This window comes from Paenibacillus sp. J5 (genome assembly GCF_054955055.1).
Genome location: NZ_JBUEDD010000005.1, coordinates 1 through 115,343, shown reverse-complemented (window position 1 = coordinate 115,343; position 115,343 = coordinate 1). Strand labels below are relative to the sequence as shown.

At 54.1% G+C, this 115,343-nt stretch carries 104 protein-coding genes, 4 tRNA genes, 1 other RNA gene, 1 pseudogene, 1 CRISPR repeat array and 1 other annotated feature (1 of these 112 running past the window's edge); of the genes and pseudogenes, 92 read left to right on the top strand and 18 right to left on the bottom strand.

The window, feature by feature from the left end:
• The 6 genes from dnaG to rnpB form a co-directional block, all read left to right on the top strand.
• On the top strand, positions 1-63 hold the 3' end of the coding sequence (gene dnaG, locus ACY1JZ_RS10630) for a DNA primase (RefSeq protein WP_442954895.1). Its footprint begins 1,797 nt before the window's first position; the window shows 63 of its 1,860 coding nt (coding positions 1,798-1,860); its start codon lies off the left edge, out of view; the stop codon is at positions 61-63.
• Positions 64-81: 18 nt separating this feature from the next.
• Positions 82-1,209: an RNA polymerase sigma factor RpoD gene (rpoD, locus tag ACY1JZ_RS10625; RefSeq protein ID WP_270172265.1), complete on the top strand. Its 1,128-nt coding sequence runs from the start codon at positions 82-84 to the stop codon at positions 1,207-1,209.
• 122 nt (positions 1,210-1,331) lie between these two features.
• Positions 1,332-2,159, top strand: a complete 828-nt coding sequence (locus ACY1JZ_RS10620; RefSeq protein ID WP_462629126.1) for a hypothetical protein — start codon at positions 1,332-1,334, stop codon at positions 2,157-2,159.
• Entirely contained in the window at positions 2,159-2,950 is a 792-nt protein-coding gene (locus ACY1JZ_RS10615; RefSeq protein ID WP_462629125.1) for a tRNA (adenine(22)-N(1))-methyltransferase, read from the top strand. The genes ACY1JZ_RS10620 and ACY1JZ_RS10615 overlap by 1 nt, the downstream gene beginning before the upstream one ends.
• The gene (locus ACY1JZ_RS10610; RefSeq protein WP_462629124.1) at positions 2,917-4,032 is read left to right on the top strand and encodes a Nif3-like dinuclear metal center hexameric protein; all 1,116 of its coding nucleotides are present in this window, start codon (positions 2,917-2,919) and stop codon (positions 4,030-4,032) included. Before ACY1JZ_RS10615 ends, ACY1JZ_RS10610 begins: the two co-directional genes overlap by 34 nt.
• 107 nt (positions 4,033-4,139) lie before the next feature.
• Positions 4,140-4,544, top strand: an RNA gene (gene rnpB / locus ACY1JZ_RS10605) — RNase P RNA component class A.
• A 108-nt stretch (positions 4,545-4,652) separates the two neighbouring features.
• Here the strand turns inward: rnpB and ACY1JZ_RS10600 are convergent.
• From ACY1JZ_RS10600 to ACY1JZ_RS10590, 3 genes are all read right to left on the bottom strand, one after another.
• Entirely contained in the window at positions 4,653-6,341 is a 1,689-nt protein-coding gene (locus ACY1JZ_RS10600; RefSeq protein WP_462629123.1) for a methyl-accepting chemotaxis protein, read from the bottom strand.
• A gap of 22 nt (positions 6,342-6,363) precedes the next feature.
• Positions 6,364-7,698, bottom strand: a complete 1,335-nt coding sequence (locus tag ACY1JZ_RS10595; RefSeq protein WP_462629122.1) for an ABC transporter substrate-binding protein — start codon at positions 7,696-7,698, stop codon at positions 6,364-6,366.
• Between the two features lie 369 nt (positions 7,699-8,067).
• Entirely contained in the window at positions 8,068-9,981 is a 1,914-nt protein-coding gene (locus ACY1JZ_RS10590) for a S8 family peptidase (RefSeq protein ID WP_462629121.1), read from the bottom strand.
• A gap of 184 nt (positions 9,982-10,165) precedes the next feature.
• On the opposite strand from ACY1JZ_RS10590, the gene ACY1JZ_RS10585 reads away from it, so the two are divergent.
• The 13 genes from ACY1JZ_RS10585 to ACY1JZ_RS10525 all read left to right on the top strand — a co-directional run bounded on the left by ACY1JZ_RS10585 (position 10,166) and on the right by ACY1JZ_RS10525 (position 22,296).
• Positions 10,166-10,669, top strand: a complete 504-nt coding sequence (locus ACY1JZ_RS10585; RefSeq protein WP_270172251.1) for a YpuI family protein — start codon at positions 10,166-10,168, stop codon at positions 10,667-10,669.
• 53 nt (positions 10,670-10,722) lie between these two features.
• A complete protein-coding gene (locus tag ACY1JZ_RS10580; RefSeq protein ID WP_270172250.1) occupies positions 10,723-10,923 on the top strand; it encodes a DUF1540 domain-containing protein in 201 nt (66 codons plus the stop codon).
• A 9-nt stretch (positions 10,924-10,932) separates the two neighbouring features.
• The gene (locus tag ACY1JZ_RS10575; protein ID WP_270172248.1) at positions 10,933-11,286 is read left to right on the top strand and encodes a hypothetical protein; all 354 of its coding nucleotides are present in this window, start codon (positions 10,933-10,935) and stop codon (positions 11,284-11,286) included.
• 124 nt (positions 11,287-11,410) lie between these two features.
• The gene (locus ACY1JZ_RS10570) at positions 11,411-13,363 is read left to right on the top strand and encodes an FAD-dependent oxidoreductase (RefSeq protein ID WP_462629120.1); all 1,953 of its coding nucleotides are present in this window, start codon (positions 11,411-11,413) and stop codon (positions 13,361-13,363) included.
• 123 nt (positions 13,364-13,486) lie between these two features.
• Positions 13,487-14,170: a lytic transglycosylase domain-containing protein gene (locus ACY1JZ_RS10565; RefSeq protein ID WP_270172244.1), complete on the top strand. Its 684-nt coding sequence runs from the start codon at positions 13,487-13,489 to the stop codon at positions 14,168-14,170.
• 95 nt (positions 14,171-14,265) lie between these two features.
• Positions 14,266-15,513, top strand: coding sequence for a cysteine desulfurase family protein (locus ACY1JZ_RS10560; protein ID WP_462629119.1), 1,248 nt, complete (start codon positions 14,266-14,268; stop codon positions 15,511-15,513).
• Entirely contained in the window at positions 15,510-16,736 is a 1,227-nt protein-coding gene (gene thiI / locus ACY1JZ_RS10555) for a tRNA uracil 4-sulfurtransferase ThiI (protein WP_270172240.1), read from the top strand. The genes ACY1JZ_RS10560 and thiI overlap by 4 nt, the downstream gene beginning before the upstream one ends.
• A gap of 173 nt (positions 16,737-16,909) precedes the next feature.
• Entirely contained in the window at positions 16,910-17,572 is a 663-nt protein-coding gene (locus ACY1JZ_RS10550) for a TerC family protein (protein ID WP_270172238.1), read from the top strand.
• Positions 17,573-17,701: 129 nt separating this feature from the next.
• Complete coding sequence (locus ACY1JZ_RS10545; RefSeq protein ID WP_270172236.1) at positions 17,702-18,193, top strand: hypothetical protein; 492 nt, start codon at positions 17,702-17,704, stop codon at positions 18,191-18,193.
• 64 nt (positions 18,194-18,257) lie between these two features.
• A complete protein-coding gene (typA, locus tag ACY1JZ_RS10540; RefSeq protein WP_270172234.1) occupies positions 18,258-20,099 on the top strand; it encodes a translational GTPase TypA in 1,842 nt (613 codons plus the stop codon).
• Positions 20,100-20,118: 19 nt separating this feature from the next.
• Positions 20,119-20,430 carry a YlaH-like family protein gene (locus ACY1JZ_RS10535; RefSeq protein WP_270172232.1) on the top strand — a complete coding sequence of 104 codons (312 nt, stop codon included), beginning with the start codon at positions 20,119-20,121 and terminating at the stop codon, positions 20,428-20,430.
• Between the two features lie 294 nt (positions 20,431-20,724).
• Positions 20,725-21,786 (top strand): LCP family protein, encoded by a 1,062-nt coding sequence (locus ACY1JZ_RS10530; protein WP_270172230.1) that lies wholly within the window; start codon positions 20,725-20,727, stop codon positions 21,784-21,786.
• Between the two features lie 51 nt (positions 21,787-21,837).
• Complete coding sequence (locus ACY1JZ_RS10525) at positions 21,838-22,296, top strand: PNPOx family protein (protein ID WP_270172228.1); 459 nt, start codon at positions 21,838-21,840, stop codon at positions 22,294-22,296.
• Positions 22,297-22,379: 83 nt separating this feature from the next.
• Here ACY1JZ_RS10525 and ACY1JZ_RS10520 read toward each other — a convergent pair whose 3' ends face one another.
• Positions 22,380-22,913 (bottom strand): YhcN/YlaJ family sporulation lipoprotein, encoded by a 534-nt coding sequence (locus ACY1JZ_RS10520; protein WP_270172227.1) that lies wholly within the window; start codon positions 22,911-22,913, stop codon positions 22,380-22,382.
• Between the two features lie 131 nt (positions 22,914-23,044).
• Here ACY1JZ_RS10520 and ACY1JZ_RS10515 point away from each other — a divergent pair, with 131 nt between their 5' ends.
• Positions 23,045-24,376: a PhoH family protein gene (locus ACY1JZ_RS10515; RefSeq protein ID WP_270172225.1), complete on the top strand. Its 1,332-nt coding sequence runs from the start codon at positions 23,045-23,047 to the stop codon at positions 24,374-24,376.
• A 203-nt stretch (positions 24,377-24,579) separates the two neighbouring features.
• Entirely contained in the window at positions 24,580-25,851 is a 1,272-nt protein-coding gene (locus tag ACY1JZ_RS10510) for an ABC transporter substrate-binding protein (protein WP_270172223.1), read from the top strand.
• Between the two features lie 93 nt (positions 25,852-25,944).
• Here ACY1JZ_RS10510 and ACY1JZ_RS10505 read toward each other — a convergent pair whose 3' ends face one another.
• Positions 25,945-27,039 (bottom strand): hypothetical protein, encoded by a 1,095-nt coding sequence (locus ACY1JZ_RS10505; protein ID WP_462629118.1) that lies wholly within the window; start codon positions 27,037-27,039, stop codon positions 25,945-25,947.
• 223 nt (positions 27,040-27,262) lie between these two features.
• A complete protein-coding gene (locus tag ACY1JZ_RS10500) occupies positions 27,263-27,499 on the bottom strand; it encodes a DUF2626 domain-containing protein (RefSeq protein WP_270172219.1) in 237 nt (78 codons plus the stop codon).
• Between the two features lie 259 nt (positions 27,500-27,758).
• Between ACY1JZ_RS10500 and ACY1JZ_RS10495 the strand changes: the two genes are divergently transcribed.
• The 32 genes and pseudogenes from ACY1JZ_RS10495 (at position 27,759) to ileS (ending at position 63,664) form a co-directional block, all read left to right on the top strand.
• On the top strand, positions 27,759-28,403 hold the full coding sequence (locus ACY1JZ_RS10495; RefSeq protein WP_270172217.1) for an RsfA family transcriptional regulator: 645 nt from the start codon (positions 27,759-27,761) through the stop codon (positions 28,401-28,403).
• Between the two features lie 239 nt (positions 28,404-28,642).
• Entirely contained in the window at positions 28,643-29,587 is a 945-nt protein-coding gene (locus ACY1JZ_RS10490; RefSeq protein WP_462629117.1) for a ketopantoate reductase family protein, read from the top strand.
• A gap of 75 nt (positions 29,588-29,662) precedes the next feature.
• Positions 29,663-30,058 (top strand): DUF3397 domain-containing protein, encoded by a 396-nt coding sequence (locus ACY1JZ_RS10485; RefSeq protein WP_270172215.1) that lies wholly within the window; start codon positions 29,663-29,665, stop codon positions 30,056-30,058.
• A gap of 107 nt (positions 30,059-30,165) precedes the next feature.
• On the top strand, positions 30,166-31,821 hold the full coding sequence (gene bshC / locus ACY1JZ_RS10480) for a bacillithiol biosynthesis cysteine-adding enzyme BshC (RefSeq protein WP_462629116.1): 1,656 nt from the start codon (positions 30,166-30,168) through the stop codon (positions 31,819-31,821).
• Between the two features lie 38 nt (positions 31,822-31,859).
• Positions 31,860-33,137: an adenosylhomocysteinase gene (locus ACY1JZ_RS10475; RefSeq protein ID WP_270172213.1), complete on the top strand. Its 1,278-nt coding sequence runs from the start codon at positions 31,860-31,862 to the stop codon at positions 33,135-33,137.
• 262 nt (positions 33,138-33,399) lie between these two features.
• Entirely contained in the window at positions 33,400-33,837 is a 438-nt protein-coding gene (gene mraZ / locus ACY1JZ_RS10470; RefSeq protein WP_270172212.1) for a division/cell wall cluster transcriptional repressor MraZ, read from the top strand.
• 23 nt (positions 33,838-33,860) lie between these two features.
• Positions 33,861-34,823 (top strand): 16S rRNA (cytosine(1402)-N(4))-methyltransferase RsmH, encoded by a 963-nt coding sequence (gene rsmH, locus ACY1JZ_RS10465; RefSeq protein ID WP_270172210.1) that lies wholly within the window; start codon positions 33,861-33,863, stop codon positions 34,821-34,823.
• Positions 34,824-34,861: 38 nt separating this feature from the next.
• Entirely contained in the window at positions 34,862-35,224 is a 363-nt protein-coding gene (ftsL2, locus tag ACY1JZ_RS10460) for a cell division protein FtsL (protein ID WP_270172208.1), read from the top strand.
• A 97-nt stretch (positions 35,225-35,321) separates the two neighbouring features.
• Positions 35,322-37,607 carry a penicillin-binding transpeptidase domain-containing protein gene (locus ACY1JZ_RS10455; RefSeq protein ID WP_462629115.1) on the top strand — a complete coding sequence of 762 codons (2,286 nt, stop codon included), beginning with the start codon at positions 35,322-35,324 and terminating at the stop codon, positions 37,605-37,607.
• A 304-nt stretch (positions 37,608-37,911) separates the two neighbouring features.
• Entirely contained in the window at positions 37,912-39,861 is a 1,950-nt protein-coding gene (locus ACY1JZ_RS10450; RefSeq protein WP_270172204.1) for a stage V sporulation protein D, read from the top strand.
• Positions 39,862-39,897: 36 nt separating this feature from the next.
• On the top strand, positions 39,898-41,385 hold the full coding sequence (locus ACY1JZ_RS10445) for a UDP-N-acetylmuramoyl-L-alanyl-D-glutamate--2,6-diaminopimelate ligase (RefSeq protein ID WP_270172201.1): 1,488 nt from the start codon (positions 39,898-39,900) through the stop codon (positions 41,383-41,385).
• Positions 41,382-42,803 carry a UDP-N-acetylmuramoyl-tripeptide--D-alanyl-D-alanine ligase gene (locus ACY1JZ_RS10440; protein ID WP_462629114.1) on the top strand — a complete coding sequence of 474 codons (1,422 nt, stop codon included), beginning with the start codon at positions 41,382-41,384 and terminating at the stop codon, positions 42,801-42,803. The genes ACY1JZ_RS10445 and ACY1JZ_RS10440 overlap by 4 nt, the downstream gene beginning before the upstream one ends.
• 4 nt (positions 42,804-42,807) lie before the next feature.
• Positions 42,808-43,767, top strand: coding sequence for a phospho-N-acetylmuramoyl-pentapeptide-transferase (gene mraY / locus ACY1JZ_RS10435; protein WP_462629113.1), 960 nt, complete (start codon positions 42,808-42,810; stop codon positions 43,765-43,767).
• Between the two features lie 99 nt (positions 43,768-43,866).
• Entirely contained in the window at positions 43,867-45,294 is a 1,428-nt protein-coding gene (gene murD, locus ACY1JZ_RS10430) for a UDP-N-acetylmuramoyl-L-alanine--D-glutamate ligase (RefSeq protein ID WP_462629112.1), read from the top strand.
• A gap of 46 nt (positions 45,295-45,340) precedes the next feature.
• Positions 45,341-46,438: a stage V sporulation protein E gene (gene spoVE / locus ACY1JZ_RS10425; RefSeq protein WP_270172194.1), complete on the top strand. Its 1,098-nt coding sequence runs from the start codon at positions 45,341-45,343 to the stop codon at positions 46,436-46,438.
• Between the two features lie 6 nt (positions 46,439-46,444).
• Positions 46,445-47,551 (top strand): undecaprenyldiphospho-muramoylpentapeptide beta-N-acetylglucosaminyltransferase, encoded by a 1,107-nt coding sequence (gene murG / locus ACY1JZ_RS10420; protein WP_462629111.1) that lies wholly within the window; start codon positions 46,445-46,447, stop codon positions 47,549-47,551.
• 220 nt (positions 47,552-47,771) lie between these two features.
• Positions 47,772-47,990: a hypothetical protein gene (locus ACY1JZ_RS10415; protein ID WP_462629397.1), complete on the top strand. Its 219-nt coding sequence runs from the start codon at positions 47,772-47,774 to the stop codon at positions 47,988-47,990.
• A gap of 77 nt (positions 47,991-48,067) precedes the next feature.
• The gene (gene murA, locus ACY1JZ_RS10410) at positions 48,068-49,351 is read left to right on the top strand and encodes a UDP-N-acetylglucosamine 1-carboxyvinyltransferase (protein WP_270172189.1); all 1,284 of its coding nucleotides are present in this window, start codon (positions 48,068-48,070) and stop codon (positions 49,349-49,351) included.
• 190 nt (positions 49,352-49,541) lie between these two features.
• Complete coding sequence (locus ACY1JZ_RS10405; protein WP_462629110.1) at positions 49,542-50,315, top strand: cell division protein FtsQ/DivIB; 774 nt, start codon at positions 49,542-49,544, stop codon at positions 50,313-50,315.
• A gap of 293 nt (positions 50,316-50,608) precedes the next feature.
• On the top strand, positions 50,609-51,850 hold the full coding sequence (ftsA, locus tag ACY1JZ_RS10400) for a cell division protein FtsA (protein ID WP_462629109.1): 1,242 nt from the start codon (positions 50,609-50,611) through the stop codon (positions 51,848-51,850).
• A 16-nt stretch (positions 51,851-51,866) separates the two neighbouring features.
• A complete protein-coding gene (gene ftsZ / locus ACY1JZ_RS10395; protein WP_270172184.1) occupies positions 51,867-52,985 on the top strand; it encodes a cell division protein FtsZ in 1,119 nt (372 codons plus the stop codon).
• A 327-nt stretch (positions 52,986-53,312) separates the two neighbouring features.
• Positions 53,313-54,263 carry a sigma-E processing peptidase SpoIIGA gene (spoIIGA, locus tag ACY1JZ_RS10390; protein ID WP_270172182.1) on the top strand — a complete coding sequence of 317 codons (951 nt, stop codon included), beginning with the start codon at positions 53,313-53,315 and terminating at the stop codon, positions 54,261-54,263.
• 23 nt (positions 54,264-54,286) lie between these two features.
• Entirely contained in the window at positions 54,287-55,009 is a 723-nt protein-coding gene (gene sigE, locus ACY1JZ_RS10385) for an RNA polymerase sporulation sigma factor SigE (protein WP_270172542.1), read from the top strand.
• Between the two features lie 63 nt (positions 55,010-55,072).
• The gene (gene sigG / locus ACY1JZ_RS10380) at positions 55,073-55,858 is read left to right on the top strand and encodes an RNA polymerase sporulation sigma factor SigG (RefSeq protein ID WP_270172180.1); all 786 of its coding nucleotides are present in this window, start codon (positions 55,073-55,075) and stop codon (positions 55,856-55,858) included.
• A 186-nt stretch (positions 55,859-56,044) separates the two neighbouring features.
• Positions 56,045-56,317, top strand: a complete 273-nt coding sequence (locus ACY1JZ_RS10375) for a YlmC/YmxH family sporulation protein (protein WP_270172178.1) — start codon at positions 56,045-56,047, stop codon at positions 56,315-56,317.
• 167 nt (positions 56,318-56,484) lie between these two features.
• Entirely contained in the window at positions 56,485-57,351 is an 867-nt protein-coding gene (gene pgeF, locus ACY1JZ_RS10370; RefSeq protein WP_270172177.1) for a peptidoglycan editing factor PgeF, read from the top strand.
• The gene (locus ACY1JZ_RS10365; protein WP_462629108.1) at positions 57,348-58,073 is read left to right on the top strand and encodes a YggS family pyridoxal phosphate-dependent enzyme; all 726 of its coding nucleotides are present in this window, start codon (positions 57,348-57,350) and stop codon (positions 58,071-58,073) included. The genes pgeF and ACY1JZ_RS10365 overlap by 4 nt, the downstream gene beginning before the upstream one ends.
• A gap of 2 nt (positions 58,074-58,075) precedes the next feature.
• Positions 58,076-58,538 (top strand): annotated as a pseudogene (locus ACY1JZ_RS10360) (cell division protein SepF).
• A 10-nt stretch (positions 58,539-58,548) separates the two neighbouring features.
• A complete protein-coding gene (locus ACY1JZ_RS10355; RefSeq protein WP_462629107.1) occupies positions 58,549-58,815 on the top strand; it encodes a YggT family protein in 267 nt (88 codons plus the stop codon).
• Positions 58,812-59,594 (top strand): YlmH family RNA-binding protein, encoded by a 783-nt coding sequence (locus tag ACY1JZ_RS10350; RefSeq protein WP_462629106.1) that lies wholly within the window; start codon positions 58,812-58,814, stop codon positions 59,592-59,594. The genes ACY1JZ_RS10355 and ACY1JZ_RS10350 overlap by 4 nt, the downstream gene beginning before the upstream one ends.
• 93 nt (positions 59,595-59,687) lie before the next feature.
• Positions 59,688-60,182, top strand: a complete 495-nt coding sequence (locus tag ACY1JZ_RS10345) for a DivIVA domain-containing protein (protein WP_270172172.1) — start codon at positions 59,688-59,690, stop codon at positions 60,180-60,182.
• Positions 60,183-60,241: 59 nt separating this feature from the next.
• Positions 60,242-60,490 (top strand) — a binding site (T-box leader).
• 78 nt (positions 60,491-60,568) lie between these two features.
• Positions 60,569-63,664 carry an isoleucine--tRNA ligase gene (gene ileS / locus ACY1JZ_RS10340; protein WP_270172170.1) on the top strand — a complete coding sequence of 1,032 codons (3,096 nt, stop codon included), beginning with the start codon at positions 60,569-60,571 and terminating at the stop codon, positions 63,662-63,664.
• A 78-nt stretch (positions 63,665-63,742) separates the two neighbouring features.
• On the opposite strand, the gene ACY1JZ_RS10335 is transcribed toward ileS, so the two are convergent.
• Positions 63,743-64,468 carry a TraR/DksA C4-type zinc finger protein gene (locus ACY1JZ_RS10335; protein WP_462629105.1) on the bottom strand — a complete coding sequence of 242 codons (726 nt, stop codon included), beginning with the start codon at positions 64,466-64,468 and terminating at the stop codon, positions 63,743-63,745.
• A 334-nt stretch (positions 64,469-64,802) separates the two neighbouring features.
• Here ACY1JZ_RS10335 and lspA point away from each other — a divergent pair, with 334 nt between their 5' ends.
• The 22 genes from lspA (at position 64,803) to ACY1JZ_RS10225 (ending at position 90,467) form a co-directional block, all read left to right on the top strand.
• Complete coding sequence (gene lspA, locus ACY1JZ_RS10330) at positions 64,803-65,318, top strand: signal peptidase II (protein WP_270172167.1); 516 nt, start codon at positions 64,803-64,805, stop codon at positions 65,316-65,318.
• Positions 65,293-66,237, top strand: coding sequence for an RluA family pseudouridine synthase (locus tag ACY1JZ_RS10325; protein ID WP_270172166.1), 945 nt, complete (start codon positions 65,293-65,295; stop codon positions 66,235-66,237). The genes lspA and ACY1JZ_RS10325 overlap by 26 nt, the downstream gene beginning before the upstream one ends.
• 118 nt (positions 66,238-66,355) lie before the next feature.
• A complete protein-coding gene (locus ACY1JZ_RS10320) occupies positions 66,356-67,591 on the top strand; it encodes an LL-diaminopimelate aminotransferase (RefSeq protein ID WP_270172165.1) in 1,236 nt (411 codons plus the stop codon).
• 464 nt (positions 67,592-68,055) lie between these two features.
• Entirely contained in the window at positions 68,056-68,628 is a 573-nt protein-coding gene (pyrR, locus tag ACY1JZ_RS10315) for a bifunctional pyr operon transcriptional regulator/uracil phosphoribosyltransferase PyrR (RefSeq protein ID WP_270172164.1), read from the top strand.
• Positions 68,625-69,524 carry an aspartate carbamoyltransferase catalytic subunit gene (locus ACY1JZ_RS10310; RefSeq protein WP_270172163.1) on the top strand — a complete coding sequence of 300 codons (900 nt, stop codon included), beginning with the start codon at positions 68,625-68,627 and terminating at the stop codon, positions 69,522-69,524. The genes pyrR and ACY1JZ_RS10310 overlap by 4 nt, the downstream gene beginning before the upstream one ends.
• Before the next feature lie 21 nt (positions 69,525-69,545).
• Positions 69,546-70,823 (top strand): dihydroorotase, encoded by a 1,278-nt coding sequence (gene pyrC, locus ACY1JZ_RS10305; protein WP_270172161.1) that lies wholly within the window; start codon positions 69,546-69,548, stop codon positions 70,821-70,823.
• A 65-nt stretch (positions 70,824-70,888) separates the two neighbouring features.
• Positions 70,889-72,034, top strand: coding sequence for a carbamoyl phosphate synthase small subunit (locus tag ACY1JZ_RS10300; RefSeq protein ID WP_270172160.1), 1,146 nt, complete (start codon positions 70,889-70,891; stop codon positions 72,032-72,034).
• Positions 72,021-75,236: a carbamoyl-phosphate synthase large subunit gene (gene carB / locus ACY1JZ_RS10295; protein ID WP_462629104.1), complete on the top strand. Its 3,216-nt coding sequence runs from the start codon at positions 72,021-72,023 to the stop codon at positions 75,234-75,236. Before ACY1JZ_RS10300 ends, carB begins: the two co-directional genes overlap by 14 nt.
• A gap of 103 nt (positions 75,237-75,339) precedes the next feature.
• Positions 75,340-76,086, top strand: a complete 747-nt coding sequence (gene pyrF / locus ACY1JZ_RS10290) for an orotidine-5'-phosphate decarboxylase (RefSeq protein WP_270172157.1) — start codon at positions 75,340-75,342, stop codon at positions 76,084-76,086.
• Entirely contained in the window at positions 76,083-76,730 is a 648-nt protein-coding gene (gene pyrE, locus ACY1JZ_RS10285) for an orotate phosphoribosyltransferase (protein ID WP_270172156.1), read from the top strand. Before pyrF ends, pyrE begins: the two co-directional genes overlap by 4 nt.
• Before the next feature lie 287 nt (positions 76,731-77,017).
• Positions 77,018-77,935: an ABC transporter ATP-binding protein gene (locus tag ACY1JZ_RS10280; RefSeq protein WP_462629103.1), complete on the top strand. Its 918-nt coding sequence runs from the start codon at positions 77,018-77,020 to the stop codon at positions 77,933-77,935.
• A complete protein-coding gene (locus ACY1JZ_RS10275) occupies positions 77,901-79,019 on the top strand; it encodes an efflux RND transporter periplasmic adaptor subunit (RefSeq protein WP_462629102.1) in 1,119 nt (372 codons plus the stop codon). The genes ACY1JZ_RS10280 and ACY1JZ_RS10275 overlap by 35 nt, the downstream gene beginning before the upstream one ends.
• A gap of 3 nt (positions 79,020-79,022) precedes the next feature.
• Entirely contained in the window at positions 79,023-81,905 is a 2,883-nt protein-coding gene (locus tag ACY1JZ_RS10270; protein ID WP_462629101.1) for an ABC transporter permease, read from the top strand.
• 4 nt (positions 81,906-81,909) lie between these two features.
• On the top strand, positions 81,910-82,797 hold the full coding sequence (locus tag ACY1JZ_RS10265) for an ABC transporter ATP-binding protein (protein ID WP_270172148.1): 888 nt from the start codon (positions 81,910-81,912) through the stop codon (positions 82,795-82,797).
• Positions 82,794-84,287 (top strand): ABC transporter substrate-binding protein, encoded by a 1,494-nt coding sequence (locus ACY1JZ_RS10260; protein WP_462629100.1) that lies wholly within the window; start codon positions 82,794-82,796, stop codon positions 84,285-84,287. The genes ACY1JZ_RS10265 and ACY1JZ_RS10260 overlap by 4 nt, the downstream gene beginning before the upstream one ends.
• 117 nt (positions 84,288-84,404) lie before the next feature.
• Entirely contained in the window at positions 84,405-85,859 is a 1,455-nt protein-coding gene (locus tag ACY1JZ_RS10255) for an ABC transporter substrate-binding protein (protein WP_462629099.1), read from the top strand.
• 262 nt (positions 85,860-86,121) lie between these two features.
• Positions 86,122-86,286: a hypothetical protein gene (locus ACY1JZ_RS10250; RefSeq protein ID WP_270172144.1), complete on the top strand. Its 165-nt coding sequence runs from the start codon at positions 86,122-86,124 to the stop codon at positions 86,284-86,286.
• A gap of 111 nt (positions 86,287-86,397) precedes the next feature.
• Positions 86,398-86,474 (top strand) — tRNA-Met (locus tag ACY1JZ_RS10245).
• A gap of 30 nt (positions 86,475-86,504) precedes the next feature.
• A tRNA-Ile gene (locus tag ACY1JZ_RS10240) sits at positions 86,505-86,578 on the top strand.
• A gap of 126 nt (positions 86,579-86,704) precedes the next feature.
• Positions 86,705-86,790 (top strand) — tRNA-Leu (locus ACY1JZ_RS10235).
• Positions 86,791-87,190: 400 nt separating this feature from the next.
• On the top strand, positions 87,191-88,513 hold the full coding sequence (locus tag ACY1JZ_RS10230) for a lysine N(6)-hydroxylase/L-ornithine N(5)-oxygenase family protein (protein WP_462629098.1): 1,323 nt from the start codon (positions 87,191-87,193) through the stop codon (positions 88,511-88,513).
• Between the two features lie 199 nt (positions 88,514-88,712).
• Positions 88,713-90,467: a methyl-accepting chemotaxis protein gene (locus ACY1JZ_RS10225; RefSeq protein WP_462629097.1), complete on the top strand. Its 1,755-nt coding sequence runs from the start codon at positions 88,713-88,715 to the stop codon at positions 90,465-90,467.
• 218 nt (positions 90,468-90,685) lie between these two features.
• On the opposite strand, the gene ACY1JZ_RS10220 is transcribed toward ACY1JZ_RS10225, so the two are convergent.
• Positions 90,686-90,946: a hypothetical protein gene (locus ACY1JZ_RS10220; protein ID WP_270172141.1), complete on the bottom strand. Its 261-nt coding sequence runs from the start codon at positions 90,944-90,946 to the stop codon at positions 90,686-90,688.
• 323 nt (positions 90,947-91,269) lie between these two features.
• Here ACY1JZ_RS10220 and ACY1JZ_RS10215 point away from each other — a divergent pair, with 323 nt between their 5' ends.
• Both ACY1JZ_RS10215 and ACY1JZ_RS10210 read left to right on the top strand, forming a co-directional pair.
• The gene (locus ACY1JZ_RS10215) at positions 91,270-91,941 is read left to right on the top strand and encodes a uracil-DNA glycosylase (RefSeq protein WP_270172140.1); all 672 of its coding nucleotides are present in this window, start codon (positions 91,270-91,272) and stop codon (positions 91,939-91,941) included.
• A gap of 93 nt (positions 91,942-92,034) precedes the next feature.
• Positions 92,035-92,493 carry a GNAT family N-acetyltransferase gene (locus tag ACY1JZ_RS10210; RefSeq protein WP_462629096.1) on the top strand — a complete coding sequence of 153 codons (459 nt, stop codon included), beginning with the start codon at positions 92,035-92,037 and terminating at the stop codon, positions 92,491-92,493.
• Between the two features lie 152 nt (positions 92,494-92,645).
• Here ACY1JZ_RS10210 and ACY1JZ_RS10205 read toward each other — a convergent pair whose 3' ends face one another.
• Positions 92,646-93,317 (bottom strand): PspA/IM30 family protein, encoded by a 672-nt coding sequence (locus ACY1JZ_RS10205; protein WP_462629095.1) that lies wholly within the window; start codon positions 93,315-93,317, stop codon positions 92,646-92,648.
• 130 nt (positions 93,318-93,447) lie between these two features.
• Positions 93,448-94,413, bottom strand: a complete 966-nt coding sequence (locus tag ACY1JZ_RS10200; protein ID WP_462629094.1) for an S-layer homology domain-containing protein — start codon at positions 94,411-94,413, stop codon at positions 93,448-93,450.
• A 321-nt stretch (positions 94,414-94,734) separates the two neighbouring features.
• On the opposite strand from ACY1JZ_RS10200, the gene ACY1JZ_RS10195 reads away from it, so the two are divergent.
• From ACY1JZ_RS10195 to ACY1JZ_RS10170, 6 genes are all read left to right on the top strand, one after another.
• Positions 94,735-95,454: a glycoside hydrolase family 73 protein gene (locus ACY1JZ_RS10195; RefSeq protein WP_462629093.1), complete on the top strand. Its 720-nt coding sequence runs from the start codon at positions 94,735-94,737 to the stop codon at positions 95,452-95,454.
• A 419-nt stretch (positions 95,455-95,873) separates the two neighbouring features.
• On the top strand, positions 95,874-96,053 hold the full coding sequence (locus tag ACY1JZ_RS10190) for a hypothetical protein (protein ID WP_462629092.1): 180 nt from the start codon (positions 95,874-95,876) through the stop codon (positions 96,051-96,053).
• 644 nt (positions 96,054-96,697) lie between these two features.
• The gene (locus tag ACY1JZ_RS10185; protein ID WP_462629091.1) at positions 96,698-97,222 is read left to right on the top strand and encodes a hypothetical protein; all 525 of its coding nucleotides are present in this window, start codon (positions 96,698-96,700) and stop codon (positions 97,220-97,222) included.
• Positions 97,215-97,742 (top strand): accessory gene regulator ArgB-like protein, encoded by a 528-nt coding sequence (locus ACY1JZ_RS10180; protein WP_462629090.1) that lies wholly within the window; start codon positions 97,215-97,217, stop codon positions 97,740-97,742. The genes ACY1JZ_RS10185 and ACY1JZ_RS10180 overlap by 8 nt, the downstream gene beginning before the upstream one ends.
• Positions 97,700-97,867: a cyclic lactone autoinducer peptide gene (locus ACY1JZ_RS10175; protein WP_462629089.1), complete on the top strand. Its 168-nt coding sequence runs from the start codon at positions 97,700-97,702 to the stop codon at positions 97,865-97,867. Before ACY1JZ_RS10180 ends, ACY1JZ_RS10175 begins: the two co-directional genes overlap by 43 nt.
• 14 nt (positions 97,868-97,881) lie before the next feature.
• A complete protein-coding gene (locus ACY1JZ_RS10170; protein WP_462629088.1) occupies positions 97,882-98,259 on the top strand; it encodes a hypothetical protein in 378 nt (125 codons plus the stop codon).
• A gap of 162 nt (positions 98,260-98,421) precedes the next feature.
• On the opposite strand, the gene ACY1JZ_RS10165 is transcribed toward ACY1JZ_RS10170, so the two are convergent.
• From ACY1JZ_RS10165 to ACY1JZ_RS10155, 3 genes are all read right to left on the bottom strand, one after another.
• Positions 98,422-98,494: transfer RNA gene (locus ACY1JZ_RS10165), tRNA-Val, on the bottom strand.
• Positions 98,495-98,767: 273 nt separating this feature from the next.
• On the bottom strand, positions 98,768-98,965 hold the full coding sequence (locus ACY1JZ_RS10160; RefSeq protein WP_462629087.1) for a hypothetical protein: 198 nt from the start codon (positions 98,963-98,965) through the stop codon (positions 98,768-98,770).
• A 21-nt stretch (positions 98,966-98,986) separates the two neighbouring features.
• Entirely contained in the window at positions 98,987-99,172 is a 186-nt protein-coding gene (locus tag ACY1JZ_RS10155; RefSeq protein WP_270172124.1) for a DUF2524 domain-containing protein, read from the bottom strand.
• A gap of 205 nt (positions 99,173-99,377) precedes the next feature.
• Between ACY1JZ_RS10155 and ACY1JZ_RS10150 the strand changes: the two genes are divergently transcribed.
• Positions 99,378-99,635 (top strand): hypothetical protein, encoded by a 258-nt coding sequence (locus tag ACY1JZ_RS10150; RefSeq protein WP_462629086.1) that lies wholly within the window; start codon positions 99,378-99,380, stop codon positions 99,633-99,635.
• A gap of 286 nt (positions 99,636-99,921) precedes the next feature.
• The gene (locus tag ACY1JZ_RS10145) at positions 99,922-100,179 is read left to right on the top strand and encodes a DUF3892 domain-containing protein (protein WP_462629396.1); all 258 of its coding nucleotides are present in this window, start codon (positions 99,922-99,924) and stop codon (positions 100,177-100,179) included.
• 318 nt (positions 100,180-100,497) lie between these two features.
• Here ACY1JZ_RS10145 and ACY1JZ_RS10140 read toward each other — a convergent pair whose 3' ends face one another.
• Entirely contained in the window at positions 100,498-101,259 is a 762-nt protein-coding gene (locus ACY1JZ_RS10140; RefSeq protein WP_462629085.1) for an MBL fold metallo-hydrolase, read from the bottom strand.
• Positions 101,260-101,453: 194 nt separating this feature from the next.
• On the opposite strand from ACY1JZ_RS10140, the gene ACY1JZ_RS10135 reads away from it, so the two are divergent.
• Together ACY1JZ_RS10135 and ACY1JZ_RS10130 are read left to right on the top strand one after the other, a co-directional pair.
• Entirely contained in the window at positions 101,454-102,026 is a 573-nt protein-coding gene (locus tag ACY1JZ_RS10135; RefSeq protein WP_270172120.1) for a stalk domain-containing protein, read from the top strand.
• 107 nt (positions 102,027-102,133) lie between these two features.
• Positions 102,134-102,448, top strand: coding sequence for a DUF1292 domain-containing protein (locus ACY1JZ_RS10130; protein ID WP_270172119.1), 315 nt, complete (start codon positions 102,134-102,136; stop codon positions 102,446-102,448).
• Between the two features lie 434 nt (positions 102,449-102,882).
• Here ACY1JZ_RS10130 and ACY1JZ_RS10125 read toward each other — a convergent pair whose 3' ends face one another.
• Positions 102,883-104,352, bottom strand: coding sequence for an aminotransferase class I/II-fold pyridoxal phosphate-dependent enzyme (locus ACY1JZ_RS10125; RefSeq protein WP_270172118.1), 1,470 nt, complete (start codon positions 104,350-104,352; stop codon positions 102,883-102,885).
• Positions 104,353-104,504: 152 nt separating this feature from the next.
• Here ACY1JZ_RS10125 and ACY1JZ_RS10120 point away from each other — a divergent pair, with 152 nt between their 5' ends.
• Positions 104,505-105,689, top strand: coding sequence for an MFS transporter (locus ACY1JZ_RS10120; protein WP_462629083.1), 1,185 nt, complete (start codon positions 104,505-104,507; stop codon positions 105,687-105,689).
• Positions 105,690-105,946: 257 nt separating this feature from the next.
• Here the strand turns inward: ACY1JZ_RS10120 and ACY1JZ_RS10115 are convergent, their stop codons facing one another.
• From ACY1JZ_RS10115 to ACY1JZ_RS10105, 3 genes are read right to left on the bottom strand one after another with little or no spacing between them, the layout of a single operon-like run.
• On the bottom strand, positions 105,947-106,609 hold the full coding sequence (locus tag ACY1JZ_RS10115) for a YktB family protein (protein ID WP_462629082.1): 663 nt from the start codon (positions 106,607-106,609) through the stop codon (positions 105,947-105,949).
• A complete protein-coding gene (locus ACY1JZ_RS10110) occupies positions 106,606-107,358 on the bottom strand; it encodes a response regulator transcription factor (protein WP_462629080.1) in 753 nt (250 codons plus the stop codon). The genes ACY1JZ_RS10115 and ACY1JZ_RS10110 overlap by 4 nt, the downstream gene beginning before the upstream one ends.
• Before the next feature lie 9 nt (positions 107,359-107,367).
• The gene (locus ACY1JZ_RS10105; RefSeq protein WP_462629079.1) at positions 107,368-108,507 is read right to left on the bottom strand and encodes a sensor histidine kinase; all 1,140 of its coding nucleotides are present in this window, start codon (positions 108,505-108,507) and stop codon (positions 107,368-107,370) included.
• A gap of 242 nt (positions 108,508-108,749) precedes the next feature.
• On the opposite strand from ACY1JZ_RS10105, the gene ACY1JZ_RS10100 reads away from it, so the two are divergent.
• The 4 genes from ACY1JZ_RS10100 to ACY1JZ_RS10085 all read left to right on the top strand — a co-directional run bounded on the left by ACY1JZ_RS10100 (position 108,750) and on the right by ACY1JZ_RS10085 (position 113,062).
• Positions 108,750-109,688 (top strand): ABC transporter ATP-binding protein, encoded by a 939-nt coding sequence (locus ACY1JZ_RS10100; protein WP_462629078.1) that lies wholly within the window; start codon positions 108,750-108,752, stop codon positions 109,686-109,688.
• Between the two features lie 11 nt (positions 109,689-109,699).
• Positions 109,700-110,836: an ABC transporter permease gene (locus ACY1JZ_RS10095; protein ID WP_462629076.1), complete on the top strand. Its 1,137-nt coding sequence runs from the start codon at positions 109,700-109,702 to the stop codon at positions 110,834-110,836.
• Positions 110,833-111,981 carry an ABC transporter permease gene (locus tag ACY1JZ_RS10090; RefSeq protein ID WP_462629074.1) on the top strand — a complete coding sequence of 383 codons (1,149 nt, stop codon included), beginning with the start codon at positions 110,833-110,835 and terminating at the stop codon, positions 111,979-111,981. The genes ACY1JZ_RS10095 and ACY1JZ_RS10090 overlap by 4 nt, the downstream gene beginning before the upstream one ends.
• A 484-nt stretch (positions 111,982-112,465) precedes the next feature.
• Positions 112,466-113,062, top strand: a complete 597-nt coding sequence (locus tag ACY1JZ_RS10085; RefSeq protein ID WP_270172105.1) for a YkzI domain-containing protein — start codon at positions 112,466-112,468, stop codon at positions 113,060-113,062.
• A gap of 614 nt (positions 113,063-113,676) precedes the next feature.
• Positions 113,677-115,308: direct repeats of the CRISPR family, unit length 32 nt; unit sequence GTCGCACCTCGTGTAGGTGCGTGGATTGAAAT.
• Between the last annotated feature and the right edge of the window lie 35 nt (positions 115,309-115,343).

Sequence of the window (115,343 nt, the reverse complement as noted above, 5' to 3'; positions counted from 1 at the left end):
ATTGTTACTGAGATTATTGCCCTAGAGAGACAGGTTAACGAAGGTCTGGAGGATCGTTTCTAGGGAGGAGGGAGTCGGAAAATGGCGAATGATCAGCATACTGAACTAGAAACCGAGCAAAAGCTGGAACTGGTTAAAGAGCAGCTTATTGAACAGGGCAAAAAGAGAATGTCCCTGTCATACAAGGAAATCGTAGAAAAGCTCTCGCCCTTCGAGCAAGATCCGGAACAAATGGATGAATTCTTTGAGCAGTTGGATGACATCGGTATAGAAGTTGTCAATGAGAACGATGATATGCCGCTAGCTGTGGAAGACCATGACCGTGATCGGGAGCATGACGACTTCAACTTCGACGATGATCTAGCGCTGCCGCCGGGCATTAAAATTAATGACCCCGTCAGGATGTATCTGAAGGAAATTGGCAGAGTACCGCTGCTCTCAGCGGATGATGAGATAGAGCTGGCCAAACGGATTGAGAAGGGGGATGCGGATGCCAAGCGGCGGCTGGCCGAAGCAAACCTGCGGCTGGTTGTCAGCATCGCCAAACGGTATGTAGGCCGTGGAATGCTGTTCCTGGATTTGATTCAGGAAGGCAATATGGGCTTGATCAAAGCAGTGGAGAAGTTCGACTTCACCAAGGGCTTTAAATTCAGCACATATGCAACCTGGTGGATTCGGCAAGCAATCACGAGAGCAATCGCCGACCAAGCGCGGACGATCCGCATACCGGTGCATATGGTCGAGACAATCAACAAGCTGATTCGCGTATCGAGGCAGTTGCTGCAGGAGCTCGGGCGCGAGCCTACGCCGGAGGAGATAGCGGCTGAGATGGATCTAAGCACAGACAAGGTGCGAGAGATCATGAAGATTGCTCAGGAGCCCGTGTCGCTGGAGACACCGATTGGCGAAGAGGATGATTCTCATCTGGGCGACTTCATCGAGGATCAGGAGGCGCTGGCTCCAGCCGATGCGGCAGCGTATGAGCTGCTTAAGGAGCAACTGGAGGATGTGCTGGATACGTTGACGGAACGTGAGGAGAACGTGCTTCGTCTGCGCTTCGGCCTGGATGATGGTCGGACACGTACACTGGAGGAAGTCGGCAAGGTATTCGGTGTTACAAGAGAGCGTATCCGTCAGATTGAAGCGAAGGCGTTGCGAAAGCTTCGCCATCCGAGCCGCAGTAAACGGCTGAAGGATTTTCTGGAATAGCCTAACGGACCTTCTGCTAGCCTAGCAGCAAGGTCTTTTTTCTAAAAGCGGTGTGACAAAGCCGAATGTGCAGAGAACACGTGATGTTTCATGATTCTTCATAAGAGAGGAAACGGTGAAGCATGGATCAGGAACGGCGCAAGGTCATTATTAAAGAAATCGAGCATTGGCAGCGCAGCAAGCTGCTGCCAGACCAGTATTGCAACTTTTTGCTTAATCTGTATCTGGTTGAGTCGGACAAGCGGGAGCCCGCCAATTGGAACGGCAAGGCAGCGGCCGCGCTGATGCATGCGAGCGGCAAGCTGTGGTTTGGCGTCATGGCAGTGGCTGCTATTTTAGTGGCAATATTTATATATTTTAACGATTTACATCCAATTGCGCAAGTCGGTATCGTATTGTCCGGGACCGCTGTCGGGTTATGGCTGGGTCAGCGGCTCAGACGAAAGCATGAGGCGATGGGCTTATCCGTCATTGGCATGGGCATGCTCATTATGCTCGGAGGCGGATTATATCTGCTCAAGCTTCATGAGCTGGGAGAGCAGAACGGGGAGATTGCTTATCTGGCCTGCTGTGCGTTGTTCTGGATCGTGTGCGGCATTATGCTGCGGATTCCGCTGCTCCATCTGTGCGGCTGGATTGCAGGCGTTATGGTCTATGCGCTCATGCTGTATCGCAATTCTACTGCGCCAATGTGGTATGACGTTCAGCTCTATTGGCTCCCCGCTTCCTTCATTTATGCCTGGGGGAGCTGGTTTGTGAAGCGTTGGTCGAAGTCGGTATCAGCGATCTTGTTTATTGTCGCTGCATTGATCTGGTTTATGCCGGAAATATACAGTATTGTACTGCTGGATGACATGTTATGGGTAGAAGCTCAGCTAGTAATAAAAATGGTGCTGGGGGGAACCTTGCTGTTTCTTCTAAGAAAAAAATGGATTGCGTGGGTAGCTTAATGATAACGTTATCGAAACGATTGGATACGATTGCCTCTCTGGTCAGCTCGCAGCATCGAGTGGCCGACATCGGCTCAGATCATGCGCTGCTGCCGGTCTATCTGCTGCAATCTGGCAAATGTCCGGCGGCGATCGCCGGAGAGCTGAATGAAGGCCCGTACAAGGCGGCTTGCCGCCAGGTAGCTGCAGCAGGTCTGCAGCAAAAGATTCAGGTTAGACAAGGCAATGGATTGGATGTGCTGCATCAATCCGAGGCAGACACAATTACGATCGCCGGGATGGGCGGAGGGCTCATCCGCGACATATTGGAATCAGGCAGAGCTGCCGGCAAGCTTGAGGGGGTGCGCGAGCTGGTGCTGCAGCCGAATGTGGGTGAGGAGCTCGTGCGCCGTTGGCTCGTTGCTCACCATTGGGTGCTCCAAGCCGAGCGCATCGTGCTGGAGGACGGCAAAATCTATGAGATCATGCATGCAACGGTTGCCAAGGATGAGCAGGAAGCAGCGGAAGCCAATGGAAAGCTGTACCACCCTGGATTCTGGGAACAGACCTATGGACAACCGTTGCGTCCTGATCTGGTGTATATGATGGGGCCGTGGCTGATGCGCCAGCCAGATGCAGTATGGAGCCGCAAGTGGCAAGGCGAGCTTGCAAAGCTGGAGCATATCCAGTCTCAGCTCAGCCGCTCTGATCTGCCGGAATCACGGGAGAAGCTGGTGCAGTTGCAGCAGGACATGAATGAAATAAAGGAGGTTCTGGCATGCTTGCAAACGGACACACCCTCATTCAACTGATGGAGGAGCTTGCGCCGAAGCATTATGCGGTGGAAGGGGATAAAATTGGTCTGCAGGTCGGTACACTGAACAAGCCGATCGCGAAGGTGCTGATTGCTCTGGATGTAACGGATGAGGTGGTAGAAGAGGCGATCGCTGCCGGAGCCAATCTGATCATTGCCCATCATGCAATCATCTATCGTCCGCTGGCCAAGCTTGATTTCTCCACGCCGGGCGGCAGACTGTTCGAGAAGCTGATCAAGCATGATATTGCTGTCTATATTGCTCATACAAATCTGGACGTGGCTGATGGCGGGATTAATGATGCGATGGCTCAGATGCTGGGGCTGGAGGGGCGCGGCACGCTAGATGAGGTACATAATGACCAGTTGTTCAAGCTGGCGGTATTCGTACCGAAGACGCATAGCAAGCAGGTGCAGGAAGCGATCTGGCAAGCAGGTGCGGGTCAGATCGGACACTACAGCAGTTGCAGCTTCACTGTCGAGGGAACAGGCACCTTCCGGCCGGGAGCAGGCGCGACGCCCTACATCGGCGAGCAGGGCCGTCTGGAATCGGTGGAGGAGGTCAGAGTGGAGACGATCGTCTCCGGAGCGGTCAAGCGCAAGGTGGTGCAGGCGCTGCTCAAGGCTCATCCGTATGAGGAGGTAGCCTATGACCTGTACCCGATGGACATGAAGGGTCGCTCGTTCGGACTAGGGAGAGTGGGCAAGCTGCCGGAGGCCATCTCCCTGCGTCAGCTTGCAGAGCAGGTGAAGAGCGCCTTCGATGTGCCGGCGCTGCGGGTGGTCGGCAACCTGGAGAGCCAGGTGCACAAGGTTGCGGTGCTGGGCGGCTCCGGCGGCCGATATGTCAGCAAGGCGCTATTTGTCGGGGCGGATGTGCTCGTCACCGGAGATATAGACTATCATACGGCGCAGGATGCACTTGTAGCCGGACTGGCCATTATCGACCCTGGACACAACATTGAGAAGCTCATGAAGCCGCTTGTCGCGGATTGGCTGGCACAGCGGCTGCGGGAACGGAGCCTGATGACCGAGGTAGCTGCTTCCGAGGTGTCCACCGAGGTATTCCAGTTCATGTGATGATCTGGGTGACGCCGGATTGGAGAGGTTCACCGCCATTGCCAGCAAAAAATTAGCTGGACTACTTGAGCTTTGTGTGAATTCCTAGTATACTAGCAAAGCACCGGAAAGTTTGACAGACAATCGCCGGCAGCTATATGGCTGCGGGAGGAAAGTCCGGGCTCCGTAGGGCAGGATGCTGGATAACGTCCAGTCAGCGCGAGCTGAAGGATAGTGCCACAGAAATGGACCGCCGATGGCCTGCTTGCAGGCACAGGCAAGGGTGGAACCGTGGTGTAAGAGACCACGAGCGGTGCTGGTGACAGCACGGCTGGTAAACCCCATCTGGAGCAAGACCTAAGAGAACACAGCGGCTTCGCGCCGCGGCTCTGGCACCGGAGCGTGTTCGGGTTGGTCGCTTGAATTTTTCAGCAATGGAAAATCTAGATAGATGATTGTCACCTTATAGTGGGAGGGTCGTTCCCGTTATACCACTGACAGGTACAGAACCCGGCTTATGGCAAGCTTTCCGTAACGAACCATTAGAACAATGAGAGAACCTCCATCCCGCGAGTGAGCGGGATGGAGGTTCTTTGGCATGTGTGGACTAGGGTAGGATCTCCGATACAAACTCTAGACCTCTAGACCTTGAAGGTGCTCACGACTTCGAGCAGTTCCTCGGACATGCGGGTCAGATGGGCACAGGAGGAGGTGATCTGCTCCATGGTCGCCAGTTGTTCCTCAGTGGCCGCTGAGACGCTAATGGTGCCCTCGGAGGTTTCATCGGCAATATGCTGCACCTTCTCCATTGACTCCGATAGTACAGAGGTATTGGCAGACATGCTTGCAGCAGCGGCGGAGACCGTCTCGATCTGCTGGGCCACATCGCTGACAGAGGTCAGGATGGCAGAGAAGGAATCTCCCGCAGCGGCGACGGCGGCACGGCCAGAGGTGGCGACAGCAATGCCAGTCTCCACCGAGCGGATTGTCGTACTTGTGTCCTGCTGAATCGCTTGTACCAGCTCGGTGATCTTCTTGCTGGATTGGGCAGACTGATCAGCCAGCTTGCGAATTTCTTCTGCTACAACAGCAAACCCCCGACCCGCCTCGCCCGCCCGTGCAGCCTCGATAGCGGCATTGAGTGCAAGCAGATTCGTCTGTGAGGAGATGTCGCCAATCACGCTGATAATGTTGCCAATCTCCTGTGAGCGCAGCGCAAGCTTGGTGACATCCCCGGATATTTGTTCAACGGTGTGGTGGAGCTGATTCATCTGCTCCATGGCACTGGAGACCGCCTCACTCCCCTCTGTAGAAACGGACGCGGCATATTGGGATTTATCATTTACGACCTGTGCACGTTCAGCGATACCGCGAGCCTCGCCGGACAGGCTGCGCACGGAGCTTAGACTCTCATGCAGCTTGGTCATCTGCTCCTGTGAGCCGGCGGATACCAATTCGGTAATTTCCACGACCTGCTCCGTCGCCTTAACTGTGTGCTCTGCTCCAGCGGCTAGCTGCTGGGAGGAAGCAGCCACTTGCTCGGCGTTGGAGGTGAGCCGGGCGATGATGTCGCGCAGATTAGTGCTCATGGTATTGAAGGCGTTGGAGAGGAGTGCAAGCTCGTCGCGAGACTTGACCTCGATCCGGGATTGGGTCAAGTCTCCCGCTGCAATACGTTCAGCAGCTACAGCCAGCGCACGAACCGGCTTCGTAATCAAGCGTGAGATCCAGAAGGCAATCGCCAGGCCAATTAATATCGATAAAGCAGACAATGCAGTAACCAGCAGCTCTGTACTGCTTACCTCCTCCTCCACTTCCCGCAAACTAAGGGCCATCTGCTCCTCCTGCAGCTTGACAAACCGATTGGCTGTCTCTGTGAACTTCTGGATAATGGGATCATTCGTGCGCGAGAGCTCCAGCGCCGCCGCTTCGCGACCTTGCAGCTTATGCTCGATCATTTGTTCAATATTGCTCGTATATTGCTGCTGAAGCAAATCCAGACCCATTAAAATCTGCCATTCATCACGGTCGGTTATGTATGGCTGCAAATGATGGCTGATCTGGTTATAGGAAGAAACTGCTGCACGATAGCTCTCTACAGATGACAGGTCGCCATCTAGAATAAAACGGGCGATACTGCTGCTCTCGTCCTTTACTGCCATGCTCAAGTCTTTGACGCTGCTCATCGAGGTGACTCGATATTGGAATAGTTCATTATAACGGTGATCGACTTCGCTCATCTGCTGTGCATTCAAAACTGCGATAAGGAGCAGTAGCAGCAGAATCGCTCCGAAGCCTCCATACAGCTTTTTGCTAATTGTATTTTTCATAGGGTCGTAAGCAATCCTTCCATCATTTAGTTTGGATAATGAGCTGGGAAGCAAATATATCCTCTGCATGACGTCTGAACTGAGCGGCGGCTTCTTCCGCGGTCAATTCGCCATTGATATATTCGGCCTCTATCTTGCGAAACGTCGTATCGATTCTTCCCGAGGCGAGAGGAGCCGGCGGATCAATAACGCTGGAATGCTGCTGTACATCGTCCATATAGGTATATTGTTCCTTCTCTTCCTCGCTCATGGCTGAGGTCAGATGCTCTCTGACCGCTGCAACCGCAGGTACGCCACGCTCGCCGCGCAGCTCCTCATTAGCCTGCAGATTGTTCAGGAAGAAGTTGATGAACAGGGCGGCGTTATCCGCCTGCTCGGTATAGGACGAGATCGAGAAAAACATCGAAGGCTTCACATAATTGCCTTCCTGTCCGCCAGCATACGAGGGCAACGGGAGCAGCTTGAACGGTCGGCCGGCTGCTCTTGTGAAGCCGATAACATTATTGCTTGTCAAGGAATGGAAGGCTGCCTGACCCTTGACGATGAGCGTGTCCTTGTCGGCATTGGAGTCAGGCTGCCGCCACTTGGGCGCCATCAGTCCCTCCTCAAGAAACTGCTTCTGAAGCTGCATGAAATCAATGAAATATTGATCGTCCGCATAGCCGAGCGCTGTGCCGGAGGGATGAAACAGCGATGCTCCCCGCTGGCGCAGGTAGTAGCTGAAATCAAAGATGGTATTGCCTACAGGGAAAAAGTCCTCCCGATTAACGGCAGTCTTGAGCTGGCGTGCCACTGCGAGCAAGTCCTCATAGGTATAGGCCCCAGCAGGCGCGGCAATGTTGTAGGTATCCAGCAATTGCGGGTCAAAGAGCAGGCTGGGGGCATTGATTCCGGTAACGATGCCGTAGAGCTGACCGTCCACTGTGCCAGAACCGATGGAGGAAGCATCCATATCGCTAATGTCCAGCTTGCCTTCCTGCACAAGGGCATCCATGGGCAAGAGCAGCTTCCGGTGCGCGAACTCTTGAATATATTTATAATCCATCTGAATCACATCGTGTAGATTTTGATCTGCGGTCAGCATGGCAATATCCATCCAGTATTGTGAGTTAGGGGCATCCTTCCATTCGATCTGAATGTCTGGATAAGCATCTTCGAATTGTTGGATGACCTTAACGGTGCGTTCTTGCCGGCCTTCGTTGCCCCACCAATATACACGCAGCACCTGCTTGCTGTCGTCCTTGATTTCCGTCGTCTCGGCAGGTGCGTTGTCACTGCTGCACGATGTAAGCAGTATGAGCACCAGCAGCGTCATGATGACTGCTGACCAAGATAATTTGCTATGTTGCATTGTCATTGCGAAACCTCCGAGTAAGTAGTAACTGTATATAATATCAATATTTTATCCAGTATATAGTATATCGGACGGAGATTTGGAATTGTTAGCGGCAAACATTTTTTCATAAATAAAGAATAAAAAAACAAAACAAACAAGCCTGTTGCTAAGAGCCAGGCATCAGCGATGAAGCGGCTGGTGTCTAGCGAGCAACAGGCTTGCATTAATTTAGGTCGTGTCTGAAAACCCGTTCAAGGGCATCTCTCACCGCCTTTCCGCCCCATGCTGCGTTGCCTTTTCTTGACGTACCCCGGTACGCCTGCGAAAAAGCGCCTTGCCTGGAACGAAAATTCGGCCAGATCTGATCCGTTCAGAGTTTTCAGACATGCCCTAGTGTACGGGACTTCCGCGGAACAAACGGGTGAACGCATCCCATAAGGAGAACGTCTCCGTCTGCTGCTTCATCGTACCCGCCGGCGCCGCACCTTGCGGCTTTGCGGCCTCCAGCGCTTTGGCAACATCGATCTGACCATAGCCGAAATAATCGTCCTTGCCCGGCTTGCCCAGATCTGTGCTTGTATCGCGCATAAGCTGCATGACCTGCTCATTGTTCAGCTCGGGATTTTTGGAGCGGATGAGGGCGGCCAGAGCGGCTACATGAGGGCTAGCCATCGATGTGCCTGACAGAGCGGCATACTGGCTGCCTGGATAGGTACTGGCAATGCTCGCTCCTGGTGCGGCCACATCAATGTAGTCGCCGTAGTTGGAGAAGGAGGCTCTGTTGCCATCATGATCCGTAGCTGCAACCGCGAATACCTCTGGATAGGCAGCAGGATAGCCAGGTCGATCGGTATTATCGTTGCCGCTTGCTGCAATCAGCACAACATCATGGTCATAGGCGTAGCGAATCGCATCATGCAAGAATTCGGCCGAGGCGTAGTTGCCCAAGCTCATATTAATGACCTTGGCGCCGTGATCAGTCGCCCATATAATGCCCTCGGCTACCGAGTAGGTCGTTCCCGCTCCGGAGTTGTCCAGCACCTTGACAGGCATGACCTTGTTGTACCAGGACAGGCCGGCGACTCCCTGGCCATTGTTGGTTGCAGCCGCGATGATGCCGGAGACATGGGTACCGTGCCCCACATCATCCTCCGGGGTCGCCTCCTTGTCCACAATGTTCACCCCTTCGGCAATCTGCCCCTTCAAGTCCGGGTGATCTGTCTGAACCCCTGTATCCAGCACGGCAACCAGCACCTCATTGCTCCCCCGTTCTACCGACCAGCCCCGTTCCGTCTCGATCGTGGGCAGATTCCACTGATATTGAGAATAGAGGGCGTCATTAGGGACGATCGGCTGAGCTGCGGCATGGTCTGTATTCGTATTGGAGAAGCTCCAATTCGTCATATAGTAATAATGGGGCTCAGCGTAATGCGGGTTATAGCGTTGACGGAAATAACGCATGAGCTGCTCGGTGCCGATCGATCGCGAACGAAATATATACGTATACCCCAGCCGCTCGATCTTGTCGGCGTCCAGATCGGCGCGAATCTGTTGCATCTCCTGCTCGCTCGGATCTTGCCGGAAGCGGACGACGACTTCATTCGTATGATAATGAGAGGCGTCCTGGTTAGCTTCACCGGTCTGCACGCGCGTATCGTTCAGCGTCCCTGGCTCGACAGCCTTGGTCTTGTATTTACCCTCATGGGGGTAGGGAACAAGTCTCAGGTTGCGGCGCTGGTGCTGCTCGACCTGTGCAACGATATGCTGCTGTACGACGCCGATCAGCCCCTGACCGGGATTGCGACTGTCGGGAACAGCCAGCACCATGTACCGTTTGCCATCAGGGAGCATCACAGTGCCCGAATGAAATTCACGGCTGTTAGACAGGCTCTGCTTGGCCTGCTCAACGTGCGGCTTCAGCGGTTTGGGCAAGGTGCCCAGGCTACTGCTGGCGGCCTTGTCATGCCAGCTCATGTATTCCATATGAGGATGGGTCTTCATCATGTGTTGAATCAGACTTCTGCGGTGCTTGTCATCTCTGGCATTCGTGATGGTCATCCGCATCTGCTTCTTGCATTCCGCATGGCACAGCATGGCGGTCAAATCCATGTCGCTCTGCAGCGCTGCCTGCTTCATCCGCTTCTCGACATTAAGCCCGCCACCGCGGCTTTCATCTGCCGCCATGCGCGGGACGGAGGGAGCCGGGGCAGGTGAAGGAGAAGGAATGAAGACCGGAGCGATATGAATAATTAAAGCTAATGAAGCAAGAACCATAAACCATGATGCAATTTTTCGGCGTCGCATCGTTTGTCAGCCTCCCTAATCCATTTTCTATCCACATTGTGTTGTCCATTAGGGTGAGATGCCGCAGACAAAATTATACCCAAGGCTGGCCGAATCAGCAGTACCATCTCGATGTAATTTGTGGTACCATTGTTGATGAAGTTGACAAGTGTTTGGGCAATGACGAAAGGGGATTTAGATAATCATGACATCGACCAATGTGAAGCAGCTTTGTGAAGAGACAAGAGGGAAATTAAAGCAATCCGTAAGCCAACTCGAGGAATTTCTCAATCAGCACTCGTTGTCTGATCTCAATAGCGGACAGCAAGAGATGGAAAATTCAGAGTCATTTTACAAAGGACTGTTGTCTGACCTTCGTCATCTGCTTGTTTTCTCCGAAGTGTCCTACGAGAAGCTTGGGGTAGCGCTGAGACGTCCCAACTTTGACCAGGAGTTCGCCGAGCGCGCTCTGTATGAGGTATACCATCAGTGTGTCAATGCTTATTTTTATCCTAAGAATGAAGGGTACTCCGAGGATGGGCGTTACGCTTATACCGGTCAGGAGGCCATTCGTTTCCTGCAGAAGCCGGTGCAGCCAGTGCGCGACATTGTGCTAGGCGTATCCAAGGTGTATGAGGAATTGCGCGATGATCTCTCCTATTATGAAAGCGACTATATGACGCAGCAACGGATGATGAGGCAAAAATAAGTAAGCATACCGCACCCCTTTAACGGGAACCTTGTTAACGGGGGTGATGGACTATGCCGCAAGGCGTAAAATGCAGTGTATCCAATTGTACATTTTGGAAGCAAGGCAATCTGTGCAATGCCGACCAAATTGCAATTGATGTAGATCAGCACGCCAACCTGGACACTGAATTTGCTGACGAGTGGGACAGCCATAGAGATACAGCGAAGACTTCCTCTGTGACCTGCTGCCATACGTTTCAGCCGAAGAGGTAATCCGCGTCTATGGGCACACACAAGAAACGTCGCAAGCTGCCGCAGGGGCGGAATCGTCAGGAAGCGGAGATCGCCGCTGAACTAACGGCTCCTTCGCACACCGTATCCCGTGATTCGGCAAGACAAGCCGTCTACCCGTCTGACTTGTCGGAGGGAGCGCAAGCGTTAGGCATCGTTGCCTTGCTGTTTGCCGCCGCTTCCTGGATGATCTGGCCGTTCCTGCTCGGGGCAACCGCAGCAACAACCGGCTATATCGCATATCGGCAAGGAAGTCGTACACTAGGTATTGCTGCGATCGCGATGTCGTTGATTTCTATGCTGGCACATCTTATTCTTATCCCGTTATATTTTGCATTCACTTAGATCGAGCAGTTAGGGTATAGCAATGGTAATGCAAGTAGGACACCCTGGGCGGCATGCTCGTGCTGCTGCCCGGGGTTTTCATTTTGTAAGGCTTCCAGCTTACGGATAAAAAGGAAAGGATGTTTTGAGAATTAAAAATTTGTGGACACGCAAAAGATTGAAGCCCGTTGTAATTAGTATGGTATTCATTATAATTATCGCCTTGGCCGCCGGATGGTGGTATTACAAAAAGACCCGTTATGACTTTACGAATCCTTACCCGCGCCAGCAACTGCTGGAGGTGCAATCGGTGGCAGAGCCAGCACCATCCTATGATGTCATCGTTGCCGGGACAGACCCTGAGGGTATCGCTGCAGCGCTGTCGGCCGCTCGCAACGGGCTCAGTGTACTGCTGGTGGACGGCAAGGATCGCCAGATACTAGGCGGTTTGATGACCGTAGGCGGGTTGAATACGATCGATTTCAATTATGCGCCAGAGAAGCGCTCGTTATTCTCGTATTTTAAAGACACGGAGATTTTGAACAAGGGAATCTTTCTGGAATGGTACAAGCAGATCGAAGGCACTTCATTCGATGTGAATACAGCGGCGAATACATTTTATAACATGGTGAAGAATGAGAAGAATATTGATCTGTTGATGCAGACGAAGCGGATGGAGCCGCTGACAGAGGAGCAATCATCGGGAACAAGGACGGCTACAGGCATGCGTATCGTCATGGCTGATGGCACCGAGCGTCTCGTGAGCGCACAAGCGATCATTGATGCGACGCAGGATGGAGATATTGCTGCGGCTGCCGGGGCGCCGTATACATTCGGACGTGAGGACATCGGGGATCGCGAATCCTTGATGGTGGCGACGCTCGTCTTCCGGCTGGACGGTGTGACGCAGGAGGTATGGGGGCAGATGGGGCGTCATGAGGATGCCCGAATTGATCGAATGAGCATCTGGGGCTATCATGATGCGCGCGAATACCAGCCGACCGATCCTGCCAAGGTGAGAATGCGCTCGCTCAATATCGGCAGGCAGAACGATAACAGCGTCCTGATTAATTCGATGCAGTTGTTTGATGTTGATCCGCTCGATCCGGAGTCGGTACGTCGCGGCTTGGAGATTGGCGAGCGCGAGGCGCCGTTGATCGTCGAGTTCCTGAAAAAGCGCTTCCCGGCTTTCGCGAATGTTACCTACGGGGGCACGGCTACTGAATTGTACATAAGGGAGTCCAGACATATACAAGGCGAATACCGGCTGACATTGGCAGATGTGATGGAGAATCGCGATCATGCTGACGCGATTGCCTACGGTTCCTATGCGATCGATATTCAGAGCACAAGCAAGGGGCAGATCGGTACCATCCTGATGAATCCGCAGCAATATGGCATTCCGTTTCGCTGCCTTGTGCCTTTAGAGGTCGACGGGCTGTTGGTCGTCGGCCGCGCCGCGAGCTTCGATACGCTGCCGCACGGGAGCGCCCGTGTTATTCCGGTCGGTATGGCGACTGGGGAGGCTGCTGGAGCGGCCGTGAAGCTGGCGCTGAGCAACCATCAGACATTGCGCGAGCTGTCCCACTCGGAGGAGAGGATGAAGCAACTGAGGCAACGACTGAAGGGGCAGGGAATGGATCTGGCGATGAAATCGTTCGAGCAGCCAGCTTACCTGGCGAACAAATCCTATCCCGGACTGCTGGCGGCTGCAAGTATGTATCTGACCTCTGGCTCCTATTCTAATGATCAATGGGATCTGGATGGCAGCTCCAACCCGCAGCGGTTCGTCAACATCATGCGCCGCATTCGCTCCGCTAACCCGGAACGGTTCGAGAACGACCCGATGGATGCGATCCGTGGCCAGAAGGAGCCGCGTGAGCAACCACTGTCGCTGAACCAGGCTGCCTACATTATACTGACCGCTGCGAACAAGAACACAACAGAGGCGCTGGCGCTGGCGGAGCTGCTGAAGCTGGGATGGCTGGATAAGGCAACGATAGAGGGAATTGAAGATGAGGAACAGCTTACTAATGGCGAGGTATTTATGCTCATTCGCGATGTGGCGGAGCATTATATGAATATCCGGTTTCAGTAAAGGGTTTTGGTAAAGGGTAGACAAGAAGAGACAAAGGCAGCTCTCTATCCTCGGTAATTCATCTGGTCGGATAGCATCAAAACGTGTACAATAGAAGCATCAACAATAGTGGAGGGACTTCCGGTGAGCATTGATCCTCGCGTCATGAAAACCTTGCTCCAGCTTCAATGGATGCCGTCGGTGGATATTAGCAGAGCGGGGGGCAGTGTGCTGTCTTCCCAGGATGGAACGGCTAGCACGCTGTTTCAGACGCTCTTAGACGAATATGTGCAGTCGGCCGAGGCGGATTCGGCTTCGGTCGGAACGGGAGCGCAGGAGCGGCTGTCATCATGGTCTGCGCTGCCCTCCTCCTGGATGGCGACGGCTGGGCAAGCTGCTGCAACACAGACAGGCAAGAGCAGCGACTATGATGCCTTGATTGAGCAGGCATCGCTCAAGTATGGGGTAGATCGATCCTTAATTACAGCCGTCATCCATCATGAGTCCTCCTTCAATGCTGGAGTCGTGTCCCAGGCTGGCGCGAAGGGACTCATGCAATTAATGGATGGAACGGCAAGCTGGCTCGGTGTGAATGACGCCTTCGACCCTGCGCAAAATATCGATGGCGGTACGCGGTATCTGTCCTATCTGCTGCGCAAGTATGATGGCAACGAAGCGGCAGCGCTCGCTGCCTACAATGCCGGACCGGGAAGGGTCGACCGTCTGGGCATCCACAATGATGCGGATGTGGTGGACAAGCTTCAACAGCTTCCTGAGGAGACACGCAATTATATTCGGAAGGTGCTTGCCACTCGTGAGCTTTACTAAACCTCTGGACAGCCGGCCTCGCACCGGCTGTTCGTTGTTTATAGCGTTGTTTATAGAGTTGAGAGAAGTCTTTGTGTAAGGAGCAGACAACCACCATGCTATATTTTGATCATTGTTCATCAACCCCGCCGCATCCTGATGTCGTTCGCACGCTATCGGAGGTCATGCAGCGTCATTATGCCAATCCGGCTTCCATGCATCAGGCGGGGATGGAGGCAGACAAGCTGATGCAGCGCGCCCGTTCGGTCGCTGCGGAGCTGTATGGAACGAAGCCAGAGGAATGGATATTCACATCGGGCGGAACAGAAAGCAATAATCTGGCAATCAAGGGCGCAGCAAGGGCGCTGCGCAGCCGGGGGAATCATCTGATTACGACCAAGATCGAGCATGCCTCGGTGTATGAAGCGTTCCGCGCGCTGGAGGAGGAAGGCTTCGAAGTAACCTACCTGCAAGTGGAGCAGGATGGCAGGCTCGACCCGGCCAGGCTGGAACAGGCGCTTACCGATCGCACCACGCTGGTCAGCGTGATGCAGGTGAATAATGAGACCGGAGCGGTGCAGCCGATTGAACAGATTGGGCAACTGCTGTCCCGCTATCCCAAAATCGTATTTCATGTGGACGGCGTTCAGGCAGCGGGCAAGCTTGAGACCAGAATCAAGGAATGGCATGTGGATCTATACAGCATCTCAGCGCATAAGCTGCAAGGACCCAAGGGCACGGGCTGGCTCTATGCGCGCGAGTCGCTTCGCCTGACGCCGCTGCTATCTGGCGGCGATCAGGAGCGCGGCTTGCGTCCGGGGACGCCGAACATGCCGGCGATTATCGCCGCTGCCAAGGCGCTGCGGCTCGCGCATGAGTCGCGGCCGGAGCGGTTCGCTCGCATGCGACAACTGCGCGGGCGCTTGCTGGACGGGCTGGCTGCTGTTCACGGACTGACGCTGATCGATAGCGAGCAGGGCGGGGTAGTTGCCCAGGCTGCGAAGCAGCGTCCAGATGGAGTGAACGGAGAAGCGGCTGCCCAGGCGCGCCTGAGCAAGGATATCGTGCTGGCGGCGCCGCATGTTATCTGTTGCTGCTTTCCCGGCCTCAAGCCGGAGGTGGTCGTTCATGCCCTGGAGGAGCGGGGCATCATCATCTCGACCAAGTCCGCCTGCTCCTCGCGCAGAAACCAGCCAAGCAGAGTATTGCTTGGCATGGGACTCGGGGACGAGCTGGCGCAGTCCAGTCTGCGGATCAGCCTCGGGGACGAGCATACAGAACAGGATATTGACCAGTTGATTGCGGAGCTGACGGCAGTTGCTGCCCGCTTGAAGCCGCTTGCCAGAGGGGGCGCATACAGATGAATACATTAACCTATGATTTGATTATTGTCCGATTCGGAGAATTCACGTTAAAGGGTCGTAATCGGACGCGGTTTGAGAAGAAGATGCAGAGCCAGATTCTCGCGGTGCTGGAGCAGTATCCGCGTATTGAGGCCGTCATGGACTATGGGCGCGTCTATGTGCTGTTGCACGGCGAGCCTTACGATCAGGTAGCCAAGCGGCTGCAGTCAGTCTTTGGCATCGCCAATCTCAGTCCGGCGCTCCAGTGTGAGCCAGAGCTTGAAGTGCTGCGCGCGACAGCGCTGCGAGCCATGAGCGTCTATGATGAATCCCCTCGCACCTTCAAGGTGACAGGGCGGCGTGTATGGAAGGAGTTCCCGCATAGCTCGCAGGAGCTGAATCCGTTGATCGCTGGCCCAGTGCTGAAGGCAAGCCCTTGGCTGACCGTTGATGTGCGCAAGCCCGATATAGAGCTGAAGATCGAGGTGCGCCAGGACATTGCTTATGTGTTCAGCGAGGTGATCCCTGCCGCTGGCGGTTATCCATACGGTACGAATGGCAAGGCGATGCTGCTGTTGTCTGGCGGCATCGACAGCCCGGTTGCCGGATGGCTGGCGATGCGGCGCGGGCTGGAGATCGAGGCCGTGCATTTCTACAGCTACCCATTCACCAGCGAGCAAGCGCGGGACAAGGTTATTGAGCTGGCAAGACGGCTCTCCTTTTATAGCGGGCGTATTCGGCTTCATCTGGTGCCGTTTACCGAGGTGCAGACCTCCTTTGCCGGCATTCAGCAGGATAAGCTGACGATAACATTGATGCGGCGGGCGATGCTGCGCATTACGGAGCAGCTTGCCGGGCAATCCGGCGCTCTGGCGATTGTGACAGGCGAAAGCCTCGGCCAGGTGGCGAGTCAGACGCTGGGGAGCATGAATGTCATCGGGAGAGCGACGGAGCTTCCGCTGCTGCGGCCGCTGGTGGCGATGGACAAGCAAGAGATTATTACGTATGCGGAGAAGCTGGATACGTATGAGGTGTCCATCCAGCCTTATGAGGACTGCTGTACGCTGTTCGTGCCCAAATCGCCAAGCACCAATCCGAATCTGCGTGCAGTGGAACGGATCGAATCGCAGATTGCTCGCTTGGCCGAGCTGGAGGACGAAGCGATCCGCGGAACGCAAGTGCTGGACATCATGCCCTCGCAGCGAAGCGCGGTGGCCAGCGCGGGCGAGGATGACTGGTTCTAGCATCTAGCTGGAAGCACTGCTTCCTCGCAGATCGGTGAGCGGGGTGAGAATAGCCGCTTCGGTCGAACCTCATGCGGTGCGATGCACAGGCTGTCAAAGCTTGTATAGATTTGGTGGACATAACCCCCTTGCCTGTCACATACATCTGTAATGTGACGAAGGGGGCGAGTCCAGTGGAGAGTATACTATTATTTGTACAAATTGTATTTATTAATGTGCTGCTTAGCGGTGATAACGCAATCGTAATCGCCATGGCCAGCCAGCACCTGCCGCCCAGCCAGCGCAAGCGGGCGATCTTCTGGGGATCAACAGCGGCTGTGCTGCTGCGCTGCGTGCTGACGCTAGTGGCTATCACGCTGTTGAAGATACCTTACCTGCAGGCCGCAGGCGCGGTGCTGCTGTTCATCATAGCCGTCAAGCTGCTCCGCGACGCTCACGAAGGGGAGGGGCATCCGTCTGGAGTGCGCAAGGCAGCCTCGCTTGCTGGCGCGATTCAGACGATTGTAGCGGCTGATTTCGTGATGAGCCTGGACAATGTACTGGCTATTGCCGCTATTGCCGAGGGTGAGCCGCTCATGATGCTGCTGGGCATCGGGCTGTCGATTCCGATGATCGTATGGGGCAGTCAGTTGCTTGGCGCTGCGCTACGCAAATTTCCCCCATTGGTCTACATCGGTGCGGGACTGCTCGGGTATGCAGCCGGCAAGATGCTGATTCAAGATCCGGGGCTGAACGGCTTGCTGTTTCACGGCTCAGCGACCGTTGCTGAAGCGATTCCGTTGCTGTCCATTCCATTTGTAATTGTCCTGTCGCTGCTGGGAAGACGCTCTGTGTAGAGCGTTTTTTTTACGGATTTCGGTTTCGCCACTGGTTTTTTCGCTTTCGTTCCTTTAAACTAGAGTAAAAACGTGTCGTCTTTCGTCACTGAATGCGGTTGGCGGTGCAGGATTGGGGGGACTAACCGAATGTCCAAAAACCAATATTCCGTAGGAATACTGATGCTTCTCGCGGGCATCGTTATTTTGTTTGGCAAGCTGGGGGTATTCAGCTACATTGGAACGGTCTTCTGGCCGGTCTTTGTACTGATTCCAGGCATCTTGCTGCATGTGCTGTACTTCGGACGAATTTTCCCGGCTGTCGTGCTCATTCCAGGCGGCATGCTGTCAACTTATGCACTGCTGTTTTTTTACTGTAATGCATTTGGATGGAGTCATCTGCAGTATTTGTGGCCGTTTTTTATTTTTGGCGTAGCTGTAGGCTTGTATGAGTATTACATGTTCAGTTATTCCCGCCAGCGCCGCGCTCAGGTTGCCGCGTTCGTGCTGACAGGCATCACTGCTGTCTGCTTCGGTATTATGCTGTTCTGGGGCTGGGGCATCTATCTGATCGCACTGGTGCTTATTGCCGGCGGAGCATGGATTGCTTTTGGACGGAGAGTAAAGTGGGCAAAATGGTAATAGGCTCATACAGTCTGTAAGGCGCAAGCAACATCAATTTTTGAACTGGAGAGGAACATCCTGAATGCATTCGAGAGAAAATCTACGCAACATCGCAATTATTGCCCACGTTGACCATGGCAAAACCACACTGGTAGACAAGCTTTTGCAACAGTCTGGTACGTTTCGTGACCATGAGGTTTTGCAGGAGCGGGCAATGGACTCCAATGATTTGGAGCGAGAGAGAGGCATTACCATTTTGGCGAAGAACACAGCCATCACCTACAAGGAATATCTGGTGAATATTGTCGACACGCCCGGACATGCCGATTTTGGCGGAGAAGTGGAACGGATTATGAAAATGGTTGACGGGGTGCTGCTGGTTGTTGATGCCTTCGAAGGCTGCATGCCGCAAACGAAGTTCGTGCTGCGCAAAGCGCTGGAGCATCAACTGACGCCGATCGTCGTCGTCAATAAGATTGACCGTCCGAATGCCCGTCCGGCCGAGGTTGTGGATGAGGTGCTCGACCTGTTCATCGAACTGAATGCCAATGATGATCAACTGGAATTCCCTGTCGTGTATGCATCCGGTCTGATGGGAACGTCCAGCACGAACCCGGAGCAGCAGGATGAGAATATGCAGGCATTGTATGAGACGATCGTCCAGCATATTCCTGCGCCAACAGAGAGCGCTGTAGACCCGCTGCAATTTCTGGTCACGCTGATGGATTATAATGAATATCTGGGTCGCATCGCCGTAGGTCGTGTGAACCGCGGCGTCATCCGTCAAGGGCAGCCCGTTGCTGTTATGACCCGTGAGGGAGGGCAAAAGCAAGCTCGCATCGAGAAGCTGTTCGGCTTCCAGGGGCTGAAGCGGATCGAGATTGAAGAGGCGGGAGCAGGCGACATCATCGCGATCGCTGGTATCAAGGATATTAATATCGGTGAGACGATTGCCGATCCGGCCCATCCGGAGGCACTGCCGGTGCTCAAGATTGATGAGCCGACCCTGCAGATGACGTTCCTCGTCAACAACAGCCCATTCGCAGGCCGTGAAGGCAAGTGGGTTACCTCCCGCAAGCTGCGTGAGCGTCTGCTCAAGGAGCTGGAGACCGATGTGGCGTTGCGCATCGAGGAGACGGACAGCCCGGATGCCTTCATCGTTGCTGGTCGCGGCGAGCTTCACTTGGGCATTTTGATCGAGAATATGCGTCGTGAGGGCTTTGAGCTGCAAGTGTCCAAGCCAGAGGTTATTGTGAAGGAGATCGATGGTTCCAGAATGGAGCCCTATGAGCGTCTGATTATCGATGTGCCGGAGGAGAGCACAGGAGCTGTTATGGAGAGTCTGGGAACGCGCAAGGCTGAGATGGTCAATATGGTTAACAACGGCACAGGCCAGGTACGACTGGAGTTTATTATCCCGGCGCGCGGTCTCATCGGTTATCGCACGCAGTTCCTGACGCTGACACGCGGTTATGGCATTATGAACCATGCGTTTGACAGCTACGGCCCGCTGGCTGGCAACTCGGTAGGCGGCCGTCATCAAGGCGTGCTCGTCTCGACCGAGAATGGTACATCGACCTTCTACGGCATGATGTCTGTTGAAGATCGCGGTACCCTGTTCCTGGAACCAGGCACCGAGGTGTACGAAGGCATGATCGTTGGCGAGCATACAAGAGATAACGACATCGTTGTGAATATCTGCAAGGAGAAGCAACTGACCAACGTGCGCTCGGCGACGAAGGAGGATACGGTGAAGATGAAGACACCGATTATCTTCTCGCTGGAGCAGGCGCTGGAGTATCTGAATGATGATGAGTACTGTGAAATCACGCCCAAATCGATTCGCCTGCGCAAAAAAATTCTGAACAAAAGCGAGCGCGAGCGTGCAGAGAAGCAACGCAAAATGGCGGGATCGAACGTATAAGCAGGGAGGTTATTAAAAAATGCAGGCATGGCTTAGCAACCATCCGCTTGTTTCATACGTCTTAATTTTGGGATCTGTAATCTATATCTTTAACCAGGTTTTCCGTGCTCAAAGACGACTCCCGATCTTGAAGGAAATACTGGTGCATATTATGATGGCCATCGGGTCGCTTGTTCTGCTCGTGCTGCAGATCGACAAACTCCCGATCATTCAGTGCATGGCTGTAGCGATAATCATGATGTTCATGCTTCGAGCCAGACAACTGTATGACAAGTGGAAGGGTGGAGCGAAGCCCCAAGGACAGGGTAGCGAGCCTGAGGCCAAGTCATAAGATGCTATAACGTTTGCTGATCTGCGCAAATCGGTCCCGCAGGGGAGCGGTTTGCGCAGATGTGCTTATAGGTCACAGTCGGTAGATCTACTTACATAATTGTGCTGCTCTCATGCGCGCCGTTCTGCGTGAGGCGTAGTTTTGCCGGTGAAGGTGTGCTACAGTTCGGGCGCCCAGGATGCGGTCTCATTCGTGAATAACCGCTAGAATCTGTTGCAGCTTGACGTTTGAGCTGTCCTTGGCACGTACAGAACCTTCTATCCCAAAATTATAAGATTGATAGGTGAGATGATCATGGCAGAACAAAAAGACAGTGAACAGTTGTCAAGGAGTGCCGCTCGAGCTGTGCGATCCAAAGCGCCCAAGAAGAAGAAAAAGGGCGGATGGGGCAAGTGGGTAGCGCTCTTCACGCTGCTGCTGTTGGGTGGAGTTGCGGTCTATCTGGGGATACTTGTACAAAACACGACAAAAGTTATTGATACTATCGGTAATACAACGGTCGAGGAAGTGCCTGTGGAGGAGTCTGTTAAGGTGAAGCCGGTCACGCTGCTGCTGCTTGGACTCGATTCACGGGAGAAGGGCGGCGGGCTGAACACTGATGTCATCAAGGTGGTGGCGCTCAGTCCCAAGTCCAAAACGGCGACGATCGGTTCCATTCCTCGCGATACGCGCATCGAAATGTCGGGTGTGCCAAGCGATAAGGCCAATGCTTATTATGCGCGCTATTATGTAGAGGCAATTCGCGACAAGAAGACAGCGGATGAGGCGCATGCCTATGCGCGGCGGGAGACACGGGAGCTATTCAGCGAATATCTTGGTGTTCCGATCAATTATACAGTTGTCGTCAATTTTAACGCCTTGAAGGATATTGTGAATGCACTGGGCGGTATCGATGTTGACGTGGACATCGATATGCGCTATTGGGATACGCTGGATGGCACCGACATCAATCTGAAGAAGGGGCCGCAGACGCTCGACGGCAAGCAAGCACTGGACTTTGTACGCTACCGCAAGTCGAAGGCCGGGAAAACGAAGGAGTCCAGCGACTTTGAGCGCAATGTACGGCAGACGCAGGTTATCTCGGGCATTCTGGACAAGATCAAGTCGTTTGACGGTATAACCAAAGCCAATGAGCTGCTGGAGGCGGTTGGCAACAACGTCAAGTCGGATATTCATCCAAAGGAAATTACCAACATGATGACGACTTATATGGGAATCAATGGATCTTCCGTTGAGTCGGTGCTGTTGGATGGCAAGTGGGTGTCTCCTTATGTATATGGCGACCCGGACAGCCTGCAGGCGCTCAGCAACGCGCTTAAGGCGCGGCAAGCCGAGGAACCATTGGAATTGAAATGAATAAATATGATATAATGAGGCAAGCATGAGTCAATAAAGGAGGCGCAGATCATGTCTGAAATGACAGCGACAGCCGAACTGTCCGTTTCTCTATTGAACCAGTTGAAGAAGGCGCCGTTTGTGCTTTTGCATACTGCAGATGCGCAGACTGGACTGCCGACCTCTCATGCCTTGTCTTGGATTGTGCCGGTGCATAGCACCAAGCTTAGATTTGCTCTGGATGCCCGTTCAGGGCTGAATACCAACCTTCAGGCCAGACCTGAGGCAGGCATCACCATGTTTGCTCCAGGGTCGTTGAGTACAGCGTATGGCCATACCAGGCACCTGTCCGATGCGCTGGCTGGTGTTCCGCTTGAGGTGGCCTGCTATGAATTGGATATTACCGAGTTGAAGGATGCCATGTTCCACGGTGGTCGTCTGTGCTCTCTACCTGAATTTGAACTGACCTATGATAAACATGCTGCGGACAAGTTGAATGGACAAGTATTTGCCGCCATGAAAAAAGCCTAGTGAGCGATTTCACTAGGCTTTTTTATATTCATAATCATGACGGCAGACGTTGTAGCGTAAAGTAATAGAAGCCGACTGCTTGTTTACATGGACGTCTTCATTTTTGGCGTATCGACATCTTCGGCAGGAGGCGTATCGCGCGGCACCTGCGGCACGATGCGGCCGATAATATCGGCCATCTCCTCGGCGAAGCCGGCGATCGGTCTGCCTCGTCGAATATCGGCGCCAATCTCCTTCAATCGTCCCGATAGATCCATATCGGCTGTAACAATGGCATCTATTCCATAAGGGTCTTTGCGGAAGGCTTCAGCAACGGAATATTTAATCGTTCCTACACGGGAACGCTCCAGATGCTCATCCACATCAATGCCGACAACGGCCTTGTTGCCCATGATGACACAGTGCGCTTTGTTAACGCCAGGCACACTCTGCGCCAATGCTTCGAGATGGGCAGCGACCTGGTTATTGTCGACTTCGGCCAGCGTGCGCGGATGTGTCTGCTGTGCGGTCATACCGTTATTATTATGTGGAGAGGGTGATATGTTGTTCCGGCTACCGCTGCCGCAGCCTGCCATGAGAAGGCATAGCGACACAGCCAGTAAAGAGCGAAGAAGCATTTAAGCATCCAACCTTTCCTTGAAGTTGATTCTTTCCCAGTGTGCCCGAACATTGGGGATGCTATGTATGCGGTCATGAATAAACCAGCTCTTGTTGCCTCACATCAAAAAATGCTCCGGGAGGGCTCACGATGACAAAAATTTTCGTGCTCGACACCAATGTACTGCTGCATGATCCTCAGGCTATATTTGCCTTCGAGGAAAATGAGGTCGTTATTCCCGCAGTAGTGCTGGAGGAGATTGATTCCAAAAAGAGGCTGGCTGACGAACTGGGGCGCAATGCCCGCAGCATATCCCGTCTGCTTGACGGGCTTAGAGAGACAGGAAGGCTTCATGAAGGAATAAAGCTGAGCAATGGCGGCCTGCTGAAGGTGGAGCTGAATCATCGCAGCTTTGTACGGGTTCAGGAGATGTTCGGGGATATGTCGAATGACAACCGGATACTCGCTGTGGCGTTGAATTATCATCTGGAGGAGCAGGATCAGGAGAAGCCGCGCCAGATTGTGCTGGTGAGCAAGGATGTGCTGGTGCGTATTAAGGCAGATGTGCTGGGTCTGATGGCGGAGGATTACTTGTCTGACCATACGGTGGAAGCTTCCGATATTTATACCGGTTATGTGACCCTTCATGTCCATCCATCGGTCATCGACGAATTTTATACGTATCGTTTCCTGAGCGTTAAGGGGCTGCAGCTTAATGTGAGGCTTCATCCGAATGAATTTGTCATCTTGCGCGATGAGATGGGGACATCCAAGTCAGCGCTGCTCAAGGTGTCCCAGGACGGGGTAAGGCTCGAGCCGCTGTACCTGAGCAATGATCCGGTATGGGGCATAACGGCGCGCAATGCTCAGCAGCGGATGGCGCTGGAGCTGCTGCTCAATGATGATGTGCCGCTGGTGACGCTCACCGGCAAGGCGGGCACAGGCAAGACGCTGCTTGCGCTGGCAGCAGGGCTCATGAAGGTCGAGGATGAGCACAAATACAAAAAGCTGCTCATCGCCCGCCCTGTCGTGCCTATGGGCAAGGACATCGGCTACTTGCCAGGCGAGAAGGAGGAGAAGCTGCGTCCGTGGATGCAGCCGATCTATGACAATCTGGAGTATTTGTTCGATACGAAGAAATCCGGGGACATCGATAAAATCCTGATGGGGCTGGGCAGCATTCAGGTGGAGGCGCTCACCTATATCCGTGGGCGCTCCATCCCAGGGCAATTCATCATCATCGATGAAGCACAGAATCTGACTCGTCATGAGGTGAAGACGATCGTGTCGCGTGTGGGCGAGGGCAGCAAGATTGTATTGATGGGTGACCCTGAGCAGATCGACCATCCGTATCTGGATGCTGTCAGCAATGGGCTGACCTATATTGTGGAGAGTTTCAAGCAGCAGACGCTAAGCGGTCATATGACGCTGGAGAAAGGGGAGCGCTCCAAGCTCGCGCAGCTTGCCGCCGACTTGTTGTAAATGGTGAAATGACTCAGGACGCCGCCAGCCATCACCGATGGCCGGCGGCGTCGCTGTGATGATTTATATGGTAATGGAAGCAGAAGGCAGCATGTGGCAGGGGAGGGAGGCGGTCTGCTGCATTTGTAACATACACTTAATAAGATTTTGGTGCAGGGTATGGTAGAATAGGGGGAGAATGCTGCCAGAACGGAGGGGGAGCCTTGTCGCGCCGAACCTATCATTTTATGCTGCTAAGTCTTCTCATACTGTTCATCGTGCTTGGCTTTCCCATGATGCTATCCGGTTCAAGCGACCGGCTGGTACCCTGGAGAGGAACGGAGCCGCAGCAGATCGATGAAACTGAACGAACTGCGGAAACGGTTGTCAGGACGATTCGTGTAACCGTTTCCTTGGATGAGGACGAGCTTGCGCTGCTACAGCAGTGGAACAAGGAATTTACAAGGCGCTATCCTGCCATTCATATTGCGGTGGACAACCTCCCTTATGAGGAGGCTTACGCCACGCTTAAACGCAGGGCGGTGCTTGGCGACGCCCCGGATATTATGCTGCTCGACAGCAACTGGGTCGTTGATTTTGCTGCATTGGGGTATCTGAAGAATGTGGACTCGCTATTTGCCGGAGAGATGTCCTCAGACGTTCCTGCTGGCCTTGTGCAGCCCCTAAGGTGGAATGGCTACCTCTGGGGTGTACCCAAGGATGCCGATCCTCTGGTAGTCGTCTGGAGCCGCGTACAGCTTCAGAAGCTGGGGGTGGAGGAGCCGCCCCGGAGCTGGAACGAGCTTGCGGCGTTGTCCTCACAGTCCGGTTCCGAGCCTCAGTTATCATCCCCGTCGATTCTCGCAGGTTTTGAGTCCAAGCAGTTGCCCGCCTTCCTCGTCTGGATGGCTGCGGTGGGCGGAGCGGGCGACCCGTATAGGCTGCCATCGCTTATGAAGCAGCCGCAGGCGGCGGAGCAATTCGCCATGCTCGATAAGCTGCGTGGGCAAGATCGGCTGCTCGCGGTATCCGGCCGCACGCAGTTGCTGGATGCGCTGGAGCAGGGACGGCTATGGTCAGCCGTGCTGTCTCTCTCGCAGGTATTTGGCAAGCTGCAGACCGCAGGCGGGCGGTTGCTGGTGCAGCAGGAGCCGTCAGGCGTTCCGCTCTGGTCAGGCGGGCGAAGCTTCAGTCTGTCCTCACGGACAGAGTATGCCGGGGAAGCGAAGCTGTGGATCGAGTTCGTTACGGATCCGGTGCGCCAGCAGTCGTTCTTCGGTCAGACGGGCAAGCTGCCAGCGCGCAAGGCGGCTTACGACGGGCTGGTCGCGGATAAGCTTGCGGTAACCATGCTTGCTGGATTGGAGATTGTCCCTGGGACGCGCAGGGACGCCTATTGGAATCAACGCCTTGCCAAGGACAGTCGGCTATGGGAGCGGTGGCTGAGCGGTGAGCTTCCTGTTCAAGCGCTATTTGCCGAAAGCGCACTCGAATAATAAAACCTCTTGCAAGGGCAGCATCATAGCTGCGCCGCGCGGCCTTCATCCGCTGCAAGAGGTTTTTTTATATGTAGGATATGTGCAGGCAGTCTATAGGGTCAGCTTCAGCTCTATTATAAGTTCTCCATCTTGAATCTCCACAGATTCCGCTTGAACAAGCTTGACCAGCAACTGCGGGTAGAAGCTGAGATCGAATTCCTCCTCCAGCGCTTTGCGGGTCGTATCTGGCAGCGCCAGCTTGTTGAACCGCAGCTCATCCACATGGAAGCGAATGGCATTAACCGGCTCGTTCTCCAGCGTGTAGCGCCCTTGGAGGGCAACTGACATGCCTTCGCGTTTGCCCTCTACCTGAATCGCGCCATCCAGGAAACGGAAGGCAAAGTTGTTAAACATCTCATTCTGTCCGCGCAAAAACTCATTCAGTGCCTCCTCGGGCACCTTGACTGTATACTTGAAGCCCTTCATCTTCACATATTGCGGGTTCTCCTTCAGCCAGCTCGGCAGCTCCTTCATCGATTGTGCCAGTGCGCGGAAGTAATGCTTCACCTCGGTCAAGCCTACCGTCTGCCAGTAGGCCGTCATCTCCTCCATCAGCAGCCGCAGCCTCTCGCTGTCCGGCATGGATGCAAGCCCGGATTCAATGTCCTGCTCCAGCGCGGCCAGCCGTATACGCTGTGCGTTAAGCTGCTGCTCCAGCTCAGTCAGTTGCCGCTGCTGCGAATGCAGATTGTCGCGTTCGGCACGAAGCTGCTGCACCTGCTCCTGGTAGGTAGCCAGAACCTGCCTGTCCTTCTTGAATATCCATTCGAAATAATCATACACAGCCAGCAGCTCCGTCAGACTACGGTAAGAAAACAAGGCGCTAAGCCACACGCCCCGTTCGCCCATATAGTAGGCGCGCAGAACCTTGCCAGCCTCCTGCTGCTGCTTGGAGCCAGCCTCCATCTGTGACGCCAGCTTCTCCTCTGTGAGCTGTGCAATGCTCCCCAGCTCTTCACGCTGCCGGGCAACCCGTTCGATCTCCTTGTCGATCTCGACGACCGAGAGGCTCTTCTCCAGCAACTGCTGGACGGCTTCGTCTTCAGGGAGAGCGAAGACGGTGGAGATGGCGACCCTCTCTACCGTCCATAGAAGCAGCAGACAGCAAGCCAGCCACACCGCGGGATAACGAATAGCGCGTATCACCGACAGGTTCCCCCCTTGCTATAGATATGACATCCTATTCTATGCCCAGGTGATGCATAATATTTCCACAGCAGATAAAGAAACAGCCGGGCTAGTACAGCCCGGCTGTTCGCAATATAAGAATGAAACCTCATCAAGCAGTTATTCTTATATTTAGCTGCGTGGAAGCTTGTACGCCCCATGAAGGCGTTCTACAGATTCCGCGCGAAAGTACGGTGTAGCATCAGAACGGCATTCCCATCTCGAAGACAGACCAGTACGTGAAGCCTGCAAAGGATAGAATCATGTATCCCCAGAACATCAATATGTACGTTCTTTCGGAGAAATTCAAGTATCCAAGCAGAACGAACACTGCGGTCTGCACGAGGAACAAGATTGCCATCTCGTACATATGACCTGCATACGCCATGAGGCCGATTACCAGTGTCCAGAAACCGAGTACCCGAAACATACGTGCCATTTACCCAACCCCCCTGTCACACATACATCAGTCACAATTGACACAATTATACTCAACATTATACCGTCTTGATTTCGGTCTGTAAACTACGAAAACAGCGAATTTTCACTTTACCTTGTACAGTTTGCCCTGATTAAGCAAAAGTCATGTATGAGCGATTGCAAAATTGGAAATACAATTTAGTATCGATAGATTCTATGAACTCTACCAAGGGCATAAAGATATATGGAGGCCCTTAATGTTAGGAGGTTTTGGTTGCATGACAGCAGTCAGACAAGATGCATGGAGCCCGGATGATGATTTGATGCTCGCTGAGGTGACATTGCGCCATATTCGGGAAGGCAGCACGCAATTGGCGGCTTTTGAGGAAGTAGGGGAGAGAATTGGCCGGACATCGGCAGCCTGCGGCTTCAGATGGAACAGTTGCGTTCGCAAACGCTATGAGGAAGCGATTCAGATGGCTAAGCAGCAACGGCAAAAACGTAATTATTTGCGCAAGCAATCATTTCCGACGATTACGCATGTCTCCTCCGTGACGATGGAGGATGTCCGCTCTTATGATAAGGCGGAGGCAATCGGCGAAGAAGCGATCACAATCGATGCTGTAATCCGGTTTTTGCGAAGCTGGAAGACAACCTACCAGGATCTGACCCGTCAAATCAAGACGATGGAGAAGGAACTGAAGGAGAAGGACGAGGAGCTGTTCGAGCTCCGTGCCAACAATGAGAAGCTATCCAAAGAGGTCAACAACGTGCAGGTCGATTACAGAACGGTGAACGATGATTACAAGACGCTGATTCAAATTATGGATCGTGCGCGCCGCCTGGCCAGCATGAGCGAGGAAGAGGAAGTCAAATCCAGATTCAAGATGGATGCCAATGGAAATCTGGAGCGTATTGAATAAGACGCTCCACCACAGTCACAAGCATAACCGTCCGCAAGGGATGGTTTTCCTGCAGAGCTATTCGCTGCTGCAGTGCAAAACCGTACTTTGCGGACGGTTTTGTGTGTAAGCCTTCTTGTCAGCAGTGCAGCTTGCCAGCAGTGTAGCGGACGGAACTGCCGCGAAGCAGGACGGCTGCTCGCGGGTGAGCATTCTGTGCTATGATGTAGGACAGGAAGGAACGGCAAGGAGGAGAAGCGGTGAAGCATCTGATTATCGGTGGCGGAGCGGTCGGACTGCTGATGGCCGCGCGCCTGTCGGCAGCAGGTATGAGGACAGCCGTAGCGACCCGCACTGTCGAACAGGCCGCAGAGTTGAGTGATAGGGGCATAGAGCTTGCAGCAAGCTCAGGCGAGGCGCAGGCGGTCAGATATGCGGTGGAAGCGTGTGGGGTGTGGGAGGCTCAGGCTCCGGGCTTAGGACAAGGGGCGGACGAGCTGGCGGTGTGGCTGACGGTGAAGCAGACGCAGTTGACCGAGGAGCTGATTATTCGACTGGCTGACATCGTGCCTGCCGGTGCGCTGTTGCTCTGCATGCAAAATGGCATTGGTCATATCGAGCGCCTGGAGCGCGGACTGCCACAGCTTGCCGTCATCCCTGTCATTACAACGGAAGGAGCGCTGGCGGGTGCGAACGGGACGTCAGTGATGCATACTGGCCACGGACAGCTTCATATGGGCGAAGCACGGACGGAATGGGCGCGCACAAGGCAAAAAATATTGTTGAAATGCTTGGAAAAGGCAGGAATCCCGGCGTTTTTGTCGAAAGAGATTGAGGGTCGCATCTACCAGAAATTACTCATTAACAGCATAATTAATCCGCTTACAGCGCTCTATGGGATCAAGAACGGCCAACTGCCCGGCGATCCGTCCCGATTGAAGCTGATGAGAGGATTGCATGATGAGACCTTACATATTATGAGTGCCGCCAGCATAGCTTGCGCTTGCGGCAGTTGGCAGTCGGTGCTGGAGGTATGCCGCAATACGGCAGCAAATGAATCGTCGATGCTGGGGGATATTCAGCGCGGGCGCAGAACAGAGGTTGAATGGATTAATGGCGGTTGGGTCAGACTCGCTGGGAAACACGGACTGGAAGCCCCGCTTCATCAGGCGATGTGCTCGATGATCCGGGCGCTGGAAGAGTAGCCGCGCGCCATGTCGATCGGGGCGAGACGACCTGGCTGCGGCGACATACTTCACATAGAAAGGAGCGAAGGCAGGATGCAGTGGTTATGGCAGAGTTTTGTGCACGCATACGCGTTCCTTGCTGTTGTACCTATAGTTCCTTTTATATTGATTTTCTTTGGTTACAAGGCTGTGACGGGGGACAAGAAGAAAGCGGTGCGGCTGGCCATGGATATTACAACCGCATTGCTGATTGGATGTGTAGCTGTACTGTTTAACCATACGTTCAACAGCGGCTTCGGCATTTTTGCCATTTTGCTGTTGATGCTGATTGGCGGCGGGCTGATCGGCAATCTGCAATACCGCTCCAAGGGAGCGCTCGATGTGATGCGCGTCACCCGTGCGGTGTGGCGATTGAGTTTTTTTGTAATGAGTATCCTGTATATACTATTGATGATTGTTTATTTATTTCAGACCATCGCCAAATTGTAGTGCGGGCTTGTAGGGCAGATTATACTTTGACGGCTTCAACCTTCGTTGTGTACAATCAAATCTGTAAATGCTATAGCAGTGTACAGTGACTGGAGGCAAGCAGGAACATGGAGGAGAATCATATACAACTGCCGTCCGGTCAGCCTGTGACCGAGGCTTACATCCATAAGTCAGACCCGAAGCTATTGGAATTATTCGGTTATCATTGGAAGGAAGAACGCGACTGGAAAGCCAGAGCGCTGTGGCTGGAGCAGTCCGAAGCATCACGGGCGCAGCGAGCAGAGGTCGCCCAAGCGTTATACAGCTATAATGCAGCTCATGGTGCTTCCGCTTCTGCGCTGCGCCATATTGAACAATTAAAGGATGGAGCGCTGGCAGTCATCGGCGGTCAGCAGGCCGGGCTATGGAGCGGGCCGCTCATGGTGCTGCACAAGGCGGTGACGATCATTCAGAGCGCTGCCTCCGCTCGCCAGAGACTCGGCCAGCCCGTGGTGCCGATCTTCTGGATCGCCGGGGAGGATCATGACTGGGAAGAGGCCAATCACGCCTACCTTGTGACCTCCGAGCCGAAGCTTCGCAAGCTGGAGCTGCAGCGACCCAAGGGAGCCAGAACATCGGTAAGCCGAAGCCTGCTCCGCCCTGGACAGTGGCAGCAGGCGCTTGCCGAGCTGGCAGCCGTGCTGCCGGATTCCCCGCACAAGCCGGAGCTGCTTGATCGGCTGCATGGCTTGACAGCAGACGCGGCCACCCTGACAGATATGTTCGCCTCCATGCTGGCCTGGCTATTCGGCTCCCAGGGGCTGATTGTCATGGATGCAGATGATCCGGCGATCCGCAGGCTGGAATCGCCGATGTTCGAGCAGATGATCCGCAGCAACGAGAGTCTGTATGACGCCTATGGAGCGGCGCAGCAGCGGCTGCTGGAGCTTGGCTACCCGATTCAGGCTGAGCAGGCGGACAACAGCGCGAATCTGTTCCACTTTGCGTCGGCTGCTGGCGCTTCAGCGGCAGGTGATCGTCTGCTGCTGCAACGCAGCGGCGACCGCTTCGAGGATCGCAAGGGGCAGGTGTCGTACACGCGCGAGGAGCTGCTTATGCTGGCGAAGCAGGAGCCGGAGCAGCTCAGCAACAATGTGCTGACCCGTCCGCTGATGCAGGATTACCTGTTCCCGGTGCTTGCTACGGTGCTTGGCCCGGGAGAGATTGCCTACTGGGCGGCAACAGGCAGCGCCTTCAAGCAGCTTGGCATGGAGATGCCGATTGTAGTGCCCAGGCGCTCCTTCACCCTGATCGATGCAGGGACAGCCAAGCATATGGAGAAATACAAGCTATCCGTTCATACGGTGCTTGACCATTACGAGCAGTATCGCAACGAGTGGCTGGATCGCCAGGAGGGGCTGCAGCCCATGGATCAGCCGCTGGAGCAGATGCAGCGCGAGCTGGAGCGCATGTATGAGCCAGTGCTGGCGAAGCTGACTGGGTATGGCGCAGATATGGTCGCGCTTGGCGAGACGAATCGACGCAAGGTGGTGGAGCAGCTCGAGTATCTGAAGGGGCGCCTTCATCTGGAGCGGAGCCGCCGCCACGAGGAGCAACTGCGGCAGATGGATCGGGTTCAATTGCAGCTATGTCCGCTCGGCAAGCCACAGGAGAGGGTGCTCAATGTGGTGCAGCTATGGAACCAATGGGGCTTGCACTGGCTGGAGCAGCTTCTCCAATTGCCATATGACGAGGATTGCAGCCATCGCATTGTATATATTTGAATACACTAATCTGAGGAAACTATTTGGAGGTAACCATAATGAGTCAGAGCACGAATACGGCAAAAGAAAACAGCATAGTGGCAGATCTGTCGCTGGCTCCCGAAGGACATCTGAAGATTGACTGGGTAAAAGCGCATATGCCCGTGTTGAACCGAATTCGCGAGCAATTCGAGCAGGAGCAGCCGTTCAAGGGGCTGAAGGTGGCGATCTCGCTCCATCTGGAGGCGAAGACGGCTTATCTGGCGAAGGTCGTGCAGGCTGGCGGCGCAGAGGTGACGATTACAGGCAGCAACCCGCTATCGACCCAGGATGATGTGTGTGCAGCGCTGGTCGAGGACGGCATCACTGTATTTGCCAAATACAATCCAGAGCCGGAGGAATACAAGCAACTGATGATCAAGGCGCTGGAGACCAAGCCCGATCTGATCATCGATGACGGCGGCGATCTCGTTACGATCTTGCATTCGGAGCGTCGTGATCTGCTCGAAGGTGTGCGCGGCGGCGCCGAGGAGACAACGACAGGTATTTTGCGCCTGAAGTCGCTGGAGAAGGATGGTGCCCTCAGCTTCCCGATGGTAGCTGTGAACGATGCCTTCTGTAAATATCTCTTCGACAACCGCTATGGAACCGGCCAATCGGTATGGGATGGGATCAACCGCACGACAAATCTGGTCGTGGCAGGCAAGACCGTTGTCGTTGTCGGCTATGGCTGGTGCGGCAAAGGTGTGGCGATGCGCGCCAAAGGTCTGGGTGCGAATGTCATCGTGACCGAGATCGACGCGATTCGCGCTGTCGAGGCCTATATGGACGGCTTCGCGGTCATGCCGATGATCGAGGCAGCCAAGCATGGCGATTTCTTCGTGACCGTAACCGGCAACCGCGACGTACTGCGCAAGGAGCACTATGAGGTGATGAAGGACGGAGCGATCCTGTCCAATGCGGGTCATTTCGATATTGAAGTGAACAAGCCGGAGCTGGAGGAGCTGAGCACGGGCAAGCGGACGGTGCGGCGCAACATTGAGGAGTATCAGCTAAAGGACGGTCGCAAAATCTATCTGCTGGCAGAGGGACGTCTGGTGAACCTTGCTGCAGGGGATGGCCATCCGGCGGAAATTATGGATATGACCTTCGCGCTGCAAGCGATGTCGCTTAAATATGTGAACGAACGCTATGAGGAAATCGGCGGCAAAGTGGTCAATGTTCCTTACGAGCTGGATGAGCAAGTGGCGCGCTACAAGCTGGAATCGCTTGGAACGGGCATTGACTCGCTAACCGAGGAGCAGAAGTCTTATTTGGACAGTTGGCAAGAGCATTAATGATGGGCAAGGCTGCCGCTGGCGCAGACAATTCCATACATTGCCTCTAGCGTATACGGCTGCTGCCCTCCAGTGCGGGCGAAGCATCGTTTCGCGTGGATAGATAAGAAGCTATAAGGTTGAACGGCGCTTATACTTCTTATGTATTGAAAAAATCCTGCTTGCAAAAGCAGGATTTTTCTTTTATATGGCGAATAGTTTGAACTTGAGTGGTGCAAAGTGGGGGAAAGTGGTGAAATAGGGATAGGAGGTGGATGACGGAATGTTTATGGGGGAATATCAGCATAGCGTGGATGACAAAGGACGCCTTATTATTCCCGCCAAATTCCGTGATCGGCTCGGCCCATCCTTTATTGTCACTCGCGGACTGGACAACTGTCTGTTCGTTTATCCTCTATCCGAGTGGGCGCAGCTCGAGCAGAAGCTCAAGTCGCTGCCCTTGATGAAATCGGATGCCCGCGCATTCACACGTTTTTTTTTCTCAGGGGCAACCGAATCCGAGCTGGACAAGCAGGGCAGGGTGAACCTGCCGGCCAATCTGCTCGCACATGCGAAGCTGGAGAAGGAATGCATCGTGCTAGGTGTCACCAACCGTGTGGAGATTTGGAGCAAATCGATTTGGGAAAGCTATTTCCAACAGTCAGAGGAAGCCTTTAATGACATTGCTGAGAAGCTGGTTGACTTCGACTTTAACTTCTAGAATAAGCCAGGAGGGCGACAACGTTGTTTGAACATATTACGGTGCTGAGAGAGGAAGCAGTCGACGGGCTGGCGATCAAGCCAGACGGTATCTATGTGGACTGTACTCTTGGCGGAGCCGGACATAGCGAGCTGATTGCCTCTAGGCTTGGCAAGGGCGGGCGGTTGATCGCTTTTGACCAGGATGACTGGGCGCTCGACAATGCGCGCAAGCGGCTTGCGCCTTATATGGAGCAGGTCACGCTGGTACGCAGCAATTTTCGCGAGCTGGAGCAGCAACTGCTGGGGCTGGATGTGCCAACCCTCCATGGGGTACCGCAGGTGGACGGCATATTGTTTGATCTGGGTGTGTCCAGCCCGCAGTTGGATGAGGCAGAGCGAGGCTTCAGCTATAATCATGACGCACCGCTCGATATGCGGATGGATCAGCAAGGAGAGCTGACGGCGGAGGAGATCGTCAATGAGTGGGAGGAGCGCGAGCTGGCACGTATTCTGGCCGACTATGGGGAGGAGCGATTCGCTCGCTCGATTGCCCGCAAGATCGTGCAGGCTAGAGCACAGCAGCGTATTGCTACGACGGGCGAGCTGGTAGAGCTGATCAAGGCGGGCATACCCGCGGCGACCAGACGAACCGGCCCGCATCCAGCCAAGCGCTCCTTCCAGGCACTGCGCATCGCAGTGAACGATGAGCTAGGCGCAGAGGAGAGTGCACTGCAGCAGACGGTGCGCTGCCTGGCGCCGGGGGGCAGAGCCTCGGTGATTACGTTCCATTCGCTGGAGGATCGGATCTGCAAGCAGACGTTTGCCCGGTATGTGCAGCGCTGTAGCTGTCCGCCTGACTTCCCGCAGTGTGTATGCGGCCAGAGGGGCATATTGAAGCTTGTGAACCGCAAGCCAATCGTGCCCTCGGAGTCGGAGCTGGAGCATAACCCGCGGGCTCGCTCAGCGAAGCTCCGGGTTGCGGAGAAGCTGTCGTTAGCGGAATAAGAAATACATTAATTTGCCGGACAGGAAGGGGAAAATGAATGGCTTACATGCATGGGAATTTGGCGCTCAAGCCCAAGAAGCGCCCGGAGCAGCCCAAGGTTCAGAGAAAGCAAATGGTCATCCGCCGCAAATCGATCCCTGTTCAGGAAAAGCTGCTCTACATGTTCACTATCGTGGTCTGCGTGTTTGTAGCCGGAACGATCATTTTCCGCTATGCGCAAATCTATCAGATGAATCTGGAGATCAGGGAAATGACCAAGCAGCAGGATGTCATGTCGGCAGAAATCAAGGAACTGCAAAAAAAGGTGGAGCAGCTAAGCGACCCGGATCTGATTCGCAGCAAGGCTGTGGAGGAAGGCATGGTCAAATCGGAGAACCCGATCACGGTCAAAGTCAACTAAAGGCGTCTACTGTCGCTCAGCCTGCTGAAGAAGGAAGTTTGCTGACAGCGGCAGTATCCATTTTTAGCCCCAATCCATCGATACAAGGGTGATAGCAATGACAAAACGAATTAAGCTGAGAACGATTTTGGTGGGAGGGGTCATCACCCTCCTTTTTGTTGTTTTAATTGTAAGGGTCTATTTTGTCCAGGTGGCCAATGCGGATTTTTGGCTGGGCAAGGCGCGGGAAATATGGGCGACCTCTGAGCCGATTACAGCTTCCAGAGGCACGATTACCGATCGCGATGGCAATATACTGGCGATGGACGCCCCGGCTTACACCGTATCCATCAACCCGGATGTGCTGCACAAGCTGAATCTGGCAGATCGGGTGGTTGACAAGCTCCATGAGGTGCTCGGCAAGGATAAGGCGGCACTGGAGAAGGATGTGAATGCCAAGCGGGAGAACGGCGAATATGTCGTTAACCGCGAGATTCGCAGCGAGGGATGGAAGATTGATAAGGAGCTGGCGGATCAAATATCGGAGTTTCGGGAGGAGCTGCGCAAGGAAACGGGGCAGCGCGAGGTGGGCATCTACCTGATGAATGACCAGAAGCGCTATTATCCGAAGGGGGCATCGGCCTCTCATCTGCTCGGCTATGTGCAGAAGACAGGCGAGGCCGTATATGGGATCGAATCGCTGTTCGATGACCAGTTGCGCGGACAGAATGGCTATATCAAGTATGAGAAGGATGGCAGGCGGGTACAGCTTGCTGACGGTGAGGTTGAATATCAACCGGCGATAGATGGAAGAAATTTGACACTCACGATCAATACCGATATTCAGTATTATGTAGAGGAAGCCATCAAAGAGGCTTATCAGAAGTATAAGCCCAAGAGCATTACGGCCATTGCCGCTGATCCCAATACGATGGAAATACTCGGCATGGCCACCTACCCGAGCTTCGATCCGAATGCCTATTGGCTGACCAAGGATCAGGCCGCCTTCTACAATAACCCGGTGAAGATGCTGATCGAGCCCGGGTCAACATTCAAGATTGTGACACTCGCTGCGGCGGTGGAGGAAGGCGTATTTGACCCGGAGGATAAATATGTGTCGGGCTCCATCAAGGTTGCGGGCTCAACGCTGCGCGACGTGCGACGCGGCGGCTGGGGAACCATCACGTATCTGGACGGCTTGAAGCATTCTAGTAACGTGGCATTCGTCAAGCTGGGCTATGAGAAGCTGGGAGCGGACAAGTTCAGGGAATATGTGAACAACTTTGGCTTCGGGCAGCCGACGGGGATCGAGCAGCCTGGCGAGCTGAAGGGGCGCGTGGATTTTCACTGGCCGAGCGAGGTGGCTACGGCAACCTTTGGCCAAGGGCGGGTGCAGGTGACACCGATCCAGCAGGTGGCAGCCGTCGCAGCGGTGGCTAATGGAGGCAGGCTGATGGAGCCGCATCTGATCAAGAGGATTGAAGACCCGGTGGCCAAGACCACACAGGTGATCCAGCCCAAGGTGATTCGGCAGGTCATCTCTCCCGAATCCTCCAAGAAGGTTGGGGAATATCTGGAGCAGGTCGTATCTGACAAGGTGAACGGCACGGGACACAATGCGTATATCGAGGGCTACAGAATCGCAGGCAAGACAGGAACCGCGCAGAAGGTTACTGGCGGCTCGGGCTACTCCAGTAACAAATTTATCGTGTCGTTCATCGGCTATGCGCCGGTCGATAATCCGAAGCTTGTCGTCTATGTCGTGGCGGATGAGCCGAATGATCCGACTGTAGGCGGCGGTGTGGTTGCCGCTCCGGTGTTCCGCAGCATTATGGAGAAGAGCCTGAAGCATATGGGCATTATGCCGGACATCAGCGAGAGCGAGGAAGCAGACGGGGTGGTGCGCAAGAAGAGCGTAACGCTGCCGGATGTGATCGACAAGAAGGTTACGCAGGCAGCGAATGAGATGCAGAGCCGCGGCTTGAACTTTGAGATCGTCGGGAAGGGCAAGACGGTACTCCAGCAAATTCCGAAGGCGGGCGTGACGGTGCCCGATACGCAGCGTATCTATCTCATCACCGAGGAGCGCAAGCAGATGGCCATACCGGATATGAACAAGCTGCCGTTGCGCGATGTGCTGGAGGTATGCTCGCTTCTGGACGTCGAATGTGTGACGGAGGGCGAAGGCTATGTTGTATCCCAGGAGCAGGTAACCGAGGGCGGCGCGACGGTATTGAAGCTGCGGCTGGAGCCGCCGGATGGCATAGCGGAGGAAGGAGCTGGCGATGAGACAGTGTCGGATGGCGCCACCTCTGATCTGGAGGGCGGTGGCGAGAAGAGTGAGGAAGGCACAGCTCAGCAGGCACCGGAAGGAGAAGGTGAAGCTACCTCCCCGCCCGAATAGGTATCTGGTTCAGACAAGGTCGCCTGGAGCTTGAGATTCTAATGGCAAGCAGCTAATCTGCATGGCGGTTCCTCCAAGCGCAGCGCAATGTGAATGGGCGTTATTCGATACTGCGGCGCGGCAGGCTGAGCCTGTCTGTGCTTGTTCTATCCCCCTATGAACCCGAATAGGCTGTACATAAAGCGGTCTGCCCTGTTATGGCAGGTCGGATGCTCTAAGCTCGTGACCCATAGCGCCGCGCCTTGCTCTTGGGAGTGTGCGGTTGGTATAGCGGCACGACGGGCTGTTCGGGAGGGGGAGGCTTGTGAGAATATCCAATGTGACCGTCAGAAGAAGATTGCTGACGATTATGATCTGTGCTGTAGTCGCCTTCGCAGCGTTAATCATCCGGCTCGGCTATGTTCAACTGATGAAGGGGCAGGAGCTGGCGGAGAAGGCGGAGGAGTCATGGCGCCGTAATATTCCGTTCTCGGCCAAGCGTGGCGAGATTCTGGATCGCAACGGCGAACGGCTGGCCTATAACATAAGCTCGCCTACAGTGATGGCGATCCCTGTACAGGTGAAGGAGAAGGAGATGACGGCGCGGCGGCTGGCCGAGGCGCTGGGGATGTCGGAGGAAAAGGTGCTTCAGATGGTCAGCAAGAAGCAGTTGATCGTCAACATTCAGCCCGGCGGCCGGAAGATTACGCTCGATAAGGCGCAGGAGATTCGCGCCATGAATCTGCCAGGCATTGTGGTTGCCGAGGATAACAAACGCACCTATCCGTATGGCAGCATGGCGGCTCATGTGCTTGGCTTTACCGGCATCGAGAATCAAGGGCTGACCGGGATCGAGCAAATCTATGACAAGCAGTTGAGCGGGCTTTCAGGGAGCGTTTCCTTCCTGTCGGATGCGGCGGGAAGGCTGATGCCAGGCTCTGGCGATACATATCAGAAGCCGCGTGATGGCCTTAATCTGCAACTGACGATTGACCAGCAGGTGCAGACGATTATTGAGCGTGAATTGGAACAGGCGATGGTGCAGCATCAAGCGAACAGTGTGTTCGCGATTGCGATGAACCCCAAGAGCGGCGAGATTCTAGGCATGGGCAGCCGCCCAACCTATCAGCCCGACAAATTCCGCGAGGTTGAGCCGGAGGTCTATAACCGCAATCTGCCGGTGTGGATGACCTATGAGCCCGGCTCTACCTTCAAGATTATTACGTTGTCGGCTGCGCTGGAGGAGGGCAAGGTGAATCTGAAGAACGAGCGGTTCTTCGACCCTGGCGCAGTGGAGATCGGCGGCGCCCGGCTTCGCTGCTGGAAGCGGGGAGGACACGGCTCGCAGACCTTCCTGGAGGTGGTGGAGAACTCCTGCAACCCCGGCTTTGTTACACTCGGCAATCGGCTCGGCAAGGATAAGCTGTTCCAGTACATTCGAGATTTCGGCTTCGGGAAGAAGACGGGCATCGACCTGCAGGGCGAGGCGGCAGGGATTCTGTTCAAGCCAAGCCAGGTGGGGCCGGTGGAGCTGGCAACAACCGCCTTCGGCCAGGGCGTCTCGGTGACGCCGATCCAGCAGATTACCGCGGTCTCGGCAGCCATCAACGGCGGCTATCTGTATAAGCCGCATGTGGCCAAGGCGTGGATTAGTCCTGAAACCGGCGAGGTGGTCGAGGAGATCAAGCCGGAGCTGGTGCGTCAGGTCATCTCCGAGGAGACCTCGAGGCAGGTTCGCGAGGCGCTGGAGAGCGTGGTTGCCAAGGGGACCGGACGCAATGCCTTTATCGATGGCTACCGGGTAGGCGGCAAGACGGGAACCGCGCAGAAGGTCATTAACGGCCGTTATTCGGCCAGCGAGCATATCGTCTCGTTTGTCGGCTTCGCGCCCGCGGATGATCCGCAGATTGTAATCTATGTTGCGGTCGATAACCCGCAAGGCATCCAGTTCGGCGGTCTGGTCGCAGCGCCGATCGTTCGCAACATGATGACGGACGCGCTGGCGGCACTGGATGTCCCGCGGCGCAGCGACCAGATCGAACGCAAATATAACTATGGCGACACGCCGATCGTAACTGTGCCGGATCTGATCGGCAAGACAGTATCCGAGCTATATGAGGATCTGAATATGAATTTCAATTTGTCCTCGGCAGGCAGCGGCAATGTCGTCATTCGTCAAGCGCCTGCCGCTGGCGAGCGCGTCGAACGCGGCTCAACGATTCGCGTCTATCTTGCTAGTGAAGCCGATCTGGCTGATGAAAGCCACGAGCATTGACTATACTGATACTATCAACGACTAGGAGGACGGGCAATGAAACTCGATGAGCTGGCTGCATATCTGCTGACCTCGCGTGTACACGGGGACGGCTCACTCTCGATCAACGGCATCGAGATCGATTCCAGGAAGGCGGCTCCCGGCAACCTGTTTATCTGTCTGCCGGGTCATACGGTAGATGGACATGATTACGCCGCACAAGCGGTAGAACGCGGTGCGGCGGCGCTTGTCGCAGAGCGGCTGCTGCCGCTCGCGGTGCCGCAGCTAATCGTCAAGGACAGCCGCCACGCGCTGGCGGTGCTGGCGGATGCTTATTATGGTCAGCCGTCACAGCAGCTTCGTCTGATCGGGGTCACCGGTACGAATGGCAAGACGACCACAACCTATCTGATTGAGCAGATACTCGCTGATGCCAAGCATGTGCCGGGCGTAATCGGGACGATCGAGATGCGTTATGCGGGGCAGGTGCATCCGATGTCAGGGACAACACCGGAGGCGCTGCAGCTTCAGCAATCTCTGCATGACATGACTCTTGCAGGCGTGGACTACTGCGTCATGGAGGTGTCCTCTCATGCGCTCGAGCAAGGTCGGGTGAAGGGATGTCGTTACCGTACCGCCATCTTCACCAATCTGACTCAGGATCATCTGGACTATCACGGTACGATGGACAATTATCTGGCAGCCAAGGGGCTGCTGTTCTCGCGGCTGGGCAATACCTACGCTGCCGGCGCATTGGAGCGTTCCTATGCGGTGCTGAACAGCGATGATCCGGCCAGCCGGCTGCTCGCGAGGCAGACTGCTGCTGAGGTCGTCACTTATGGCGTGGATGCGGAGGCAGATGTGCGAGCATCTCAGATTCGGATTACGGCTCAAGGCACCACGTTCCATGTGCAGACCTTCCGCGGAGATGCGGACATTACGCTGCAGATGGTGGGCAAGTTCAATGTATATAACGCGCTGGCAGCGATTACGGCAGGATTGATTGAGGGCATCGCCATCGAGCAGTTGAAGCAGAGTCTGGAACGCATCCCGGGTGTGCCGGGGCGGGTGGAGGCAGTCGATGCCGGACAGAAGTTCGCGGTGATTGTCGACTATGCGCATACACCGGATGGGCTGGAGAATGTGCTGCGCTCGGTCAAGGAATTCGCTACCCGCAATATTATCTGTGTCTTTGGCTGCGGCGGAGACCGCGACAAGACGAAGCGTCCGCTGATGGGCAAGATCGCCGCCCGCTATGCCGATAAAGTCATCGTAACGTCTGATAATCCTCGTACAGAGGAGCCGGAGAGCATCCTCCGTGACATTGAGTACGGGCTGCAGGAGGACGGTGTTGACAGGGATCGGTACACGCTGATTGCCGATCGGAAGCGCGCGATTGAAAAAGCTGTTGAAATGGCAAGCCCTGACGATGTAGTATTGATTGCGGGGAAAGGTCATGAAACCTATCAGATCATCGGCAAGAATACGATAGCATTCGATGACAGGCAAGTGGCTAAAGAAGCGATAAGGAGTATCGGATTGTGATTAAAAAAACATTTGGAGAGCTGGCCCGGATCATCTCCGCCGCCGCTCTTAGCACTGAGGCGGCCTCCGCCGTCTTCACGGGTGTGAGCACCGACTCACGCCGCATCCAGCCCGGCATGATGTTCGTGCCGCTAATGGGCGATAATTTTGACGGTCATCATTACGCGCTGCAGGCGATGGAAAAGGGAGCAACAGGCGCCTTGTGGCAGTCCGGCGTGCCCGTCCCGCCGGAGCTTGGTGATTGGCCTCTCGTTCCGGTGGACGATACGCTCGTCGCGCTGCAGCAACTGGCAGCAGCCTACCGTAGAGAGCTCCCGGTCAAGGTGATCGGCATCACGGGCAGCAACGGCAAGACGACAACCAAGGATATGGTTGCCGCGGTGCTCGCTGCCTCTTACCGTGTACACAAGACGGCAGGCAATCTGAACAATCATATCGGCCTGCCGCTGACGATATTAGAGATGGCGCCAGATACCGAGGCCGCCGTGCTGGAGATGGGGATGAGCGGCTTCGGAGAGATCGAGCTGCTCTCACAGATTGCACAGCCAGATATGGCGATCATCACGAACATTGGCGATGCTCATCTGCTGCAGCTTGGCTCGCGGGAGGGAATCGCCACAGCGAAGCTGGAGATTGCCAGCGGCCTGGCGCCTGGAGGGCTGTTGATCTATAACGGCGATGAGCCGCTATTGCGCTCCGGCATTGCCAAGCTGGCGCAGGAGCAGAGCTTGGAGGCGGTCTCCTTCGGCATCGGCGAGCAGAATGATTGGGTAGCTGACCGCATTCGAGTGACGCTGGAAGGCTCGGTATTCGATCTGCATGGTTCCGGCTCTGAACGCTCGGTTCCTCTGATTGAGCTGCGTATACCGGCTCCTGGTCGGCATAATGTGACCAATGCCGCGGCTGCAGTCGCTTGCGGCTTGCGGCTTGGCGTGCCTGTTGAGGCGATCGCCAGTGCGCTGGCATCAATGAAAATCACGGGCATGCGCATCGAGGCGGTGAAGGCATACAATGGAGCCGTCGTGCTCAACGATGCGTATAACGCGAACCCGACTGCTGTCCGTGCGGCGCTCGATCTTGTCGAGCAGTTGCAGGGCTATGCTGCCAAACGGCTTGTGCTCGGTGACATGCTGGACCTAGGTCCCGAGGAGGCGGAGCTGCACCGGGAGATCGGGCGCTACATCAATGCTGGCAAGGCAGATGTCGTCTATGCATGTGGCCCGCTGTCCCGCTATACAGCCGAGGGTGCTGCCGAGCAGCTTGCTGCGGGCAGCGTGCGGCATTACGAATCCAAGGCCGAGCTGGCGTCTGCACTGCTTCGGGAGCTGGCTCCAGAGGATCTAGTGCTCGTGAAGGGCTCGCGCGGGATGCGTATGGAAGATATTGTTCATGCATTGGAACAAGGCTTAGGGGGGTGAGGACATGGACATGAAGGTCATATTTATGGCAATGGGCGTTTCATTTCTGCTAGCGGTTATTCTCGGACCTTTGTTCATTCCGCTCCTTCGACGGCTGAAGTTCGGACAAGAGATTCGCACGGATGGCCCGCAGAGCCACTTGAAGAAGAAGGGAACGCCAACGATGGGCGGCATCATCATCATGCTGGCTCTCACGCTTTCCTTCCTGCGATTCGCTGACAAGACTACGGAATTCTGGGTGCTGCTGGTGGCCTCGCTCGGATTCGGGCTGGTCGGGTTTCTCGACGATTATATCAAAATCGCGCTGAAGCGCTCGCTCGGCCTGACGGCTCGGCAGAAGCTGGTGGGGCAACTGCTGTTCTCCATCATCGTATGTGTGCTATTATACTCGATGAATCACAGCACAGCGCTGCTCCTTCCCGGCACGGATGTCAGCCTGGAGCTGGGGTGGTTCTATTATGCGCTGGTTGTTATTATTATGTTTGCTACAAGCAATTCTGTGAACTTTACTGATGGGGTGGATGGACTGCTGTCCGGGACAAGCGCAATCGCCTTTGGCGCATTTACGCTGATCGCCATGAATGTGACGGAGCATGAATCGGCTGTTTTTTCCGCAGCGATGATCGGTGCTGTGCTCGGCTTCCTCATCTTCAACGCTCATCCGGCCAAAGTATTCATGGGGGACACCGGCTCGCTGGGCATTGGGGGCGGCCTGGCCGCAGTAGCGATTCTGACCAAGACGGAGCTGCTGCTGATTGTTATCGGCGGAGTGTTCGTGGTGGAGATGCTATCGGTTATTTTGCAGGTTGGCTCGTTCAAGCTGCGCAAAAAACGGATCTTCAAGATGAGTCCGATTCATCATCACTTTGAGCTGTCCGGCTGGTCAGAATGGCGGGTAGTCACCACGTTCTGGTTCGTCGGGCTGCTATTGGCTGCGCTCGGGCTGGTGCTGCATCGGCTATAGGTCAGCCTCCCCATCAAGTGCTGAATATAACAAGACGAGACCCGGCAGGGCATTTCACGCCCGTGCCGGGTTCTATCAGGTAAGGGGTTGCGAATCAATATGAACGATCCGAATTCATATCAAGGACAGCGAGTTGTTGTGCTCGGCCTGGCCAAGAGCGGTGTCAGCGCCGCCAAGGTGTTCCATGCGCTCGGCGCGGATGTGGTCGTCAACGACCGGAAGCCGCGGGAGCAAAGCCCGGAGGCCGAAGAGCTCGAGCAGGCAGGCATTGCCGTCATCTGCGGCGGCCACCCGGACGATCTTATTACGGAGCGCACGGCGCTGCTGGTCAAGAACCCTGGCATCCCGTATAGCGCGCCGCCAGTGCGCCAGGCGCTGGCGCTGGGCATTGAGGTCGTCACTGAGGTGGAGATTGCCTACGCCTTGTCTCCGGCGCCGATCATCGGCATTACCGGCTCCAATGGCAAGACGACGACGACAACCCTGCTGGGCGAGCTGCTGCAGGCTGCGGGTCTGTCGCCGATCGTCGCAGGCAATATCGGGACACCGCTCTGCGAGGCGGCCACGAGAGCGGCAGCCGACCAATGGATCGTTGCGGAGCTCAGTAGCTTCCAGCTCAAGGGGACGACCGCCTTCCGCCCGAAGGTTGGCGTGCTGCTCAATCTGGCACAGACGCATCTGGATTACCATGGCGACATGGACGATTATGTGGCCTCCAAGGCGAAGCTGTTCGCCAATATGACAGCAGAGGATACCGCTGTGCTGAATTGGGATGATGCCATCTGCCGCACGCTGGCAGAAGGCATGGCGGCGAAGCTGCTGCCCTTCTCGCTCACACAGCAACTGGAGCAAGGAGTCTATGTGGAGCCTCCGTATCCAGTCTCACTAGAGGAGGAGGACGGCGCAGAGCGCGAGCTTGTATACCGTGACCGCTTGGGACAGCGGCACCGGCTTATTGCCTGCGCGGAGCTGGGCATACCTGGTCGGCACAATGCCGCCAATGCGATGGCTGCGGCTGCCGCAGCGATTGCTGCGGGCGCTGCGCCGGAGCAACTTGAGGCGCCGCTGCGAGCGTTTCGCGGCGTGGAGCACCGGCTGGAGCTGGTCACGGAACGAGGCGGCATCGCCTACTATAACGATTCCAAGGCGACCAATCCGACTGCGACGATCATGTCGGTGCGTTCCCTGCAGGGAGAGATGATTCTCATCGCGGGCGGGCTGGATCGCGGCTCTGACTACATGGAGCTGCTGCCGCTCTTCCAGCATCGCCTGAAGGGACTCGTGACGCTCGGAGAGACGCGGGGCAAGCTGGCGCATGTTGCCGAGCTGGCAGGTTTAGAGCGCGTCATTGTCGTCGAACCTGAGGAGGTAGCCGAAGATACACTGCGGGCTGCCGTTCGTCATGCGACGGCGCTGGCAGAGCCGGGAGACATCGTCTTGCTCTCGCCGGCATGCGCAAGCTGGGACATGTTCACGTCGTATGAACAGCGCGGGCGCATTTTTAAAGATTCGGCGCATACCTTGTAAGTAGGGGGGCTAGTCCCTACTTCCTCATGCAAAGGGTGTTGCGAGTATGGCCAAATCACGATCTGCCCCGGATATATGGCTTATTGTGTCTATCTTACTTATTCTGACGATTGGCCTGATTATGGTGTACAGCGCGAGCGCTGTGCTCAGCTTTAATGAGTTTGGCGACTCGTATTATTATTTGAAGCGCCAGCTTTTGTTCGCGTTGCTTGGCGTCGGGGCGATGTTTGTGACGATGAATACCGATTACTGGGTGTGGAAGAAGGTTTCCAAGCCAGGGCTACTGCTCTGCTTCGCGCTGCTTGTGCTCGTGCTGATTCCGGGTATCGGTGTCGTGCGCGGCGGGGCGCGTAGCTGGCTCGGGATCAGCTCCTTCGGCATCCAGCCGTCGGAATTTATGAAACTGGCGATGGTTATTTTCCTGGCCAAGCTGCTGGCGGACAGACAAGGACAGATGACGACCTTCATGAAGGGGCTGCTGCCGCCGCTCTCGATTATGGGAGCTGCCTTCGGCCTCATCATGCTTCAGCCCGATCTGGGTACGGGGACCGTGATGGTAGGGGCATCGCTGCTGGTCATCTATACCGCCGGTGCACGCATCGCCCATCTGGGGTCGCTGGCGCTGCTCGGTCTCGCAGGGATGGTCGGTCTGGTGCTGGCTGCTCCTTACCGATTGCAGCGCATTACAGCTTTCCTTGATCCGTGGGCCGACCCGCTCGGGGCAGGTTATCAGTCGATCCAGTCGCTGTATGCGATTGGACCGGGCGGGCTGGTTGGTCTAGGATTGGGGATGAGCAGGCAGAAATACAATTATTTGCCGGAGCCGCAGACCGACTTTATCTTTTCAATTTTGGCGGAGGAGCTGGGCTTCATCGGCGGCATGACGATCATCCTGCTGTTTCTTGTGCTCGTCTGGCGAGGCATGAGGGCGGCCATTACTGCGCCGGATTCGTTTGGCAGCTTGCTGGCAGTAGGCATTACAGGCATTATCGCTGTCCAGGTGCTGATTAATATCGGTGTCGTTATCGGCATGTTTCCGGTGACCGGAATTACGCTTCCGCTTGTCAGCTATGGCGGCTCATCATTGACGCTGCTGCTGACGGGGCTGGGCATTTTACTCAATATATCCCGTTATTCGAGGTGACGCTTCATGCGAATCGTATTGACTGGCGGCGGTACGGGTGGGCATATCTATCCCGCACTAGCGGTCGGAAAGCAGGCATTGCAGGACATTCCTGGGACTTCTCTACTATATATAGGTACAACTAAAGGACTGGAGTCGCGAATTGTTCCGGCGGCTAATATTCCGTTTGAAGCGGTTGAAATTACGGGATTCAAGCGTAGGCTGTCCCTGGAAAATGTAAAGACCGTGCTTCGTTTCCTGAAGGCGACCAGCCGATCCAAGGAGCTGCTGCGGCGCTTCAAGCCTGATGTCGTGGTAGGTACTGGCGGGTATGTATGCGGGCCGGTCGTGTACGCGGCTGCGAGGCTTGGCATTCCGACGCTCATTCATGAGCAGAATGTGATTCCGGGTCTGACGAATCAATTTCTGAGCCGCTATGCGAAGACCGTTGCGGTCAGCTTTGAGGATTCGGCCTCGCATTTTACCGGCAAGCATGTGCTGTTCACTGGCAACCCGTGTGCGACCCAGGTGTTGCAGGCGGATCGTGCGGCGGGTTATGCCTCGCTCGGTATACGTCCTGGCGGTCGGATTGTGTTGATCTTCGGCGGCAGCCGGGGAGCGAGGGCGCTTAATGAAGCGGTAGTGGATATGCTGCCTGCGCTCGGGACGCTAGCAGATGTCCATTTCGTCTTCGTGACGGGCGAGAGCTATTACGAGACGATTCAGCAGCAGCTCAAGAGCCGGGCAGTACCGGCGAATCTGGTGGTGCTGCCCTATCTGCATAACATGGCTCAGGTGCTTGCTGCCTCCTCGCTGGTGGTCAGCCGCTCTGGCGCCTCGACGCTTGCCGAGCTGACTGCGCTTGGCATTCCGTCTATACTGATTCCTTCTCCGAACGTGACGAACAATCATCAGGAGCATAATGCGCGCGGCCTCGCGGTTGCAGGAGCGGCGGAGATGGTGCTGGAGAAGGAGCTGAGCGGGGAGAGGCTGCTAGGCGACATTCGCGCTATCATGACGAGCCCGGAGCGACTGGCTGCTATGAAGCAGGCGGCGCTGACGCTAGGCAAGCCTGAATCGGCCTCCTTGATTATTAACGAGCTGCAACGGCTTGCCCAGCAAAGGCAGCGATAAGCTGTGTTCGTCGTATGGGCCTTTGTCACACTCCCCTTGCAGGGGGCATAAGATAGCGTATAATCGTAGCCGCTTCCCTAGGCGCTAGCGATTGTGTAGCAGTGTTCCATCCGTGAAGGAGCATCTTCGCAGCGGGTTTGCCAGGCTGAAATTCGCTAGATACGATAGCGGGCATTGCAGGCGAGCCGCCTGCACGGAAGGCAAGCGCACACGGATCGGAATGACCACATCAATTCAAATCAGCTGGGATTGTATCGGAAACAGGGAACGGGCAGCAGATTTCGCAATCCGGAGAGCCGCGTGGCTGATTGAAGCGACCCTGTCGCAGCGACTCGGCTGCGGCGTGGCGGAGGCAACCGGGCAACATGCCAATTTCATTGTAGACACCGGGCAAGTGACAGCTGAAGACGTTCTATCCCTCATAGCCAATATTCAATAAAAGTCAAGGAACATCGTGGAATTGACTTGGTACCCGAAGTATTGGCGGTGGGTGAGCGGTAAATCGGAGGTGATACATTGGACAAATTGGTGATTGAAGGCGGGAAACCACTCTCAGGAACCATTGTTATCCAAGGAGCAAAAAATGCCGCATTGCCGATTTTAGCTGCCAGCATGCTGGCTGAGGGCATCGTCATCATCGACGATGTACCCAAGCTGCGGGACATCGAGGTAATGCTAGACATTTTGCGCGGGCTCGGCTGCCGAGCCGAGCATAATGGACAGACGGTGGTGCTGGATACATCCGCGATGCATTCCGTCCATATCCCTGAGGAGCTGATGCGTCAGATGCGTTCCTCGATCTTCCTGATGGGGCCGCTGCTTGCCCGCTTCGGTGAGGTGCATCTGTATCAGCCAGGAGGCTGTGCGATCGGCGAACGAAAAATCGACATCCACATCCGGGGGCTCAAGGCGCTCGGTGCGGACATCGAAGAATTCGGCAACCGGATGGTATGCCGGACGGACGGCCTGCGCGGAACAACCATTACACTGGATTTCCCGAGCGTAGGCGCAACTGAAAATCTGATGATGGCGGCTGTTCTTGCCGAGGGTGTGACGTCGATTAAGAATGCGGCGCGCGAGCCGGAGATTGAGGACCTGCAGCACTTTCTAAATGCGATGGGGGCAAAGGTTGCAGGGGCGGGAGGGGACACTATTACGATCGAAGGGGTCAAGGCGCTAGCGCCATGCCGCTATAGGATTATCCCTGACCGGATCGTAACAGGCACCCTCATGGTGGCTGCGGCCGTTACCGGGGGAGAGGTGACGCTGCAAAACGCAAACCCCGGCCACTTGACCTCGCTCATCCATGTGCTGCGGCGTGCAGGTGTTCAAGTTGCAATCGAGGATGATATAATAAAGGTTGGATGTTCGGGTAGACCCCGCGCAGTGGAGAGAATTGTAACCGCGCCGTATCCTTCGTTCCCGACCGACCTGCAATCCCAGGTGATGGTGCTGCTTGCGCTGTCCGACGGCATCAGCGTCATGAAGGAGACGGTCTTTGAGGGTCGCTTCAAGCATGTCGATGAGCTGATCAGGATGGGGGCAGATATTCGGGTTGATTATAATGCAGCGATTATTCGCGGCGTTCGCCGGCTTCACGGAGCCACTGTGGAGGCGACGGATCTGCGGGCAGGAGCAGCGCTCGTCATTGCAGGGCTTGCTGCCAAGGGCACCACTGTCGTCGAGCAGGTGCATCATATTGACCGCGGATACGACCGAATTGAAGAGATGTTCCTCCAACTGGGGGCGCGTATTAGCCGTTATGCCGCCATATCCAACAACCAAGTGATTTCCGGTTAAGCTTCACCTGCGAGGACACAGCCGGTTCCTCCCCTAGAGGGACCGGATATTTTAAATTATTAGGCGAACAAGCTTTTTATGACGATCTGCTTTATTTAAAGCGGAGGAGGTGAATAGGGTACAGGGGCAACAGTCGCAGCCCTTCATCTGTCCTATTCATGTGTACATTTCCGCCAGAAGGGGGAACGTTATGGAGAAAACGCAATTCATGCCGGTGCTGAAGGAGCCGGGGCCGGGAAGGAAGAGCAACCGCAAGCTGCTCATTGTATTATTTTTGCTGTTTGCCATCTTGTTGACCGTGCTGTTCTTCAATTCCTCTATCAGCAAAATCTCCACGATTACGATTGCGGGCCAGCAATACATTGGCGTTTCCGAGGTCGAGGAGGCTGCGGGCATTGTCATCGGAGATGCGTTCTTCGGTACCTCCTCTTCGACGATCGAGGAACGGATTGAGCAGCTTAGCTCGGTAGCGAAGGCGACGGTGACGAAGAGCTTTCCAGGTGAGGTGCATATCCAGGTCGAGGAGTATCCGTCTGTAGGGTACGAGCTGTCGGCCTCGGGACAGATCACGGCATTGCTCTCCAACGGAACTACGCTGGCGATGCAGGGCAGAGACTTCGTGGTGGACAAGCCGGTGCTGTCCAAGTGGACGGAGAACGATCCGAACAAGGTGAAGCTGACCAAGGTGCTTGGCGAGCTGCCGCCAGCGACCATCGGGGACTTCTCCGAGATCATCCCGATTCCATCGGCTTCCTACCCCGACCGGATCAAAATCTACACCCGAACACAGTTTGAGATCATTACGGCAATCTCGCTGCTCAAGGAAAAAGCGCCGCAATTAAATGCTGTTATTGAGCGCCAGCCGCCGGGGCGAGTGACGATGCTGCTAGCCGACACGTATGCTAGCTATGAATCGGGTTTTGGAGAAAGTGAATATTCTAATGAAAAAGAGAAGGGTGAATAGCTTTTCAATAGCTACAAACAATGGTAGAATTTTATTTATGGGATTTCATGTTATATTTAAGGCAAGGGCTATCCTTCTAGCTGCAGCGCAGCTTTCAGTGTACACGTACAGCACAGAATGAACCTTATTCTCCTTCTTCCAGCCTGCCGCTGCGGATGCTTCCGTAAATTGGCAGGTCTTTCTGGGTGAAAAATGTTGTAGAAAAAAGAGGGATACTATAAAGTACGTTGAATAAGTAGAACAGTGTGTTAGTCCCAACCTAACTTTTTCTGTTGAAACGGAGGTGCCACGGGTTGAGCAGCAACGACATTATCGTCAGTTTGGACATCGGTACATCCAAGGTTCGTGCTATTATTGGTGAAGTGAACAATGGAGCCATTAATATTATTGGAGTTGGATCTGCCGACTCGGAGGGTATTCGCAAGGGAGCAATTGTTGATATTGACCAAACCGTGCAATCCATCCGTAATGCTGTAGATCATGCGGAACGCATGGTTGGCATTCAAATAACGGATGTGTATGTCGGTATTCAGGGAAATCATATCGGATTGCAGACGAACCATGGTGTCGTCGCGGTATCCAATGAGGACAGGGAAATCGGAGAAGATGATATTGAGCGGGTGCTTCAGGCAGCCAAGGTAGTTGCGCTGCCGCCGGAGCGCGAGATCATCGGTCTTGTTCCGAAGCAATTTTTAGTCGATGGGCTGGATGGCATATCCGACCCGCGAGGGATGATCGGTGTTCGGCTTGAGGTGGAGGCGACGGTCATTACCGGCGCCAAGACAGCCATACATAACTTGATTCGCTGTGTAGAGAAGGCGGAGCTCCGCATCTCTGGCGTCATTCTCATGTCGCTGGCGTCCGGCCAGATGTGCTTGACGAAGGATGAGAAGACGATGGGAACGGTGCTGGTCGATGTTGGTGCAGGCTCTTGCACGGTAGCTGTATTCGAGCAAGGCAACCTGGCTGCGACTTCTACGCTTCCAATCGGCGGTGAGTATGTCACCAATGATATTTCGTATGGCTTGCGCACTCAGACGGAGCAGGCGGAGAAGATCAAGCTCAAGTTTGGCTGCGCGATGATTGACGATGCGGCTGATGATCAGCGCTTCAAGGTCATGCGTATGGGCAGCAATGTTGAGAAGGAATTCTCACAGGTGGATCTGGCCAATATTATTGAGCCACGGATGCAGGAAGTGTTCCACCTGGCCATGCAAGAGGTCAAGCGTCTCGGATTTGGGGAGAAGGTAGGGGGTTATGTTCTGACGGGCGGCGCGGTATCGATGCCTGGCGTTCTCCAACTGGCTCAGCTTGAGCTGCAGTCCTCTGTTCGGATCGCGGTGCCTGATTACATCGGCGTGCGCGACCCCGCATATACGAGCGGGGTGGGGATGATACAATACGTTTCTAAATATATGAGAAGCCGCCCAGCAAGCACATCCAAGAAATCCATCGGCCGGAAAGCGAGTTCCACTGCGCCCTCCAAACCCGGCCTTATTGAGCGGTTGAAAAATATGTTTAGCGAATTCATTTGATCGGGGGATAATTGAAATGTTGGAATTCGATTTCGATATGGAGCAGTTGGCGCAGATCAAGGTTATCGGGGTAGGCGGAGGCGGCAGCAACGCTGTTAACCGGATGATCGAGAGCGGTGTGAAGGGTGTTGAATTTATAACGGTCAACACGGATGCGCAGGCGCTTCATCTGGCTATGTCAGAGCATAAGCTGCAGATCGGGGACAAGCTGACGCGCGGTCTGGGTGCGGGAGCCAATCCAGAGGTCGGTAAGAAAGCGGCAGAGGAGTCTCGTGATCTGATTGCCAATACGCTCAAGGGCGCAGATATGGTGTTTGTTACTGCCGGTATGGGTGGCGGCACGGGCACCGGGGCGGCGCCGGTAATCGCTGAGATTGCCCGCGAGTGCGGCGCGCTGACGGTAGGGGTTGTAACTCGGCCTTTTACCTTCGAGGGACGCAAACGCTCCAGTCAGGCTGAGCTGGGCATTGAGGCGCTCAAGGAAAAAGTGGACACGCTGATCGTCATTCCGAATGATCGTTTGCTGGAGATTGTGGACAAGAAAACCCCGATGCTGGAAGCGTTCAAGGCGGCTGACAATGTGCTGCGTCAGGCGGTACAGGGTATCTCCGATCTGATCGCCGTACCCGGCCTGATCAACCTCGACTTCGCAGATGTGAAGACGATTATGACGGAGCGTGGCTCCGCCCTGATGGGAATCGGCATAGCAGCCGGTGAGAACCGGGCCGCCGAGGCTGCGCGCAAGGCCATTATGAGTCCACTGCTGGAAACGTCGATCGATGGTGCACGGGGCGTAATCATGAATATAACTGGCGGCTCGAATCTCTCGCTCTATGAGGTGAACGAGGCAGCAGAAATCGTTATAGCGGCATCCGATCCAGAGGTGAACATGATCTTTGGTGCGATGATCGAAGAAGATATGAAGGATGATATAAAGGTGACGGTTATTGCGACAGGCTTCGAGCATAAGGGGCCAACCCCGCTGCGCCGCAATCCGGGTCAGCCGGCTGAAGCGGCGGATACGCGTGCGAGCAGCCAGTCAGCACCTAACCTGAAGCCGTTCGGTACGCCTCCGGGCAGCGATCAGTTGGACATCCCGGCATTCCTGCGCAATCGCCCTCGTTCTGATCGTTAATCGAATATTCGTAAGCTGCGAGCCTCCAACTACGGTTGGGGGCTTTTTCTAATTTTGCGACAAAAAAAGAGGACTCATGACGGCATGTTTAGACAGACATTGAAATAAGATTTTAATATACTTGGTTAAAGCCAACCCCTGGAGGTCGGTAAGCGATGTAGAGTCTGCAGACAGAACCTGCTCTCATGCCAGACGCTCACGCATTCTGCTATCCAAGTGACAGGTATCTGCAACGACTCGCAGCAATAGCTCTGGCGGGCGGCTAGATCGTCCAGGTTAAGGCACTTGCCAGGGCTGTAGCGCAAACGGCAGGCAACAGGGAGTTGAGTGGAGCTGGTTGTGTATGTTGATCTCGTCTTGATGCTGAATTTTGTGCTGGATGCGGCTGTACTGGCTATGACAGCGTGGGTACGCGGCATTCCCTTTAGCTGGAAGCGGCTCCTCGCTTCGGCCACCGTTGGCGCTGCGTATGTAGGGATGATGTTTGTTCCGGCATTGGCTCCGTTGTTCACCTTGGGCGCCAAGCTCGGCTTATCGCTGCTCATGGTGTGGATCGCCTTCGGCTTCTCCAGCCTGCAGAGCTTTGTCCACCACGTTGCTGCCTTTTACGGAGTGAGCTTTGCCGCGGCCGGGGGCATGATGGGGGTCTACTACTTGCTGCAAAGCCATGGCGAGCTATGGAATGGCATCTGGCTGATGAGGACAGGCGGGCAAGGGCATGTGATGAAGATGGGTGTATTGTTTTTGGCGATTACGTTTGCGGCAGCGCTGCTGCTGTATAAGGGGGTGCTCAATGGACGCAGACGCAAGGAGCAGTTGCTGCAGCATGTGGCGGAGGTACAGGTTGCCATTGGGGGACAGGAGAAGCGCTGTACAGGCCTGATTGATACAGGCAATCATCTATATGATCCGCTCACCCGCACACCGGTTATGGTTATGGAGGCATCACTATGGGAGGATCATCTGCCCCCGTCCTGGCTGGCGCGTATTAGAGAGGCTGAAGTTGACAAGCTGGTCGCGGGCATTGGAGAAGAGGAATGGGTATGGCAAGATCGGCTGCGGCTCATCCCGTACCGTGGGGTGAACCGGGGTACCTCGTTCATGCTGGCGCTCAAGCCCGATTATGTTCGTATCGAGCAGGAGGGACGGAATTATGAATGTCGCAAGGTGCTGGTTGGTCTGGATGGCGGAACGCTGGCTTCAGATGGTGCCTATCGGGCAATTATCCATCCATCATTAGTTGAACAATCATTGGAGATCGGGTCCCAGGAAGTATGACAGACAGGGAGGGAATTGCCAAGATGGTCGTGAAGTGGAGATTGGTCCTGCAGCTATATTATTATCGGTTTATGTTTTTATTCGGATTAAAAAGTGAAGAAATCTATTACATCGGAGGAAGCGAGGCGCTGCCTCCGCCGCTGACGCGCGAGGAAGAGGAGTATCTGCTCGCCAAGCTGTCCACCGGCGATACAGCGATCCGTGCGATGCTGATCGAGCGCAACCTGCGCCTCGTCGTTTACATTGCCCGCAAATTTGAAAATACCGGCATCAATATCGAGGACCTCGTATCGATTGGAGCGATCGGTCTCATCAAAGCGGTCAATACGTTCGATCCGGAGAAAAAGATCAAGCTGGCCACCTATGCATCACGCTGCATCGAGAACGAAATTCTGATGTACTTGCGCCGTAACAATAAGATTCGTACCGAGGTCTCGTTTGACGAGCCGCTTAATATCGATTGGGATGGCAATGAGCTGTTGCTGTCGGATGTGCTGGGAACCGAAAATGACACGATCTACCGCAATATCGAGGAACAGGTTGACCGCAAGCTGCTGCACAAGGCGCTGGATAAGCTGAGCGAGCGGGAGCGCATGATTATGGAGCTGCGCTTCGGGCTGTCTGACGGTGAGGAGAAGACACAGAAGGATGTGGCGGACCTGCTTGGCATCTCTCAATCGTACATTTCCCGGCTGGAGAAACGGATCATTAAGCGACTGCGCAAAGAATTTAACAAGATGGTGTGAGGAATAAAAAAGGGTGCCAAGGGGATAATGTACATTAATGTTTCTCCTTGGGAGGTAATCACGTTGACCCGAAACAAAGTTGAGATCTGTGGAGTGGATACCGCGAAACTGCCTGTCCTGACCAATGCTGAGATGAGAGAGCTGTTCACGGCATTGCAAACCCGCAACGAACGGGCAGCCAGAGAGAAATTAGTGAATGGCAATCTGCGTCTTGTGCTTAGCGTCATACAGCGGTTCAACAATCGTGGCGAATTTGTAGATGATTTGTTCCAGGTTGGCTGTATCGGACTTATGAAGGCCATTGACAATTTTGACCTGAGCCAGAATGTGAAGTTTTCAACCTATGCGGTGCCGATGATCATCGGAGAGATTCGCCGCTATCTGCGGGACAACAATCCGATTCGCGTCTCCAGAAGCTTGAGGGATATTGCGTACAAGGCACTCCAGGTGCGCGACAGTCTGACCAACAAGAACTCCAGGGAGCCCACCATATTTGAAATATCCGAGGCGCTCAATGTGCCGAAGGAGGACGTGGTGTTCGCGCTGGATGCGATTCAGGACCCGGTGTCGCTATTCGAGCCCATCTATCATGATGGCGGCGATCCGATCTATGTAATGGATCAGATCAGCGACGACAGGAACAAGGATATTACCTGGATTGAGGAGATCGCCCTGCGTGAAGCGATGCATAAACTGAACGATCGGGAGAAAATGATCTTATCGATGCGCTTTTTCCAAGGAAAAACGCAAATGGAGGTTGCAGACGAGATTGGCATCTCACAAGCCCAGGTATCCAGATTGGAAAAATCAGCAATTCAACAAATGCAAAAGCATGTGAAGCAGGTCTGAGCACTGTCCAAGTCATGAGCATGGATGGGCGATTGCTCGCACGGGCCCGCTAACAGTGCACATAGGAATGCTATTTAAAAACCGGCCTAGCCGGTTTTTTCAATGGAGGAGATAACATGTCGTCCCATCGCTGCACATATGTATAGTAAGGGAGCACAATACAGGGCGGAAAAGTGGTGAGGCGACTTGAAAATTTCGGCGTTTCAGATGAAGGATGTCATCAATATTGTCGATGGCAAAAAAATAGGCATGGTCAGCGACCTGGAGTTGGATCTGCGCGAGGGCAGAATTGAGGCGATCGTGGTGCCGCACTACAAGAAGTTTGGCTGGCTGGGGAGTGGTACCGAGATCGTTATTCCCTGGCGCAATATTGTTAAGATCGGTGCTGATGTCGTGCTGGTGCTGATCGAGGAATCGCGCACCTACCGGACCTCCGATGATAATGAGCACTTGAGATAAGCGGCTGCAAGCATCTGTTATTCGGCCTCATATCCGCTATTTCTGGCGAGAGACGATTTCGATTGCGCGCAGCAGTTGAGCAGCCTGTGGGCTAGAGGTGAAAATTGGGGGCAATATGTGGTAGAATAAAAAGAATATTGATCGGGAGCTGGGCAGGGGGTGGGGAAATGGAGCCATTTGAATGGAATCGGGCAGCGGAGGAGCCTTCGCTGTTTTATTTGTCTGCCTGGATGGGGAGATATAAGGGTCTGACTGCAGGCTTCACCGGGCGGGCGGGAGGATATAGCGGCGCGCCGTGGAGCACGCTTAATATGGGGCTGCACGTAGGGGATGAACCAAGCGATGTTGTACGCAACCGTGAGGCAGTATCCAAAGCGCTGGGATGGCAGCCCGAGGCGTGGACATGCGCCGAACAGGTGCACGGGGCAGCCGTCCATGTGGTGACGGCCGGGGAACGCGGTCGAGGGCGAGCCGTGCGGGAGGATGCGGTAGCAGATGCGGATGCGCTGATTACGAATGAGCCGGATATATTGCTGGCCTCGTTATATGCCGACTGCGTGCCGCTCTACTTCTATGACCCGGTGCGGCGTGTGGTCGGACTGGCTCACGCAGGCTGGAGGGGAACCGTTCAGGAGATTGCCAGACTTACAGTGGAGGCGATGAGGCAGCACTTCGGCTCGCGTCCGTCGGAGCTTGTGGCGGCGATCGGCCCGGCGATCGGAGCATGCTGCTATGAGGTAGACGAAGCGGTGATCAGCAAGGTGGAGCCTCTGCTGCAGGAGCTGCGGACAGACGGAGCCACGCTTGCGGAGGATACACTCGTGCCCTCCGAACAGGGTAGAGCTAGGATCAACTTGAAAGAAATTAACCGACAGATTATGATAAAAGCAGGAATTTTGCCGACCAGCATCGAATTATCACAGATGTGTACTGGCTGCCGGACTGACTTGTTCTTCTCCCACCGTATGGAGCAGGGGGGAACAGGGCGTATGGCAAGCTGGATCGGTATGGAAAGAGGTGACGTCTTCTCTTGACGCTGGAACAACGAATTGCTCATGTAGAGCAGCGACTGCAGCAAGCTTGTGCGCGCAGTGGCCGCTCCAGAGAAGATATAAATATCATTGCTGTAACGAAATATGTATCTGTTGCTTCTACACTAGAGGTGATCCGCTCCGGGCTCGTGCACGTCGGGGAGAATCGCTGGCAGAACGCGCAGGACAAGTGGTATGCCGCCAGGCAGACGGCTAGTGGCGGCGACACGAGTGCTGCAGCCGGACAAGCCGTATGGCATTTTATAGGCTCCTTGCAGACCAACAAGGCGAAGGAGGTCGTCGGGCGATTCGCCTACGTTCATTCGCTGGATCGGCTGTCATTGGCGCAAGCTATCGAGAGGAAGGCGGCAGAGCTGGGGATTGTTGTGCCATGCTTCTTGCAGGTGAATGTATCCGGTGAGGATTCCAAGCATGGCCTGGCGCCCGAGGAGCTGCTGCCGTTCGTGAAGGAGCTGTCCCGCTTTACCCATATTAAAATTGAAGGCTTAATGACCATGGCTCCTTTTGAGGCGGAACCCGAAGAGACGCGGCCTGTATTTCGAGGACTAAGGCAGCTTAGAGACGAGCTGAATCGGGAGGCGGCGACAGAAACGCCGGTGAACGGGCTGTCGATGGGCATGTCCAATGATTTTGAGGTGGCTGTGGAAGAAGGGGCGAACTGGCTGCGATTGGGGACAATTTTGGTAGGTAAAGAGGAGGAATGAGCATGGGCGTCATGAATCGGTTTATGAGCTTTTTGGGCTTGCAGGATGAGGTCGAAGAAATCGTCGAGCAGCATCCGGACAAGTCTGGCGGTCAAGATCATCAAGATGCTGAAACCAGTCCGTTCGAAGCACGTAAAAATAATGGCAGGACGAATAACGTGGTTAGCATCCATAGCCAAAAGAATGTCCGTGTGGTCCTGAACGAGCCCAGATCCTATGATGAAGCTCAAGAGATTGCCGAGCATCTGCGCTCACGTCGTCCGGTCGTTGTCAATCTGCAGCGAGTCAGAACAGATCAGGCATTGCGCATATTGGATTTCCTCAGCGGAACCGTATATGCGATCAACGGAAGCATCTCCAAGCTGGGGTCGAACATCTTTCTGTGTACCCCGGAATCCGTTGAAATTCAGGGCACCATTTCGGAGATTCTGGCAGATGACCATTGACTACATTAAAATGAGGTGACCTTATTTACGTGGAAAATTTAATTGATACACTGCATTCGATCTACACATTTATGATTATTGGTTATGTCTTGCTCTCCTGGCTCCCGAATGTCCGTGAAAGCTTCATCGGTCAATTTCTGGGTAAGCTGGTTGAGCCATATCTGTCGATCTTCAGACGATTCATTCCGCCTATTGGTGGAATGCTGGATATATCCCCGATCGTGGCGATCTTCGCGCTTCGCTTCGTAGCAATGGGGCTGATTGCTGTCATCCGGTTTATCGCTCCTGGCCTATGAGACCGGAGTTTTATGAGCATTTTCACCCTGATGAACGCGCATTCGTAGATCGTGCCTGGGAGTGGACCCAGCAGGCGGGGAGGTACCATGAGCTGAAGCGGACGGATTTTCTCGATCCGCGGCAGGCGCACATCCTGAGCACGCTGGTGAACCGTCATGCGGATGTGGCGCTGAGGCTGGATGGCGGGTATCCTGAAGCGGAGCGGCGCAGGGCAATTATAGCGCCGGATTATCTCCCGCTGGAGCATGAACCGGCAGCAATCGTCGTGCTGTCGGTCTATTCTGTTGACCGAACGCTGGCCGAGCTGGATCATGGCGATTATATGGGCGCGATACTTGGATTGGGTATGAAACGCGACCGAATTGGGGATATTCATGTTCATGAGGATGGCTGTCATGCGCTCGTGGCGCAGGAGATTGCCGACTATATGGATGTGCATCTAAGACAGGTACATCGTGTGCAGGTGCTCACCGAGCTGTTGCCGCTGGAGAGGCTGCGCACGGCACAGCAGCATCTGGAGGAGATGAGCTTCACGGTCGCTTCGATGCGACTGGATGGCATCTGCAGCGATGTGTACCGGATAAGTCGGGCGAAGATCGTCGATCCGATCCGCGCGGGGCGCTGCCGTGTGAACTGGAAGCAGACGGAAGACCCCTCGCAGCAGCTCAAAGCTGGCGATGTGGTGTCGATACAAGGTCTGGGGCGGTTCAAGCTGCTGGAGGTGGACGGAATAACGAAGAAAGGCCGGATTCGGGTGCGAGCGGGCAAATTTATTTAATGCCGTGCAGGAATTTGGCCCGAGGGCGGCGAATTCAAACCGTACAGCACGTACAGTAGCAGGTCAATCGTCATTTCATTAGGAGGTGCGCCAATGCCGTTGACGCCATTGGACATACATAATAAAGAATTTGGGCGCAGACTGCGCGGATACGATGAAGATGAAGTGAATGAGTTCCTGGATCAGGTGATCAAGGATTATGAGACGGTCATCCGCGAGAACAAGGAGCTGCAAAATCAGGTCCTATCGCTTCAGGAGAAGCTGAACCATTTTGCCACGATTGAGGAGACGCTCTCCAAGACGATTATCGTTGCCCAGGAAGCAGCGGATGAGGTTAAGCATAATGCGAAGAAGGAAGCGCAGCTAATCCTTAAAGAAGCGGAGAAAAATGCCGACCGAATCATTAACGATTCGCTGGCCAAGTCACGCAAGGTTGCGCTCGAGGTGGAGGAGCTGAAGAAGCAGGCGTCCATCTACCGTGCCCGGTTTCGCACACTTGTCGAGGCGCAGCTTGATCTGCTAGGTCAGGAGAGCTGGGATGCGCTGGAGTCTAGCCATCGCGAGGCGGCAGCCAACACAGCGGAATAAAGGCTAGGGCGGGTTGACAATTGATCGCTGTCAGAGTATAAATAATATAATAATAAGCTTCAATTTCTATGACGAGAACAAGTATGCTGCTGAATTGATCTCCAGAGAGTCGGTACACGCTGAGAGCCGATGATCAAGCCGCCGCGGAAGATCCTCTCCGAGAAGCTGTGCCGAACCTGCAAGGTAGTAAGCACTGCCGGTATCCCCCGTTACAGGGAACATGGATGATTGTCCATGATGAAGGTGCCGATCCGCAAGCAAGCGGAATCGGAAACAGGGTGGTAACGCGAGCAGGCCTCGTCCCTTTTGGGATGTGGCTTTTTTTGTTTTCAAGGGGGCTATAGATTGGTCGGCTCCTCAACCTAAGTTAAGGGAGTAGAACGCTAATGAATCGTGTAGATGTCAAGGAAAAAGCGCGCAGCCGCGAGCTGAAGGTGCTGGAGCAATGGAAACGAGAGGATACCTTTCGCAAATCGATCGAAAACCGCGCAGGTCGCCCGAACTTTGTGTTCTATGATGGGCCGCCGACTGCCAATGGCGCGCCGCATATCGGCCATGTGCTCGGTCGTGTCATCAAGGACTTTATCGGTCGCTACAAGACGATGTCGGGCTATCGGGTTGTTCGTAAGGCGGGCTGGGATACACATGGCTTGCCGGTAGAGCTAGGCGTTGAGAAGCAGCTAGGTATCTCCGGCAAGCAGGAGATTGAGAAATACGGCGTCGAGAAGTTTGTGAAGCAATGCAAGGCGAGCGTGTTCGAGTATGAGAAGCAATGGCGCGAGCTGACCGAGGCCATCGGTTACTGGACAGACATGGAGAACCCTTACATCACACTCGACAACCATTATATCGAGAGCATCTGGCATATTCTCTCCAAGCTGCATGGCGAGGGACGGCTCTACCGCGGTCATCGGGTCAGCCCGTACTGTCCGTGCTGTCAGACCACGCTTAGCTCACATGAGGTGGCACAGGGCTATGAGGATGTCAAGGATCTGAGCGCGACGGTGAAATTCCGACTGAAGGATCGGGACGCTTCGATTCTGGCATGGACGACAACCCCATGGACGCTGCCGGCCAACGTGGCGCTGGCTGTCCATCCTGAGCTGGTATACAACGAGGTGCGCAAGGACGGGGAGACATACATTGTAGCGGAGAATCTGGTTGAGAGCGTGATGAAGGAGGGGTATGAGGTCATCGGCTCGCTCAAGGGCGCTGAGCTCGCTGGGCTGGCTTACGAGCCTCCATTCCAGTATGCGACTGTCGAGGGCGGACATGTCGTCATCAGCGCTGATTTTGTCACCGATTCGAGCGGTACAGGGATCGTCCACATCGCGCCTGCGCACGGTGACGATGACTACAAGGCGGCTCGCCAGCATAAGATTGGGATGCTTAGTGTTGTCGATAGCGCAGGCAAGTATACCGAGGCTGTGACTGATTTTGCGGGAAGGTTTGTCAAGGACGGGCAGCTCGATATTGACATTGTGAAGATGCTGAGCGAGCGCAAGCTGCTGTTCAGCAAGGAGCGCTACGAGCATAGCTATCCGTTCTGCTGGCGTTGCAAGTCGCCGCTGATCTACTATGCGATGGAGAGCTGGTTCATCGAGACGACGGCGGTGAAGGATCAACTGATCGCCAATAACAATACCGTGGAATGGTATCCGCCGCATATTAAGGATGGCCGCTTCGGCAAGTTCCTGGAGGATCTTGTGGACTGGAATATCAGCCGTAACCGCTATTGGGGCACGCCGCTTAACGTCTGGGTATGTACGGATTGCAAGGGGGAATACGCTCCGCATAGCGCAGAGGATATGCGCAGCCGTGCCATCGGCCAGGTTACCGCTGATCTGGAGCTGCATAAGCCGTATGTGGATGATGTTCAATTGCACTGCCCGCACTGCGAGGGCGGCGTAATGAATCGAACCTCCGAGGTGATCGATGTCTGGTTTGACAGCGGCTCGATGCCGTTCGCTCAGCATCATTATCCATTCGAGAATAAGGAAACGTTCGAGCAGCAATACCCGGCGGATATGATCTGTGAAGGGATTGACCAGACGCGCGGCTGGTTCTATAGTCTGCTGGCTGTATCGACGCTGTATAACGGCAAGGCGCCGTATAAGGCAGTCATCTCGACCGGTCATATTCTGGATGAGAATGGCCAGAAGATGTCGAAGTCGAAGGGCAACGTTATCGATCCGTGGGAGATCATTAATGAGTACGGCACCGATGCCTTCCGCTGGGCGCTGCTGGCTGACAGTGCGCCGTGGAGCAGCAAGCGGTTCTCGCGCGGCATCGTCGGCGAAGCCAAATCGAAGGTAATCGATACGCTGGTCAATACCCATGCATTCTATGTGCTGTATGCTTCGATCGACGGCTTCGATCCGTCGCAGCATGCGCCAGTACGCTCGACAGCGAAGCTAGACCGCTGGATTCTCTCCCGACTGAATACGCTCATCAAGCAGGTAAGCAAGGGGCTGGAGGCCAATGATTTCCTTAATTCAGCCAAGGCCATCGAGGTATTCGTCGATGAGCTGAGCAACTGGTATATCCGCCGTTCCCGCGACCGCTTCTGGGGCAGCGGCCTGGGCGAAGACAAGGTTCACGCCTATCAGACGCTGCGTGAGGTGCTGCTGACGCTCTCCAGGCTGATGGCGCCATATACGCCGCTGATTGCCGATGAGATCTATATGAATCTGGGCGGAGGCGCAAGCGTCCATCTGGCAGATTATCCGTCAGCCGACGAGGCGGCAATTGATGAAGCGCTGGAGCGTGACATGGAGACCGCTCAGCAGATCGTTGAGCTGGCGCGCAATGTGCGCAACGAGACGGGAGTCAAGACGAGACAGCCGCTCTCCGAGCTCATCGTGTCGCTTGACCGTGCCTTCCTTCTGGAGGAGTATGAGGAGATCATTAAGGATGAGATCAATGTCAAGGCGATTACGGTGCAAAATGATGACAATGGGTTCGTTGACTTCGTACTCAAGCTGAACTTGAAGCTGGCAGGCAAGAAGTATGGCAAGCAGGTTGGGCCGATCCAGAGCTATCTGAAAGGGCTAAGCGCGAGTGAAACCTCGGCAATCGTCCGTACCGGCTCCTTCAGCTTCACGACGGCAGAGGGAGAGGCGCTGCAGATTGGCGTTGACGAGCTGCTGGTGGAGAAGCAAGCCAAGTCCGGCTTCGCCTCCGCGTCCGGTTATCAGATGACGGTAGCGCTGAATACGGATATTACGCCGGAGCTCGTGCAGGAGGGCTGGGTGCGCGAGATTATCCGTGCGGTGCAGGATACACGCAAAAAGCTCGATCTGCCGATCGAGAAGCGCGTCGCGCTCACATTGAAGTTGGATGATGAGCTGCTGGCAGCGGCACAAGCCTTCGAGCATGTGCTGCGCGACAATGTGCTTGTTACATCGATCGCTTATGGCGAAGCTGCTGGGATGGAACAGGCGCAGGCCGGCGACCGCATGATCGGCATCGCGATCGAGTAGCATTGATAAATAAGGCTCCCGCGGCTGCAACGCTTGTTAGAGCGTAGCTTGGCGGGAGCCTTGTTGTCCGTGCACGGATCAGAAGTCATCCTCGCTGGCAAACTCCAGCGTGACATCGCCTTCTCCAGCATCACAATAGTCGCGGTAGTGATGATTGCGATAGAACGCTTTATGATTGCCTGTAATGTCAGTGGCAAGGAAGCTCTCCAGCGGCTCGACGAAGCCGTCGTTCTCATCGGCCTCAATGCCGAGCTGATCATAATCGCCGCTTGGGTGCTCCGCCATTGCAGGGGAGTCGGAATTGCCCCATTGCTCGACAATCTGCCAGGCATCTTCGCCGTCGAAGCCATTGTAGTCGTCTCGCTCGTCCATGCTGGAGCGGCCGAATGGGGGAGCCAGATACTGCTCCTCCACCGGGCGAGCATCAGAGACGAACTGCCGCGGCGCATGCTCGGTGCAGTACAGAGTGTCGGGGAGCGCCTCCAGACGTTCATAAGGGATCGGCTCGCCGCAGGTGATGCAGGTGCCATAGCGCCCCTCGTCCATCGCTTGCAGCGCTGCCTCGATTCGCTCCAGATGCAGCTCGTCTTGTTCATGCAGGGCAATATCCTTGCCCCGTTCATACATCTCGGTGGCGACGTCAGCCGGATGGTTGTCAATCGGGGATAGCTCTCCGGTTGAATCCTTCAACGACTCGGCCAGTCCATAGTGTTCATTCGTAAGCAGGCGGCTCTCCAGCTCCTGCTTATCGTGCAGGAGCAACTGGCGTAATGCCTCGCATTGCTGTGTCGTTATGATGCGCATCGGGATAGTCAACTCCTTCGTAATACAGATGATGAAGACTGTCTGTAGTGTTCGCCAAATCGCATGATTATAACGAAGGTTGTTCCATCCTTATATTGCTGCTTGCAAGCTGACTGCAAAGCGGCGCTGCAAGGTGAGCAAGATTCAGCAGCGTGAGCTGAGCTTATGACGCCATACACGTCGATAGCCGCAGCTTGGAGCCTGCTGGTGATGAACAGCGAAGTTGTGTTACAATGTTCGCAATGACTATTGGCTCGATATGGCAGGTCATAACGCGGCCTTGGCTGCAATGACTTGATCATTTTGGGGGAATCGCTATGCCGGAGGGGAAATGATGAGAAAGCTATATGTGTATTATTTGATTGCGTTAGCGGTGTTCATTGTTGATTATGTAACGAAGAAGGCTATCGCCACTCAGATGCAATTAGGGGATAAAATCAGCGTCATTGGTGATTTCTTTCTGATTACTTCCCATCGGAACAAAGGAGCCGCCTTTGGAATCTTGCAAGGGCAAAGAACGTTCTTCCTTATTATCACTTGCGCGGTCGTACTCGGGATTATCGTCTATATGTACATGAACCGCAGGTCGGGCAAGCCGCTGCTGCTTGTTGCGCTTGGGCTCGTGCTTGGAGGAGCGGTAGGCAACTTTCTTGATCGCGCGCTGTATGGCGAGGTGGTCGATTTTTTGCAATTCAATTTTGGTAGCTACATGTTCCCGATCTTTAATGTTGCGGACATGGGCATCGTAATCGGGGTAGGGCTGATCTTGCTCGACACGATCTTGACGATGAGGGAAGAAAGCAAGAGGGAGAAGGAAGGGAACAATGGAAACGAGCAATCGATACAATGATGAGAATGACGTGCAGGAATGGGTAGCCGAGCAGGAGGATGCAGGCGAGCGGCTGGACAAGTATGTCGCAGAGCGCGCCGGCGAGGAGGTCTCTCGAACCCAGGTGCAGGAATGGATTAAGCAGGGGCATGTAACCGTAAATAGGCGTGCTGTGAAGCCCAATGTGAAGCTGGCTGCAGGCGATCAGGTGCAGCTCGTCATTCCTGAGGCGGTGCCGGTCGAAATCATACCGGAGGCGATCGAGCTTGAGGTGGTCTATGAGGATAGCGATGTCATCGTCATCAACAAGCCGCGCGGCATGGTCGTTCATCCGGCCCCTGGACATGCATCAGGCACGGTGGTGAACGCTCTTATGCATCATTGCCGCGACCTGTCAGGGATTAATGGCGAGCTGCGTCCGGGCATTGTCCACCGGATCGATAAGGACACCTCGGGGCTGCTGATGGCGGCCAAGAATGACGCTGCTCACCATTCGCTTGCCGAGCAGTTGAAGGCACACACGGTGACACGCAAATATGTGGCGCTCGTTCATGGCAATGTCTCTCATGATCAAGGAACCGTGGATGCCCCGATTGGACGCGATCCCCATGATCGCAAGCTATTCACCGTCACCAGTCGAGGGAGCAAGGAGGCCATCACCCACTTTATTGTGCTGGAGCGGCTGACGGGCTACACGTTGATGGAGCTGCAGTTGGAGACAGGCAGAACGCATCAGATACGTGTACATATGAAATATATCGGTCATCCGCTCGCAGGTGATCCTGTGTATGGGCGAAGCAAGACGATCGCTCTCAAAGGACAGGCGCTGCACGCAGCGGTGCTCGGCTTCACTCATCCGCGTACCGGCCAATATATGGAATTTGAGCGTCCCATCCCTGACGATATGGCTCATGAGCTTCATGTCTTACGCACGTTGTAAGGTTTAATTGCCGGGAGCGTCGAATAGTACAAACTTTTCGCTAAATCGTTCATTAATTTAACCCCTCGAAAAAGGATATTCTATAGAGAGTTCAGATTGATCGAGAAGGGTGATAACGATGGCGAAAATAAATCATTATTATACAGAGCTGCAGGGAAGCTACTTGTTCTCCGAAATAGCTAAACGCAGAACGAAATTTATGCAAGAAAATCCTGAGGCGCAGATTATTAGTCTGGGCATCGGCGATGTGACCCTGGGTCTGCCACAGGCCGTGGTCAACGCGATGCATGAGGCGGTAGACGAGCTGACACAGCCAGGCTCATTCCGCGGCTACGGCCCGGAGCAAGGCTATGACTTCCTCATTAATGCCATCATCGAAGGCGACTACAAATCCCGTGGAATTGACATTCAGCCCAATGAAGTGTTTGTGAGCGACGGCTCCAAATGCGATGTAGGCAACATTCAGGAAATCTTCAGTCAGGATTCGATCGTCGCTGTTCAGGACCCCGTCTATCCTGTCTATGTGGATACCAATGTCATGGCGGGTCGCTCGGGCAAGTTCAATAAGGAGACGAACCAATATGAGAATATCGTCTACCTGCCATGCAGCGCCGAGAACGAGTTCAAGCCAAGCCTGCCTGCGCGCAGAGCAGATCTGATCTATCTGTGCTATCCGAACAATCCGACAGGTATGACGCTGACGAAGGAAGAGCTGAAGCAGTGGGTAGAGTATGCCAGAGCGAATAACAGCATCATCCTGTATGATTCGGCTTATGAAGCGTTCATCCGCGAGGAGGACGTGCCGCACAGCATCTACGAGATCGAGGGTGCGCGCGAGGTGGCGATTGAGTTCCGCAGCTTCTCCAAAACGGCAGGCTTCACCGGGGTTCGCTGCGCCTATACCGTGGTGCCGCGTGAGCTGAAGGCGCTGGACGAGAACGGCAATACGCTGCTGGTGAACGATCTGTGGAATCGCCGGCATACTACGAAATTTAACGGTGTGTCTTATGTCACCCAGCGCGGCGCCGCAGCCATCTATTCAGAGGAAGGCAAGCAGCAGATCGCTGAGCTCGTCGATTATTACATGACCAATGCGGCTATCATCCGTGAAGGGCTGCAATCGATCGGGCTGGAGGTGTTCGGCGGTGTGAATGCTCCATACATCTGGCTCAGAACGCCACAGGGGATGGATTCCTGGTCGTTCTTTGACAAGCTGCTGTCTGAGGCGCATATTGTCGGAACGCCAGGTGTAGGCTTCGGTCAGAGCGGGCAGGGCTATTTCCGTCTGACGGCGTTCGGCAGCCGCGAGAATACGGAGAGGGCGGTTGACCGCATTCGCAAGTTAAGCTTGTAATTTTTTATGATTCGAACTCACCCCGCCAGACGAGAGGGGACGCGCGAAACGAAGCTTAGCCGTCAAGGACGGTGGCAGCCGTATCCGCTTGTCTGGCGGGGTGTTCACGTTCAGGGCTCTGTATTGTGTCTATGGGTCTATGAGTCCATAGGGGGAAATCGGACGGGTGCTCTTGACATCTTATGTCGAACGTGGGATAATTCTTTCTAATCGAATAGTTGTACCTTTAAATGCAGTCCCGTGAGGCTGTCAAGGTAACGTGACAGGTTGGATGGCTTATTCGCTTCCACAATTCTGCCAAGCTGCGGCTTGATGACAGATTGTGCCATTGCGAGAGGCTCTATTTCTGAACCGTTAACTCCTTGCGCCCGCTGCAAGGAGTTTTTTGTGATGGACATTGTATATTCGGCATGAAGGCTGGCGACACAGAGCGTACAGTACGGCTGAAGGAGGCAATACCGGAAATGGAAGAAAAGCATGTCATCATGGACGAGACCGCCATAAGACGAGCGCTGACACGGATTGCGCACGAGATTGTCGAGAAAAATAGAGGTATCGATGATTGCTTGTTCGTCGGCATCCGCACGCGCGGCATCTTCCTCGCTCAGCGGATCGCAGAGCGTGTAGAGGAGATCGAAGGCAAGCCGGTTGAGGTCGGCGAGCTGGACATCACGTCCTATCGCGATGACCGGGAGAGCGGGCGGCGCCAGGTAGCGGGCCAGGAGGCGGCAGCTTCTCTGGCGAAGGATGGACAGCCGGTATCGATACAGGATAAGAAGGTCATTCTGTTCGACGATGTGCTGTACACTGGACGCACCATCCGAGCGGCTATGGACGCACTGATGGATCGCGGCCGCCCGCAGTTGATTCAGCTTGCGGTGCTGGTGGACAGAGGACATCGGGAGCTGCCGATAAGGCCCGATTATGTAGGCAAGAATGTGCCGACCTCGAAGCTGGAGCAGATCGAGGTTGCACTGACAGAGATAGATGATACAGACAACGTGATCATTATACATCAGAGGGGGCAAGCCGGATGACCGTGACGCAAGTACGCCAAAGAAGCTTGTTGGGCTTGAAGGAGCTTGGACGAGAGGAGATCGAAGCAATTCTGGACCGCGCTTCATACTGGGAGAATCGTCCGGAGAAGGTGGGTCAGGCAGCAGCCGGCAAGTTTGTCGCGAACATGTTCTTCGAGAACAGCACGCGGACGCGCTTCTCGTTCGAGGTGGCGGAGAAGCGTCTGGGCGCCGAGGTGCTGAACTTCTCGGCAGCAGTCTCCAGCGTGCAGAAGGGCGAGTCGATCTATGATACGGTTCGTACACTGGAATCGATGGGGATCGATGCCGGGGTGATCCGCCTCAAGCCGAGTGGCGTGCTCGGCGAGCTGGCAGAGAAGATCAAGGTGCCGCTCATTAATGCCGGCGACGGCAACAACGAGCATCCGACTCAGGCGCTCCTGGATATGTACACGATGCGCAAGCAGTTCGGCGAGCTGAAGGGACTGACGGTCGCGATCGTAGGAGACATCCTGCACAGCCGCGTGGCGCGCTCGAATCTGTACGCCCTCACGAAATTCGGTGCGAAGGTCGTATTCTGCGCACCGCCGAACATGACGGCGCCGGAGCTGGATGCCCCGGTTGTGCCGATCGAGGAGGCGCTCAAGGCCGATGTCATCATGATGCTGCGCGTTCAACTGGAGCGACATGAGAGCGGCATGATCAAGTCGGCAGAGGATTACCGTGAGCAGTTCGGACTGACTGCAGCGCGGGCAGCCACGATTGCGCCGCATGCGATCATCATGCATCCTGCTCCAGTCAACCGCAATGTGGAGATTGATGATGAACTGGTGGAGCACCCGCAATCGAGAATTTTCACCCAAATGCAACATGGGGTACCGATCCGCATGGCGGTCATTGAAAGATCGCTTCAATAATAGAGAGGGGAAATGGCTGCGATGTCTTTATGGATTGTGAATGGAAAAGTATGGAACAAGGAAACGAATGAACTGGAAACCCGCCACATCCGCATGGAGAATAAGCGAATTGCCGAGCTGGCGACTGAGCTTCCCGATACAGGGAGCGCCGAGGTAATCGATGCTGCAGGAAAGCTGGTATCGGCTGGACTCATCGATATGCATGTTCACCTGCGCGATCCGGGCTTTGAATATAAAGAGGATATTGAGACCGGCACGCTGGCAGCAGCCAAGGGCGGCTTCACAACGATTGCCTGCATGCCAAATACCCGGCCGGTAACGGATACGCCGGAGACCATCCGCTACATTCTGGATAAAGCGCAAGCCAAGGGCGCGGTCAAGGTGCTGCCGTATGCAGCCATTACGAAGAATGAGCTGGGCCGCGAGCTGACGGACTTCGCTGCCTTGAAGGAAGCAGGCGCGATCGGCTTCACGGATGACGGCGTGGGCGTACAGAACGCGCAGATGATGAAGGATGCAATGGCGCTGGCGAAGTCGCTGGGCATGCCGATCATCGCTCACTGCGAGGATGATTCGCTCGTGGTTGGCGCAGCGGTGACGGATGGCAAGTTCGCCCGCGAGCATGGGCTGAAGGGCATCCCGAACGAATCGGAGGCCATTCATGTCGGTCGCGATGTGCTGCTTGCTGAGGCAACAGGGGTTCATTATCATGTGTGCCATGTCAGCACCGAGCAATCGGTACGGCTGATCCGTCTGGCGAAGCAGATTGGAGTTAAGGTAACTGCTGAGGTGTGCCCGCATCACCTGATCTTGTCGGATGAGGATATTCCGGGGCTGGATGCGAACTGGAAGATGAATCCGCCGCTGCGCTCCCCGCGTGATGTACAGGCCGTCATTGAGGGGCTGGAGGATGGCACGCTCGATATGGTCGTCACCGATCATGCGCCGCACAGCGCAGAGGAGAAGGCAAAGGGGATGCAGCTTGCGCCATTCGGGATTACTGGCTTCGAGACGGCTTTCCCGTTGCTGTACACCAAGTTTGTTCGCACAGGCAAGTGGACGCTTGGCTTTCTGCTGCAACGGATGACCGAAGACCCGGCGCGCGTATTCGGTCTGGAGTCGGGACGTCTGGAGGCAGGAGCGCCTGCCGATCTGACTATCATCGATCTGGATGGAGAGCGTGAGGTGGACCCGCAGAGCTTTGTGTCCAAAGGCAAAAATACGCCGTTTGGCGGCTGGAAGCTGCAAGGCTGGCCTGTTATGACTGTAGTCGATGGAGCTGTCGTCTGGTCCGAATAAGTCGGCCAGCGAGAATGAAAGATATACGGAACGTGAAGTTACGCTAACTAGGAGAGTGATATGTGGTGCAAGCAAGATTGTTGTTAGAGGACGGAACCTTGTTTACGGGCCAATCCTTTGGTGCAGAGGCGGAAACAACCGGCGAGGTTGTATTTAATACAGGTATTACAGGCTATCAGGAGGTTCTGTCGGACCCGTCCTACTGCGGGCAGATCGTGACGATGACCTACCCACTCATTGGGAACTACGGCATCAACCGCGATGACTTCGAGGCTGTTCGCCCTTACATTCACGGCTTTGTCGTGCGCCGCCATGAGCCGGTGCCGAGCAACTGGCGCGCTCAGTATTCGCTGGATCAACTGCTGAAGGAATATGGCATTCCGGGCATCAGTGATATTGACACCCGCATGCTGACTCGTATCTTGCGCCACTACGGCACAATGAAGGGCATCCTCACAACAGGCAGTCAGAGCGTCGATGAGCTGAAGGAGCGGCTGAATGCCTCGCCGCTTATGCGCGATCAGGTGGCCCGGACATCGACGAAGCATGTGTTCTCCAGCCCTGGCGACAAGGAGCGGATCGTGCTGATGGACTTCGGCGCGAAGAGCGGCATCCTGCGCGAGCTGACCAAGCGCGGCTGTGATGTGGTCGTTGTGCCGCATGATACGACGGCTGAGCAGATTCGCCGTCTGAATCCAGATGGCATCCAGTTGTCGAACGGCCCTGGGGACCCTAAGGATGTACCGCATGCTGTCGAGACGATCAAGCAACTGCTGGGCGAATATCCGATCTTCGGCATCTGCCTGGGACATCAGTTGTTCGCACTCGCCTGTGGCGCCGACACAACCAAGCTGAAATTCGGCCATCGCGGCGGCAACCACCCTGTGAAGGAGCTGGCAGGCAACCGTTGCTTCATTACATCGCAAAATCACGGCTACACTGTGCTCGATGACTCAATCGCAGGCACGGAGCTGTCCGTTACTCATATCAACAACAATGACCGCACGATTGAAGGGTTGAAGCACAAGGTGCACCCTGCCTTTACCGTGCAGTATCACCCGGAGGCGGCTCCAGGACCGTATGACTCCAGCTACTTGTTTGACGAGTTCCTCGACATGATTCGTGAGCATAAGCTCAACAACCCTAAGAAGCCGCGCCAGGCGGAGCTGTCGGAGACGCTGAAAGGAGAACTTCAATATGCCCAAAAATAATGAACTCAAAAAAATTCTCGTCATCGGCTCCGGACCGATCGTCATCGGCCAGGCAGCAGAATTTGACTATGCCGGAACCCAGGCCTGCCAAGCTCTGAAGGAAGAGGGCATGGAGGTTGTACTGATCAACAGCAACCCGGCCACTATTATGACAGACACGAACATGGCTGACAAAGTGTACATCGAGCCGATCACATTGGATTTCGTCTCCCAGATTATTCGTCAGGAGCGCCCGGATGGGCTGCTGCCGACGCTGGGCGGTCAGACGGGTCTGAACATGGCGGTCGAGCTGGCGCGCGCAGGCGTGCTGGAGCGGGAGAACGTGAAGCTGCTCGGCACGCAACTGACAGCAATCGAAAAAGCGGAGGACCGCGACCTGTTCCGTGACCTGATGCGCGAGCTGGAGCAGCCCGTTCCAGAGAGCGTCATTGTAACGACAGTAGAAGAGGCGGTCGACTTCGCGAATGAGATCGGATATCCGATCATCGTTCGTCCGGCGTACACGCTGGGTGGTACAGGCGGCGGCATCTGCTCCAGCGAGGAAGAGCTGGTGGAGATCGTCGCATCCGGTATTCGCTACAGCCCGATCGGCCAATGTCTGATCGAGAAGAGCATTGCCGGTATGAAGGAAGTCGAATATGAAGTCATGCGCGACGCGGCAGACAACTGTATCGTCGTGTGCAACATGGAGAACTTTGACCCGGTTGGCGTCCATACCGGCGACAGCATCGTAGTTGCGCCGAGCCAGACGCTGTCGGATCGTGAATATCAGATGCTGCGCTCCGCATCGCTGAAGATCATCCGCGCGTTGAACATCGAGGGCGGCTGTAACGTACAATTCGCTTTGGACCCGCAAAGCTACCAATACTATGTCATTGAAGTCAATCCGCGGGTTAGCCGCTCGTCGGCGCTGGCGTCCAAGGCAACCGGCTATCCGATTGCGAAGATGGCCGCAAAGATTGCAATCGGCTATACGCTGGACGAGATTGTCAACCCGGTGACCGGACAAACCTATGCTTGCTTCGAGCCTACACTTGACTATATCGTCTCGAAGATTCCACGCTGGCCGTTCGACAAGTTCACCTCGGCCAACCGCAAGCTGGGAACACAGATGAAAGCGACCGGTGAGGTGATGGCGATCGGCCGCACCTTCGAGGAATCGATTCATAAGGCGGTTCGCTCGCTGGAGATTGGTGCGCATCGCCTGCATCTGAAGGAAGCGGTGGAGCTGGATGATGCCGTGCTGTCTACCCGCCTGCAAAAGCCGGATGATGAGCGGATGTTCCTGGTGGCAGAAGCGTTCCGCCGCGGCTGGAGCCTGCAGCAGATTCAGGATCTGACCAGCATCGACTGGTGGTTCCTGGACAAGATCGAAGGGATCGTTCGCTTCGAAGACGAGCTGCGCCGCGAAGCGCTGACACCGGAGCTGCTGCATCAGGCCAAACGCAAAGGCTTCACTGACCGCGCGATTGCCGAGCTGCGTCAGGAAGGACAGCCAGGTGCGGCTTATACCTCTGAGGCGGATGTGCGTGTATACCGTCAGGAGCAAAATATGCGCCCGGTATACAAAATGGTCGATACATGTGCGGCGGAGTTCGAGGCGACTACGCCTTACTACTACTCGACCTATGAGACTGAGAACGAAGTGATTGAGACGAGCAAGGAGAAGGTGCTCGTGCTTGGCTCCGGGCCGATCCGCATCGGTCAGGGCATCGAGTTCGACTATTCGACTGTGCATGCCGTATGGGCGATCCAGAATGCAGGCTATGAAGCTGTCATCATCAATAACAACCCGGAGACTGTCTCCACGGACTTCAATACCTCTGACCGGTTGTATTTTGAGCCGCTGTTCTTCGAGGATGTCATGAACGTCATCGAGCAGGAGAAGCCGATTGGGGTTATCGTGCAATTCGGCGGACAGACTGCAATTAACCTTGCAGCACCGTTGAGCCGCGCAGGTGTGAACATTCTGGGCTCCAGCCTGGAGTCTATCGACACGGCTGAGGATCGCAAGAAGTTCGAGGCGCTGCTGCGCAGTCTGAGCATCGCTCAGCCTGAGGGCAAGACGGTCATCTCGGTCTCCGAAGCGGTCGAGACGGCAAGCGGACTTGGCTACCCGGTGCTGGTGCGCCCGTCCTACGTTCTGGGCGGTCGTGCAATGGAGATTGTCTACTCCGACCAGGAATTGCTGAGCTACATGGAGCAAGCGGTGAAGATCAACCCTGAGCATCCGGTGCTGATTGACCGTTACATGCTTGGTAAGGAAGCGGAAGTCGACGCGATCTGCGACGGCGAGACGGTGCTGATCCCGGGCATCATGGAGCATGTCGAGCGTGCAGGCGTTCACTCTGGCGACTCGATTGCGGTCTATCCGCCACAATCGCTGTCCCAGGAGATTAAGGATCAGATCGTGGACATTACGATTAACATTGCCAAAGCGCTGAAGGTTGTCGGTCTGGTCAATATCCAGTTCGTCATCCATCAGGAGCAGGTGTACGTCATCGAGGTTAACCCGCGTTCCTCGCGCACGGTTCCGTTCCTGAGCAAGGTAACGAACATTCCGATGGCGAACCTGGCGACCAAGGCGATCCTGGGAACGAAGCTGGCTGACCTGGGCTATGTGGACGGGCTGTGGCAGGAAGACGAGTATGTATCGGTCAAGGTGCCGGTATTCTCCTTCGCGAAGCTGCGCCGGGTAGACCCTACACTTACACCGGAGATGAAATCGACAGGCGAGGTTATGGGCCGTGATGTACAGTATGCGAAAGCTCTGTACAAAGGGCTGATCGGCGCCGGTATGAAAATTCCGACTACAGGCGGCATCATCGCTACCGTTGCGGACAAGGACAAGGAAGAAGCGATCGAGCTGCTGCAGGGCTTCTACCAGTTGGGTTATAACATTATCGCTACAGGCGGCACGGCGAAGGCGCTGGAGGAAGCCGGCATGCGCGTCACTCGCGTCAACAAGCTGAGCGAGGGCACGCCGAACATCCTCGATCTGATTCGCGGCGGCCAGGCGCATTTTGTGGTCAATACGCTGACCAAGGGCAAGCTGCCAGAGCGTGATGGGTTCCGTATTCGCCGCGAAGCGGTCGAGAACGGTGTTGTATGTATGACATCGCTGGATACCGTGCGCGCGCTGCTGAATATGCTGGAGACAATCAACTTCTCATCCCGCGCAATGCCGGTGCTGCAGAAGTAATGGAATGGGAGCGGCCTCTCGGCTGTCTGCTCCGGGGCGTGCACCCGGAGCAGGACGGCTGGCAGGCCGCCCTGCTATGTAATCATGATGGAGGGGATCGCATATGGCGGAACATCAGCGTGTAACGCGCGACGAAGCGGCAGGGCGAATTATGGTGGCACTCGATTATCCAGAGGCGTCCCATGCGGAAGGGCTGCTGAAGCAACTGGAAGGCATCCCGTGCTATATTAAAGTGGGCATGCAGTTGTATTATGCTGCAGGCCCGGCATTTATCGACAATCTCAAGGCTCGTGGCTATCGTGTGTTTCTGGATTTGAAGATGCATGACATCCCGAACACGGTCAAGGGGGGAGCGGGCAGCATCGCCAGGCTGGGCGTCGATATGTTCAATGTGCATGCGGCAGGCGGCGTCAAGATGATGGAGGCGGCTGCAGAAGGGGTGGCGCAGGCGTTGTCTGGCACGAGCAGCAGCTCCCGCCCGCTCATTATCGCGGTTACGCAGTTGACCAGCACATCGCAGCAGGTAATGAACACGGAGATCGGCATTCAAGGAGCCGTCGAGCAGGCCGTGGAGCGCTATGCGAGGCTGACACAGCAGGCTGGCCTGGATGGTGTTGTGGCATCGCCGCAGGAGACGCAGCTAATCAAGCAGGCATGCGGCGCCGCATTCAAGACGGTTACGCCAGGCATCCGGCCTGCCGGGGCGGAGCTGGGTGACCAGAGCAGGATCATGACCCCGCGGCAGGCGCTCGACGCCGGAACCGATTACATGGTGATTGGAAGGCCGATTACAGCGGCGGCAGAGCCGCGAGCGGCATTCGAACAAATTATAGAGGAGCTGATCCAATGAGTACAATTGCAATTGCAGAGCTGCCTAAGGAAATCGCCAAAAGTCTGCTGGACATCAAGGCGGTGGCGCTACGGCCTAATGAGCCCTTCACTTGGACGTCCGGCATCAAGTCTCCAATCTACTGTGACAATCGGCTGACGATGTCCTATCCGGCCATTCGCGAGCTGGTGGCAGAGGGCTTCGCCTCGCTGATCAAGCAGCAGTACCCGGATGCGCAGGTCATTGCCGGTACGGCTACGGCAGGTATCCCGCATGCGGCGTGGGTGGCGCAGAAGCTGGGTCTGCCGATGATCTATATTCGCGACAAGGCGAAGGGGCACGGCAAGCAGAATCAAATCGAGGGCAAGCTGGAGGCAGGACAAAAGGTTGTCGTCATCGAGGATCTGATCTCAACTGGAGGCAGCTCGATCAAGGCTGCGCTGGCTGTGAAGGATGCGGGCGGCGAGGTGCGGGGCGTGCTGGCGATCTTCACCTATCAGTTGTCCCGTGCAGAGGAAGGCTTCCGCGAGGCGGGCATTCCGCTGACGACACTATCCAATTACACGGCGCTCGTCGAGGCAGCGTTGGAGCTGGGCTATATTCAGGCTAACGAGGTGGCGCTGCTGCAGTCATGGCGTGAGGACCCACAATCATTCGGCATATAATATGACTTCAAGGCGCGGCCTGACAGATTTGTTAGGGCTGCGCTTTTTTTGATCTATTGATTTCTTAAGGTAATCTTTATAATTTTTACATCCAAATAACGTAACTTTTTGTCGGAGTACGCCGTCTATATTTGAGTACATGAAAAAACTCTAATGATTCTAATGCTTGGCAGTTGTCGATCCGAATCATCAGAGCACCAGCAAGTCTAAGATGGCAGAAGTAGAGGCCGGCGGTATAGAGATACCCGCCTGCGCTTGGAATAGGAAGGGAGGTCAATGAGTTCACAATGAAATGGTGGAGAAAAGACAAGCAAGGCGTCGCAACGGCTGTTGCCGACAAGGAGGGACAGGGTGCGATCCGTGAGGGCGAAGCAGACTTGGCTTCCGAAGTCGCTGCAACTGCTGAGCCAGGGCAGGATACGTCTCCCGAATCGCTCAATCAGAAGAAAACCCCAACTCTCAAGAAGCAAGCCAGCCTGAAGCAGCAGCCTGAGGAGGGCAGCAAGGCTTTCGTGGCGCCACGGCCTGTGCCGGAGGGGCCGCTGATGGAGGTTAAGGAAGTCGTTCGCACGTTTCAGGTGGGCGGGAAGCCGTTACATGTTTTGAAGGAGATACATATGCAGGTGCAGCACCAGCAGTTGGTTATGCTTCGCGGCCGGTCAGGCTCAGGAAAGACGACGCTGCTGAATATGCTGGGTGGTCTGGATCAGCCGACAAAAGGGGAAATCTGGTTTAACGGTATGCCCTTTCATAAGCTGAGCGACAATAAGCGGACGGTGGTGCGTAGGCAGGATATGGGCTTTATCTTCCAGGCGTTCGCGCTGATGCCGCTGCTGTCCGCTTATGAGAATGTCGAGCTGTCGCTGCGAATGGCCAAGGTGCCGAAGGCGCAATGGAAGCCGCGGGTAACCGAGGTGATGGAGCTGGTCGGCTTGGCCAAGCGGATGCACCATCGTCCGTTCGAGCTGTCCGGGGGCGAGCAGCAGCGTGTGGCGATTGCCAAGGCGATTGCCCATAGACCGCGACTGATATTGGCTGACGAGCCGACGGCGGAGCTGGATTCCAATATGTCGGCGCAAGTGATGAGCGTATTTCGCAATATTATTGAGACCGAAGGCGTTTCGATTTGTATGACAACGCATGATCCTACGATTTTGGAGGTTGCTGACCATGTCTATGAGATGGTGGACGGAAGATTCGTCTAACTATAATAATGAACCTGATATGAACATTAAGCCATCCGCGCGTTCCAGATGGATGAAGCGGGCGCTGATCGTGCTGCTTGGCGCGTCGCTTGCAGTAACCAGCGGCTGCTCCCTGTTGCCTGCTGAGGAAGAGGAGGAGGTGCTGCCGGTTATTAACCCGCCGCAGATCTCCAAGAAGCCGGAATATACAGTGACGACCAAAAACCTGGTATCATCCGTAACAGGCAGCGGCAAGCTGCTGTCCGTGCAGGAGGAGACACTGTCCTTCACGCTCGACGGCAAGAAGCTCAAGAGCATCAGTGTCAAGCCTGGAGACAATGTCAAGGCCGGTCAAGTCATTGCTGAGCTGGACGTCGAGTCGATGGTGAAGGAGCTGCGCTCAGATAAGCTGAAGTTCCGTTCACAAGAGATTCAGATGAAGGAGACGCTGCGCAAGCGTGACGAGATCACCGAGATCGAGTTCGAGGAAGCGAGCATCGTATTTGAACAGGCACGGCAGACGATCCTGGACAAGGAGGCCGACATTGCCAAGGCGGTGCTGACTGCGCCGTTTGCGGGAACGGTTATCTCGGTCAATGTAAAAAAGGGCGACACGATCAAATCCTATGATCCGATAGCGGTCATTGCGGACACGTCGAACCTGGTCGTTGCTGCTAATGTGTCGAAGGATAAGCTGACGCAAGTGGCCATTGGCATGCCGGTCGAGGTGGACATCAACAATGCCGGCAAGCATAAGGGCAAAGTCAAGCAGTTCCCGATGAAGCAGGAGGACGGCAATAATAATTCCGGCAATCCGAACAACAATTCGGAGAAGCCTGAGAACTTCTTGATCGTCGAGCTGGATAAAATGCCGGAGGGATTGAACCGCGGTACGCCATTATCGATCAGTATTATTACGAACCGCAAGGAAAATGCGATCGTCATCCCGCCTTCCGCGTTGCGAACGATCGGGTCGCGGACGTATGTGCAGGTGGTCGATAAGGACGGCAAACGAGAGGTCGATGTCGCCGTTGGGCAGCAAACACCCACAGAGATTGAAATTCTGGAAGGGTTGAAGCCGGGGCAGAAAGTTGTAGGTAAATAAACTATGGGAGTGCCGCTATTTCGATTTTTGTTCCGCAAGATGTGGAACACACGCTGGCTGACGATTAGTACGTTGGCGGGTCTAATACTTGCGGTCGCCTTCGCAACAAGTATTCCGATGTATGCCGATGGCGCCCTGAAGCGTGTTGTGGCTACCTCGCTAAAGGAGAATAGTACAGGGCTTCCGGCCGGCTCATTACTGATGAGGTATCAGGCGTCTGGAGGAGAGGCCACTGATCTGGCTTCGCTGGACACCGTTCAGACGTACATAAAGGAACAGGTTCCAAAGCAGATCAACTTTCCTTATCAGACCTACGTTGGAATGCTGGGCGTTCGCGGCAGCGATGTGACGCCTGAGGATCCGAGCAAGGTAGATGCAAGCCGCAAGCGCCAGATGTCGCTTGTCACGAGCAATGGGCTGGAGGATAAGGCTGATCTCGCGCAGGGGCGCTGGGTGAGCAAGGATGCAGTCGACGCAGGCGGCATTCTGGAGGCGGTCATCTTAGAGGAAGGGATGTATCGCAACGACCTCCATGTCGGGGATGTGATCTTGTACCCCGTTAGCGGGCAGAAGCTGCGCATCAAAATTGTGGGCGCCTTCACACCTAAGGATGAAACCGATCCTTATTGGTACCAAGGACTGGAAGGACAGATGAATGTCCTGCAGCTCGGCGAGAAGGCATTCCGCGAAGGCGTGTTGACCAAATACAAAGCGCCGCTTCACACGGCTAGCTGGTATTATGCATTTGATCTGCGCGAGATTCAGACCAGCCAACTGTCTCCGCTGACGAGCACATTGGAGCGTCTCAATATTGAGCTGTACCAGATGCTCAAAAACACGAAGGTCGAAATTTCCTTCGCGACCATCTTGTCCGATTTCAAGCGGCAAAGCCTGCAACTGCAGACGATGCTGTTCACGCTAGCTATACCGATGCTGGCGATGGTCTTCTACTTCATCGCCATGAATGCCCGCCAATCGCTCGACAAGCAGCGTAGCGACATCGCTGTACTGCGAAGCCGCGGCGCGGGTACACGGCAGATTATATGGATCTATCTGCTGGAGGGGCTGATGCTGGGAGCGGTCGCGATGGCTGCGGGGCCGATGCTCGGCTGGTTTATGGCGAAGAGCATCGGCTCAGCGAACGGATTTCTGACGTTTGTGGATCGCAAGTCGATTCCAGTAGGGTTCTCTACGGAGGCCTGGATAGCAGGTGGCTCCGCAGTGCTGCTGGCGATTCTGGCAACGGTTATTCCAGCTATCATCTATGCCCGTTCCTCCATCGTCAACTACAAGCAGCAGCTTGCGCGCTCCGACCGTGCTCCTGGATGGCAGCGCTGGTTCCTGGATGTGCTGCTGATGGGAGTTGCCGGCTATGGCTGGTATCTGTTCAATGAGCGGCAGATGATTTCATTCCAGACGGGGATGACCACGGATCAACTGAATGTCCAGCCGTTTTTGTTCTTTGTGCCGGCCTTGGCGATCTTTGCGATGGGACTGTTCTTCCTGAGGGTATTCCCATGGCTGCTCAAGCTGTTCAACTGGCTTGGGAAGAAGTTTCTGCCGGTGCCGCTCTATCTGACGCTGGCTCAGTTATCTCGTTCGTCCAAAGCTTACTATCCGCTTATGATCCTGCTCATTCTGACGCTGGGCTTAGGGGTGTACAATGCATCAGCAGCGCGGACGATTGACTTGAACTCAACGGAGCGTGTGCAATATCAATATGGAACCGATGTTGTCATTGAATCGGTATGGCCTGCAACACCGGAGATTCCGAAGAAGGCGCCAAGCAACAATCCCAATAGTCCTGGCGGAGGCTCTGGAGGCGGCGGTGGAAATAGCGGAGGCGGTGGGGGCGGCGGAGGCAACAATAAGCCAGCGCCAGCCAAGATGTTGTACACAGAACCGCCATTCGAGGTATACCGCACATTGCCGGGGGTAGAGGCGGCAGCGAGAGTGCTTAATGCCAAAGCCAATATTGTCGTGTCGGGCCGCTCTATCGGACAGGGTAATGTGATGGGGATCGATAATGTCGACTTCGCCAAGGTCGGCTGGTTCCGCAATGACCTGTTCCCCGCGCATCCGTACCGATATTTGAACCTGCTTGGAATGTATGAGCATGCAGCAATTATCCCTTCTAGTGTCGCCAAGAAGTTCCAGCTCAAGGAAGGGGATGTTGTATCGGCAGGAATGTCGGATGGCGTGATCGAATTCGTGGTTGTCGGTATTTTGCCGTACTGGCCGAGTCAGTACCCGGATAAGACGCCATTCATCATTGCGAATCTGGATTATATCTATGATCAGGTGCCGATGACGCCATACAAGGTATGGCTCAAGATGGAGGACGGCGCGAAGACAACGCCGATCGTTAAGATTTTGCTGGATAAAGGGATTGAACTGGCATCTGTCGAAGATGTTCGCATCGAGCTGGCTACCCAGGCGAAGCATCCGACACGCGGCGGGGTGTTCGGCATCCTGAGTCTTGGCTTCCTGGTGTCCGTTATCGTCTCACTGGCTGGCTATGTCCTATACTGGTTCTTCAATCTGTCAGGTCGGGTCGTGCAATTCGGCGTCCTGCGCGCGATGGGGTTATCCAAGCGGCAACTGACCGGGATGCTGCTGCTGGAGCAGGTATTCACAGCCGGCTTGTCGATCGGCTTGGGCATCTTGATCGGACGTATCGCCAGCGTGCTGTTCCTGCCCTTCCTGCAGACGGCGGATAATGTGGCGACCTCAGTGCCGCCGTTCCGAATTGTATTCGATATGAGGGATACAATGCAGATTTATTATATTGTAGCCTTTATGATGCTGACCGGGGCGACCATGCTGTTCCTGCATATCCGCAGACTGCGTGTCCACCAGGCAGTGAAAATGGGAGAGGAGCGGTAAGCGCGTGATCGAATGTGAAGGCCTAGTTAAAATCTACAAGTCCGATGATCTCGAGGTAGTCGCGCTCCAGGGCTTGAATCTGTCCGTTCGCAAGGGCGAGATGATGGCAATTATCGGCAACAGCGGCAGCGGCAAATCAACGTTGCTTAATACGCTGGGGGGGCTTGACCGCCCCTCGGCCGGTTCCGTTCGCGTCGGCAAGTGGGATCTGCTCAAGATCACCGACGACAATCTGGTTCACTACAAGCGCGATACCGTCGGCTTCATCTGGCAGAACAATGCCCGCAACCTGCTGCCGTATCTGACTGCGCTGGAAAATGTGGAGATGCCGATGATTCTTGCCGGCAAGCTCGATCGGCCCTATGCCAAGCAACTGCTGGAGTGGGTCGGGCTCAAGGAGCGGATGAAGAACAAGCTGCATCAGCTCTCCGGTGGGGAGCAGCAGCGCGTAGCCATTGCGATCTCTCTGGCTAACAAGCCGGAGCTGCTGTTGGCTGATGAGCCGACGGGCTCAGTCGATAGCCGCACCTCCGATATGATTATGGACATTTTTCGCAAGTTCAACTCCGAGCTTGGCATTACAATCGTAATCGTGACGCATGACCTGTCGCTGGCTGGCAAGGTAGACCGGGTAGTTGCTATCCGCGACGGTCTGACGAGCACAGAGTTCATCAAGCGTAATCCGAACCTGGATCATGCTGCCGATGCACACGGCATGGGTGCGCTGCAGCAGGTGCATGAGGAGTATGTTGTTGTCGACCGGGTCGGCAGGATGCAGATCCCGAAGGATTATTTGCAGGCGCTCGATATTACAGACAAGGCGTCGCTAGAATTTGACGGTGAGAAGATCATTATATCCGCACCGAAACCATTAGAGGGGGAAACAAAATGAAGTGGCGTAAAACGATTGTAACGGGGATGTGTTTTGTACTGACAGCCTCTATGCTGGCAGCATGCACCAAAGGAAGCGGGGAGACCAGCACCGAGAAGAGAGTGCTCCGAATTGGAGTTATGTACGGTAGCAAGGATAATGAATCCTACTTCCGCCAGCAATATACAGATACGTTCGAGGTGCTGAACGGAGATATAGAACTTAAGATTGAATACGCTACGGATTACAATAAGATGTATAACAGGGGAACCGACGAGCAGGAGGAGCAGCCTGATCCATACGAGGAGTTCCTGAAGCTGATTACCGGAGACAATCCGGTGGATGTTGTCATAGCTGACTCCCCTGATGTTATGGCTCGACTCATTCAGGAAAATAACATGAAGGATCTGGACCCGCTCATTCAGCAGGACAAATTCGACATTGATGCTTATGTGCCGACTGTGCTTGAGGGCATCAAGAGCTTGAGCGGCGACAACAAAATCTATGCGCTGACGCCTACCTTCACCTCCTCTGCATTATTCTACAACAAGACGTTGTTTGATGAAGCTGGAGTTGAGGTGCCGCGTAATGGCATGCAGTGGAGCGAGGTTATCGACCTGGCTCGCCGTATGACGAAGCCTGAGGATGAGAAGAAGCAATACGGTCTCATGCTGAACCGTTATAGTGATGGATTCTCTAATACGCAGTCGCTGGCTGCGCCGCTCCAACTGAAGATGTATGATGATAACATGGATACGATGCTCGTGAATAACGAAGGCTGGGAGAAGATCTGGAATACAGTTATCGATCTTTACAAGGAAAAGATTATCCCGACGAACGAAGATATTTATGCATTTTACAACGAGAATCAACGGGAGGATGGACGCTATGTTCCTTATATGGATGATCTGTTCATACAAGGTCGCGTAGCGATGATGATTTCTAACTCCTATTACCTGAATGATTTGAGAAGCGCCAAGGATCAGATGGAAGAAGGATTCCAGTTCCCGGAATGGGATGTGGTTACAGTCCCTGAGCATCCTGAAGCGCCAGGCATCGGCGGCGATATTTCACTGAGCACGCTGATGGGCGTGAACAACAAGGCGCAGAATCCAGATGACGCCTGGAAATTCATCAAGTTTATGAACAGCAAGGAATGGGCAAATATCAAATCCCGCAGCACCTATGAGATGGTTGCCCGCAAGGAGTTCCTGAAGCCGCTGGATGGGATGACGTATAATATTGAGGCCTTCTATACGATGAAGCCGACACCGCCGCAAAGCACCAACAGCTCCAGCCTGTACAGCAAGTACCCTTACTACTACGACGCAGTCTTTACTCCAGGGCAACAATTGTTCCAGGAGGTGCTGTCCGAGAAGAAGACGGTCAAGGAAGCGTTGGCTGAATGGGAGACGAAGGGCAATGCCAATCTGAAGAAGATGAAGGAGAATCCGAAGCAGCCGCTGGTCGATTATTCAGCGGATGGCGGCATTATTCGGGACATCTACTAAGAGACGCTATTCATGTTCATGCAAGGACACCCCGTTCTTCGGTTGGCTGTATGCTGGCCGTGGAACGGGGTGTTCCTATAAGATCGCAAGCAGGGATGCAGGGGAAAGGGGGATGAAATGCCACATAGAATAAAGGGAACTGTCGGCCTGCTTGCTGCTGCACTGCTGACCGCAGCGTTGGCTGGCTGTAGTGAGAGCAAGCCTGACCTGCAGCCGGAGCGGCATGTGCTGCGAGTGGGCATCCTGCATGGGGGCAGTGAATCGGAAGAGTTGTTCCGACAGCGCTATACGGATGCATTCGAGATGATGTACAGCCATGTTGAAGTGGAGCTGGTACCTGCACTGGATGAATGGGGGCGGGATCGTCGGACGGGAGAGCCGCCGGTCAATGAGGCATCAGCCCTGGGAACGCTCATGAGCGGTGCTGATCCTGTGGATGTTGTATTTGCCGAGTCACCTCAGATCTATGCCCTCATTCGTGATCATCGGCTGATGGAGCTGGATTCCTTCATTGCTAAATCCCGCCTCGATCTGAGTACCTATGCGCCGGGTGTGATGGGGGGAATCAAAGAGATGGGAGAGGGAAAAATCTATGCTTTGACCCCTACATTTACTGCGTCCGGCCTGTTCTATAATAAGGAGCTGCTGATGGAGAAAGGAATCGAGCTGCCGCAGGAGGGGGTGACCTGGGACACCGTATTTCAGCTAGCGCGCCGTATAGCTGATTCGGAGCGGATGCCGCAGGTTTTCGGGCTGCTATTCAACCGATTCACGGGCAACGGCTTTCGAGATGCGATGCTTCTGTCCGAGCAGGAGCAGCTCCGGCTGGTGGATGAGGGGCGGGAGCGCATGCTGGTCAATACCGATTCCTGGAAGCAGCTATGGACAGAGATTGCGGCTCTCTATATCGATCGGATCTCGCCCACGTCACGTGATTTCCAACCCTCCTCGGATGAGGGGGAGGAGCATCCCTATGCAGACGACCTGTTCATTGGCGGCCGCGCTGCTATGTTACTAGCCAATTTCAGTTATGCCAATGAGCTGGCGGAGGCGCAGCGGCAACTGGAGGGTAGTGGATTCCGAGTTCCGCAATGGGATGTGATGCCCGTGCCTGAATCGCCTAGTGTGCCAGGTGTAGGCGCTGGTATGGAGCTGGGCATGCTGATGGGAATCAACACGAGAGCTTCGAACCCTGAGGATGCCTGGCGTCTGGTAGAGCTGATCAATGGGCCGGGGTGGGCACGCACGATGGCGCGTAGCGGCAGCGAGCTGCCAGCAAGAGCCGAATATGCCTCCGCCGCGGCTGGCGCCGGGTACAACCTTGATGCGTACTATCGTCTGCGCCCGGTACCACCAGACATTCGCGAGTTGAGTACGAGCTTTCCGTATTATTATGATGTGATCTATTTGCCGGGCTTGAAGCTGTTCCGTAACGTGCTGGAGGGACGCATGACCGTGCCTGAGGCGCTAGCCGAATGGGAATGGCGCGGCAATATTAGCTTGAAGCAGATCAAGGAGCATCCCGAGGGCCCCTTTGAATTTGACGATCTGGGGATCATCGCACCCAAGTAAGCAACATAGGCCGCCGTCCGCTCTGAATGAACGGGTCGGCGGCTTATGTTGGGTTGTGGGCTCAGCGCTTGAACGTTAGGCCTGCATTGTGGTGCTTATGGTGTAATCGATTATGAACTGCGTGCAGCTCTCATATTTGGTGACACAGCATACAGCATGACGGCGGTCGGCGGAAGCAGTGAACGGAATCATGAACCAGCAAAAATCTGGGCATGCTAGCAGTAAGACACCCCATCTCATGTCTGTATTAGGAGGCCAGCATATGAAGTGGATTTATTGGGTAAGATTGTATGAGACCAAATTCCAGGCCGGTTGCCTGGTGAAGCGGATGGAGGATGACTGGTGGGTCTACGGCTATAACAGCCCCAGCGAGGCGGAGGTGTTCCGTTCCAGAAGGGGAAGGTATGGTGTACGCTTTAAGGTCTAAATTTAAGGTTTAAAGGTTAAGGCATAAAAATTTTAGATGTAGCTTGACGAAACCGTTTGAAATATGGTATATTTTATCTTGTCGCCATTAATGGTGGCATGTAGTGAATGACGCGGGGTGGAGCAGCTCGGTAGCTCGTCGGGCTCATAACCCGAAGGCCGCAGGTTCAAATCCTGCCCCCGCAACCAAACTTACAATCCATGCGGTCACCGCATTAAGGGCCCTTAGCTCAGTTGGTTAGAGCGGTCGGCTCATAACCGATTGGTCGGGGGTTCGAGTCCCTCAGGGCCCACCTTTTATTTTCATGTCCATGAGACACGGTGGCTACGAATGATAGATTTATAGTGTGCAAGAGAAGGTCAGAGGAATCGACCTCCATACGGCACATCATGATTGAAGGCATTCACATTACATCCCTGCCGGGGTGGCGGAATTGGCAGACGCACAGGACTTAAAATCCTGCGGTAGGTGACTACCGTACCGGTTCGATCCCGGTCCTCGGCATATCTTTGAAGAGTCTAATCCCTTGCTACGGTAAGGGATTTTTTTTATGCGTAGTTTTCGATTCTCCATATTTAAGAAGATTGAGCGTCATTTTTACCTTTGGGGGCGGATTGGGGACGAAATTTAGGATCGAATCCATTGAGGTACGCTGTTGCTTTTACAAGTAAAATATATACATTTTAGTATTTATATAATATAATAATGAAGTTATAATTAATATATGAAATAAATTCTAAAAATAACTCAACTTTCGAACTTTATGCCGCAGTGCATGAAGTGGTGTTTTACTATTTTCGTCAAGCTAACAACCAGTTGGGCTTCAAACCTTAGCCGCATGTACTGTTGAAATGATTTTGGCACTTCGCAGGCGAGATAAATAACTTTTGTTGGGGGTAAAAATTTGGATCAGAAGCGGATCGTATGTATTGGACTGGGGCCTTCTAACTTGGCTTTAGCAATAGCATTAACAGAATCTCAGCATGAGCACGAAAGTGATGAATGGATTTTTATTGAGAAAAATGATGCCGTTCGATGGCATTCCGACATGCTGTTGGAAGGCTCGAGACTTCAAATTTCTTTTTTGAAAGATTTGGTTACTCTTCGAAATCCGACAAGCTTCTTTACTTTTATTAATTATCTAAAAAGCCAGGGAAGACTTGATTATTTTATTAACAGGGGTACATTCAACGCTAGCCGCCGAGAGTTTATGGACTATTTAAATTGGGTTCACCAAAACTTGCCAGCCCATTTGTTTCAGATGTCAAGCACCGTTGAAAGCGTTTCCCCGATAAGGGGCCTAGACGGGACTGTTGAACAGGTTGAAGTAACAGGGACAAGTGCGAATGGAGAGCGGTTCCGAAGATTGGCGGATCGTTTGGTTGTTGCAGTTGGTGGAATACCGGCTGTTCCCGATGTATTCCGCAAGTTTCGAGGCGGCAGGTTGTTTCATTCCTCTGAATTTTTAACGGGCCTCAAGACACACTGCTCAGACAAACAAGCCCATCTGCGATTCGGTGTGGTTGGTTCAGGACAAAGTGCAGTCGAAATTATTCATTACCTAAGCGAGAACTACCCTTTGGCTCAGGTTCATTCGATTTTTCGTAAATCGGCATACAAGCCAGCAGATAATAGTCCATTTGTAAACGAGGTGTTTTTTCCTTCCGCGACGGATTTTATGTATAACATGCAAAATGACAACAAACGCAGACTATTGCTCCGCGATTACTGGCAGACGAACTATGCAGCGGTAGAAATGGATTTGCTGGAAAGTTTGTATGAGAAACTTTACGCCAGTCGAGTGTGCGGTGAGGAAAGAATTCACATACATAACTATAGCGAAGTAGATGAGTTGGAGGAAGTCAATAACAGGTATAAACTGGGGCTCAGTCATGTCATGACAGGGGAGGTCTCCGAATTAGAACTTGATGTAATCGTGCTGGCCACCGGCTATGAACGGACTAAACTTCCAGCATTTCTCGATCCTATAGCTTCATACATCAATAGATCTAATGATAGGTTCTCTATCAGCCGTGATTACAGATTGCAAATGACCCCATCCTTTAAACCTACAATCTATGTTCAGGGGATGTCCCAGCTTACCCACGGCATCTCTGATTCTTTACTTAGCGTTCTGGCTATGCGCTCACAAGAAATATTGGAGTCAATACTACAATTGAATTGCGAGGAATCAGATGCGCTTCATACGGAAGAGGTGTTGAGTTAATTATGTATATTCGATTCATTACCCCAGAGGATTTGAGAAGCGAATATGGTATTCAAATGCGGCGAATATAATAATATATTGCAAAATCCGACAATTTCAATTACTATTTTCGTAATTGAATCATGCAGAGCTCCGGTTGCAGATGAAGTGATAGAAATGTCGGTGCACCTTGGCTGATGCGAGAGGAAGAGGTCCTTAGATGATTGGTTTTTTCAGAAAGCGCTTGGTGATGCGAATTGCGGCGACCGTTACATTAGCGATGGTGGTAATCGCGGCAATCGGTCTGCTGCTGCAGCTATCCAATATGAAACAGGCCGCTCAGGAGGCCATCGCAAGCTATAATATTCGGATCGCAGAGAGCTATGTGAAGCGTCTGGATACGACAGTCTATGCTGAATTCGCCCGGCAGCCGAAGAAGGATGCGCGCTTTATCGCAATCAGGGATGAGCTGGATGAGTTTCGTGAACGCATCGGTGCGATGTATGTGTATTTTGTGCGAATCGACGATCAGGATAGACCGCTTATTGTTGTAGATGGCATGAAGGACCCGGACAAGGCCTCGGACATAGATGAGGTCACCGACATTCCGCCGGAGGCGGTCAAGGAATTACAGCAGGGGAGGAGCGCAAGCTCCAGTATTATTGATAATCAGGATTACGGACAGTATATGTCCTCCTATGCTCCCATCATGGATAGCGGCGGCGCCTTGGTCGGCGTGATCGGCATCGATGCATCTGTTCAAGTGATCGGGCAGATCGAGGCCGACCTGCTGCGTGCGAGTGCGCCGCTATACGTCCTGCTGGCGGGGATAACTATCCTCGGCATTGCGGCGGTATTATGGGTTATCGTGCGAGGACTTCGCCCGCTCTATCCGCTCAAGGCGAGCGTTAACAAGATGGCTGGCGGCGAACTGGCAGAGGCGGGACGGATATTGAGAGCGTACCCATTGCGAGGCGAGGATGAGATTGGAAGCACGTATGCTGCGATGCTGCATATGTCGGACAATCTGAATAAAATAGTCAGCGACATGGTCGCTGGCGTTGCGTCCACAACAGTGGTGTTGACGGAGTCGACAGAGCAGTTCCGCCGTGATGCCGCTGCGTTGATGGATATGAACAGCGTCGTAGACACCTCGGTAGAGCAGATTCGGCAAGGCGCACACGCTCAAAAGCAAGGCGCGGGGGACAGTGCCAAAGCAATCGAGGAGATTGCCAAGGGGATCGCAGACATCTCCGAATCGTCGACGGCTGTTTCCGATGCAGCGGCTGAGGCGCTGTCGAAGGCGCAGAGCGGGCAACAGAGCATGACAAGGATGAAGGAGCAGATCAGCAGCATCTCATCATCAGCGGCGGAGGTGTCGGCACGGGTACAGACATTGAACGGCTACTCCTCGGAGATTGGCGGGGTGCTGGATACGGTAAGAGATTTTGCAGCACAGACGAAGCTGCTGGCACTGAATGCCTCGATCGAGGCTGCTCAGGCCGGTGAGCATGGAAGAGGCTTTGCAGTGGTCGCGGCAGAGGTGCGCAAGCTCGCGGAGGCTTCAGCAGCTTCTGTGCAAGCGATGTCCAGTCTGCTGCTCGGTATCGAGCAGGAAGCTGCGCAGATCGGTGTTCAGATGAGGACGGCCGTTCTAGAGGTGGGTGAAGGAGTTGAACTCACAAGGGAAGCAGAAGCCACGTTCACGCATGTGCTCGATGCCTTCCAGCTCGTTGCTGGCAGTATTCAGGAAGTATCGGCTGCCGCAGAGGAGATAACAGCGGGTGCTGAGGAGACGGAATCGGCGGTACAGACCATCTCGGGTATCTCCGCTGAGGTCTCTGACCGATCGGATGAGATCTACCGACTGACGGGAGAGCAGTCGGGGATGTTCCGCAAGATCGCAGAGCTGTCCGAACGATTGCAGCAACAGACGAGGGAGATGACGGAGGCAGTGGGCAAGGTGAAGGTATAGGTATTGGAAGTCAGGCTACATAGATCAGCGTGAAGGTATCGCGTTGTTTAAGTACGAAGCCTTATCGCAAGGTGCGATGGGGTGGGGTGCAACCATGTAGTCGACTGTGAGAACGTCCTATGCAGGCAGGGCGTTCTTTCGTATGTAGGGACAGCTTGCCAATGCAAAAAGAGCCCTAAAAATAAAAAAAGAAGCCAGGGCGGCCTCCATTTTTATCGTTAGAGGTGCTTCTGCTCCAAAATCTGCTGTTCAAAGTCTGCGGCGTAATTGCTCATGCAATTGCAATAATAGTCCTTACGGCAAATCGGGCAAGGCATATTAAGCAGACGGTTCACGCCGATAATTTTCCATTCTGGATTTTTGCTGAAAAACAAGCGGCATTTCGCCTGGTTCGTCAGGGTGACGACGAATTGATGCAAGCCATTTTCTTCATTGCGATCCGAAGCGACGATTTCTTTAATAACCGGTTTAAAGGCCATGTTGTCCCACCTATTCCATTGGATTAACAAATTGCTTAGTAAGCATAACTTTTTTCAGCTTATGTGTCAATAAGTCCTCTAGCTTTATTGTTGCCTAAAGCGTCATCATTTATAATTAAACTAGTTCTGCTATTTTTCATTATTTTGGGCAGTGATAATCGTCATCACTCACTATAGCAGACAGGCTGCCAAAGACCGATTCGGCACCGTTATGACTATATAAGCGCTATGTAGCTAGGACGAGCTTATATATCGACATGAACGAGAGGATGCCGTGCTCAGACGGCGTCAGCGGCTTACACTTGTTGGGAGGCGTTTTTTGTATGGCAATCATCTTCAGAAACGACTGGGCGGATTGGCTGCAGTCCGAGCTGGAGCAGGAGTATTACCAGGAGCTTCGCCGCTATCTGGCGCAGGAGTACAAGACCAAGAAAGTTTACCCGGACATGCATGATATATTTAATGCACTGCATCATACTTCCTATGAGAATACGAAGGTGGTTATTATCGGGCAAGACCCCTACCACGGCCCAGGGCAGGCGCATGGGCTCAGCTTCTCGGTGCAGAAGGGAGTACGCATCCCGCCATCACTGCAAAATATATACAAGGAATTGCATAACGATCTCGGCTGTCCGATTCCCGATCATGGATCATTGGTCAAATGGGCCGAGCAGGGCGTCCTGATGCTCAACAGCGTGCTGACCGTTCAGGCAGGCAATGCGAATTCCCATCAGGGAAAAGGCTGGGAGCGGTTCACTGACCGGATCATCGAGCTGCTGAATCAGCGGGAACGCCCGCTGGTGTTCATCCTATGGGGCAAGCATGCCCAGGATAAGGCAGCCTATATCGACCGCAATCGACATTGCGTGATCGCTTCAGCGCATCCGAGTCCGTTCGCTGCGCACCGTGGATTTTTTGGCAGCCGCCCGTTCTCGCGGACGAATGAATTCTTGCAGTCGATCGGCGGTCAGCCTATAGAATGGCAGATTGACTAGTCTCGACTTACCATCGCGAGTTGGCGTCCATGTTATCCGAGACCGTAAAGACAATTTGTTCAGATGTCCCATTATGCAATGGAGGAGACGGTTATGAAGATTAGAAAATTAAATGGTGACGAGACCTGCCCTATGCATCTGTTGCTGTTGGCTGATCCCTCTCAAGAGCTAGTTCAGGATTACTTAACTAGAGGAGAATGTTACGTATCCGAGGTGGACAATGAAGTCGTTGGGGTTTATGTGCTTTTGCCTACAAGACCTGAGACGGTAGAACTGGTTAACGTCGCGGTAACAGAGAGCATGCACGGCAAGGGCATAGGAAAAAAACTAGTTCTACATGCCATTGAGGCCGCTAGATCGAAAGGCTACAAAACGATCGAAATAGGGACAGGAAACTCGAGCGTAGGGCAGTTAGCGCTGTACCAAAAATGCGGCTTTAGAATAGTTGGCGTCGATGTGGATTTCTTCCTTAGACATTACTCCGAAGAAATCTATGAGAACGGAATACAGTGCAGGGATATGATTCGACTATCTCAGGATCTGCATCTGTAGTTGTAGGGAAATCTCCTCAAACCTCTCCGTACATAGAACGACGCGCAAGACAAAAGCGTCGGCGAGCAGCCTTCATGCTTCATGGGCTGCCTGCCGACGCTTTTAGTTTTATTGCACACGATTGTCACAATCGAGACTCAAGGGCTACAAGACTATTCGTTCTTCTCGTATTGCTTCAACAAGGCTGCCAATTCATCCTCCACCGCCTTATCCTTGCCCAGCGCGGCAAACTCTTCGTCCAGCGAGCGCTCCCTGGTGTTCATAACATTGCCGGCCTCCGCCTGAGCCTCCATCTGGAGCATCTTCTCCTCCATACGCTTTAAGCCCGACGCGGCCGAATCGGCGTTGAAGCCGGACACCGCCTTGTTGATCTCCTGTTGAGCCTTGGCGGCATTATAGCGTGCAACAAGCGTATCACGCTTATTCCTCATCTCCTGCAGTTGCTTGCGCATCTCCTCCAGCTTGGCGCGGAGCTGATCAGCAGAGGCCTTGTTCTGGTCGAAGCTGGCCTTATATTCATTCATCTTCTGCTCGGCAGCCTTCTTCTCCTCCAGCGCGCGGCGGGCAAGATCGATGTTCTGCGCTTGTGCAGCCAGATGAGCTTGCTCATTGCGCTTCTCCACAAGTGCCGCTTGATCCTCATACAGCAGCTTGAATTTCTTCTCCAGTGCAATCTGGGAAGCTACGGCCTTCTCAGCATCCTCCAGATCTTCTTGCATGTCGCGAATATATTGATCTGTCAGCTTGACCGGGTCCTCGGCCTTCTCGATCAGAGCATACACATTGGATAGGGTTAAATCACGCAGTCGTTTAAATATAGACATGGTAGATGTTCCTCCTTATGGTTCATATGGTAGTTATGTATTAGTACGCGCCAATATACCGAGTGGTTTCATATCTGAGCAAAAAAAGCGATCCATAGAGGATCGCTCGGTACGGCTATCGTGTGCGTCTTTAGCTAGCATGGTATTTTCCCTTGGAGATTACAGGCACATGCGGGCTGGAGGTGGCGGCTTCTACCAGCTTGATGCTCGTATATTGGCTATCGATATAGGTGGATACCGAAGCATCTGTAATGACTTGAGGATACATCTTATCTGGATCAGGCTCGACTACCTGGACGGTGATGGTTGCTTCCTTGCCTGCAAAATCAATGGATGCGACACGCAACCCATAGCCTGGATGTCCGACCGTAGCTGTAATCGTCACTTTGTTCACATCGTCGTTCACTTTGCTGACTGTATGCTTTAGTTCAAGACCGTAGGACGGCTGCTGAGGCTGCTGACTGGATTGGGACTCGACAAATTGGATTGCGCGGTAGATCCAGGCTGCTGCTTCACCTCTAGAGATAGACTGTTGTGGCTGGAAGCGTTGCTTGTTGTCCAGCTTGGCAATATTCATAATGAGCAGCTTCTGGACGCTATTCATATAGGTGTCTGTAACTTTCTTCGCGTCATCCATTAGAATATAGGGTTCGATCCATTCGTACTCACCCGTCCGCTGTATTCCGTTAAATAAGTAATGGGCGAACTGTTCCCGTGTAATACGTGCTGACGGATCAATATCCTGGGGAAGCTCCAACTGATTATACTGCGCGATAATGAAGGCTTGCGAATACCAGGTGTTATCCTTGGCTTTCGTATAATAATCGCTGACCTTGGGTTCTTTAATAAAACGCAGGTTGTTAATGTTCAGATCGAACGCCTTGACGATAAGTACGACTGCTTCTGCATTGGTCAGCTTCGCCCCCGGCTTGAACTGGTTGTGCTTGTCACCGCTAATAATACCGCGCTGCTTCAACCCCTCAATCTCGTTCTTGAAGTCGTGGTTCTGAGTGTCCTTGAAGGCCCATGCGGATTGGCTAACCCCGACCAGTGCGACCAGTGACATCAGCATAAGCATTAGGATACGTTTCTTCATTTGTCTCACCTCGAAAATGTATGTTGTTATTATTCTGCATGCTCTGGCTGCATATCCAAGTGCCCCCCGGGCATGCCAGCAAGAAACCGGCATAAGGCATCAAGAGCTCTGCAGTTATTAGTGTAGACGCAGACTGGCAAAATAATGTTGCGCTCGCGCAGTGAGGGCCAAAGACTCATTTTTGCAGACGATCTCCCTCAGGAATTCCGCACCAAAAACCACGCAAGTCCTGGGTCTAGCGCCGCCTCTGAATGCTGCCGCCAGCATATGGTATACAAGCACGGACAAGTTGCGTCCGCAGCCTGGAGGAGGGAGAGGCTCATGACACGGGAGCAATTCATTGCACAACTGGCTCCGCAGGCGATTCAGGCGCGCCGCGAGGGGTCGCCACTGCTGCCATCTGTCCGATTAGCACAAAATATATTAGAGACTGGCGGTAATTCCATTCCCGCAACTTATAATCTGGGCGGATACAAGGTAGGAAGCGGCAAGCCGAATGCGTATTGGCGCGGTGCAGTCGTGCGGCAAGGGACATGGGAGGTCTATAACGGGCAGAGTGTACAGATTACTGCTGCTTTTCGGGCCTATGACAGCGTCTATGCATTCTATAAAGATCAGGATCTGCTGCTCCAGAATGTGCGGTATGCCCAGGTGAGAAGCGGTCATACACCCAAGGAGCAGGCTCAAGCACTGCAGGATGCAGGCTATGCTACCGACCCGGCGTATGCAAGCAAGCTTGTCAGACTGATTGTGCAGTACAGCCTAGAACAGTATGACACCATGGCAGAGAAGGGGGAGGAGCAGATGGCGAAGGATCAGGAGCAGGACGAGCGTCTGACACAGTTGGAGGAAGCGGTCAAACGATTGGAGGCGGCTGCGGGCCGACTTGAGAAGCTGCAAGCGATGGAAGCGCCAAGCTGGGCGAAGGAGGCTGCGAAAGGGCTGGCGGCATATTATGATACGCCTGTTGGGAGCTATGACTTCTGGCGCATGCTGACGATTATGTACAGGCAGCAACATGCACAGGAGGACAAGAGGTGAAGCTTTGCTGGAGCGGACAGGCATGAACAATACACAAAAAAGTACCCCCCACATCTCAAGAGGTAGGGGGTACCAACCTTGGCGGGAGCAGGCTCCCGTCATCGTTTTTGTTGATAGTATTCCAATATGTCATCGACTGAGCGGAATGTTACCGGAGTCTCGTCCTTTCCGGCGGTATTCTGCTGCTGCTGTTGCGGTTGGTTGCTCTCTCTCATCTCGTTGTTCATTCCTTCCTGCATCCCTTTCCTCTGCGCTGCCTTCGTGCTCGCGGGTGTTCTGCATAGCATTATATTACCCGGGAACCTCCTTTATGACACATGCGAAGGAAAGGGCTGAATACGCCCCTGGAAGGAGTGGAGCTCGGGCAATGCGCTGCTGCTTCAGGATATGCCGAACAGTAGAGGTCGGTGTGGGGAATCATGGAGCGGCCAGGAAAAGGGGCGGATGAACAGAGGGCGCAGAGCGGCAATCGGCTACTGGATCATACCCATTTCCCGAAGTCTGCGCTTGATTGCGGTTATTTTCCGGTTACGTTCTACAACTTCGAGGTGGATGAGACATTCAGGGTGGTGTACGATTCGATCAAGATAGCTGAATAGCAGCAGTTGGCATTTTATTCCGAAATTACGGACTTGTCCGAGCTCAGCCCATGTTGCATTCAGCACATGACCAATCGTAACATAACGTTTTCTGCGCAGCGAACCAATCATGAGGGAAATTGTCTTCTTATATTCGTCAGCATAAGCCACCCGTCGTAATTCATTAATGTCAAGCGTCAGACATGGCTCGATGATGTCGAAGTAATGCTTCAGCGGTGTATTGGGATCAATATGGGAGTACATTTCATTCACCTCAGACAATAATATGCCTTCATCATAACAAACGAAACTATACAAGCTCTGAACTTTAATCTAAATTTTTACATTTTTCCGACTTCAATCGCCAAAAACTGCATTTTTCTGTATAGCTTTCGCGGGAACGTATTCTGCGAGGAAGGAGGCGTTGTTGGTGTAAATTATGGTTGCGTAGAAGAGGCGTTGTATGTGAAAATCTATATAGGACTTTGAGCCCTACAGTGGGAAAGTCTAGTGCGTAGAGAGATAGAATTAGATGTAGAAAGACGGTGCCCAGGATGGATGTCGCGGGGTTTCTATTATTCATGATTTTCTCATCGTTGGAGAGCTTGGCGTTAATTATTTTAGTTCTTGCCATCTATCGTTTTCGATTAAGAGAGTGTACACGAATGGCTGTCTTTACCTCGATAGTGATGGCTCTTCAAAGTTATCTGCTTAGAGAGACATTTCTGTTGACAGACCTGGTTCCTTTTGTTAATGCGATACTCATTTCACTACTACTGACCACAGTGCTTCTGGTGCCGATTCATTGGTCGATGTTCGTTGCACTGTGCGGGTATGTTTCCTTTGTTGTTCTTCAAGCTCTTTTGATTGAATTGTCATTTGGTTGGCTGGAGATCGAGCAGTTGAGAGCCTACCCATACAAAGGATATTTATTGCAACTTATCACGGCTTGCATTGCTATCTTTCTCGCTAGAGCTTTATATTCAAGAGGCTACGGCTTTGCCTTTGATTTTGAAGCGAAGCGGCTAAAGTGGGAGAAGGGCATCGTTATAACTGTAATTGTAATTACGCTGGGAAGTTTTCTGTTTGTATTCCAGGCTAATGCGGCAATTATTCATCTGGCGGTTCTATCCTTGACTATGTCGGTGTTTCTCTACTTTTCATTTAAGAGGGAGGGAAGCCATGATTAATAATGTGGCGAGAGGTCTAGCAATCCGAATTAAGCAGCAGGCGCCTGAACACCCGGCCTCGCTAGAGGTGCTACGTTTTGCGTTAGAGGCAGTTATTAATGGGGTGCTGATTGTTGGATTATCCCTAATCGGCTCGTCACTATTAGGAACAACACTGAATACAGTAATTATTCTGATTTCGTTTGCACTGTTGCGACAATTATCAGGTGGAATTCATTTCAAATCAGCTATGACTTGCATAGCGGTATCGACTACAGGTGTGCTGCTGCTCTCGTTGGTCGAGATGAGTTCAGAAAGTATTATGGTGATTAATGGTATTAATATTGTTTTAGTATTATTATTTGCCCCTTCTCGAATAGAAGAACAAACAAGAATACAAAAAAAATACTATCCATTACTTCGAATATTAGCTACACTAGTGGTATCTACAAATTTTATTGTTAATTCACCGAGTATTGCAATAACTTTTTTTGTGCAATGCTGCACACTTATACGTATTCCATCTGGAAGGAGGGGCTAATCTTGATTAAGAGAATTGCGTACTGCTCTGCTTCTATACTTACATTCATTGCTACGGCGTTAGTTTCAACTGCAAGTGTGTGGTTTGTTAATCAACCTGAGGTACCTTCCGAGCTCTTGGAGTAATAGGGAGCGTAGTTATGGAGTATATTACAGCGTCTAGCAATGTTCACGGTTCCGGTATTGTATCTATTCCACTAAAGGATATTATTTATGTGGAATACATAAGACAGGATAAAGGGATTTTTATCCATTCGATTGATTCCCAAGGCTTTTTACCAGGGCAATTTGGCTTCTGGACTAACGTGCTCATTAATGCTGGGTTAACCAATCTTATGATTGTAGATCGTAATTTTGCTCTTGACCCTGAAAAAATTGAATATATTAATGCCAAACATCGATTAGTTTATTTCGAAGAACCACGAAAGATCAACAAATATTGTTCTGTATCATCAAGCAATTTTGATTCACTGCTTCAAGCGCTTCATTCTCTCGGCAGATCATTCAAAATAGTCTGAAGTACACTTCATAGAGAACTCCGAGCCAACCAAGTGCATGGCTCTTTTTTATTTTGTAATCTGTTTTTGCGGCACCAAATTCAAAAAACACGGCCTCATGAGGTCTTATTTTTACGTCCATAAACAGCAAAAAACCCTTGCTACACAAGGGTTTCTTCGTAATGATCTGTAGTGGGCTCGAACCACTGACCCCCACCCTGTCAAGATGGTGCTCTCCCAGCTGAGCTAACAGATCATATCAGCGACAATTAATAATATACCAGTATCCAGCATGAAAGTCAACACTTTTTGCGAAAAAAATAGGGCGGTGTGCCGTTATATGTTTCTATTAAATTTATGCGAGGCGAGCAGTATAGTTGAAGACGGCATATTAATGAATGGGTGCCCGGATAAACCCATGGTCATTCAAGCCCCCCAATGTGTAAACGTTATGCAGCTCGGCGCAGTTGGGGAGCCTGAATATCCTAACGAGAGGGTGGGTGGCGGTGACTACCGTTTCGTGCGGCGCTTATTTCGTATCGCGTTCAGTATGGTTTTGCACCAGCTCATCCTGATCACTGCCCCAGATGTAGTCGTAGCCTGGCTCGATACCTGGAGGTGCTTCCATCCGCTCATCGGTGGCGTTGGCATTCTTGTGCTTCTGGGCAGACAGAGGGGCAGTGTTGTCCTTCTTTGCCCTGGTCGGTAATGGATTATGCTCAGCCATATTTCCGCTCCTTTCTTTCAGTTAGCCGTTATGAATATCACATTTGTTTGTAATAAAATGAATCAGGTTGCCCAGCCGATTCGCTTCCTCCTGCTGCTCTTGTGTCAGCTCACCCTGTGATTGTAGCTGTTCCAGCGAATGCTTCAGCTCTTGGAGATCCTCGGAGGCGTTCGCACAATTATAATTACTGTCAAATGCTTTGCTCATTTCCCATCCCTCCTTTAACACAGCCGCATGACTGCGCATCTGTCTGGCGTTCGCTTGACTTGCTTAGTTTGAAATATGGAATCGCATATTATTCGCCATTGTAATTCGTTTGGAGAGGAGTGGATCAGGCAATACTGCTTAGATGGCCTGCGCAGTCCAGGCTCAACCGAGGCGTGTACGTGTAATTCTAAAGGGGGAACAGCAGATGTGGAGAGTGGCAGCAGGATGGATGGCTATACTGGCGCTGCTGGCCTGTAGCATATGGATGCTGTTGTTGTTGGGGGTTATGGAACCTCGGCAGGAGGAGCAAGCGGTTCAAGCGGTGATTATCGAGGATGTATACGGGCCCTCTGTCCGCCAGGACATCTACTCCAGCTCGGGCATGATTGAGCCGTTGCCGTCGCCAAGCCGACCAAGGATGGAGCCATACCGGCCCGGACAACAGCTTCTAACTCAGCCATAGGCAAGGAATGACGTGCCTGCATGCTATGACAGGTTGCTATGTTCAAGCATAAGACAGCACCGCAATGTATGATAGATGGGGGAATGCTTCATACTAACCTCGATGCAACCATTACGGATGTAGAGGAGAATGAAGAATGAACCCAAATGGAAATTCGAATCAGCAGCAAGACATGGCCAACCTGGCTGGCAGCCAAATGCAGCAACAGGGTGCCAGCAGTGTATCCAACCAAGCTAATTCGCAAATGCAGAGCCAGACGGCTAACCCGTACCAGCAGGAGCTTGGCATTCATCCGCAGGCGCAGCCTTCTACTGCCGATCAACGCGAGCGGTTTGTAGCTGTGCAGAAGAACGGTGATGGCGATCTGACGGCTTTTCAGACATCTAACGGCCGTGTTATGAACTATCAGGAGGCGCTGCAGGCCGTGCAGGCAGGGCAGATCGCCGGGGTGAACAGCTTTAAGGGTAGAGATGGCGAAACTTATATCCGCGGCGATGCGGATGGAGACCCGACTAATAATCTGGATCAACTCCCGCTGTTCTAGGGCGTGTCTGAACACTCTGAACGGAACAGATCTGGCCGAATTTTCGTTCCAGGCAAGGCGATTTTTCGCAGGCGTACCAGGGGTACGTCAACAAAAAGCAACGCAGCATGGGGCGAAAAGGCGGGGAGAGATGCCCTTGAACGGGTTTTTAGACACGACCTAGAGTTTGAAGACACACCCTGGTGCGCTGCACATGATAGAGCCCAGGCTGACAGTTAACCTCGCACATTAGGCAGACAAGCAAACGCCGCACGTTGACTTCTTCATCAGAAGAATTAGCGTGCGGCGTTTGGTCATGGTTGAAAATGGGCATAGTATCTAGCCCGCTTGGGTGCTGGATGTGACCAGCTCGGCCTCACTGTAGACGCGATGCTGCTCCATGAAGCGCATAGCTCCGGTCTTGCCCTTGAATTCCGGCTGGTTATCAGCATAATGCATGAGCCATATGCGCTGCTGCATCTCTGCGGGCAAGGTCAGCAGCTCATCCAGGCACGCATGGACAGCGCCAGGCGCGATGAACTGGCAATCATGAAGGATCGCATCGCAGCCCCGTTCTTCGACTAGCCTGTGCAGCAACTGTGGATTGAACCGCATGTCGGCGCTATAGAATAGGTGCTCGTTAATATAGAGTGAATAGCTCGCCTTATGCGGGATATGGGGCGTCTGCATAATTTCAAACGACAGATCAGGAGCGAGTGTGTACTGGACATTCTCCTTCATTAGCCGCAAGGTGAAATAATCCTCCAACGTGTACCAGGGCTCCTGCGCCAGCCCTCCCTTGAGCGTATTCTCCCAAAGCGGCTCCAGCAGCGATTCTGCCACGTAGAGCACCGGTTTTTTATGATATTGAAACTTCATCCGAAAGGCGAATTCCTCCAGCCCGCCGACATGGTCGCCATGAATATGGGTGATCAGCAGCGCATCCACCTCATCAGGCCGCTTGCCTAGGGCATGCAGGGCAGCAGGAGCGGTGATGCCGCAATCCACCATGAGAGTTTGTCCGCTAGCATAGATCAATGCATTATTATTGTAGAAGTCTTTGGCAAAAGCACTCCCCGTACCAAGCATTTGAATATTCAAGCGTTAGAGCCTCCTGACAAGATATGTTATATAGAATTTATCACTTTTTATGCGAAATTGAAAGAAAATTTCCGTATCGCTCTTTCCTGAAGCAACAAGAAAGGCCGCAAAAAAGTGTTTCGCTATCCCGCAACTTTGCTCTAAGCAAAGAGTATAACTTAACAAGTGCAACAATGGATGGAGGTTTGACCATAATGAAATTTAAGAAGCTGGTTGTGTTGACGCTGGCGCTTTCTCTATGGGGCGGGACAGTGCTCTTCGCAGATTCTGCGGCGCAGAAGGTAAGAGTATTTGTGAATGGAATCGAATCGAAGGAATCCGGTTTGTTGGCAGAGGGGAGCACCTATCTTCCGCTGCGGGAGATTGCGAGCTCGCTGCAAGCGCTGGTTGTCTGGGATGACAGCGCCAAACGGGCGTCCATTTATAAACCGAATGTACATATGTTTTTGTTCCAGGATCAGAATCAGAAGCAAGTTACATTCGGCAATGTGAAGCAAGGCAAGGTTACCTTCAGCGTGTTCTCGCAGATTGACAACCTGCAGACCGATATTCACGCGGTAAAGGTGGTCATAGCTGACCCGTCGGGGGATGAGAAGCTGATTCAGTCGCAGACGGTCAACAAGTCATTGGACAACTTCTGGTTCCGCACAGAGGATTTCCGTTACAGCTTCGATTCGGCAGGCAAATATTCCGTCCGCTTCTATATGAAGCAGACAGCAACGAGCGATTGGACATTGGTGTCAGAGAAGACGATTACCGCCCAGTAATCCCTAGTTATCGAACAGGCATGCCTCGTCAGACTGCATGTTTGACCATCCCTCCTGAACATGTTACTATACGTGGGTGACATTTAAATGTGAAATGGGGTATTGCAGTGAGCGAACACGAACACAAGCACGGTGATGATTGCGGATGCGGTCATGACCATGATCATGAAGAGCATGTATTTTTGGTAAGCGACGATGAGGGTGTAGAACGCGAGATGGTGATGGTATTCACCTTCGAATCCGACGAACAAGTCTATGCGGTGCTGCTTGACCGTAACAATCCAGAGTCGGACGGCATTATTTTCCGCATTGAGGAAGAGAATGACGAGGCGTTCCTGGTTGGAATCGAAGACGATGCGGAGTGGGATCGCGTAACGAAGATTTACGAGGAGATTGCGCTGCAGGAATCTGAGCAATCCTAATCCGAGCCTACCCGCGGCCAGGACGCTTGGCGTCCTCGGGCTGACAGACATATAACTAGGACGTGTCTGAACACCCGTTCAAGGGCATCTCGCCCCGCCTTTTCGCCCCATGCTGCGTTGCCTTTTGTTGACGTACCCCGGTACGCCTGCGAAAAAGCGCCTTGCCTGGAACGAGAATTCGGCCAGATATGTTCCGTTCAGAGTGTACACACACGACCTAGACAAGCCGGCTCCTTCACCAAGGGCCGGCTTGTTCTCTGTCGGCCAGATAGAATGACCAACAACGGATGCCTCTCTATGCATGTAAGCGTGCAATCTGCTTGGTCATGCTGACCATTGGTTGACCGCTCGCCGTCATGCAGCGATGCGCCACGCGCTGTGTGCTGCGCGCGGCGCATCAGGGCGCTCTGAAGGTTGTGTGCCGCCGTCCTCCCTTAGAAGATCGCCGTCTCCTCCACAATAACCTTTACATATTCGATGCTGCGATCCTCAGGCCCCTTGACCGGCAGACCTACCTCAACATGATCGACGATATATTCGATATTTTTTTGCGAGATGACCTCACCCGGCAGCAGGATCGGGATGCCCGGAGGATAGACATAGATAAATTCGGCGATAATCCGTCCCGCCGATTCCTTAAATGGAATGACCTCGGTCTCCGCATAGAAGGCATCGCGGGGAGTGAGCGAGAGCTGTGGAATTTCTGGAATTTTAATAATCAGCTCTTTGGCGGCATTCTTCTGGTAGTATTGCTGGGACAGCTCGCGCATCGCCTCAAGCAGCGTACCTACAGTGTCACGGTCGTCCCCGGTTGTGACCAGACAGAGAATATTGTACATATCGCTCATCTCGACTTCGAGATTGTACCGGTCGCGCAGCCAGTTCTCCACCTCATAGCCGGTGAGACCCAGATGACGGACATGAACCGTGATCTTGGTCGGATCGTAATCATAGGTGGCCTCGCTGCCCAGAATCTCTTCCCCGAAGCAATATAGCCCAGGAATCTTATTAATCTCAATCCGGGCGTATTGGCTTAGCTCAATAGCCTGCTCTGCAAGGCGGTAGCCGTTGAGCGCCAGGTTGCGCCGGGATGTATCCAGCGAGCTTAGCAAAATATACGAGGTAGAGGTGGTCGTCAGCATACTGATAATCGTCTTGACACGCTGCGGGTTGATGCGGCCCTCGCGCACGTTCAGCACGGAGCTCTGCGTGAGCGAGCCGCCCAGCTTGTGGACACTCGTTGCAGCCATGTCAGCACCAGCTTGCATCGCAGATGTCGGCAATTGATCATGAAAATGAATCAACACCCCATGAGCCTCGTCAACCAGCACCGGGATATTGTAGCTGTGCACCAGATCTACAATCTCCTTCAGATCGGCACAAATCCCATAATAGGTCGGATTGATGACCATGACGGCCTTGGAATCCGGGTGACGTTGGAGCGCCCGGCGCACCGCGCGCGTCGTAATGCCATGGTCAATGCCGAGATTCGCATCACGCGCAGGAGAGATGAACACCGGACGCGCGCCCGCGAAGATGATGGCCGACATGACGGATTTATGCACATTGCGCGGGACGATGATTTTGTCTCCAGGTGCGCAGACACTCAAGATCATGGCCATGATCGCGCCGCTTGTTCCTTGCACCGAAAAGAATGTATGGTCAGCTCCGAAGGCGTCTGCAGCCAGTTTTTGCGCCTCTTCAATGACGCCTGTCGGCTGATGGAGATCATCCAGCGGAGCAATATTTATCAAGTCAATGGACAGTGCATTATCTCCGATAAAGGAACGAAACTCCTCATCAGTGCCTGCTCCTTTTTTATGCCCGGGAATGTGAAATTGTACAGGGTTGCGGTCCGCATGTCGACGCAAGGCGCTGAATAGCGGAGTCTGAGTATGATCCAATGCTTCACCCAGCCTTTCCTTCAGATAAAGTGTTCAAACAAGGATGAGTATAGCAAAAACAGGGGGGATTGCAAGCGGATTTTGTTACGAGTTTGTTCATTTCCATACGATGGCAAGATGTGATACGATATTTGGATGGAGGGAATCAACACATGAACAAACGACTAGCTGTTGTCATGCTGATGCTGATAACGACATTTATTGGATTCGGGATTATTATTCCGGTCATGCCGGAACTGATCAAGGTGGTCGATCCTGGCCGGCTGGAGCTGCATACCGGATTGATGCTGTCTATCTATTCTGCCATATCGTTTATCCTCTCGCCGATATGGGGAGCGCTCTCAGACCGGATCGGCAGACGGCCGATTATTCTGATCGGTGTGGTGGGCTTCGCGGCCAGCTTCGTCCTGTTCGGACTGGGCTCGCACAGCCTCGAGCTGATGTATGCCTCCCGCGTCCTGGGTGGCCTGTTCTCGGGTGCTGTTACGTCGGTCATCGTCGCTTATGTAGCCGACGTCACACCGCCCGAGGAACGCACGAAGGGGATGGGGCTGGTCGGGATGTCGATCGGCCTAGGGTTTACGATCGGGCCGGGCTTTGGCGGCCTGCTGAGCAAGCTATCGCTGCAAGCGCCGTTCTTCGCCGCAGCGGGGCTGGCGCTGCTGACCTTCCTGCTGGCGCTGTCCCGGTTGCAGGAGTCGCTGCCGGTGGAGAAGCGCCGCCAGAGGCAGGACAAGGCGCCGTCTCGCTGGCAGGCGTTCTCCGGCTCGATCCGTTATCTGTATGTGCTCGCCTTCTTCGTAGCGGTGACACTCGCGGGGCTGGAGGCGACCTTGCAACTGTTCGGCATGCAGCGATTTGATGTGACGCCAGCGCAGGTGGGGATGATGTTCTTCGTCTGCGGCATCGTCGGTGCGCTCGTGCAGGGCGGCGTGGTTCGCCGCTATATTCGCCCGGGGGATGAGAGCAAGTTCATTATTGCCGGACTGGTGCTGTCGGCGACAGGCTTCTTCCTGCTCGTCACCGCTCATTCGCTATGGTCGGCAACCATCTATCTGGCTGTGTTCGGAATGGGGAACGCATTGATCCGGCCATGTGTTACTTCGCTAATCACGCAGAAAACAACCGTGGGCCAGGGCATCGCCTCCGGTCTCAGCTCTTCGATGGACAGCCTCGGCAGAATCGTCGGACCGCTAGTAGGCGTTGCATTAATCAAGCTGGATCTACAGCTTCCCTACATTGTAGCGGGTATATTGTCGCTGCTGGCGCTGCTGCTGCTGTCCGGCTTCGTCGCTGCCGACCGCAAGAGCGCTGCTCAGGATAGCCGCATGGCATAGCTGGCTGGCAGCCGTTGCTCGTATGGCGCCGCCTGCTCTGGCAGGGCAGTGCTACGGCGGCTGCGAAGCCAGCTTGCCGCTTGGGCTGGAGCGCAATCGATTTACCCTGAGCGCTAAGCTTGACAAGGGCGGGTTCTCCACATTCGTCGTAAGACGATAGGGAACCCGCCCTTGTGCTTGGCTGCTGTAGGTATGTAACTGTAGCTGTTGCAATAGTTGCAACAGTTGGAATGGGCTCGGAGTGGCTGCGAGCCTCTCTAGAACGACATGCGATATAACGGAAGCAGTGTCTCGAAGGTCTGCTCGATCGTGGTGAGCAGACGCTCGCCGTCTTGAAGCAGCGGATCGTGCCGATCAAGCTCGAGACCGCACAGCACCTCGGCCGCCTTAACCTGCTGCAAGCGCGCGATGAGTGTCCGCAGCGCCTCATCAGTCATCTCCCGGTGCGGCGTGCCTCCTGCCACCATATGGTCGCCTGACCATACATAATGTCCAGGAACGATCTGCCGGAGCTCCTCCAGCCGTTCCAGCGCTTCCCTGGCGAACTGCTGCTTGTTGCGGCATTCGTAGATGATGGCAAATTGGATGAACAGATGGGATTCGAACATCCCGACCTGAAAATGAGGGTGAGCCTTATAGCCCCGTTTGTTGGCGGCAAAGGCGACCCAGGTGTCATTCGGCGGGTTAATCGTCCGCCGGGCATGCTTGGCAACATGAGCGTACATCTCTTCCTGACAGAGCACGGACAGCGAAGGGGCCAGCCGATCCCCCAGCAGATGGAGCTTGGGGCGTACAAGGCGGATGAGCGCCTCCATACGCGGCTCCAATCCTTCAATGGCGAATACATCAAAGTCCTCTGGCGCAAAGCCATAAAATGCCGCGTCCGCATCGGGGGCAGCTTGTGAATGCTGTATAGTCATAGCGCAGTTCCTCCATGAATTAATTTCAGATAAAAAATCGCCAGTTGAGTACGGTCTCGCAGCTCCAGCTTATGCAGCATATTCGAGATGTAATTTTTGACCGTACCCTCGCTCAGAAACAACTGTCCGGCGATCTCCCGATTGGATAGCCCGTCTGCAATGCGCTGGATGATGTCCTCCTCCGTAGCGTTCAGCCCGTAGGGGGCAAGCGCCGCGGCAGGCGATAGCATCGGGCGTCCCGACTCCCCGCCCCCATCCCCGTTAGAGGAGCGAAGGCCGCTATCCGGCTGTCTATGGGCGTCTATCCTTGCGGCACCGTATTCCTTACTGGAGCCGATCAGCCCTGCCAGCTTGCGAGCGATGTCGGGATGGATGAGCAGCTCACCGCCGTGTACCGTTCGGATCGCTGCGACAATCCTGGACGGAGGGACATTCTTGAGCAGGTAGCCGCCAGCTCCGCAGCGAATCGCCTCGATAATATATTCGTCGTCGTCGAAGGTTGTCAGCATGAGGACAGCAGGCGGATTGTTCTGAGCCTTGATCTGTCTCGTTGCCTCGACGCCGTCGCATTCCGGCATTCGTATATCCATAAGCACCACATCAAGCTGGGGAGCAGCCGCTGTGAAAGCCGCTGCCTCCTGTCCATTCGCGCACACCCCTGCCACCTGAATGTCTTCCTCCAGCTCCAGAATCAGCTTCAGACTTTCCCGTATATACGGGTCATCATCCACGATAAGTACCGTAATCATTACTTTGCCTCACCTCGTCTCTCCTGCCGCCAGCGGCAGCTCTGTAATAACAGCATAGCCCTCGTCATGCCGGATCGAGAGCTTGCCGCCGAGCATGACGGCTCGCTCCCGCATGCCCTGCAAGCCGAGCCCTTCAACCAACTGGTCGGGGGGCAGAGCGCCGTTATTCTTAACCGTCATCCTCACCAGTCGCTGCTCGAACCATAGCGTAATATGGACGGTGGTCGCACCGCCGTGCCGCAGCGCGTTCGTGATCGCCTCCTGGGCATTGCGATAGAGGACGAATTCGCTGCTCGGGTACAGTGGCCGCGCCAGTCCTTGAATATCAAGCTCCACCTGAACGCCCAGCGTCGAGGCGGTATCTCCGATTAGCCGGTCGAGCGCATAGCGTCGTCCATCCGATCGTTCCACCGGGGACAGCTTGCGCACGGTTCGGCGCATATTATCCATGCTCTCCTCCAATTGCAGGCGAACCTGCTCCAGCAGATCGCGGGCTCGCTCCTGATCATGCTCCAGGAGCCGCAGGCCGGCCTCCATCATCAGCTTCAGCCGAATGAGGCGGTGACCCAGATCATCATGGATCTCCCTGGCGATGCGGCTGCGCTCCTCCGTCTGTGCGTAATGCTCGACCTGGGCGGCATAGTGGCGCAGCCGCTCTCTGGCCTGCTCCAGCTCTGCCATGCTGCGGCTGAGCGAGATATGCATCTCATGCACGCGGTCATGACGGCGCACTGCTCTGCGCTGAGCGACCAGCACCGCACAGACCGCTGCCCAGGCGATCGCTGCACTCCCGGCAACTAGCGGCTCGCTTCCTTGCAGCCCGATCAGGAAGCCTATGGCGTTCAGCAGGATCAGGCCTGCAAGCGGCTCGTGCTTATCCTGACGACTGAAGGCAGCGATCAGGGGCGACAGCAGCAAGAGGTTCATCAGGCCGTTGTAATGATAGGCCATCCAGCTCAGCCAGATCATCTCCATGGCGATCAGCAGAGCTGCCCAGCGAGGCAGAAGCACACTCATTCTCGACATCGCGATGGCGGCTAGCGTCCCAAATATAAATCGGTCCGATGCTTCCATATCTGCCAAAACGAGCGTCGCTGCTGCAGGAACGATGAGCAGCAGCAGGCGGGCAGCAGCCAGCGGATTGCTCATACGGATTTCAGCCTCCTGTTGGCAGTTTAAGTCCCCGCTATTATACCATATCTGCCGCTGTGTTCCGCATAGAGAGAAGGCGCCTGGTGAACAATATGACTTTAGTCATCCTGGATGTGTTGACTTTGGACACCTGACACCGAAGGGCAAGCGGGCTACAATGACTAGTAACAGGGCAGCGGCTATTTCGAATAATAGAGCGTTGCTGTCCACAAGGTTAGCTCGGGGAAGGAGATAAGGGTATGAGTCTGCTCGCCTTTAAGGATGTTGTGAAGAAGTATGATATGAACATCAGCGTTAATCATTTGTCCCTTTCTATTGAGGAAGGAGAAATATTCGGACTGCTGGGGCCCAACGGAGCGGGCAAAAGCACCTCGATTCATCTGCTGGCTGGACTGCTGAGGCCCGATAGTGGAACGATAACGCTCGATGGCTTCGATGTGGTCAGACAGCCGCGTGAAACGAAGGCGCGCCTCGGTCTTGTCCCGCAGGAGCTGGCGATCTATGAATCGTTAACGGCGTATGACAATGTTGCTTTCTTTGCCAGGCTGTACGGCTTAAGAGGGCGCTTGCTGAAGGAGCGGGTAACGGAGGCGCTGGAGTTCGTCGGTCTGTCGCAGCGGGCGAAGGAGCACCCCTCCAGCTACTCAGGCGGCATGAAGCGCAGGCTGAACATCGCTTGCGCGATTACTCATCGGCCGCGAGTGATCATCATGGATGAGCCGACGGTGGGGATTGATCCACAATCACGCAATCATATACTCGAATCGGTACGCACGCTTAACAAGCTGGGGTCTACCATTATCTATACAAGTCATTATATGGAGGAGGTTGAGGCGATCGGTACCCGTGTGGGCATCATCGATCAGGGGAGGCTCATTGCCTGCGGCACCAAGGACGAGCTGGTCGCACAGTCAGGGCAAAAGGAGAAGCTGGTTATCGAGACGAATCGCATCGCTGAGGAGGCGGTAGCAGAGATTCAGCACCATCCCCGAGTAGAGGCGGTTCATGTGCTGGACAACAATCGGTTGGAGCTGTATATGCAGGAGGCAGACACGTATATGCAGGACATCCTGTTTATTCTGGGGAAGCATCATATGGGTCTGCTCAGTCTGATGAGAGATAAGCCGAATCTGGAGCGGCTGTTCCTGCAGCTCACCGGGCGAAAGCTGCGGGATTAGGAGGAGTTGCGATGCGTTATCTATTCGTTTCTTGTTACTATGAGCTCAAGCGTATACTTCGCAACCGCTTGTCGCTGCTGCTCTTGCTCGGACTTCCGTTGCTGCTGATCTTTCTGATCGGCAACGGCCTTCAACTGGCTGATGCAAAGGTACGCACCGTGGTGTATCTGGCAGATGACGGCCCGCTCGCCGCCAGCGTGCGCAGCTATCTGGAGGAGCAGGAGCGCCTGAGTGTGCACTATGCAGACTCGGCTGCCGGGGTAGAGCAGCAGATGAATCGTCAGAACGCGGATTATGGGGTTATGATCCCGGCGGGCTTCTCGCGCAGCGTTCTGGCAGGGGAGAGCGTACAATGGACCTTCTACCCCGGTCAGCTATCGACGCGCAATATGACTGCCGAAGCGGTGCTGTCAGCTTATCTGGACACGCTCAAGCAGCAGCTTGTCCTCTCGTCCTCGGCACTCTCCGGGCAGGCGACGGCGCTGCCCCATAACGAGGGGAGCACAGAGGGGGTGCACATCACCACGCTCGCGAGCAATGCCTCGGAGCTCGGCACATTGAGCACGCTGCAATACTACTCGGCGGCGTACATGATCATGTTCCTCTTCTATTCCTCTATGGGGACGATCTTCCGTCTGCTGCAGGAGAGGGATCAGCGCACACTCCACCGGCTGGCGGCCATGCCCTCATCGCTGGGAGCTGTTGTAGCTGGCAAAGCGCTTGGGATGCTCTTGTTCGCGGCCTTCCAGGCCGTCATTGTCGTGCTCGCTTCCCATTACCTGTACGGGGTAGACTGGGGTGGGGACAGTCTCCGCCTGGGGGTCGTCATTGTCCTGACGATTGCCTCTGCCGTGGCGCTGGCTGTCGTAGTTGCTTCACTCTCCAAGAGCGCCAAGACGGCTGAGACGCTCTATACACTGCTGGTCGTGGTGATGACGTTCGTCAGCGGCGGGATGATCGCCGATGTCGGCTTGCTTGCGGCTGCCGGACCCTTCACAATCAATTACTGGTCGAGCGGCAGCATCAGGATGCTCATGAGCGGAGATGCGGCAGGAGCGGCCGATATGCTCGGGGGGCTTGCCTGCATAACAGGCGTACTGCTGGTCCTGGCATTCTGGCGTATGCGAAAGGTGGTATCGTTGACATGAACAGCCTCATTATTGCCTGGATGATGGTCAGGCGCACGATTGGCAAGCCGAAGGGCGTGCTGCTCTATATTATTCTGCCGGTCATCGTCATCTCCGTCATTATCGGCTTATTTCACCCGGAGCCGTCCATCAAGCAGGTCATTCTGCTGAATAACGACAAGGGCGAGCTGGGGCAGCAGTTGTCTGCTTCGCTCGGGGGTCTGGAGGGGATCGAGCTCGCGGCTGGAGCCGATCTCACTGCAGAGCAACTGCGAGCGTTGGTAGAGAGCGGGAAGGCAGATGCGGGGATTATCGTGCCCGAGGATTATACGGCTTCATTGTATGCCCGACAGGCAGAGCCGCTGCAGCTTCTGCGCGCGAAGGAGGAGCTGTGGAATGTGTCGCTTGCGGTGAAGCTGGAGGCACAAGACGGCATGCTGCGCAAGCTGGCTGCTGCTGCGGCAGCTCAAGGTTCGGCCGAGCGGGATGCGACCGTTCGCGACTGGCTGGAGGAGATCCAGGGCAGCGGGATCGGATACGTGAAGGAGCAATCGGGTCAGGTGCTGGATGTCACGATCATGGTCATCGGAATGATGCTGCTGTTCGTCATGCTGCTGGCGAATCAGTCGATACTTACGGTTGTACAGGATAGGGAGCAGCGCACGATGCAACGCATGTTCACGGCCCCGGTCGGGGCAGGAGAGATCGCACTCGGCAATTTTCTGGGGAGCGTGCTGCTCGGCACGATGCAGCAAGTGCTGATCCTGCTGACGACGCGCTATCTCTTGGGCTTCGATATTGGCGTGTCACTGCCGCGCATGCTGCTGGTGATGGAATGCTTCCTGCTAAGCGCAGTTGGCATTGCTACAGCAGTAGCGGCAGTGGTCAAGAACATCAGTAATTTCGGCTATGTAAATAATCTGGTTGTCAGTCCCACCTGCATCCTGGGCGGTTGCTTCTGGCCTGTTGCGCTGATGCCGGAATTCATGCAGAAGCTGTCCGGCTTCACTCCGCAACGCTGGGCAATAATCGCGCTGGAGGAGAGCATTCGCGGCGCCACGGTCTACGAGTTAGCTTTGCCGCTCGGCATATTGCTGCTATTCGCCTTCGTCCTGCTCGGCTTCGGAGCGACTGTGCTGCAGCCTGCTCGTGAGGCGTCCAGATAAACTAGGGCGTGTCTGAACACTCTGAACGGAACAGATCTGGCCGAATTTTCGTTCCAGACAAGGCGCTTTTTCTTGGCGTACCGGGGGTACGCCAAGAAAAAGCAACGCAGCATGGGGCGAAAAGGCGGGGAGAAATGCCCTTGAACGGGTTTTCAGACACGACCTAGGCAAGTTATGAGTGGCGGCCCTCGTCCAGGGCGCTGGAGAGTTCCAGTTACGCTCGTCATGGGGCTGGACGGGGGGAATGGGGAGGGAATATACGCAGTCGCACTGTTGCACGAAGGACTCGTGTACTGTGCGGCTGCCTTTTTTTGCTGCGATTGAACCGGGGAGGTGAAATGAACCTGAAAAATAGTCAATAAACCAAGTTGCCATAACATATGATGAGGTATAAGATAGAAGTAAGAACAAATTGTCAGAACATTTCGTCAATATGTTCGAACAGACATCCTAGCATATCCTACAAACGTCGGGAGGGGTTGCCGTGAACAAAAGCTATGAGGTGGAATATTGTAATCTGGAGCTCCGTTTCGACCGTCGGCAAATCCAGCATTTCATCCGTGATCTCATACATGAGGGATACTCCCTGTATTGGAGCGAGTCGGAGACGCAATTTTTGATCTCGATCCGAACAGGCCGAAAGCTGGTCAAGCTCAGATTCCAACGGCTGCATAGTCGTTACCGGATTGTAGGCGATTACATCATTAAGGATGAGAAGCTGTCGGAGCTGCTGGAGAAGCTGATTAATGATACTCGGGGGCACGCCGTCGTCAAGCGCATCAAGGATCGGCAGATTATGATTGAGAGCATTATGTTTGGAGAAATTATACGACTTGTGGAGGTGTGCGGCATGGAGCACAAAATTATCTATCAACGCAAACCGTTCGTCACATTGGAGGAGATCAAGCTGGCCTTCAACTCCAGAAGGGCCGAGGAGAGGATCGCGGTGCTGCGGTATGAGCTGGATTATGAGCTGTCTGTTCTGAGCGAGGCGCTGGCTGCGGGCAGCGAGGAGGACATTGCCGCATCGAAGGAGAAGCTGAGCGGGCTGCGGATGGAGATGCTGCAACTGGAAATGTAGCCAGACGATGGAGGTTGGAAATTTGCAATTATTTATATAGGGAGGCACTAATCAAATTGAACGTTAACGTCTTGCCATCATAACGCCGCTGTTCGCCCGAATGGGAGGAGACAGCGGCTTTTTGTTTGTGTGTGCAAGAGCAAATTAGGGCGTGTCGGAACACTCTGAACGGATTAGATCTGGCCGAATGTTCGTTCCAGGCAAGACGCTTGTTCGCAGGCGTACCGGGGGTACGTCAAGAAAAGGCAACGCAGCATGGGGCGACAAGGCGATAAGAGCTGCCCCTGCACGAGTTTTCAGACACGCCCTAGAGCCCGGCTGTTGCTCAGCCGCGGGTGCTTCGGCTATACTGATCGCAGGAAGCTGTCGGTAAATGGTCTAAATGCAACGTAAATCTGGTGCGAGCGGGCTGTAACTGAGCCTACCGTTAGCTGGTGCGAATGTGAGGCTCACATAAAAACCCTGGGACATTCGCACCTCAGAATTTGTCGAAAATAGTCGCTGAATTCCCTGATGATGGATATTCGCGGGTGGCGGCAGGAAAGTACTTGCGTAATTTCATTAAAAAAGGGTATGATCAAGGAAGAAATGGCATTAAAATGCTATAATTCGCTGTCGCACCTCGTGTAGGTGCGTGGATTGAAATATTAACCAACACACACCGTTCCAAGTGATCGTAGTCGCACCTCGTGTAGGTGCGTGGATTGAAATAGCGAAATACGGATATGCGTGGGGCGATGCGGAAGGTCGCACCTCGTGTAGGTGCGTGGATTGAAATACGTGCGTTATTCTCAACAGCTAGAACTCTTCCGCGTCGCACCTCGTGTAGGTGCGTGGATTGAAATGCCGGAATACTTTGAGGATGGGTTGAAGGGCTACGTCGCACCTCGTGTAGGTGCGTGGATTGAAATTCTTGCCCAAAAAGGGGAAAAGGTGCAAGTTAATGTGCGTCGCACCTCGTGTAGGTGCGTGGATTGAAATGCTCCTGTAGGTTCTGGGAGCGTTCCATAAACAGTCGCACCTCGTGTAGGTGCGTGGATTGAAATAGCATGGTCTCTACGGCTTCCCAGGCTTCTGAATCGTCGCACCTCGTGTAGGTGCGTGGATTGAAATCATAGCTCTAATCACTACTGACTCTTCCATTCCGGTCGCACCTCGTGTAGGTGCGTGGATTGAAATTTAACCATTTTAAGAACATATGTTCCCAATGTTGGTCGCACCTCGTGTAGGTGCGTGGATTGAAATTGATCGGCGCGGCAACATTGGCGAGCGTCTTGCTCGTCGCACCTCGTGTAGGTGCGTGGATTGAAATGCAGCCGAGTGACTTGATTATCGTTGCTGCCAGGGTCGCACCTCGTGTAGGTGCGTGGATTGAAATGAGCCAATCAACAACATCCTGCCATCCTTACGACGTCGCACCTCGTGTAGGTGCGTGGATTGAAATGATGAGGAGCCTCCAGAGGACATATACCGAGAATGCGTCGCACCTCGTGTAGGTGCGTGGATTGAAATCAGTAGCATTCCTTGCATTCGCAGTTTCCGTCCCGTCGCACCTCGTGTAGGTGCGTGGATTGAAATCACACGCAGTCTGTAAGGCTGCTATAGAGGCTCTGGTCGCACCTCGTGTAGGTGCGTGGATTGAAATAGTATCTCAGGTGATCGCCGAATACTCTCGCTATCGTCGCACCTCGTGTAGGTGCGTGGATTGAAATTCTTGGAAGCCTAAAATAATCTTCACTGGCTCTTACAGTCGCACCTCGTGTAGGTGCGTGGATTGAAATCATTTGATTGGGTGACTGTACCTATCGTTGCTGACGTCGCACCTCGTGTAGGTGCGTGGATTGAAATGAGCCATGGCCTTGTCATATTCGGCATTCTGAGCCGTCGCACCTCGTGTAGGTGCGTGGATTGAAATACTGAATCGATCCCTGTGCTGCTCAATATCCTTGTCGCACCTCGTGTAGGTGCGTGGATTGAAATACTGATATATTGCAGGAAATCAACGCTGAAAATCGTCGCACCTCGTGTAGGTGCGTGGATTGAAATACTTCATCTTTTGGACACTTCACCCGGCTGCAGTGTCGCACCTCGTGTAGGTGCGTGGATTGAAATAAAGGAGGGACAAGCCATGAGTAAAGCACAGCGTGTCGCACCTCGTGTAGGTGCGTGGATTGAAATAGGTAGGACACGCCACCTACTTGAATCAGATCCCCCGTCGCACCTCGTGTAGGTGCGTGGATTGAAATGATTTAAAAGATTAATGTGAATAGATATTAGATGG

Excerpts from the sequence above, each read along its gene's own strand:
- rpoD (WP_270172265.1), top strand. The coding sequence starts at position 82 with ATGGCGAATGATCAGCATACTGAACTAGAAACCGAGCAAAAGCTGGAA.
- ACY1JZ_RS10620 (WP_462629126.1), top strand. The coding sequence starts at position 1,332 with ATGGATCAGGAACGGCGCAAGGTCATTATTAAAGAAATCGAGCATTGG.
- ACY1JZ_RS10615 (WP_462629125.1), top strand. The coding sequence starts at position 2,159 with ATGATAACGTTATCGAAACGATTGGATACGATTGCCTCTCTGGTCAGC.
- ACY1JZ_RS10610 (WP_462629124.1), top strand. The coding sequence starts at position 2,917 with ATGCTTGCAAACGGACACACCCTCATTCAACTGATGGAGGAGCTTGCG.
- ACY1JZ_RS10600 (WP_462629123.1), bottom strand. The coding sequence starts at position 6,341 with ATGAAAAATACAATTAGCAAAAAGCTGTATGGAGGCTTCGGAGCGATT.
- ACY1JZ_RS10595 (WP_462629122.1), bottom strand. The coding sequence starts at position 7,698 with ATGACAATGCAACATAGCAAATTATCTTGGTCAGCAGTCATCATGACG.
- ACY1JZ_RS10590 (WP_462629121.1), bottom strand. The coding sequence starts at position 9,981 with ATGCGACGCCGAAAAATTGCATCATGGTTTATGGTTCTTGCTTCATTA.
- ACY1JZ_RS10585 (WP_270172251.1), top strand. The coding sequence starts at position 10,166 with ATGACATCGACCAATGTGAAGCAGCTTTGTGAAGAGACAAGAGGGAAA.
- ACY1JZ_RS10580 (WP_270172250.1), top strand. The coding sequence starts at position 10,723 with ATGCCGCAAGGCGTAAAATGCAGTGTATCCAATTGTACATTTTGGAAG.
- ACY1JZ_RS10575 (WP_270172248.1), top strand. The coding sequence starts at position 10,933 with ATGGGCACACACAAGAAACGTCGCAAGCTGCCGCAGGGGCGGAATCGT.
- ACY1JZ_RS10560 (WP_462629119.1), top strand. The coding sequence starts at position 14,266 with ATGCTATATTTTGATCATTGTTCATCAACCCCGCCGCATCCTGATGTC.
- thiI (WP_270172240.1), top strand. The coding sequence starts at position 15,510 with ATGAATACATTAACCTATGATTTGATTATTGTCCGATTCGGAGAATTC.
- ACY1JZ_RS10545 (WP_270172236.1), top strand. The coding sequence starts at position 17,702 with ATGTCCAAAAACCAATATTCCGTAGGAATACTGATGCTTCTCGCGGGC.
- typA (WP_270172234.1), top strand. The coding sequence starts at position 18,258 with ATGCATTCGAGAGAAAATCTACGCAACATCGCAATTATTGCCCACGTT.
- ACY1JZ_RS10535 (WP_270172232.1), top strand. The coding sequence starts at position 20,119 with ATGCAGGCATGGCTTAGCAACCATCCGCTTGTTTCATACGTCTTAATT.
- ACY1JZ_RS10530 (WP_270172230.1), top strand. The coding sequence starts at position 20,725 with ATGGCAGAACAAAAAGACAGTGAACAGTTGTCAAGGAGTGCCGCTCGA.
- ACY1JZ_RS10525 (WP_270172228.1), top strand. The coding sequence starts at position 21,838 with ATGTCTGAAATGACAGCGACAGCCGAACTGTCCGTTTCTCTATTGAAC.
- ACY1JZ_RS10520 (WP_270172227.1), bottom strand. The coding sequence starts at position 22,913 with ATGCTTCTTCGCTCTTTACTGGCTGTGTCGCTATGCCTTCTCATGGCA.
- ACY1JZ_RS10515 (WP_270172225.1), top strand. The coding sequence starts at position 23,045 with ATGACAAAAATTTTCGTGCTCGACACCAATGTACTGCTGCATGATCCT.
- ACY1JZ_RS10500 (WP_270172219.1), bottom strand. The coding sequence starts at position 27,499 with ATGGCACGTATGTTTCGGGTACTCGGTTTCTGGACACTGGTAATCGGC.
- ACY1JZ_RS10495 (WP_270172217.1), top strand. The coding sequence starts at position 27,759 with ATGACAGCAGTCAGACAAGATGCATGGAGCCCGGATGATGATTTGATG.
- ACY1JZ_RS10485 (WP_270172215.1), top strand. The coding sequence starts at position 29,663 with ATGCAGTGGTTATGGCAGAGTTTTGTGCACGCATACGCGTTCCTTGCT.
- bshC (WP_462629116.1), top strand. The coding sequence starts at position 30,166 with ATGGAGGAGAATCATATACAACTGCCGTCCGGTCAGCCTGTGACCGAG.
- ACY1JZ_RS10475 (WP_270172213.1), top strand. The coding sequence starts at position 31,860 with ATGAGTCAGAGCACGAATACGGCAAAAGAAAACAGCATAGTGGCAGAT.
- mraZ (WP_270172212.1), top strand. The coding sequence starts at position 33,400 with ATGTTTATGGGGGAATATCAGCATAGCGTGGATGACAAAGGACGCCTT.
- ftsL2 (WP_270172208.1), top strand. The coding sequence starts at position 34,862 with ATGGCTTACATGCATGGGAATTTGGCGCTCAAGCCCAAGAAGCGCCCG.
- ACY1JZ_RS10455 (WP_462629115.1), top strand. The coding sequence starts at position 35,322 with ATGACAAAACGAATTAAGCTGAGAACGATTTTGGTGGGAGGGGTCATC.
- ACY1JZ_RS10445 (WP_270172201.1), top strand. The coding sequence starts at position 39,898 with ATGAAACTCGATGAGCTGGCTGCATATCTGCTGACCTCGCGTGTACAC.
- mraY (WP_462629113.1), top strand. The coding sequence starts at position 42,808 with ATGGACATGAAGGTCATATTTATGGCAATGGGCGTTTCATTTCTGCTA.
- murD (WP_462629112.1), top strand. The coding sequence starts at position 43,867 with ATGAACGATCCGAATTCATATCAAGGACAGCGAGTTGTTGTGCTCGGC.
- spoVE (WP_270172194.1), top strand. The coding sequence starts at position 45,341 with ATGGCCAAATCACGATCTGCCCCGGATATATGGCTTATTGTGTCTATC.
- murG (WP_462629111.1), top strand. The coding sequence starts at position 46,445 with ATGCGAATCGTATTGACTGGCGGCGGTACGGGTGGGCATATCTATCCC.
- ACY1JZ_RS10415 (WP_462629397.1), top strand. The coding sequence starts at position 47,772 with ATGACCACATCAATTCAAATCAGCTGGGATTGTATCGGAAACAGGGAA.
- ACY1JZ_RS10405 (WP_462629110.1), top strand. The coding sequence starts at position 49,542 with ATGGAGAAAACGCAATTCATGCCGGTGCTGAAGGAGCCGGGGCCGGGA.
- ftsZ (WP_270172184.1), top strand. The coding sequence starts at position 51,867 with ATGTTGGAATTCGATTTCGATATGGAGCAGTTGGCGCAGATCAAGGTT.
- sigE (WP_270172542.1), top strand. The coding sequence starts at position 54,287 with ATGGTCGTGAAGTGGAGATTGGTCCTGCAGCTATATTATTATCGGTTT.
- pgeF (WP_270172177.1), top strand. The coding sequence starts at position 56,485 with ATGGAGCCATTTGAATGGAATCGGGCAGCGGAGGAGCCTTCGCTGTTT.
- ACY1JZ_RS10350 (WP_462629106.1), top strand. The coding sequence starts at position 58,812 with ATGAGACCGGAGTTTTATGAGCATTTTCACCCTGATGAACGCGCATTC.
- ACY1JZ_RS10345 (WP_270172172.1), top strand. The coding sequence starts at position 59,688 with ATGCCGTTGACGCCATTGGACATACATAATAAAGAATTTGGGCGCAGA.
- ileS (WP_270172170.1), top strand. The coding sequence starts at position 60,569 with ATGAATCGTGTAGATGTCAAGGAAAAAGCGCGCAGCCGCGAGCTGAAG.
- ACY1JZ_RS10335 (WP_462629105.1), bottom strand. The coding sequence starts at position 64,468 with ATGCGCATCATAACGACACAGCAATGCGAGGCATTACGCCAGTTGCTC.
- lspA (WP_270172167.1), top strand. The coding sequence starts at position 64,803 with ATGAGAAAGCTATATGTGTATTATTTGATTGCGTTAGCGGTGTTCATT.
- ACY1JZ_RS10325 (WP_270172166.1), top strand. The coding sequence starts at position 65,293 with ATGGAAACGAGCAATCGATACAATGATGAGAATGACGTGCAGGAATGG.
- ACY1JZ_RS10320 (WP_270172165.1), top strand. The coding sequence starts at position 66,356 with ATGGCGAAAATAAATCATTATTATACAGAGCTGCAGGGAAGCTACTTG.
- pyrR (WP_270172164.1), top strand. The coding sequence starts at position 68,056 with ATGGAAGAAAAGCATGTCATCATGGACGAGACCGCCATAAGACGAGCG.
- ACY1JZ_RS10310 (WP_270172163.1), top strand. The coding sequence starts at position 68,625 with ATGACCGTGACGCAAGTACGCCAAAGAAGCTTGTTGGGCTTGAAGGAG.
- pyrC (WP_270172161.1), top strand. The coding sequence starts at position 69,546 with ATGTCTTTATGGATTGTGAATGGAAAAGTATGGAACAAGGAAACGAAT.
- carB (WP_462629104.1), top strand. The coding sequence starts at position 72,021 with ATGCCCAAAAATAATGAACTCAAAAAAATTCTCGTCATCGGCTCCGGA.
- pyrF (WP_270172157.1), top strand. The coding sequence starts at position 75,340 with ATGGCGGAACATCAGCGTGTAACGCGCGACGAAGCGGCAGGGCGAATT.
- pyrE (WP_270172156.1), top strand. The coding sequence starts at position 76,083 with ATGAGTACAATTGCAATTGCAGAGCTGCCTAAGGAAATCGCCAAAAGT.
- ACY1JZ_RS10280 (WP_462629103.1), top strand. The coding sequence starts at position 77,018 with ATGAAATGGTGGAGAAAAGACAAGCAAGGCGTCGCAACGGCTGTTGCC.
- ACY1JZ_RS10275 (WP_462629102.1), top strand. The coding sequence starts at position 77,901 with ATGTCTATGAGATGGTGGACGGAAGATTCGTCTAACTATAATAATGAA.
- ACY1JZ_RS10270 (WP_462629101.1), top strand. The coding sequence starts at position 79,023 with ATGGGAGTGCCGCTATTTCGATTTTTGTTCCGCAAGATGTGGAACACA.
- ACY1JZ_RS10260 (WP_462629100.1), top strand. The coding sequence starts at position 82,794 with ATGAAGTGGCGTAAAACGATTGTAACGGGGATGTGTTTTGTACTGACA.
- ACY1JZ_RS10255 (WP_462629099.1), top strand. The coding sequence starts at position 84,405 with ATGCCACATAGAATAAAGGGAACTGTCGGCCTGCTTGCTGCTGCACTG.
- ACY1JZ_RS10250 (WP_270172144.1), top strand. The coding sequence starts at position 86,122 with ATGAAGTGGATTTATTGGGTAAGATTGTATGAGACCAAATTCCAGGCC.
- ACY1JZ_RS10225 (WP_462629097.1), top strand. The coding sequence starts at position 88,713 with ATGATTGGTTTTTTCAGAAAGCGCTTGGTGATGCGAATTGCGGCGACC.
- ACY1JZ_RS10220 (WP_270172141.1), bottom strand. The coding sequence starts at position 90,946 with ATGGCCTTTAAACCGGTTATTAAAGAAATCGTCGCTTCGGATCGCAAT.
- ACY1JZ_RS10215 (WP_270172140.1), top strand. The coding sequence starts at position 91,270 with ATGGCAATCATCTTCAGAAACGACTGGGCGGATTGGCTGCAGTCCGAG.
- ACY1JZ_RS10210 (WP_462629096.1), top strand. The coding sequence starts at position 92,035 with ATGAAGATTAGAAAATTAAATGGTGACGAGACCTGCCCTATGCATCTG.
- ACY1JZ_RS10205 (WP_462629095.1), bottom strand. The coding sequence starts at position 93,317 with ATGTCTATATTTAAACGACTGCGTGATTTAACCCTATCCAATGTGTAT.
- ACY1JZ_RS10200 (WP_462629094.1), bottom strand. The coding sequence starts at position 94,413 with ATGAAGAAACGTATCCTAATGCTTATGCTGATGTCACTGGTCGCACTG.
- ACY1JZ_RS10195 (WP_462629093.1), top strand. The coding sequence starts at position 94,735 with ATGACACGGGAGCAATTCATTGCACAACTGGCTCCGCAGGCGATTCAG.
- ACY1JZ_RS10190 (WP_462629092.1), top strand. The coding sequence starts at position 95,874 with ATGGAGCGGCCAGGAAAAGGGGCGGATGAACAGAGGGCGCAGAGCGGC.
- ACY1JZ_RS10185 (WP_462629091.1), top strand. The coding sequence starts at position 96,698 with ATGGCTGTCTTTACCTCGATAGTGATGGCTCTTCAAAGTTATCTGCTT.
- ACY1JZ_RS10180 (WP_462629090.1), top strand. The coding sequence starts at position 97,215 with ATGATTAATAATGTGGCGAGAGGTCTAGCAATCCGAATTAAGCAGCAG.
- ACY1JZ_RS10175 (WP_462629089.1), top strand. The coding sequence starts at position 97,700 with ATGCTGCACACTTATACGTATTCCATCTGGAAGGAGGGGCTAATCTTG.
- ACY1JZ_RS10170 (WP_462629088.1), top strand. The coding sequence starts at position 97,882 with ATGGAGTATATTACAGCGTCTAGCAATGTTCACGGTTCCGGTATTGTA.
- ACY1JZ_RS10160 (WP_462629087.1), bottom strand. The coding sequence starts at position 98,965 with ATGGCTGAGCATAATCCATTACCGACCAGGGCAAAGAAGGACAACACT.
- ACY1JZ_RS10155 (WP_270172124.1), bottom strand. The coding sequence starts at position 99,172 with ATGAGCAAAGCATTTGACAGTAATTATAATTGTGCGAACGCCTCCGAG.
- ACY1JZ_RS10150 (WP_462629086.1), top strand. The coding sequence starts at position 99,378 with ATGTGGAGAGTGGCAGCAGGATGGATGGCTATACTGGCGCTGCTGGCC.
- ACY1JZ_RS10135 (WP_270172120.1), top strand. The coding sequence starts at position 101,454 with ATGAAATTTAAGAAGCTGGTTGTGTTGACGCTGGCGCTTTCTCTATGG.
- ACY1JZ_RS10120 (WP_462629083.1), top strand. The coding sequence starts at position 104,505 with ATGAACAAACGACTAGCTGTTGTCATGCTGATGCTGATAACGACATTT.
- ACY1JZ_RS10115 (WP_462629082.1), bottom strand. The coding sequence starts at position 106,609 with ATGACTATACAGCATTCACAAGCTGCCCCCGATGCGGACGCGGCATTT.
- ACY1JZ_RS10110 (WP_462629080.1), bottom strand. The coding sequence starts at position 107,358 with ATGATTACGGTACTTATCGTGGATGATGACCCGTATATACGGGAAAGT.
- ACY1JZ_RS10105 (WP_462629079.1), bottom strand. The coding sequence starts at position 108,507 with ATGAGCAATCCGCTGGCTGCTGCCCGCCTGCTGCTGCTCATCGTTCCT.
- ACY1JZ_RS10100 (WP_462629078.1), top strand. The coding sequence starts at position 108,750 with ATGAGTCTGCTCGCCTTTAAGGATGTTGTGAAGAAGTATGATATGAAC.
- ACY1JZ_RS10095 (WP_462629076.1), top strand. The coding sequence starts at position 109,700 with ATGCGTTATCTATTCGTTTCTTGTTACTATGAGCTCAAGCGTATACTT.
- ACY1JZ_RS10090 (WP_462629074.1), top strand. The coding sequence starts at position 110,833 with ATGAACAGCCTCATTATTGCCTGGATGATGGTCAGGCGCACGATTGGC.